We start from the raw sequence: 85,178 nt of genomic DNA on the forward strand, positions 1-85,178 counted from the left end.
ACTTTATTTTTAGGCTGATGTGGCTCAATTGGCATAAGCAGAGAACCCAAATCTTTGATTTGGTGTGAATCGCTTAGTTATGTGTGGTGGATTAGCAGTAACTGAATCAACATGTCAAACAATTATCTTTAAGCTGATGTGGCTCAATTGGCATAAGTAGAGAGCCCAAAATAGACGAGTATCACGAGTCAATATTTTGGTGCGAATCACTTAGTTATGTGTAGTGGATCAGGAGCAACTAATTCAATGTGTCAAATACTTTATTTTTAGGCTGATGTGGCTCAATTGGCAGAGCAGCTGATTTGTAATCAGCAGGTTAACGGTTCGAGTCCGTTCATCAGCTCCATTTTTTTGTCAAAAATCAAGTGGGAGAATGCCCGAGTGGCTAAAGGGGGCGGACTGTAAATCCGTTGACGACGTCTACGATGGTTCGAAACCATCTTCTCCCACCACTTATTTAATATTCTATCTGACCCATTAGCTCAGTTGGTATAAGCAGAGAACCAAAAATGCACGACCGTAGGAAGTGAACATTTTTGAGTGAATCGCTTAGTCTGGCAAACAAATGGATCATACAAACCTATGAAGACAAACAATNACTTAATTTAATTATGACCCATTAGCTCAGTTGGTAGAGCATCTGACTTTTAATCAGGGTGTCGGGCGTTCAAGTCGCCCATGGGTCACCAATTTTACATTAAAAAACCGCTATTTACAGCGGTTTATTTTTTTTCATTCGATTTTTTTAAATAAGGTACCTCTACAAATAAACATAATCGAATTGATTTCTTATAACGAGTATAAGATGTTTTAGAAGCCTAATCAAAAGAAATATTATAAAGAATTATAGTTTTAACTTTAAAAAGCATAAAAAACGACAAGAAAGCCAGCTCTCTCAAGAACTGGCTTTTAAATTACCGTGAAGCAAGACGATATCAGTTATCGATAATATTTATCAAGGACCAGCATGATCTCGTCAATTTTTGCTTCACCATCGCCTTTTTCAAAGGCATCTTTAACACAGGAATTCATATGCTTTTTCAGAATCTCCAGATTAGTTTTCTTTAAAAGAGCCTGAACTGCAAGAATTTGCTTCGAAACATCGATACAGTAGCGATCACTTTCCAGCATTTTTATGATGCCATCTATCTGGCCCCGGGCAGTTTTAAGTAAGTTGAGCTCGGTTAAACGATCCTTAGTTTCCATCATTTTATGCGGTGATATCAGAGGACGGATAACCGGCTTCAGTAAGGGCTGCAGTCACTGCGCTGATATCGACATTTTCAGCAGCGGCAAAACTGGCCTGGCCTTCTTCCAGAGAAACCGAAACGTCTGTGATCCCTTCAAACCCATTTAAAATACCATCGACTCGTTTTACACAATGCTGACAACTCATATCAGCTACTTTTAATAATTTTTTCATGGTTTTTCCTTCTTTCGTTTCTATTATTTTATTAAGAGGCAGTTCTGCCTTCATAACAGTTTGACTCGATTCATCCTTACTAATTGGTAAAAGTTTTGCTTTAAAAGCCTTCAGTGACAGAGCGTTGAGAACAACCGATACCGAGCTTAAGCTCATTGCAGCAGCTGCAAACATGGGATTTAATTTCAGCGCAAAGGGAATATATAATACACCAGCGGCGAGGGGGATACCGATCACGTTATAAATAAACGCCCAAAATAAGTTCTGCTTGATGTTACGCAGTGTGGCTTTGCTTAATTGGATGGCGGCGACGATATTCATCAAATCGTTTTGCATCAGAATGACATCGGCCGATTCGATAGCGATGTCGGTACCGTTGCCGATAGCAATGCCGACGTCGCTTTGGGCCAGCGCTGGAGCATCGTTGATGCCGTCACCAACCATGATCACCTGATGCCCCTGGGACTGAAGCTGTTTAATCATCGAAGATTTCTCATGAGGGAGCACATTGGCGACCACATTTTCTATGTTTACCATATTGCCAATGGCGTGAGCAGTTCGATCATTGTCGCCAGTGAGCATATAGACCTGGATACCCATTGCTTTAAGTTGGGAAACCGCCAAACTACTGTTTTCCTTAATGGTATCAGCAACCCCGATGATGCCTTTTATGGATTGATCCCAGCTGACCAGTAGTGGGGTTTTTCCCGAATCCGAGAGTTGCAGATAGTCTGCCATGATATGCTCAGTCGAGATCGTGTTCTGCTCCATCAACTTGATATTACCGATCAGCATTTCTTTGGTCGCGATCTGGCCGTGAATGCCTAATCCGGACAGGGAATCAAAATGGGTGACTTCATACAATGGCAAATCGCGGGCCGCTGCTTCACTGACAATTGCTTCACTCAACGGGTGCTCTGACTTTTTTTCGAGTGAGGCAGTCAGTTTTAAGAGCTCGTCTTGATCAATTTCCGAATCATAAAGAATGATATCGGTTATTGAGGGAGAACCGATGGTCAGGGTGCCAGTTTTGTCAAAGACTACGGTATGGGATTTTCCGAGAATCTCAAGTGCTGGTCCATTCTTGAATAAGATGCCTTTTTCAGCGCCTTTTCCGGTGCCGACCATAATTGCGGTAGGGGTAGCCAGCCCCAAAGCACAGGGGCAGGAAATGACTAAAACAGATATGGCAGCAGATAAGGCAAAGGATAATCCATATCCCAGGAGCATCCAGATCACAAAGGTGAGCAGCGAAATGCCCATCACTGCCGGAACAAAGTAGCGGCTGATTTCATCGGCGATTCTGGCAATCGGGGCTTTTGATGATTGCGCTTCTTCAACCAGCTGAATAATTTTGCTGAGGGTCGTATCCTCACCGATTTTTGTCGCCTTGAATTCAAATGATCCGGTTTTATTGATACTGCCTGAGATAACAAAGTCACCAACAGATTTTTCAACTGGCAAGCTCTCGCCGGTCAACAGCGATTCGTCAACACTGGAATGACCATTCATTATTTCACCGTCAACGGGAATTCGTTCGCCGGGTCGAATGATTACAATATCGTCAATGCGCACCTCATCAATGGTAATTTCGACCTCAGTATCATTTCGTAGAACGCGGGCGTTTTCTGGGACCAAAGCAATGAGTTTTTCAATTGCCTGAGAAGTTTTACCTTTGGCTTTAGTTTCAAGAAACTTGCCCAGGGTAATTAGTACGAGGATAACCGTGGTTGATTCAAAATATAGTTCGTGTGAATAATGATGGATCAATTGCATGTTATCATATGAGAAACCATAGGCCAGGATGAAAAGGACTACCACGCCATAAATAAACGAGGCACTAGTACCCACGGCGACCAGCGAATCCATATTGGGGATCCGTTTAGCCAGGGCTTTAAAGCCATTGATATAAAAATGTCGACACATGTAAATGACTGGCAGGGTGAGTAACATCTGAGTTAAGGCATTGATCAGAATGTTCTGCTCACCGGCCAGAAAAATTGGTATTGGCAGGCCGATCATTGGACCCATCGCCAGGTAAACCAGGGGGAGTGTAAAAATAAGTGAACCGATTAAGCGAAATTTGACCTCGTCGATTTGACTTTGATAACCAGGTTTTCCGGTTTCTTTTTTATTGATACGGGCAGCTTTATTCTGATCAGCCAACTCGGCACCGTAGCCCAGTGCTACGATGGTGCTGATAATCAGTGATGCCGGTGCCAGATCCGGATCGTGCTGGACAACCAGTTTTTCATTTGAAAAATTAATGACCGCAGATTCAACACCATTGATTTGCCCGACCTTTCGTTCGATGGCACTGGCGCAGGCTGTACAGGTCATGCCGTTAATATTGAATTGTATTTTTTCCATAGCGACCTCCTTAACAATACACCCCATATGGGGAGGGGTACCTTGTATAAAGCATACACCTGATCGGGAATAATGTCAACTAAAAAAGTAATTTAAAGAAATTTGTAATCGGTTGCCAGAAAAAAATAGAGGTTGATAGAAAATTTTAAAGTGCTATAATGAAAATCATAATTAGTGGGTATATTAATAAGAAGTAATTGTACAAAATATTGCTGAAAGGAGACAGATCATGCTACATAGTGAAGACGCTGATATTAATTTGGTCATCAGACAAGTTATTAATCTTGACTCTAAGGCAGTGCGTATTAAAAAGAATGTAGTCCAACGGGCAGATAGAATTCTGGAGCGCACCAAAAATGATATAAAAGAAAAAGAAAAAATCGAGCTGGATGGAGCCCAGGAATTAGCAAAACGAAACTATCAGCAGGAGATTGACAAAGCTAAAGAGGAACGCCAGAAAATCATTGATTCGATGGAACAGGAACTCGTTAAAATCCGTTGCCGGTATGATGAAAAGAAAGAAGATAAAGCTAGAGAAGTTCTGGAAATACTATTCAAGAAAAAAGTCAGTGGTGTTTAAAGGACATTAACTCGACAAGTCTCATGGGTATTGCACTCAGGTGGAAACGGAATGAAAAGAAAAGAGATTAGCGTCAGGCTAATTTTTTCTGATTTTCTTTCTTGATTTTAAAGAAAAGTGTGAGAATCGTATGTCTAAGAGTAAATATGCTTGTATAAGTGCAAAAGCACTGGCGATGAGAGCGCGTAAAATTGATGATGAAGATTTCCGGGAACTCATTAAAGCAAAGGATTTAAAGGAAGTATTTCTATATTTAAGAGACAATACCTATTACGGTGAGTTTCTAAAAATGATGAATATTGAAGATCTTCATCGAACTGAGTTTGAGGCCCATTTAAATGATTTAAAGGTACAGGAAACGGAAAAGCTGATGCATTATTTATCAGGAGAAGATAAGAACTATTTCAAGGTATTTCTGGTTCGGCTGGAAGTCGAGGCTATACGGATTCTAATCCGTGGCATTGCCAGAAATGATGACCTGGAGTCGCTCCGGGAATTGATCATCTATTCGCATCAGTATACAGCTGTTCCCTTTGATAAATTATTCAGGGCCCGGGATTGGGATGAATTTAAGAAACTGCTGATTGATACTGACTACTATCGAATTCTGGAAATCTATAAAGATATTCGAATCGATCAGGATCTGGTGATGGTTGAAAAAACACTGGATCGTTATTACTATGATTTGGTCAAAAATCGATTACTTAAATTAGATAAGAAAGCAAACCGGGATTTAATTAATGCCCAGCGCCGCAATTTTGATTTGCTGAATTTAATCTGGATCTATCGTGGTAAAAAGTTTTATAAACTGTCTCGAGAAGAGTTGATTGCTTACTCATTGAGAGGCGGGCTGAAATTAAATGAAAAACGTTTGCTCGCATTAGTTGAAGCGAAGAATTTCGTTGAAATGAAAGAACAAATTGCTGATACCGATTATGCTTTTCTGTTTAATCATACCAAGACCATTGATTTGTATATGGAACGGCGGCAGGAAAGATATCTATATTTTATGTATCTTAAGCTTTTCAGTGAAGGTAATGGCTCGCTTGGACGCGTTGTTGCCTATGTTCGACTATTGGACTTTGAGATTGAAGACATTACTTCAATCATCGAAAGTAAGCGTTATCGGATGGGATCAGACGAAATAAAAAAATATTTAATCAGGCCCATTGATTAGGCTGTGAAAGGAAGTATTCTATGGCAATTGAAAATGTGATCATGATGGATGTGGTCGGAAAGATCAAATATGTTGATAAATTCGCCAAAGACATTTTTCTTTTCAATGATATCCAAATAGTCGATGCCATGCAGGAAATTGATTCCGGACGGTTCATTCTTCCCATACGTGAAGAAAATATGGGCGAACTGCTGGGATTTGCACAGCTGGTATCAGGCGAGACTATGATGGATGAGAAGAATTTTGTAAAAACGGTGAATAAGTTAAATGAACTGTACAAGGGATCGCTTAATTTAGATATGGTTTCATTAGCAAAGAGCGAGAATGACCTCGGCAAAGCGCTGGGTAAAGCTCGGGAGTTTGACAGTAATTTAGTGGTTGAATACAGTGAATTAAGGGATGTGAAAACTCAGATTGAGGCCCTGGAAAAAAGCAAAATTGCCTATTCCTATCTTGATGAGCTAGATGCTCAGATGAGCGAGCTGGATAGTCTGGAGAATTTTTCATACAGCCTTGGTTCCGTAACGAAAGATAATGCCATGCGATTGAAAAGTATCTACAATAGCGTGACCTCAATTGTCTTTCATGTTGGTAATCAGGAAGACAATGAAGAAGTATTTATGATTGTCTCACCCAAGGATCTGGAGATCGAATCTCAACGGATTCTCAAAGCCCTCAATTTTAAACCAATTGAAGGGTTTAATAGCAAGTATACCGAATCACCAAAAGAAATTCTGGCAGCAATTGAAGCTGAAATCAAAGAGCTGCAGACTAAAAATACGGATTTAGTTCAGGAACTCAATATTCATTTAGAAGAAAACCGATTAGATGCAACGGACAGTTTTAATACTTTAAGTCTTTATGCCAATCTCAGTATTATTAAAAAGTATATGGCTTTCAGCGATGAGAACTTTTATTTTTCCGGGTGGATTTCCAAGCGGGATAAACAACGGATGGAAGCAATTGCCGCCAAATATCCAGAGATGATTATTATGTTTTCGGATACCAATAAAGGCAGCGGAAAACCGCCGACAAAAATGAAAAACAACTGGCTTTTTAAACCCTTTGAAACCCTGGTAAAGCTTTATGGCGTACCATCGTTTAATGAGCTGGACCCAACCCCTTTTTTAAGCATAACCTATATGTTCTGCTTTGGATTTATGTTTGGTGATGTGGGTCAAGGGTTGTTTTTGACTGCCGCCGGATTTATTCTGGGAAGAAGGGGAGTAGAGCTTGGGAAGGTTTTGTTTCGCCTGGGAATTTGCTCCACATTCTTTGGATTTATGTATGGTAGTTTTTTTGGTTTTGAAGAAGTGATTCATGCGGTATGGCTAAGACCCTTTGAGGAGATCAATTCGATTCTATTTGTTGCAATCGGAATCGGTATTGGCATGCTCTTTGTGGCATATATCTATAGTATCATCAATAAACTTAGAAAGAACGAAATAAAAGAGGGTGTCTTTGGTAAAAATGGCATCTGTGGCTTTGTCCTGTATGCCAGTTTACTGGCGATCGTAGGTATAAATGCCGCCGGATTTGAAGTAGCAAAGGTGCTGACGCCGGTTTTAGGGGTTCTGGCGGTGCTGCTGGTCTTTGTTGTTCTAATCAGGGAACCGCTGGCAAATTATATACAGAAAAACAAGCATCTCTACGAAGAAGCACCATCGGATTATTACATTGAAAGTGGCTTTGAACTGTTTGAAATGTTATTGGGGATGTTCAGTAATACCGTATCTTTCATTCGAATTGGTGCCTTTGCCCTTGTTCATGTGGGGCTTTTTATGGCTTTTCAGACCCTGGCTGAGATGGCTCAAAATGGCGTAATCAGCGTGGGAGTTTTAATTTTTGCCAATGTTTTTATTATCGGTTTGGAAACATTAATTGTTTCCATTCAAGCTTTGAGATTACAGTTTTATGAGTTATTCAGTAAATATTATACCGGCGATGGGGTTGAATTCAGACCCGTTGATCTGGAAATTAATTTATTCTAAGGAGAACAGAAGATGAATGTACTAACGTTTATTACAATTGGCACCGCGTTACTTGTTTTGGGAACCATTTCCCTGGGTGTTTATTTTAACTATCATGGATGTGATGAAAAACAGGTAAAGATGAAAAAATTTCTAAAAATAAATCTTTCAACCTTTATCCCAATGCTGGCTGCAGCACTGATTGTGATGGCACCAGGGGTAGTAGCGGCAGCCACTGGCGCTGAACCAGGTGGCGTTTCAGATGCTGGTTTAGGCTATATCGCGGCGGCACTTTCGACCGGGCTTGCCTGCGTCGGGGCTGGATATGCGGTTGGTGTCGTTGGTTCTGCGGCTTTAGGGGCTGTTTCTGAAGATCCTAAGATTTTAGGAAAAACGCTGATTTTTGTTGGTCTGGCTGAAGGGGTTGCGATTTATGGTCTGGTTATTTCAATCATGATTATTGGAAGTCTGTAAGAATGAAATCTTATGTTATCAGTGAGAACCGTGATTCCTATCTGGGAATGCAGCTGGCTGGCATCGAAGGGACTTATTTAAAAACAAAAGCAGAGATTGAAGCAGCGTTTAAAGAAGCCTTGAAAGATAAGGACATTGGGATAATTTTTCTGACCGAAAAAGCATCTGCAATGATCGAAGATTTGGTTCTAGAAGCAAAAAAGAAGTATTTTTCACCTTTAATTACGGTCATCCCCGATCGCTATGGTTACCAGCGTAGCGAGGGTATGATCATGCAGTATATTAAAGAATCTGTGGGATTGTAAGGATGTGATAAAATGATTTCAGTAGAAGAAAAACTCCGGGTATTTACCCAATATCTGTTAAGTAAAGAACGTAAATGGGGAAAAGATATCATCTACGAAGCAAAAGAAAAAAAGAAAGCGCTACTGGTTGATTCCGAAGAAAAGATTAAAAAAGAAAAGCGCGCCATCGAGGAGCGAAGTTATCATACGATATTCCGAGATAAAAATAAAATTATTGCTGAAGGCAAGAATAAAGCTAAAACCCTGGAACTGGAAGAAAAAAATCGGATTCTGCTGGACTTCAATCAAATGATTCGGGAGAAAGCCAGAGATTATTTGACCGCAGATGTTTACAGTAATTATCTGCGCGATTGTGCAGCACAGATTCCTCAGGTGTTCGGCGATAAAAAAAATATTGTTGTCTTTGTCAATGAACGGGATTTCGAACAGATTAAAACCATCATGGATGAACAGTTGGACAGTTTCACCATCGAATACCGTCAGGAATGTATTGATTGCATCGGTGGTTTTGTCGCGGAAGATGCCGAAGGTCGACTGCATTGTGATTTTACGGTTGAGAATCTGATTAAAACCAATTATAAACTCATCGGAATGACGCTGAACGGGTTTATGGAAAAGCAGGTGAACTAAGTGGCAGTTAAGGAAGAAAACAAAGAAAAGGGCATTATATCTGCTATTAACGGTCCCGTTATCAAGGGGAAAAATATGACAACCTTTAAGATGCGGGAAATGGTAACGGTTGGTGAACAGCGTCTGATTGGTGAAGTCATTGTCTTAGAGGGCGATGTCGGCACAATCCAGGTTTATGAAGAAACCGAAGGACTGAAAACCGGCGAGGAAATTACCCCCACCGGCAGACCTCTCAGCCTCAAGCTGGGACCAGGGATGCTGAAAAATATGTTTGATGGGATTCAGCGGCCACTGGAGAAAATCCAGGAAATTTCGCCGATTTTTATCCCCGAAGGAATCGGCCTTTTATCGATCGATGATAAAAAATTGTGGCCGGCCGTGATGACGGTTAAACCTGGAGATGTCTTATTGGCGGGCAGCATTTTTGGCACTGTCCAGGAAACCGAAGTCATTCAAAACCGCCTCCTGGTGCCACCGACTGTATCGGGAACGGTTATTGATGTGGTGCCGGATGGTTCGTATACGATTGAAGACGTGCTGGTAACCATCAGAGATGCCAAAAATGAGACGCATGAATTGAAGATGGCCCATGAATGGCCAGTTCGGACCCCTCGGCCCAATGCCTATCGTCGGGAAACCCTGGTGCCACTGATTACCGGTCAACGGGTTATCGATATTTTCTTTCCCATTGCCAAAGGTGGAACCGCAGCGATCCCCGGTGGCTTTGGAACCGGAAAAACGATGACCCAGCATCAATTGGCCAAATGGTCGGATGCGGATATAATTGTCTATATTGGTTGTGGCGAACGGGGCAACGAGATGACCGAGGTTATTGAAGATTTTCCCAAGCTGATCGATCCCCGCTCCGGTAAGTCGATTATGGAGCGGACCGTTTTGATCGCCAATACCTCAAACATGCCAGTAGCCGCCCGGGAAGCCAGTATCTACACCGGTGTTACGATCGCTGAATACTATCGGGATATGGGCTATGCCGTGGCAATGATGGCGGACTCAACCTCCCGCTGGGCTGAAGCACTACGCGAGATTTCCGGTCGGCTTGAAGAAATGCCGGCGGAAGAAGGCTATCCGGCATATTTGCCGTCGCGAATCGCCGAGTTTTATGAGCGGGCCGGTAGCATCGAAACGCTGGGCGGTGATGACGGATCGATTACGATTATTGGTGCCGTATCACCAGCCGGTGGAGATTTCTCCGAGCCAGTAACAGAAAATACCAAGCGTTTTGTCAATGTCTTTCTGGCGTTGGACAAAAGCCTGGCTTATGCCAGACATTACCCGGCCATTAACTGGCTGGAAAGTTATAGCGGTTACATTAAAATATTATCAGACTGGTATGAGGATAATGTAGCCGAGGATTGCATCTCTCTTAGAAATAAAATGCTGGAGCTGATGTATGAAGAAAACAAACTTCAGGAAATGGTCATGCTGGTTGGGGAAGATGTATTGCCGGATGACCAGCGCTGGGTTCTGGAGATCGCCAAAATCATTAAAGTCGGTTATCTTCAGCAGAATGCCTATAACAAGGACGACACCTATGTGCCGCTGGAAAAACAATATGCGATGCTAAAAGCGATCGAATATTTATATGAACGCGGTCGGGAAGGGTTGAAACTCGGAATCCCTACGTCGCGACTTAAAAACGTGGATATTTTCAGTCAATTCATAAAAATGAAGTATACCATTCCCAATGATGATTTAAGCGGGATTGACAAGCTAAAAGACGAGATTGACCAGTATTTTGAAGTGCTCTTTAAAAAATATGAAAACTAAGGGGGAATAAAATGAAAAAAGAATATTTACAAATCGACAAAGTCGTTGGCCCCCTTATTCAGATCTCGGATGTTGATGATGTTTTCTATGGCGAAGTGGTTGATATTGTCGAAATCAGCACCGGGAAAATAAAAAAGGGAAAAGTCATCAAAATTGAAGAAAAAAATGTTATCATTCAGGTGTTTCAAAATACCGCCGGTCTGGCAGCCGGGAACAGCATCATCAAGTTTACCGGGGAAGCATTTAATTTACCGATGTCGCTGGATTTACAGGGCCGGATCTTTAATGGTATCGGCGAACCGATTGACAACGGCAGCGATATTTTCAGTCTGGTTGAAGCCAACATCAATGGTCGCCCGATTAACCCGATGTCCCGGGAATATCCTCGTAACTTTATCCAGACCGGAATTTCTTCCATTGACACGCTGGCGACATTGATTCGTGGTCAGAAGCTGCCGATCTTTTCTGGAAATGGACTGCCACATAATGAATTGGCGGCTCAGATTGTCAGACAGGCAAGACTGGGCGATAATGCCGATGAAGAATTTGGGGTGGTTTTTGCGGCCATCGGCGTTAAACATGACGATGAAAAGTTTTTCAGAAAAAGTTTTGATGAAGCCAATGTTATGGATCGGGTCGTCATGTTTGTCAATTATGCCGATGACCCCATCGCCGAGCGAATAACGACGCCACGGTGCGCCTTGACAGCGGCCGAATACCTGGCCTTTGAAAAACATATGCACATCTTGGTCGTGATGACCGATATTACCAGTTACTGTGAAGCGCTGCGGGAAATATCATCAGCTCGTGAAGAGGTTCCCAGTCGAAAAGGTTACCCCGGTTATATGTATTCGGATCTGGCTTCCCTTTATGAACGGGCGGGCATGTTAAAAGACCAGGTTGGTTCGATCACGTTCTTACCGATCCTGACCATGCCCAATGACGATATTACCCATCCGATCCCGGATCTAACCGGTTATATCACAGAAGGTCAGATTGTTCTCGGCCGCGATTTGTTTCAACGCAGCATTTACCCGCCGGTAGCCATTTTGCCCTCGCTGTCACGGTTAATGAAGGATGGGGTTGGGGAAGGCTTTACCAGAGGGGATCATGCCGAAGTGGCCAACCAACTGTTTGCGTCCTATTCCAAGGTACAGGAAGTCAGAGATTTGTCCCAGATTATTGGTGAAGAAGATCTCAGTCAAACTGATAAAAAGTACATGGCTTTTGGCCGTGCCTTTGAAGCAAAGTTCCTGAATCAGGGTTTTGATGAAGGTCGGAATATTATTGAAAGCCTTGATTTAGGCTGGAAGCTGCTGGCACTGCTGCCATTAACGGAACTGGATCGTCTCAGTCCCGAAAATATTGATAAGTATTTTCCCAAGGAAGCATAGGTGGTGTCATGGCCATTAAAATAACACCGACCAAGGCGAATCTGATCAAGGCCAAAGGCCGGCTGAAGTTTTCGATCAAGGGTTATGAGCTGCTGGATAAAAAAAGAACCATCCTGATTCAGGAAATCATGCAGCTGGTCAAAGAAGCCGAGTTGATCGAAAAAGAAATTGGTCAGATGTTTCGGGATGCCTATGAGGCGCTACAGCAGGTATGTATCAGCATGGGGCTCAATCATCTGGAAGAGTTTGCGCTTTCGGTAACCCCGGAGATCCCGTTCGAAATTCGGGCCAAAGGGGTTATGGGGGTTGATATTCCCGAAGTCATTTATACGGAACGGCGGGAACGAAACCTGGCCTTTGGTTTTAATGAAAACAACCCGGCTCTGGATATTGCCATTAAAAAATTTAACGATGTAAAATTTTTATCTTACCAACTGGCACAGGTGGAGACGACCGCCTACAAACTGTCGCTGGAAATAAAAAAGACCCAGAAAAGCGCCAATGCTCTGGACAAGATCCAGATTCCCCGATTAAAGGCGGAAATAAAGTATATCCAGGACACCATCGAAGAAAAAGAGCGGGAAGAGTTTTTCCGGCTTAAAAAAGTCAAAAATAGACGTTAAAAAACAAAGCCGGAGCAATGCTCCGGCTTTGTTTTGTCTGTACTGGGTTAGCTGTCTAGCCTTTTTGCACGTTATAAATGGCTTCTTTGGGAATCAGGCTGAAATCCGAGGCGGTCAGCAGAGCGATGGCTTTTTCCTGATCGTCGGCTTTTAAAATAATCAGGGGTGCCCCCTGGTTATTGGGCATGACGAAGGAATAGACGTATTCAATGTTGACGTCATTATCCGAAAGTAGGGCAAAGACATCATGCAGGCTGCCGACCTTGTCGGAGGGGTCAATGGCCAGTACGTAGCTTTGTTTAACGACGTGACCGGCTTTTTTCAGGGCTTCGGCGCCCAACTCGGGTTTATCCACGACGATCCGCAAGATACCGAATTCAGCGCTGTCAAAAATGGAAATGGCCCGAATATCCACCTGGGCATCTTTCAAGACTTTGGTAATCTTGCTGAGATGGCCTTTTTTGTTTTCAATAAAAACCGACAATTGATTAATAAGCATGGTGTTCCTCCTATTGATTTTCTGATCGCAGATCGATGACGCGTTTGGCTTTTCCTTCGGAGCGAACCAGACTTTTTGGTTCGACCAGATGAATACCGGCGTGGATGCCGAGGATCGTGTGTAGTTTTGATTCAATTTCTTTGTAAAGTTGATCCAACAGGGTCACCGAAACCAGCAGATCCTGGTTGACCACTTCCACATCGATTTCGATACGATCTAAATACCCTTTTTTGAGGACCCGAATCTGGTAATTAGAGCCAATCCCCTTAATGCCCAGAAGGACCCCTTCAATTTGCGATGGGAAGACGTTCACCCCGCCGATAATCAGCATATCGTCAGTTCGTCCAGTGATCTTCGCCATTCGGACCGAGGTCCGGCCGCAGTCGCAGGGGGTGGTGTCCAGTCGGGTAATATCCTTGGTGCGGTAACGGATCAGCGGCAGTCCTTCTTTGGTAATCGGGGTGATCACCAATTCACCCACCGAGCCTTCAGGAAGGACTTCCAGGGTATTGGGATCGATGATTTCGGCAATAAAGTGATCCTCATTAATGTGCATCCCTTTAAAAGCCAGACACTCACCAGAAACGCCGGGGCCGATGAGTTCGCTCATGCCGTAGTTTTCAGTGGCAACAATGCCCCAGGCTTCATTGAGCTTCGCCCGCATTTCTTCGGTGGAACCTTCGCCGCCAAACAGGCCATATTTCAGAAATAGCTCCTCTTTGGGATCAATCCCCATTTCCTGGGCGGCTTCTGCCAGATGCAGAGCATAGGAGGGGGTTCCGATCAGGACGGTGGATTGGAAATCCTGCATGATCATAATCTGTTTCTGGGTATTTCCGGCCGACATCGGGATCACCCCGGCACCGACCTTTTCCAGCCCCTGCTGTAAGCCAAAGGCCCCGGTAAAGAGGCCGAAGCCGAAGGTAATCTGGGCCGTATCTTCATTGGTGACGCCACCCATGGTCACGATCCGGGCGATCACTTCCCGCCAGACCTTCATATCATTTTTAGTATAACCGACTACGGTTGGTTTGCCGGTGGTACCGGAAGAGGCGTGATAACGGACGATTTTATTTTTGGGGACGGCAAAGAGTCCAAAGGGATAATTTTTCCGGAGATCTTCCTTGGTGGTCAGTGGCAATAGCCGAAGATCTTCCAGAGTCCGGATATCCACGGGCTTAACCCCGGCGGCTTTGAACTTTTCATGATAATAAGGCACGTTTTCATAAACGTGATGCAGCGTTTTCTTTAAACGCTTAAACTGGAGTTTCCGGATTTCATCCCGGGACATCTTTTCTTTATCAGACCAAATTTTCATAACTTCTCCCCTCATCTTAAAAGCAGCATGCTGTCTGCAGTAATTTATTAGTTAATTTGTCGGTTTCCAGGAACTTTTCAGTGAGACAATCTGGTTAAAAACCGGGGCGTCCGGTGTTGAATACTTGGGATCGACTGAGAAAAATCCATTGCGGATAAACTGGAATTTTTCATAGGGGCTCGCCTTCAGCAGTTCCGGTTCAATATAAGCTTTGACAATTTCCAATGATTTCTGATTGATTCGTTCCAGAAAATTGTCCTTGTTGAGCCCGGCATCATCTTCGACCAGATAGTCGTAAAGGTGGATTTCTACTTCACTGGCATGGCTGGCATCCACCCAGTGGATGGTCCCTTTGACCTTCCGCTCGCAGCCGGCCCCGGATTTAGTGGCCGGATCGTAGGTGCATTTTAACTCAATCACCTGGCCGTCGGCATCTTTAATCACTTCCTGACAGGTGATGAAGTAAGCACCACGCAGACGGACCTCATTTCCGGGGAACAGCCGGAAATATTTTTTGGGAGGTATTTCCATAAAATCACTACGATCAATCAGAATTTCACGACTAAATGGAGTAGCGTAGCTGCCCATTTCATCATTTTCCTGGTTAAGTGGTAGTTCAACCCATTCGGTTTGGTTTTCGGGGTAATTTGTGATGGTCACCTTCAGGGGATCGATCACGGCCATTAAACGGGGTGCTTTAAGCTTCAGGTCGTCCCGGATAAAATGTTCGAGCATCGCGATATCCACGGTGCTGTTGGTTTTGGCGACACCGATGGCTTCGCAGAAGGCCTGAATGGATTCGGGCGTAAAGCCGCGTCGACGCAAGCCAGAGATGGTGGCTAATCGGGGATCGTCCCAGCCGTCGACAATTTTTTCATCGACCAGTTGCTTTAGGAAGCGTTTGCCGACAATGGTTTTGGTCAGGTTGAGCTTGGCGAACTCGATTTGTCGGGGCGGTTCGTTCTTAAAATCATCGATGTTGGCCAGTACCCAATCATAGAAGGGGCGGTGATCTTCAAATTCCAGGGTACACAGGGAATGGGTAATCCCTTCGATGGCATCCTCAATCGGATGGGCGTAATCATACATCGGATAAATATACCAGTCTTCGGTGGTGGAATGGTGTTTGGTGTGCAGAATCCGATAGATGGCCGGATCCCGCATATTCATGTTGGGGCTGCCCATATCGATTTTGGCCCGCAGAATATAAGAGCCTTCCGGCAGTTTTCCGGCCTTCATCTGGGAAAACAGGTTCAGGTTTTCTTCGATCGGGCGGTTGCGGTAGGGACTTTCCTGGCCGGGTTCGGTCAGGGTGCCTCGATATTGGCGCATTTCCTCGGCTGAGAGTTCATCCACGAAGGCCAGGCCTTTGCTGATCAGCTCAACGGCGTACGCGGCCATTTTATCAAAATAGCTGGATGCGAAAAAGAGTCGCTCATCCCATTTGATTCCCAGCCAGCGGAGATCTTCCTTGATCGAATCCACATACTCCATATCTTCTTTGATGGGGTTGGTGTCGTCAAAGCGGAGATTGAATTTTCCATGGTACTGTTGCGCGATGCGATAGTTGAGAAGTGATGCCTTTGCATGACCTATATGTAAATATCCGTTTGGTTCGGGGGGGAAGCGGGTGTGAACGCGATCGTTGCTGTAGACTTTGTTGGCAATGTCCTGATCGATTGCATTGGTGATAAAATTCGTCTTTTTTTCCGTGGTCTCCATTAATTTCCTCCTGTTTTTCATATTTGCCAATAATACCATAAAGCCGGGTTTATTACAATAAATTGGGTGATGATAGATTTAAATGGGGGTTATTTTTTGATGAACAATCCGTTCTGATAAAAAAGCTCGCCGTCGGCATAAATCTCACCGCCGTCTTTCATGTCGCAGAGCATGTCCCAGTGAAGCATCGAATCGTTGATGGGGCCGCATTCCGGGTAGGATTTGCCCAGGGCCACATGAATGGTGCCGCCGATTTTTTCATCGAAAAGCATGTTGCGGGTAAATTGGGTGATACCATAGTTGGTGCCAATGGCAAATTCGCCAACGTAGTGAGAACCGGCATCGGTATTAAGCAGGGCGTGGAGCAAGGATTCGCCGCGTTTGGCACTGGCCTGAACAACTCGACCGTCTTTAAAGGTCAGACGGATGTCCTCAATCTCCTGACCACTGTAAATACCGGGAAAGGTGAAACGAATGGTTCCGTTTACGCTTTCTTTTACCGGTGCAGTAAAGACCTCCCCGCTGGGAAAATTATGGTGGCCGTCGGAATTGATCCAGATCCGATTTTCAGTGCTGAGGGTCAGATCGGTATCTTTGGCGAGTACATGGAAGTGTGTCTGCTGATTTAAATAGGCAACCATGGCCGCCTGCTCATCGCGGATTTTCTGCCAGGCGGCGGTGGGGTTATCAGTGTTGAGGAGACAGGCATCAAAAACGAATTCTTCATAGTCGGACAGTGACATGTTGGCTTCCTGGGCACCGCTTTCAGTGGGGTAGAGGCACAGGGTCCAATCCATTTCACCCCGGGCGACCCGGTCATTGTAAATTTTCGTGACCGGTGCGCCGGAACGGCGCTGTAGAGCGATGCGTTCGCTGGGAACCGCCGCCAGCGACTTCAGGTTATGGTCCCCGAGAATGTTTAGAATCTTATCAGCTTTGCCATAGACTTCCATCATCATCGGTGCATTAAATTGTAGTTGGTCATCGTTGCCTTCCTTTAAAAGAATCTCTGAAATTCCCTCCGGGTTGAGGATCACGGTGGGATGAGCGCCGGCTTTTAAGATCTCCCGGTAGCACTCTTTAATCAGGGGCATGGCCAGATCGGAACCCCGGATCACAACCCACTCGCCGGGCTTAACGTAGAGGGAGTAGTTGACCAGGGTTTGGGCATATTTTATCAGTCGCTGATCTCTCATTATTTATCTCCTTATAATTGAAATAGTATTAGTTTAATATATCCGAAAAAAGAATTTAACTCAATAAAAAATTAAAAAAACAGGTGACAAATGTAAACGAACATTGTATAATGGCCATAGTATAGTTAATGATTACAAGTTCATAAATGGTAAAAAATGTTCAGACAAAATTGTCCATGCTCCATTTAAAAAAGAATAATCAGATCCTGTACATTAAAATTAAGTGGAGGTAACTCATGGAAGACAGAACTTTAATTTGTCAAGATTGTGGCGAAGAATTTGTATTTACAGTAGGTGAACAAGAATTCTACCAGGAAAAAGGTTTTGACAATGAACCAAAAAGATGTCGTGAATGTCGAACAAAAAGAAAACAAACTAGAAGACCAAGAAACAGCAACTTCTAGGAATTTCAAAAAAACAATTAAGATCCCTTTTAGGGATCTTTTTTTCTTGCGAACCGGTAAGTGAAGGGATGGCAAGAATCATACAGAAAAGTTGATGTGATCGCTTAGACCGATAAAGAAGATTTCCCGTTAAAACGGAAAGAAAGATAAACAAATGATAGACAAGGCTTACGTTTATATCGTAAAATGTAGTGATAATACACTCTATACCGGATGGACCACGAATATTGAAGCCCGGATCAAGGTACATAATTCGGGAACCGGAGCCAAATATACCCGGGGCCGCCTGCCGGTGACGCTGGTTTATTGGGAAGCTCTCGAAACCCGGTCAGAAGCCCTCAGCCGGGAAGTTGTCATAAAAAAAATGTCCAAGGTGCAAAAAATAAAATTGATTGAGAATCATGAATCCTGCGATCAATAAAGGAGTTTTCATATGAATCCGTTTGTCAATGAATTCCCGGTATACGAAACCCTGGCCAATGGAAATGCCATTATCATAATCTATGATCTGTTTATCATGCTACTTTTTTTGTTTGAGCTTTTTTTATTTTACAATAAAGAGCGTATTATTGAGGAAGTAAAGCTGAATCAAACGAAAAAAATTAAGCCATTCCGGCGTTTTTTGGTAAAATTGATTGTCAATTACGAGTATCAGGGGATTTTAATGGTGACGGGCGTGTTGCTGGTTATTTCGCTGGTGGTGGTGTCCAGCCATCATCGGATCTTAGTTAGTGAGTTGTTCGGGATTTTAGGAAGTTTTGCCGTTTTCATTATCATCGTATTTCTGGTTCAGCATCTGTTTATGAAGATTGACCAGTTTCAGGATATTGTGGTTTCGCGATTTGTCGATCTGATCTTCTATCTGGTCCTGGGTCATTACTTTGTGTTGTTTGCCAACTTTATTTCGCCGCCAAGCCTGCCACTGGGTCTGGTGGGACTTTCTTTTGCCTTGATCCTCTGTTTTTCAGTGATGATTCGGGCTATTGCCAATCCCAGTATCATCCGGAGTTCGGTTTCAAAAAGACGAAAATATCATGAAACCGCCAGTATCTTAAAGGGAATGCTGGTGCTGGTTGTCAGCGAGATGAGCATTCTTTATCTGATGGTCTATAATTGTTTTAAGATCGATCCGAATTTTTATGTAGCCAACTCAGACCGGGCCCTGGACGCCTTTGATATGCTCTATTATATGGTCATTTCCTTTGCCACCATCGGCTATGGGGATATTCACCCGGTCCGCTTTAATGGTATGATTTACGGCGAACTGGTGGCGATGGTGATCGGTTTGGCTAGTATGTTTAGTACTGCCTGCTTTGTCGGAGCGGTGGTGGCCGGGGCAGCCCAGATGAGCTGGAATCAGGGCCTGGAAGCAAAAGATCAGAACCAGGATGATTCTTCCGACCGGAATCAGCACAATGAGCGGAAAAGCATGATTACCGTGGTCCGGGAAAAATTAAAAAACAAAGAGCTGTAAGGTTAATTAATTATCAAGAAAGGTTATTAACAATGAAATTTTATCTTGCATTATGGTTTGCAAAATTAATGGGGATTGCCATTAAACTTGTCAGCAAGGGTCGGGGAACCAACCTTCCGGGTGAAAAGGCGTTGACAATCGACCCTGATTTTGTAAAACATTTTAAAAATATTGACTATTCAAAGGTTATTTTCATTACCGGAACCAATGGGAAATCCTCGACGACCAACCTGATCACCCATATTTTAAAAGAAAATGGAAAAAAGATTGTCTCGAATCTGGAGGGCGCCAATTTATTGGGCGGAATTGCCACGGTTCTGGCTAAAGAAGCCAGCTTATCGGGAAAACTCAAGGCGGACTACTATGTTTTTGAAACCGATGAGCGCTATCTGCCCTTGATTTATGCCCAATTGCCGGCCGAAAACATGCTGATCACCAATCTGCAAAAAGATCAGGTCCAGAGAAATGGGGATCCGGATTTTATTATCCGTAAATTAAAAGAGGTTGTGAATCCCAGGATGACACTGATCCTCAATAACGAAGAACCGCGATCCCGATTTTTTGAGGAAATCGCCCGTCGCTCCATATATTATGGGGTTTCCCGTCACGATGAATCATTCAACAAAGGTGCCGATTATCCAACCCAGGCCTGCCCGAAATGCCATCATGACATGAGCTTTGACTATTACAATGTCGACAGCATCGGTGCTTTTCATTGTGACTTTTGTGGTTTCGCCAGTAAAAGCACACCAGACTATGAGGTCACTGATCTGAATTTTGTTGAGAAAAGCTTTAAGCTGAAGAATGTGGTCTTCCATATGCCCTATGATCTGCCCTTTATGTTTTATAACTATGCCGGCGCACTGGCAGTATGTGAAGAAATATGCGGGATTACGCCAGCGGCGGCGACCAAGTCTTTTGAAAATTTCAAGAACATCGGCGGTCGCTTTGAGATCTTGACCTATAAGAATAAAACTATTAAATACATGCGGATTAAGCAGGAAAATCCCGATACCCTTCAGAGTGCTTTAAATATCATGGCTTCTGACCCGAGTGAAAAAATGGTGGCGTTGGGTTTGTATGTGGTCAATGACTTCGTACCCCATTACATCAACACTTTCTATGCCTTTGACTGTGATTTCAAACCAGTGGTTGAATCAAATGTGGAGCGATATCTGTGTTTCTCTGAGCATGTTTCCTACGATACCGCCAATCGGTTGATCTATGATGGGGTTGCTAAAGAAGCGATCACGATTATGGACAGTGACGACATTAATGAAATATTTGCCGAAATTGACAAGGCCGAAACCGATAATATTTATTTGATTACCTGGATTTCCACCTTTGAAAAGATGAAAAAATTCATTGAAGGAGGACAAAATTAATGGAACAGACCATAAAAGTCGGTTGGCTTTTTAATAATATGTTTAACCTTCATGGTGACCGGGGCAATCTGCTGGCCATCCGGGCCGAAGGGGAACGCCGGGGCTACCGGGTTGAGGTCGAACAGATTAACCTGGAGACAGTGGTCTTTAACCCGATGGACTTTGACTTTCTGTTTTGCCCACCGGGAGAAATTGAGCATTTTGAGGCGGTGGCAGCTTATCTGGAACCGCACCGCAAAGAACTGATGGACTATATCGAAACCCGGCCGATGCTGGTGACTGGAACGACAGTTGGTCTCTTCGGCGAAACAATCAGCCGGGATGATCAGTCCGCGATCCGAGGGCTGGGCATTATCGAGATTGAAGCCCGGGAAAATCACGCCGTTTATGGCGACGATCTTTATTACAGTTGTCAATACAATGGCAAGGAAATGGAAATTATTGGCAGCCAAATTCAGATGATCGACCTGGATATCAAGGAAGAATCACCATTTGGCCGTTTGAAATATGGTTATGGCAATAACGGTGCAACCAAATTCGAAGGCGTTATCAGCGGCAAAGGTATTTTTACCAATACCCTGGGTCCGGTGCTGGTTTGTAACCCCTGGCTCACTGAAGAAATCATCAATTTAATTGAAGTCAATAAGAATTGGCCGATCTGGGAAGACCATCGTGATAATTCACTGGAACAGGCATCATTAAAAACTAAGATTGTTCACATTGATAAAAAAGAAACCCGGTTGAAAGACATCGCAGTACGCTAGCATAAAAACAATTAAGAACTTGAATCAAGCCATTTAACCGAGGCATTTAACTTGGAATTAAAATTACATTCAGAGAAAGAAATTAATTGTGAAAAAGAAAAAAGTAATTATTGGATTGAGCGGCGGTATTGACAGTGCTGCCTCTGCTCATCTGTTAAAAAATGAAGGTTACGAGGTAATTGGCGTAACCTTTAATTTTTTAGATGCTGAAAATACCATTAACGCTGCCAGACTGGTGGCAGAAAAACTGGAAATTGAACATCATGTGCTGACGGCTCAAGATCAGTTTAGGGAAAAAGTCATTGATCCGTTTATCGCTGGCTACCAGCAGGGGGAAACACCGAATCCCTGTATGCTGTGCAATCAGAACATGAAATTTAAACTGCTGGGTGAATTTGCCGCGGCTAATGGTGATGCCATGATTGCCACTGGTCATTATGCCGAAATCCGTAAGCATAAAAATGAGTATCAACTTTGGGCCAGTCCCAACCCAAATAAGGATCAGTCGTATTTTTTATATCATCTGGATCAGGAACTGCTGGGACACTTGTTGTTTCCGCTGAATCGTTTTGAGTCCAAAGCTGCGGTACGCGAAATAATCCTCGGCTTACTGCCGGAGCTTTCCCGGGGCAAAGAAAGCCAGGGGATTTGTTTTATCCCGAAGAAGGGCCACGGTTTGTTTCTTAAAGACGCGATGTTTGGAAATAAACCCACCGCATCTGGCAATTTTGTCGATATGACTGGAAAAATATTGGGCCGACACCCGGGGATTCATCAGTTTACCCTGGGTCAAACCCGGGGGTTGGGGATTAACTGCGAGCAACGATTGGCAGTGGTCGAGGTGATACCGGCGACTAATACCGTGGTGCTGGATGAGGAAAAGGCTTTGTATCAAAGTGCTATTTTTGTCGACGAACTGATCATCCAGTCTCCCAAGGGTCTGCCGGAAACCGGTTTCACCTTTAAAACCTGTCGCTGGGGTCACGAATATGAAGGCCGCATCGAACGACTTTCCCGGACTCAGGCTATCGTCCACAGCGATGTTCCGGTCCGGGCGCCGGCCCCGGGTCAGGCCCTGGTCTTATATCAGGATCGTCAGGTTCTTGGCGGCGGAATCATAAAACGGTTTTAATTCCAGTGACCCTGAGGTATAATAGAAAAGATTTGGAAGAATTAATCGCCTACCCAGCAGAAAAGATTAACAAATGATGGGGAATGTCGATAAAAGTAAAGATAATGTCATGTTTGAAGTAAGTTGACGTGAACAACAGGTTGCAGAAACAGCGAGTTATCTTTTGGTAAACAAGCAGACAAACTAAGGAGTTTTACATAGATGGGAAAATTATTTGGTACCGACGGAGTACGTGGTGTATATGAAAAAGAATTGACATTGGAGATGGCCTATAGTCTTGGACAGGCTGGGGCCAGCGTGTTGGGAAGAAATGCCCACCGACCCAAAATTGTGATTGGTATGGATACCCGGGCGTCCGGAAAAGCATTGGAACAGGCTCTGGCCAAAGGCATTGTGTCTGTCGGCGGCCAGGTGGTTCTGGTTGGAGTTCTGCCAACCCCAGCGATTGCTGTGATTGCCAGAGCATTAAAAGCGGATGCTGGCGTGGTTATTTCAGCCTCCCATAATCCCTATGAATTTAATGGAATCAAATTTTTCAATGGTCAGGGATTTAAGCTGCCAGACGCGGTGGAAAATGAAATTGAAACCATTATTCTGGAAAAACAGGAAGTGGTATTAAAAGACGGCGGCAGTATCAGTCAACTGGAAAAACCGGAAGCATTTTATCTGGATCACATCAAACAGGCGGTAAAAGGAGATTTTAGCGGACTTAAGGTGGTGATGGACTGTGCTCACGGAGCAGCTTATGCCATCGCACCGGAGTTCTTCCGTAGCCTGGGTGCCGAAGTAGTGGTGATTGGCGATAAACCCGATGGCAAGAACATTAATGCCGGGTGCGGCTCGACCCATTTGCAGCCATTGCAGCACCGGGTGGTGGCAGAAAAAGCTGATATCGGAATTGCCTTTGATGGTGATGCTGACCGTTGCCTGGCCGTAGATTGCGCCGGGAATATAATCGACGGCGACAAGATCATGAATCTCATTGGCAGTCGAATGAAGGCCTGCAATACGCTGAAAAAAAATACCGTTGTGGTGACGGTGATGAGTAATATCGGTCTGGATATTGCCTTGCAAGAAGCGGGCTGCCAAACCATCAAAACTGATGTGGGCGACCGTTATGTTTTAGAGGCGATGATTGCCGGCGATTATAATCTGGGCGGTGAACAATCCGGTCATCTGATTCTACTGGATCATAATACCACCGGAGACGGCATGCTGACAGCCTTGATGCTGCTGGAATTGTTGAAACTGGATGGCCGGGATTCAAAAAGCCTAGGCGATTTAATGACAGTATACCCCCAGATTCTGGTTAATGCCAAAGTTGAGAATGGTCGCAAACAGGATTATCTGAAAGATGATCAGATTCAAAAGAAGATTCAGGAAGTTGAGGCTCATTTTCAGGGCCAGGGACGGGTGCTGATTCGACCGTCTGGAACCGAACCGCTGGTGCGGGTGATGATTGAAGGCAAGGATCAAAATGAATTGACCAGTATTGCTAAAGAACTGGCGCTTTTCATTGAAGATCGTTTAAGCAGTTCTGGGCCATCAGTCAGTCAGGTCGTGTTGGTTTAATCGGTATAAATGATTATTAAAACATTAATAACATATTAAGAAAGGAGGGGCATACCCTCTTTTTTTTGCGTTCAAAGGTCGTTTATGATAAAATAACCCAGCTAGAACAGTTTAGCTAGATTATTACAGCATGTATTTGGGTAAAAAAAGACCATGGACCAAAACCAAAGACAGCAAAGAAGCGCCAGAACTCAAGTGATGGTCCACACAATAATTGAGTTGACGAGGTCAGGGAGTATCGAAAATTCGGCGGATGCCCTGGAGAACTGCTATGTAAAACTGAAGAGTGATTTTCAGGACAAAGATGGCATAAATAAAGAAAAACAGGTGAAAAAATGTGTGGAATTGTAGGTTATATCGGCGATAAACAAGCTCAGGATGTATTAATTAGCGGTCTTTCGCGGTTGGAGTACCGAGGCTATGACTCGGCTGGAATTGCGACCCTGGAGAATGAAGTGATCCGGGTGGAGAAGAAAAAAGGTCGGCTTAAAAATCTGGAAGCGGTGCTCGAAAAAACGCCCCTATCAGGTAAGGTCGGCATTGGTCATACCCGTTGGGCCACCCACGGGGTTCCTTCTGATGCCAATGCCCATCCCCATTCCAGTGTCAATAAAGAGATCTCGGTGGTCCATAACGGGATCATTGAAAACTATATGACCTTGAAAGATGAGCTGCAGGCTTTGGGGCATGTCTTTATTTCTGATACAGATACCGAAGTGATCGCCCATCTGCTGAATGAACTTTACACTGGTGATCTTGTTGAAACGGTTCAAATTGCCCTGAAGCGGATGAAGGGTTCCTATGCCCTGGCAATCCTTTGTGCCAGTGAACCGGATAAAATTGTGGCTGTCCGTAAAGATAGCCCGCTGATTGTGGGTCTCGGGGACGGGGAGAATTTTATCGCTTCGGATATTCCGGCGATTTTAAATTATACCCGGGAAGTCTATCTGCTGGATAACGGTGAAATGGCGGTGCTGACGGCGGACCATATTAAGGTTATGGACAGCGCTGGTAACATCATTGAAAAAGAGATCTTTGTCGTCGATTGGGATTCCGGGGATGCCGAAAAAGGCGGTTATGATCATTTTATGATGAAAGAAATGGTGGAACAGCCCAAGGCGATGATGGAAGCCTTAATGGGCCGCTGCTGCGACAATGGGGCTTCCTTTACCGGTCTGAAGCTTGATGCTGAGATGATGAAAAACATCAACCGGATTCAGATTGTAGCCTGTGGAACGGCTTATCATGCCGGGATGGTAGGCAAATACTATTTTGAAAAATTTGCCCGGATCAGCGTGGAAACTGAAGCAGCTTCGGAGTATCGTTATAAAAATCCGATTGTGGATGAAAATACGCTGCTGATTGTCATCAGCCAATCCGGCGAAACCGCCGATACTCTGGCGGCGATCCGTTTGGCTAAAGAACGGGGCGCCTGGGTTTTGGCGGTGACCAATGTGGTCGGCAGTTCCATCGCCCGGGAAGCGGATGACGTTATTTACACCAATGCCGGACCGGAAATCGCCGTGGCATCGACCAAGGCTTATGTTACCCAGGTTGGTTGTATGATGCTGTTGGCCTCATTTTTGGGAAATCTCAACGGAAAAATGAAGAAAGAAGATGCCGCCCGGATTTGTCATGGTCTGATGATGACCCCGGGACTCATCGAAAAGGCGCTGGATACCCAGGACGTGATTAAAGCATTTGCTGATCGGAATTACGAAATCGATGATCTCTTTTACATGGGACGAGGGGTGGACTTATATACCAGCATGGAGGGATCACTTAAACTCAAGGAGATCTCCTATATTCATTCCGAGGCCTATGCGGCCGGGGAACTGAAGCACGGTCCCATCGCCCTGATCGAGGATGGCACCATTGTTGTGGCCGTCTGTACCCAGGAAAATGTATTCGAAAAAATGCTCAGTAATATCAAAGAAGTGAAGGCCCGCGGCGCTTACGTTCTGGCGATTGTCCAGGCCGGTCACGCCGATATTGCCTCAGAGGTCGATGAGGTGTGGGTGATTCCCGAGATGGACGATGATATCACTGCGATACCCACCATTGTGTATCTGCAGCTATTGGCCTATTATCTGGCCGTGGCCCGCGGTTGTGATGTCGATAAGCCGAAAAATTTGGCAAAGAGTGTGACGGTTGAGTAAACGGGCGTTAAAAATAAAAATAATTTGAATAGCGAATAATACCGGCAGATCGGATTGAGTAGTCATCCGATCTGTTTTTTTATGGAATTGTTTTGACAACAGAGCCCGCTAATTTCGTTCAATTATCAGCATCGACAAACCCAAATAAAGCAATTCCTCATTGGAATCAAAATCAATCTTAAACAGTTGGGCCATTCTTTCCAGCCGGTTAAGAAAGGAACTGCGATGAATATAAAGAGCCTTGGCGGCGGCCGCCGCATTGAGGCGGCAGTCAAAAAAGATGCGCAGGGTGTTGTAATAGTCGGTGTGCTTTGCGGCGTCGTTTTGTCTGAGTCGTAAGAGCTTTTCACTGCAAATCTGATGGAGCGAAAAAGCACCAGGTCCGTTTTTAAGCAGATAAGTAAAGGCATGATCATTAAAATGGTGGATCCAGAACATCGGCTGACTGCGGCCACCATAATCCAGCGCAATATCCGTCTGCTGATAGGCAGCCGGCAGGTCGGCGAGAGCATGAAAAACCCGGCTTAACCCGGCCACCAGCAGGCTTTCGCGGAGAAATAAAGGCAGTTGCCGATAAAAATCACGGTCAGCTTCAGACTTGAACTGATCCAGATTTACGAGCATCAGAAAGCGGTCATTGCTGTTCAGACAGACACAAGCCTGCCACTGGCTCTCAATTTGGGAACTGAGATAGTCGGTATAGACATTTTTGGCATAGCGGGTGTTGGAACGAAACTGGACCAGTTGCAAACGGTCATTGACCTGCCAGTGGTTTTCAAAGGCGGCTTTGTGCCATTGATCATCCGAACCCTGTACATTATTAAGCGCCTGAATCAGGGGTTCCCGAAGACTGTTGAGGGCCACTTCTTTTAAATCGAAAGACTGATATTTCTGATAAAGCTTGTCAGCTGTCACAAATAAGTGTGCTAAAACATGGCGAATATAGGCTTTTTCATATTCCTGGCAGGCATCGGTCAGTTGGATAATGAAACGGCCGACATAATCGCCCTGGTCAAAGACATTTTTACAGATCATTTCTTCCAGACCGGTCGACAAGATCACTGAGTAATCAAAAACATCGGGACACTCATATAAGGCCTGAAAGCTCGAGTCGGAGATGAAATCATTGACGATATCGGGCAGCGAATTGTTAAATTCGTCCATAAAAACAGTGCCCCCAATTGGCCTAAGAAATTTGGAATGGGCAGGGTAGTGGAAGCCTTTGTCGATCAGCAGAATCTGCTGAGACAAGATCGGTTCGCAGGAGTCGACCAGATCCTGAAAGCTACCATTTTCATAAAAGATCTGGTTGAGCTGTTCGTCCCACTGATCAAAGCGATTAAAGATCTCCTGAAGATAGTTAAAAAGCGAAACCGTTGAAAGCTTGGATTCGACAAGCAGGACCGTTCCATCAAGCATCTTCAGCGAACGATTGACTTTTTCAGTGCAGATAAAGAGGGTATCGGAGCCATAGTCGTGCCTTTCCATCAGCTCCTTCAATCCTTTACCGTCGATGATCACAATTGTATCATCCATCGTAAGACCATTTTCGTAAAAGACCGGACGTTTAAATCCGGTCTTATTTTCATTTTTTTTTTCAAATCGTACCGCCGTTTTTTTTACGAGCCAATAATAAATTATCTCCTGGGAAAGCCGCATTGTTTGCCTCCAAGTATCGGTTATTTTACAGATTGATAAACACTGATGATCTTCTTAATTCTATATTATCTGCTTTTTATTTGCAAGGATACGTTTTCAAACTTAAGGTATACCCTACACTATGTAGGATATCGAGTAGTCACAATCTGCTGATATGCTGTATTTACGAATCGCAAAAATGCCGTTAGAATGAAAGTATGTAAATGATTAAATCATAAAAATACGTAAATTTAAGAGAAAATTGATTAAGGAGGTCTGATTGATGTTAACAGCAAGGCAGAATTTAGTGGAGACTATTAAAGGCGGAAAACCGGAACGTTTTGTCAAACAGTTCGAGTTTATGGAATTTATTATGGAAGCACCTGTGGAGTTGGCGATGGCACCGCCGGGAACAACAGCCAAAAACGGGTGGGGGATAACATTCAGCTGGCCAGAAGGACAGCTTGGCGCTTTTCCAGTTCATGATCAGGAACATCTGGTTTTAAAAGAAATAACCGACTGGAAAAAATACGTCACCGCACCTTCGGTTATTTACCCTGAGGATCGTTGGGCGGCAGCTGTCGAGCATGCCAAGGCTGTCGACCGGACAGAAAAATTTGTTGCCGCTTTTTTCGCCCCGGGTGTCTTTGAGCTGACCCACCATCTGATGACGATGGAGGAAGCGCTGATGGCCCTTTATGAAGAACCTGAAGCCATGCATGAGCTGATTGATTACATTACCGATTATGAATTGGCCTACGCCAAAGAACTGATCGCCCACATTCATCCCGATGCGCTTTTCCATCATGACGATTGGGGCAGCCAGATATCAACCTTCATCGCTCCATCCATGTTTGAAGAATTTCTTTTGCCAGCATACAAAAAGATTTATGGCTTTTATAAAGATAATGGGGTTGAGCTGATTGTTCATCACAGTGACAGCTATGCCGCTACGCTGGTACCATACATGATTGAGATGGGCATTGATATCTGGCAGGGGGCCATGAACACCAACAATCTACCCGAACTGATCCAGAAATATGGTCAGGACATTACGTTTATGGGTGGCATTCACAGCGGTGTTGTCGATCGGCCGGGCTGGACTAAAGAGGAAATCTATCAGGAAACAAAAAAAGTCTGTGAACAATGCGGTAAGCTGGCTTTTATTCCCAATCTGACCCAGGGCATGCATATGAGTTCCTTCCCCGGTGTTTATGAAACCACCGATGAAGTCATTGATCAGCTTAGCAGAGAAATGTTTTAAAAAAGGCGGTCTGCTGGCGAAATTGCAAGAATAAGAAAGTGAGAACTAAATGAGAAAAAAATTTGATCCCGAAGAAATGAAAGCAGTCGGAAATTATCCCGATTATCCGACCCATTTTATGGTCGGTTTGCCACCGCTGCCCCCCCACGCCAAGTGGAATAAACCGATTACGCCAAAAGAAAACTGGCGGCTCCTGTATGAGGGGAAGAAGCCCTACTGGATTCCCGAAGCGGGCTGGTTTAATTGTGATGTACTGATTTTTCGACCGCGAATGCATCCTGATAATGCCGCCACCCACCTGGTTTTTGATCAGGAAGCGCAGATGAGCTACGACAGTGATGTCCAAAAAGGCTGGTTTGACCTTGATTGGGAATGGGTTGAAATCGCTGGTGGTGCTTCTGTTCACCCGGGCAACCCGGCCGTTACCGACATTAACTGTTGGGAAGAACAGGTTCCTTTTCCCAATCTTGATGACCTTGACTGGGAGGCCGGTATTGCGGCCAATAAAGAGTACATAAAAACCGAAAAAATGCTTCAGGCTGGCATGCTTTCCGGCTTTTGGGAACGGCTGATGTCATTGATGGATGTCGACAAGGCGGCAATGGCCATGATTGATGAGGATCAGCAGAATGGTGTTCATCGTTTGTTTGATCGTCTGGCAGATCTATATGTCGATTACGTTGACCGCTTGCATCAGCACTTTAACATTGACAGCTTCCTGATCCATGATGACTGGGGAACCCAAATGAATCCTTTCTTTTCCTTGGATACCTGTCGGGAAATGATTGTCCCGTATCTGAAACGAGTCACCGACGCCTGTCATGAACGGGGAATTTTGTTTGAGCTTCACAGCTGTGGCAAGGGCGAAAAACTTGTCCCGGCGATGATTGAGGCGGGGGTTGACCTGTGGTGCCCGCAGATTATGAACAATTATGAAGAACTTGCCCATACATACAAGGACACTCGGATCATTTTTGGTTTGACGATTTTACCGCCGCCAACAGATTCAGAAGAAGAAATACGGAAACTGGCAAAAGACTTTGTTGAAACCTACAAAGATTGTCGCGTAGCTCTGTGTGACATGGGGGCCGGGCCAGTTTATACTGCCGCCATCTATGAATACAGTCGCAAGGCATACGAAAATTACCAGGATTAATAGGTCACAGACCAAGAATTGATTTTTAGAAAAAAGGGAGAAACAATGATTATTATTGGCGAAAAAATTAACGGTGCCATTCCCTCAACCGGGAAGGCGATTGCTGAGAAGGATGCCGAATTTATCCGGAACCTGGCCATCAAACAGGCCGAAGCCGGAGCTGATTTTATCGATGTCTGTGCCTCAGTGGACGACGACATCGAACTGGAAACGATGAAATGGCTGATCGACATTGTTCAGGAAGCTACCGATATACCGATTGCGGTGGACAGTCCCAATGTTTATACCTGTATTGAATCGATGAAATACTGCAATAAACCGGGACTATTTAATTCAGTGTCGCTGGAAGGTGATAAGGTCGATGTGGCCTTCAAAGTTCTGGCCGAGACCAAATGGGAATGTGTGGCTTTATTAAACAGCGACAAGGGCATCCCGAAAACCGCTAAAGACCGATTGGACGTGTTTACTGATCTAATGGCAAAATGTAAAGAATACAAGATCGATCCCTCCCGCATGCATATTGATCCCTTGATTGAAATGCTGTGTACCTCCGAAGACGGCATCACCATGGTGACCGAAGTGATCCGGGAAATCAAAAAACAATATCCCACCATTCATGTCACCGGCGCCGTCAGCAACATTTCCTTCAACCTGCCCGCCCGCCGGATTGCCAACCAGGCTTTTGCCGTTTTAGCCATGAGCGCTGGGATGGACAGTTTTATCCTCGATCCGCTGAATAAGGATATGATGGGAATGCTCTTTGCCACCGAAGCGATGATGGGCGAAGATGAATACTGTATGGAATACATCAGTGCTTTCCGGGAAGGTATTTTTGTTAAATAGTTAAATCCTCCGATGCACACAGATTGAGGAAAATAAATAAAATTCAAGGAGAAAAAAATGTCAAAAATTGAAGAAGTAAAAGTATTGGTGGAAACTGGTAAATCAAAGAAGGTTGCTGCAGCGGTTCATGAAGCTCTGGATGCCGGCGATAAAGCCCAGGATATACTCGATGCAATGATCGCATCCATGGGTGTGGTGGGGGATAAATTCTCATCCGGTGAAATTTTTGTACCGGAAATGTTAATCGCTGCCAAAGCGATGGCTAAAGGAGTGGAAGTATTAAAACCAATTATGGCTGGTGATGTGTCAAATTCATTGGGCACCTGTATTATGGGAACCGTCGCCGGCGACCTTCACGATATCGGCAAAAACCTGGTTATCATGATGCTTGAGAGTTCAGGCTTTGACATGGTTGACCTGGGGGTTGACGTGCCAGCTGAAAAATTTGTGGAAGCCATTAAGGAAAACAACAATGTTGTTCTGGTAGCCTGTTCGGGTCTGTTGACTACCACTATGCCAGCCTTAAAAGAAGCGGTTCAAACCATTAAAGCGGCTTATCCAGATATGAAAGTGATTGTTGGTGGCGCTCCGGTTACCCAGGAATATGCTGATGAAATTGGCGCCGATGGCTATGCACCAGATGCCGGCAGCTCGGCGGCTAAAGCCAAGGAACTGATCGGGGCCTAAGAGGACACCGATGGCAGTCTTGCAGGCAAATGAATAAAGGTAGAAAATAGTTAGTCTTCACTTGCAGCTCAGGTTGACTATTTAAGAGATGGCGGTTTGAAAAAACTGCCATCTCTTGCAAATGACAACGTTTGCAAAAAAAACGATCGCCTTCAATTCAGATGGAATGTCATAACTTCCTTAGTATTCGACGTTGGTGAGGAGAAAATCATGCACAACGAAAAAAGAAAATGGTTACTTCAATTTGTTTTTCAGACTTTTTTGATCAATGTTTTGATCCTGTGCTTAACCTTAATCATTTTATTTCAATATGATTTTACTGAAATTTTTAAAGATAACCGGCCAATTCCCATCCTGATGGTGCTCGGATTAGGGCTTTGTTTGAATTTGGGCTCGAGTATGATGCTGAAAGCAAAAATAAAAAAGCGATCATCTGTCCTGGTCGACATACTTAAACGACTTTCAGAAGGTGATACCAACATCGAAGTTAATGGCTTTGATCACCATCGAGATGAATTATGGCAGGCTGTTTTAACACTGACAAATAGTCTGAAAGAATACGCAAATGCTGGGAAGCAATTAGCTGAAGGTCAACTTTCCAAAGAAATACGGCCATTGTCAAACAATGATGTTTTAGGAAAGAGTCTCCAATCAATTGCACGATCACTGTCAATTCTGGAAGAAGAGACAGAATTATTAACTGAAAAAAACTCGGTCGATTTAGAAGCAATTTCTTCTGAACTGCCAGGATTTTATTCGACAATACTTGCCTCTATTAATAAAACAATCAATTTTCAGGTTGAGAAAAGTATGTTGTATGAGCAAGCTATGGATGCAATTCCTTATCCGCTACACATTCTTAATTTAAATGGGCAATGGTTATTTTTCAATAAAGTCCTGGAAGAGTTGCTGCAGAAAGCAGGATTAATTGAGAATCGGGAGACTGCATATTATCAGAAGTGCTGTGAATTTGGAATAGCGGATTGTAACTCAAAAGAGTGTCCCGAAAGATGCAGTATTTTCCAACTGATTACGAAAGGCCTGACAACCTTCGATTTTGAGTTTATGGGATGTTACAATCAAAAAAATTCCCGCTTTATAAAAAATAGCCGGAATGAGAACATTGGCATTATTGAGATAACGATGGATTTAACACCAAGTGTGAGTGTAAATAATTATACTGAAACTGAGGTGATGAGATTACAGCAGAATTTAGTGAAATTATCAGATGGAAACTTGGAATTTGACCTGAACGTCGAAGATGGGAATGAATACACTACAAAAATTAGAGAATCCTTCGTGAAGATCAATCAAAATCTTGGCGTTGTTAAAGATTCAATTGACATGTTGATTGCAGATGCCAGCTCCTTGTCCAATGCGATCATTAAAGGAGACCTGGCAGTACGGGCAGATGAAACCAAGTTCAAAGGTTCCTGGTAAGTGGTTATTTCTGGGATCAATAATATTTTGAAAGAAATCGAAAAACCAATTGATGAAGTTTCGAATGTGATGGATGCCATTGCTTGTGGAAATTTAAGGACTGGTATTACTGGCGACTATGAAGGTGCTTTTAATGAATTGAAGCAATCTGTTAATAAGACGGTCAATCAAATAAATCATGTGATTGACGAAATATCAACAGAGACAAGTGAGATCGGCAATGGCAACCTGGCTATCGATGATCTGGTTGGTTATCATGGCGATTTTGGTAGAATTTCGGATTCTTTAAATGTCATTATCGCAGTATTGAATACGATGTTAACTGAAATATATACGGCGACATTGGAGGTCAATACTGGAGCTAATCAGGTCGCGATTGGCAGTCAGTCTTTAGCGCAGGGAGCAACGGAACAGGCTAGCTCATTACAAGAACTCACGGCTTCGATTGCTGAAATTGCAGAGAAAACAAAAGAGAATGCCTATAATGCTAACAGGACTCGTGAAATAACCGATGTGGTGCTAAAAAATGCTGATACGGGTAATCTGCAAATGGTCGAAATGCAGAATTCCATGGCTGATATTAATCAATCATCGAGGGATATTTCGAAAATCATTAAGGTTATTGATGACATTGCTTTTCAAACAAATATTTTGGCCTTAAATGCGGCCGTTGAGGCTGCTAGAGCAGGTGCACACGGTAAGGGGTTTGCTGTGGTGGCAGAAGAAGTCAGAACATTGGCCGCCCGTAGTGCCGAAGCGGCGAAAGAGACAACGCAATTAATTGAAGAGTCAATCAGTAAGGTTCAACGTGGAACCAGCATGGCTAACGAAACCGGAGTCGCTTTAAATGACATCGTAAAAGGGGTTGGAGAAATAACCGGACTGGTGGGTAACATTGCCATGTCTTCCAACGAACAGGCAAATGGTATTGTTCAGATTAATACAGGCATCGAGCAGGTTGCAGAAGTTGTTATGCAAAACTCAGCATCTGCTGAAGAAAGTGCCGCTGTCAGTGAAAAACTTTCAGGTCAGGTGGAATTATTAAAAGAGACCATCCAACAGTTTACCCTCAGAAAGTAAGCAAGACAAAATTAGATCGGCGATCTATTTTATCAAAGCAGCAATAATACGATTCTGTCAAAAGATAAAACAACTTTCGGTTAAAAGTTATAAATGAGGTATTATCACAATAGCAGTAGCGACAAAAGTCCATTTATAAATTTAACCAAAAATCAATTTTATATGGAGGAAAATTATGAATCAGCCAGTTAAACCAATTTCTACCTTGACTATTTTGGCTATGGCCTTTTTGGGAATGGGGGTTGGGACGATAACCCCCGCTCTGAATGCTATTTTCGTTCAATTTTCAGATCTGCCGATTACAACCTTATTGTTGGTATCTACTTTGCCCTCATTGACAGTTATTCCCGCCACCCTGGTTGCCGGATCGGTTGCAGGAAGCAAGGTCGGCTACCGAACCTTAGCCATTGTCGGGATCACCCTATTTATTCTGGGCGGCGTTGCCCCCTATTTTGCTGATGACTTCACGGTCATTTTGCTGGAGCGAGCGATCTTTGGGATCGGTTTGGGAATTATGGCACCGTTAGGAAATGCGTTGGTTATGGGTGTCTTCGAAGGTGATAAGGTTGCGACGATGACCGGGCTGGTCATGCTCTCTGGTAATATTGGGGGGATGATTCTACAATTTATGGGAGGTTATTTTGCCAGCATTGGTTGGAATTACAGTTTTCTACCTCATGCCCTGGGGATCATTTCTTTGGTACTGGTTATTTTCTTTTTACCGGAGCCGCCCAAAGCACCGGTTATGAACAATAGTCAAATGGTCAACAAGGAAAAACTACCCGTAAAGCTGTTTATCATTGTACTGGCATATGGTCTTTACACTTTAGCTATTTATCCGATGCTGGTGAACATGTCAACGCTGATTGTTGATCGAGGTTTGGGAACGACTGCGACCGCTGGCCTTGTCCTGGCGCTCCTGACCATTGGTGGAATGGTAGCCGGAAGTATTTTTGGTAAAGTTTTCAAGCTGTCGGGGCGCTTTATTATGGCTCTGGGATATGCCTTGGCAACCATTGGACTGATAATGGTGATCATTGCTAATAATATAGCTTTTCTGTCAGTGGGTGTGTTTATTGAAGGCTTTGCGATGTCAACGTTGATCCCGGCCAGCATGATGCTCATTTCAATGACGGTTAAGCCAAGCCAGATGGCTTTAGGGGTCTCTTTCTTTATGGCCGGTATGAATCTTTTTGGATTTTTATCAACCTATTGGATTGGTCTCATTGCAGGCATCAGTGGTGATGCTGTAACCATACCGATTGCCGTTGGTGCAGGCGTCACAGCAGTTCTATTTGTTATTTATCTTGCTGTTAATCCATTGAAAGGTGGTATCCCGACAACCGAGATACCCGAAGAATCCTAATTAAGATTTAATAAACCAAGGTTCCTCAGGAACTAGAAGAGATACTCAATACCCGATTACCCAAAGCACGGGATCAGATAAAAATTGTAGCCCAACACAGCGAAACGGCGGTATAAGAATGACAGCAAGTGAGATAAATAGCTTAAAAAAATCTTAAAATGAACACGTTAAGATCTTGACAACTTTTTTCAAAAGTGGTATAAAATAATCAAAGTTAGCACTCATCAAGTGTGAGTGCTAACAAATCTAATTTGTAAAGGAGTGGTTATGGTGACAGCACTGATTCCGTTTAACAGAAAACGAAATGATTTGATGAATACCGGTTTTGATGATTTCCAAAATATGCTTGACGACTTTTTTGCAGAAGGATGGCCTTTGAGAAGAAGTTTAGCAGGTGACACCTTCAAGATCGATTTACAAGACAATGAGAAAGAATACATTGTCGAAGCCGAGCTGCCCGGTGTTGCTAAAGGGGATATCAACCTTTCGCTTGAAGAAGGAAGACTTCAGATTTCAGTCAAGAAGGAAGAAGTTAAGGAAGAAAAAGAAAAGAATTATATTCATCGCGAAAGAAAATTTTCTTCGATGACCAGAAATGTATTTCTCGCTGATGCAGCTTCAGATGATATCAAAGCCAAACTGACAGATGGGGTTCTGACTATTACAGTACCAAAAGCAGTGAAGCAGGAACCGTCAAAATTAATAGAAATTGAATAAAGGTTATCTAGTGGGAGTTAAAAACTTCCGGTTTCATGAGCAAAAAACCTCGTCAGATAAGCTGATGAGGTTTTTTGCAGTAATCGACAATGGCCAGACAAAAAGTAGTACTTACTGTTATGTATCACAATAAACCTTGCTTAATTAGCAAATATAGACTATAATAAAATGTCAAGTAATAAACCAGCTGTATCTTCTGTGAATTCCCAGTGGATACAGCTTTTTAAATGGATTAAAATAAGTTTATAATACAAAAAGAAAGCAGAAAAAAGTGATAAGTAAAAAATTTAACCAGTACCAATTAAGCGATGAGCTCCTAAAAGCCATCGAAAAACTAAATTTTGAAAACCCGACCAAGGTTCAGGAAGCCGTGATTCCGATTGCTTTGGAGAAAAAAGATATTCTCTGCAAGGCTCAAACCGGCAGCGGTAAAACGGCGGCCTTCGGGATTCCGATCTGTGAGCTGCTGGACTGGGAAGAGAACAAACCTCAGGCCCTGGTGCTGACCCCGACCCGGGAGCTGGCGCTGCAGGTCCACGAAGATATTTTTAACATTGGCCGCTTCAAGCGGGTTAAGGTGTCAGCCCTTTATGGAAAATCACCGATCCGCCGGCAGGAAAAAGAGCTGAAACAGAAAACCCATGTGGTGGTGGGAACCCCAGGCCGGGTTATGGATCATATTGAACGGGGCACCTTTATTACCGATGAGATCCGTTTTCTGGTCATTGACGAAGCTGATGAGATGCTGAATATGGGTTTTATCGATCAGGTTGAGGAAATCATCAATGAGATGCCTAAAAATCGGGTGACGATGTTGTTTTCGGCGACGCTGGAAAATGAGATTCAACGGCTGTCAAAAAAATACATGAACGATCCCCAGATCATCGAGATTGAAGCCGAGGCCAAACGAACGGATGCCATTGAACAGTTTGTTTATAAAACCGGCCATGAAGACAAACTGGATGTGTTAAAGGATGTGCTGGTAGTGGAAAATCCTGACAGCTGCATTATTTTTTGCAATACCCAGGAAATGGTCAATGCCATTTATAATCTGCTGGGTAAGGATAATAAGGCCTGTGAAAAGATTCACGGTGGCATGGAACAGGATGACCGCACCCTGGTCATGCAACGTTTTAAAAAGGGCGCCTTCCGCTATCTGATTGCCACCGATGTGGCGGCTCGGGGGATTGATGTTCATGAGATTTCGCTGGTCATTAATTTTGATGTCCCCTGGGAAAAGGAAACCTATGTCCATCGCATCGGCCGGACCGGCCGTCGGGGCACCACTGGTAAAGCCATTACCCTGGTTTCGGCCAAAGAAGGCCGCTTGTTCCGGGATATTGAAAATTATACCGACAAAGAAATAATTGAAAAAGAATGTCCCACGCTTTCCACGGTCCATTCACTAAAAGCGGCCTTTATCGAAAAACTACAGGAAAAACCGGAAGAAAAGTTGGACAAAGCCCATGACTTGACCCGGGAGATCACCAAGATCCATATCAATGCCGGCAAAAAGACCAAAATGCGACCGGTGGATATTGTCGGGACGCTGTGTAATCTGGAGGGGATGACCGCCGCGGATATCGGCGTGATCACGATTCTGGACGTCTCCACCTTTGTCGAAATCCTCAATAACAAAGGCTCCCAGGTGTTAAAAGAGCTGCAAACCCGGAATATTAAAGGACGGCCGAGAAAGGTAAGCCTGGCTGAAGATAAGCCAGTTACCATGGCCCGAAAAAAACCGATTCGTCGATTTTATTGATTAAAATTTAGTGTTTAAGATTAATGTTTAACACGAGATGATTATAGTGAGGTGTCTATGGACTATTTAACTGCTATCACTGCGTTTAAACCCCGATCTGCTCAGGAACAGGCCGATCAGCAGACATTTATCCGATTCATTAATAATAATCCGGATGTTTTGCTGCGGGAAAATAAAATTGCCCATCTGACCAGTTCAGCCTTGATTTTTAATGAGGCTCGGGATAAACTGTTAATGATCTACCATAACATTTATCAATCTTGGTCCTGGACCGGGGGGCACGCCGATGGTGAAGCGGATCTGCTACAGGTAGCAATCCGGGAAGCCAAAGAAGAAACCGGATTAAAACGGGTAACAGCGGCAGTGGATAAAATTATTTCACTGGACATCTTACCGGTTTTTGGTCATTTCAAGAACAATCAACCGGTTTCGGCCCATTTGCATTTATCAGTAGCCTATTTACTTTCGGCTTCCGAGGACGAACCGCTGATGATTAAGCCCGACGAAAACAGTGGTGTCCGGTGGATTGCCATCCCCGAATTGGCCAACTATGTCAGTGAACCCCATATGCAGATAGTTTATAATAAAATTTTAAATAAGCGTTGAGTATTTTATGAGCGTTAAAATCAAGGAGGGACTATGTCAATTTCGAAAGCCATTGAATTTTCTGCCAAAGCCCACGAAGGTCATTTTCGTAAGGGCTCTCAGGTACCCTATATTACGCACCCCTTTGAGGTCGCCAAAATTCTGGGTGAGGCGGTGGATCCGGAAGAAAACGAAGCCTTGATCATAGCCGGACTGCTTCACGATACGGTGGAAGATACCAATACCAGCCTGGACACCATCCGCCGGGAATTTGGTGAAGCGGTGGCCGATCTGGTGGCCTCCGACTCGGAAAACAAACGGTTACCCTGGGAAGCGCGCAAACAGCACACCATCGATTTTCTCAAGAATGAAGCAACCCGGGACATGCAGATGCTGGCCTGTGCTGATAAACTAGCCAACCTCAGAAGTGTTAAAGCTGATTATGCCAGAATCGGCGAAGACGTCTGGGATATTTTTGTCAGAGGCAAGGAAAAGCAGGCCTGGTATTACCAGGGCGTGCTGGATGCATTGACACCTCTGGAAGGTTTAGCGATGTATGCTGAACTGAAGGCCTTGATTCAGGAGATCTTTAACTAAGGGGAGGAATCCTGTTGCTAATTAAACAACTTGAAAAAGAGAAAGTGATCAACGCTAATTCCTTGGATTGTGTAAGGAATTAGCATGCTTGACAAAACTGCTATATACAAGTATAATTCTAAACAGTTCATTAATACGAACAAGGTTACCCAATTAAACAATTGAAAATATAACTGTGATATGAAATCACTGGAAGCCATGAATGTTGTGCAAGCACATTCATGGCTTTTTTGCGTCAGGCAAACAATGATCAATTAGTGGCCAAAAGGTAATAAGCACATTTCTGGTCGTCTTGCAACAAAATGACAGAGATGTAACAGAGATGGCAATCCCTCGAAGTAAATAAGAACATACAAAGTTAAGCAGTCCCCAAAAATCACAGACGATGTGACAGTACCAACAAAAATGTAACCATGAAGGTTTCAATTCCCCTGAGGGATGAACCGTTCATGGTTTTTTTATATACAAATAAATCATGATAAGAAACAATTGAAAGAAAAGAGGAGCAAAGATGAAGCGAAAATTATTGTGTTTAGGATTGGTCGCACTGATGTTGACATCAGTGCTGGCAGGTTGTTCCGTTAATGGTGCAACCCAGGGCAAAATTGAACGTGCCAAGGACGAATTGGTATTAGCCATTGGTGGCGAACCGGACGATGGCTTTGATCCCACCACCGGTTGGGGTCGCTATGGCTCACCGCTGTTTCAGAGTACCTTGCTGACCCGGGACAATGATCTTAAGATCATAAAAGATCTGGCCACCGATTATACCATCAGTGAAGATGGCCTAACCTGGACCTATCAGATTCGCCAGGATGTGAAGTTCTCGGATGGTACCCCGTTAACTGCTGCTGATGTGGTTTTCACCTATGAAACCGCAGCTAAAAGCGGGTCGGTTGTCGATCTGGCAGTAATGGCCAGCGCTAAAGCGACTGATGACTATACGGTCGAATTCAAGCTCAATAAGCCCCAATCAACCTTTCTCTATACAACCGCCGCCCTGGGAATCGTCCCGAAAGCCACTTACAGCAGTGACTATGCTCAGAATCCGGTCGGTTCTGGTCCCTTTAAATTTGTTCAATGGGACAAAGGTCAACAGTTGATTGTCGAAGCCAATTCTTATTACTATGGAACCAAACCCGCATTTAATAAGGTGACATTTTTGTATCTCAGTGAAGAAGCGACCTATGCAGCAGCCAAGGCCGGCGAAGTCGATATCGCATCGATTGTACCATCGTTGACCAGTCAGGAAGTGACCGGGATGACCATCAAATCGGTTGATAGTGTTGACAACCGGGGCATCTCGTTACCCTATCTAAAATCAGGCAGCACCACATCCGAAGGCTACCCGATTGGCAATGATGTAACATCAGATCTGGCCATCCGAAAGGCGATTAATTATGCCATTGACCGACAAAAGCTGGTGGACGGCGTGTTGCTTGGCTATGGTTCGGAAGCGTATTCCGTCAGTGATGGTCTGCCCTGGGGGAATGCGGCGACAGAGATAACCGATGGCGACGTGGCCGGTGCCAAAAAGATGCTGGCCGATGGTGGCTGGGTTGACAGTGATGGCGATGGTGTTGTTGAGAAAGATGGGGTTAAAGCCGAGTTTACCCTCAACTATCCATCATCTGATAAGGTCAGACAATCCCTGGCAATTTCGGTAGTCGATATGATTTCACCAATTGGTATCAAAGTAAATGTTGAGGGAAAAAGCTGGGATGAAATTTATAAACTGATGTTTTCGAATGCGGTCTTATTTGGTTGGGGAAGCCATGATCCGATCGAAATGTATAATATCTATTATAGCGGTAACGCTGGTGTTGAGACCAATGATCCGACCTTTTATAAAAATGAAAAGGTGGATGCCTACATGAATCAGGCCCTGGCAACGACCGACGAGGCAGTCGCCAATGAACTGTGGCAAAAAGCTCAGTGGGACGGACAAACCGGATTCAGCACCCTTGGAGATGCACCTTGGGCCTGGTTGGTTAACATTGATCATATTTATCTGGTTGACGATCGTTTGGAAATTGGCCAGAGTCGTACTGAACCCCATGGCCACGGCTGGCCGATTACCGCTAACATCACCGAATGGCACCGGAAATAACGATGAACTCAGCAAAATATGTATTAGGCAAAGCGCTGCGAATGATTTCATTACTCATTGCCCTATGTCTGGTCTCTTTTATTCTGGTGAAAAACTCGCCTATCGATCCGGTTCAGGCCTATATTGGCGCGGATATGATGCGGGTTTCCGAGGAACAGAGAGAATTGATTGCCGAAAACTGGGGGCTTGACAAGCCACCCATTGAGCAATTCTTCAGCTGGGCCGGCGCCATCGTCCAGGGTGATTTTGGCACCTCGATGATTTACCGGGAGCCGGTAATCGAAGTGATCGGTCAGCGTTTTGCCGCCTCTCTGGCACTGATGGGAGTAGCCTGGGTTTTGTCCGGGATATTTGGTTTTCTGATGGGCATCATTGCCGGGATGAATCGCGGGAAACTGATTGATCGGGCCATCAAGTGGTATTGCCTGACCCTGGCAGCGACGCCGACCTTCTGGCTGGGTTTGATTCTGCTGATAATTTTTGCCGTCTGGTTAGGCTGGTTTCCGATTGGAATGGGCGTGCCAGTGGGGGTGCTGTCAGAACATGTATCGATCTCTGAAAAGCTTTATCATCTGATTTTACCGGCTTTAACCCTCAGTATTGTGGGGGTTGCCAATATTGCCCTGCATACTCGCCAAAAATTGTTGGACGTCCTGGAAAGTGACTATGTCCTGTTCGCCAGAGCCAATGGAGAATCTGGTTTGGGCCTGGTGTGGCAGCATGGTGTGAGGAACATTGCCTTGCCGGCAGTGACCCTGCAATTTGCATCCTTTAGTGAATTATTTGGCGGATCGGTGCTGGCTGAACAGGTTTTTTCTTATCCGGGTCTGGGTCAGGCCACTGTTTCGGCTGGCTTGCGAGGCGATGTGCCACTATTGCTGGGGATTGTTTTAATCAGTGCTATTTTTGTTTTCAGTGGGAATCTGATTGGGGATATTATCTGCAGTGTCGTGGATCCCCGAATTAAGGAAGACAGGTCGTCAGTATGAATGTGTTAACCGATCCAGAAAACGCTATTGGCAGCGGCAGCCTTCACTTTAAACTGAATCGTCGCCAAAAGACCCTAATCATCACCGGTCTCTGTTCAGCCTTGCTAATTGGGATAATTTTAGCAGCTCAGTTAATGAGCAATGCTGGTATTGCTACTAATTTTAGTCAACAAAATCTGGCGCCATCCTGGTCCCATCCGTTTGGAACGGACTGGTTGGGTCGGGATATGTTTACCCGGACCATCAAGGGCCTGGCCATCAGTATCCAAATTGGGCTGCTGGCATCCAGCGTCAGCGTGGTAATTGCCCTGGTGTTGGGAATGTGTGCCGCAACCATGGGCGAAAAAGTCGATGCCATCATTTCCTGGCTGGTGGATTTATTTATGGGGGTTCCCCACCTGGTGGCTCTTGTTTTGATTGCGGTAGTGCTTGGCGGGGGCGCCAAAGGTGTGATCATTGGGGTGGCACTGACCCATTGGCCCAGCCTCACCCGGGTGATCCGGGCCGAGGTAATGCAGGTGCGAAGCTCACAATACGTGCTGGTTTCACGGCATCTGGGCAGAAGCCGCTGGTGGATTGCCAGCAGACATATTCTGCCGCATTTGCTACCGCAGTTTTTTGTGGGTCTGATTCTGATTTTTCCCCACGCCATTTTGCACGAGGCTTCAATTACCTTTTTAGGCTTTGGATTATCGCCGCACCTGCCAGCCATTGGCGTGATCTTGTCTGAATCGATGGGATATCTGGCCGCGGGGATGTGGTGGCTGGCGTTTTTTCCCGGCTTATCACTGTTAATTATCGTCAGAGCCTTCGATGTGATCGGCGATAATCTGCGGATGTTGCTAGACCCCCATCGTGCCCATGAATAAGGAGAGAAAAAAATGAACATCAAAAATAACATCTCAAATCTGCAGCATAGCAATTTGAGCGAGCAATCGCAATATCTATCCGGTACCAGCAGGAACGACCTATTGGTGGTGGAAAACCTGTCCGTTTCGTTTATTCAGTATCAGAGCGGCATGAAGCAGCGGAATCTAGAAGTTATCTGCGATTTAAATGTCAATGTCAGGAGCGGTGAAGTTGTGGCCATTGTCGGTTCCAGTGGATCAGGAAAAAGCTTGCTGGCCCATGCCATTCTGGGGATCCTGCCATCCAATGCCAAGGTTTCCGGGACGATGATCTATAATGGCCAAGCGCTGACTGGCGAACGCCAAAAGGCGATCCGGGGCAGTGAAATTAGTCTGATACCGCAGTCGGTCAATTATCTGGACCCGCTAATGAAGGTTGGTGAACAGGTCCAAAATACCATCAAAACAAAAGATGCCAAAGTACGGCAACAGCAAATATTTCAGCGTTATCAGCTGTCAAAAGCAGCCGGAATTTTATATCCCTTTCAGCTATCCGGGGGAATGGCCCGGCGGGTTTTGGTGGCAACCGCGGTCAGTGGCGGTGCTAAACTGATCATTGCTGATGAACCAACGCCGGGACTGCACCCGGAAGTGGTGGCAGAAACCTTATCCCACCTCAAAGAACTGGCCGATCAGGGCTGTGGCGTGCTGATGATTACCCATGACATTGAGGCCGCCATGAAAATTGCCGATCGGATTGCGGTGTTCTACGCCGGCACCACTGTTGAGGTGGCACCGATTGAAGATTTTACAAATACTGGTGAAGCGTTGCGGCATCCTTATACCAAGGCCTTGTGGAAAGCTTTGCCGGAGAATGATTTCACACCGATTCCCGGGTTTCAACCGACCCCGGCGGATCTGCCCAGCGGATGCTTATTTGAACCCCGCTGCCAATTAAGAACCGCCGCATGTGGTGCCGGCAAACCGGAGATGGCAGAGCTCCGAGGTGGACAAGTGAGGTGTATCCATGCAACTTGAAGCAAAAAATCTGGGCTTTGGCTATCATAAAAACAACTGGATTTTCAAACAGCTCAGTTTAACCATTGAAGCCGGCGAAGTAGTCGGTTTAACGGGCAACAGCGGCTGTGGCAAGACAACCCTTGCCAAGGTTCTGGCCGGGTATGAAGTGCCCTGGGAAGGACGGGTCAAGCTAAATGGAAAAGCAGGGTCGGTCTCAGGCTATAATCCGGTCCAGCTGATCTTTCAGCATCCCGAAAAATCAGTGAATCCAAGATGGCGCATTCGCGATTCAGTAAATGAGGGCTGGCAGGTTGATCAGGAATTACTTTATCGGCTGGGGATTGAAGAAAGCTGGATGGACCGCTGGCCCAATGAATTATCCGGCGGTGAACTACAGCGGTTTTGCGTTGCCAGAGCCTTGTCACCAGATACCCGGTTTATCATTGCCGATGAAATGACAACGATGCTGGATGCCATCACCCAGGCCCAGATTTGGGAAGTGGTTCTGGCCCTGGCCAAGGAACGAAACATGGGAATCCTGCTTGTCAGCCATGAAGAAAAGCTGATTCAACGCATTTGTGAGCGAGTCATTGATCTGGAAGCGGTCCAAAAAAATTGTGAAAGTGAGATTGAGGATTTTAATACTCAGCAAGGAGGTGTCCTGGTCACTCAGCTGGAATAATCTTATCTGCAGTGAAGAGAAAATCAAAAAGGCAAAAGCAGGCTGAAAATTCAGCGTGTTTTTGCCTTTTTTGTCTTTGGACAGCTGTAATCGACAACAGGAATTTAAACACAATCTATTTAACAGAGTATTAACAATCTCTTTACCTTCTCAAAACCTTTTATCGTTTTTTATTTGGTAAGATAGCCATGCAAACAACGAAAATTAAGGAAATATGAAGGAGAAAAAAATGTCAAAAAGTTTTAAAAAAGTTTTAGTATCACTGTTAATCGGTGCAACGGTACTGACCCTGGCAGGATGCGGTTCTTCAGGATCGACAACATCAACAACTAAAGAGGCCATTTCAGGCGAAATCAACGGTGGCGGTTCCACATCGGTACAGAAAATTATTGATGCTGCCGGTTCAGAATTTACTGCCTTAAATCCGGAAGCCAAGTTCACTTACAGTGGCACGGGTTCATCTGATGGAATTAAAGGCGCAACTGCTGGTACCTATTCCTTTGGCTGTGCATCGCGAGAATTAAAAACCGAAGAAAAGGGTAGCTTAACCGAACTGATCTTTGCCTATGATGGAATCGCAGTGGTGTTAAACCCGGCCAATACGGTAACAAATCTGACCAAAGACCAGGTAGCGAAAATCTACATGGGTGAAATCACCAACTGGAACGAAGTTGGCGGAGCCGATGCCCCCATCGTCGTTGTTTCCCGGGAAGATGGATCAGGAACCCGAGATGCAGTGGAAGAACTAGTTGGTTTTAAAGAAAAACTGAAAGCCGATGCCACCATTAAAGAAGGTAACGGAAACGTTCAAACGACGGTAGCCGGCAATACTAATGCGATTGGCTATGTTTCATTAACCTTTGTTGACAAAACCGTTAAAGCGATCGATGTTGATAGCGTGAAAGCGACTGTGGACAATGTTAAAAACAAAACCTACCCAATTTCACGACCTTTCCTGGCAATGTACGATGAATCTAAGGTTGATGATGCAACTCTGGCATTCCTTGACTTCCTGATGAGCACCGAGGGACAGGCAATTGTTGAAGAACACGGCGGTATCGCAGTTTAATATCAGAAAACTGAGACTCCTGAAAAGGAGTCTCTCTTCATTAAAATAATCCCATGACAGGCGACCAGCATGGGTAGGAAAAGGAGCGTTTATTTTGCAGGCAATTAAACGTAAGAAACAAAAAGAGACAATCATCGAAGGCTTTTTTCTGATCTGTGCTTTCGTAGCTGTAATCAGTGTTCTGGCGATTACAGTTTTCGTTTTTTTCAATGGACTTAAACCATTTATTTCTAATAGTTATTCCCTTTGGGATTTTTTAACCGGCGTTGAATGGCGACCGGGTTCAAACATGTTTGGGATCTTTTATATGATCGTGGGATCCATTTTTGCGACACTGGGGGCCATTCTGATCGGTGTGCCAGTAGCGATTTTCACGGCGGTTTATATATCCGAACTGGCTGGTTCCCGGATTGGCAAGATGATCCGCTTTGCGGTGGAATTGCTGGCAGGGATCCCATCGGTTTTATATGGGGTTTTTGGTTTGGGAATCATCGTTCCCTATGTGCTGAAAATTTCACCGATGGCTCAGGGCGAATCTCTACTGGCGACCATTCTGGTTCTGGCGATTATGATTTTGCCGACGGTGGTCAGCATTTCGGAGACATCCATCAGTGCGGTTCCAAAAGAGTATCGGGAAGGTTCCTATGCGCTGGGAGCTTCTAAAATCCAGACCATCTTCAAGGTCGTGCTGCCGGCCGCCCGATCCGGTATTATGACCGGTGTAATTCTGGGGATTGGCCGGGCCATTGGCGAAACCATGGCCGTCATGCTGGTTTGCGGCAATCCCATCGCTGGTATACCCACCAGTCTGTTTGATCAGATTCGGCCCCTGACCACCAACATTGCCCTGGAAATGGGCTATGCCTCCGGAGTTCATCAAGAACTTTTGTATTCAACCGGGGTGGTATTATTTATCTTCATTATGATCATTAATCTGGCAGTGAATAAACTGGTTAAGGCAAAGGTAGGCAGTTAGATGGGAAGAAAAGCAAAAGATAGTTTAATTAAAGGTGTTATTTATCTGGCCACCGGCATTACCTTAAGCGTCTTGCTCTTTATTGTCGGATTCATTTTTATCAAAGGAATTGGGCTGGTTAACTGGGATTTTCTGACCCGGGATTTCAACGAAAATGTGGTTTATGCCTTTATTGAGTCCAACGATGTGCCGCTAACCATTGACGAAGAAACCTTAAACGGAAAGAATCCCTATGATAAACGGTATGAAACACACTTAGAAGGACCCATTTATGTGGAAAATATTGGCGCCGCCATTGCTAAGGTCGCTTATAAAAATCACAGCACCGAGCGGGAGCAGTTTGTGATTACCTATATTGAAAAAGACTCGCCGTTTAATCGTGCCATCGACTCAACCGGAAAAAGTATCACGATCGGCACCGACTATATTTTACAGAGTATCAATGGCAATGATTTTACCAGTTTGACCCTGGCTGAGGTGGCAGAAACAATTTCGGCTGAATCCGGTGAACTGAAAATAAAAGTCGTCCAACCCGGCGGTGGGATTAAGTCCAACATTATCACTACCCTGTATATGGTCTTACTGTCGCTTATTGTGGCACTGCCGCTGGGGATATTTGGAGCGATTTACCTGACCGAATATGCTAAACCCGGAAGACTGGTAAACATGATAAGATTTGCGGCTGAGTGTCTGGCCGGGATTCCATCGATTATATTTGGTTTGTTTGGGATGGCGTTCTTTGTGGTCGCGCTGAAATTTCAAATCTCGCTGATCTCGGGAAGTTTGACTGTGGCCATCATTCTGCTGCCAGTCATCATTCGAAGTACCGAAGAAGCGCTCAAAACTGTGCCAATGGCCTTTCGGGAAGGTTCACTGGCGCTTGGAGCCACCAAGCTTCAAACCATTTTCAAGGTGGTGCTGCCCTGTGCGGTACCCGGTATTGCCACAGCGGTGTTGCTTAGTATCGGCCGGGTAGTCGGGGAGTCGGCGGCGTTATTATTAACCGCCGGAACGGTCGCACAAATTCCGGGAACCCTCTTTTCGCCTGGCAGTACTTTGACGGTCCAAGCCTACTATGTGGCCAAAGAAGAAGGTAACATCGAATTGGCCTGTGCCATTGGAATAGTCATAATTGTAATTGTTATTGTACTGAACATCTTGTCCCGTGTCACTTCCGACAAGTTGGATGTCTTTAATAAAAAATGAGGAGTAATATGGACACAAATATAAAGTTTAACACCAAAAATCTGGATTTGTTTTATGGCGATTTCCAGGCCCTGAAATCAATCAATATGGAAATTCGTGAAAAGGAAGTAACTGCTTTTATCGGCCCCTCCGGTTGCGGCAAGTCAACCTTCCTGCGTTGTCTCAATCGTATGAATGATCTGATTGATTCGGTAAAAATAAAGGGTGAAATTATTTTTGACGGAAAAGATATTAACGGTCCGATCGACGTCATTAATTTACGGACCCGGGTGGGAATGGTTTTTCAGAAACCCAATCCCTTTCCGATGAGTATTTATGAAAATATTGCCTATGGCCCTAAATGTCAGGGAATGAAGGACAAAAATCAATTGGACAACCTGGTCAAAGAAAGTCTGATGAAGGCGGCTCTCTGGGATGAAGTTAAAGATCGGCTGAACAAATCGGCTCTGGGGCTGTCCGGTGGTCAGCAGCAGCGGCTTTGTATCGCCCGGACCATTGCCATGAATCCGGAAGTTATTTTAATGGATGAACCAACCTCGGCCCTGGATCCCATTGCGACAGCAAAGATCGAAGATCTGATGTCTAGTTTAAAAAAAGATTATACCATTATTATTGTCACCCATTCGATGCAGCAGGCCGGGCGAATATCTGATAAAACCGCTTTCTTTTTGATGGGAGAGGTGATCGAATTCAATGACACCCCGATAATTTTCACGAACCCCCATGATAAACGGACAGAGGACTACATTACCGGACGTTTCGGTTGATAAGGAGAAAATAAACCATGCGAGTAGAGTTTAACGAAGAATTAAGAATGATCAAAGATCAGATCCTGCTGATGGCGGCAATGACTGAAAAAATGCTGTCAGATTCAGTTTTAGCTTTAAAAAGCCAAAACAATGAGTTGGCCCGTTCGGTAATTGAGCGGGATGATCTGGTGGATGCCAAAGAAATCGAACTGCAGCTGGTGGTTAGTCAGGTAATTGCCACCCAGGGTCCGGTAGCCACCGATCTGCGACGATTGGCTTCTACCTATAAAATTATTACCAATCTGGAACGGATTGCCGATCTGGCGGTGAATATTTCCAAGCGGGTACTGGAGTTGTCAGATGTTGTATATATGAAGCGACTTATCGATATTCCCCGGGCCTGTGAGCTGGCCCAAACCTTATTGAAGCTGTCGATGCAAGCCTTTGTTCACGAAGATATCACCTGCTTACGAGAAGTGGTGGATCTGGAAGACGAGATTGATGCGCTGAATATTCAGATCCATCATGACTGTCTGGCCTATATGATTGATAATACTAAAAATATCCATCAGGGTTCAGTGTTCATTTTTGTTGGTAGTTATCTGGAGCGGATTGGCGATCATGCTACCAATATTTTTGAAACAGTCTTCTATATTGTCACCGGTGACTATATTGATTTCAATGACTTGGATGAAGAAACGATTGAACAGACCCTTGCACTACAAAAAAAGATCAATGCCATCGAAAATGAAAATTTGACGGAATAAGCGCTTTCAAGAAATAATCACATGACAAAGTCGGAGAATTAACTCTTCCGGCTTTTTTTATTTAGTAAATCGAAGCTTATTTGATAAAATCGCGCTGATTTGGGTAAATTAAGTACTTAGGTAAGAAGTGTGATCGGGTTGAAATAAATAAGCGGAAAGCGGATAAAAGTATGGTAATTTCATCGAAGTCTGATTATAATTATTATAGGCAGAAAATGATTCTTAATTATTTTGATTGAGTCATTTCCGGATTGAATTTTTTCAAAAGGACTGGAAGATAAAATGAATAAAAAGGATGCACGAAATGCTACAACAGTAAGTAATTGTAACAAAGACAGTGAAGAAAGATTAAGAAGGCTGGTGGATATCCTGCAGCATCCTTCCGATTCCATTCAGGAATTTTTGGATTATGCCTTAAAACAGGCCATTGAACTGACAGAAAGTCAGATTGGCTATATTTATCATTATCATGAAGATCGGAAAGAATTTGTTTTGAATACTTGGTCGGTGGAGGTCATGAAAGATTGTAAGGTCGAAAAACAGGAAACGACCTATAAGTTAGATAAAACCGGCATCTGGGGGGAAGCAGTGCGACAGCGGCGGCCCATTGTAATGAATGACTATCAGGAAAGAAATCCGCTGAAAAAGGGATGTCCCAAAGGACATGTTCCGTTGACAAATTTTTTGACGGTGCCAATTTTCAAGAATAAAAAAATTGTTGGGGTCGTGGGATTGGCCAATAAAAAAACCGATTTTAATGAATCTGATATTCTTAATATTACATTGCTAATGGAAGCTGTCTGGACGGTTACTGAGAGTAAAAAAGCAGAGCAGGATTTATTAGAGAGCAATGCCCGATATGATAAGCTGGTCCAGCGAATTCCAGTCGGGATCTATACCATGCGCATCAAGACCTCAGGAGAAAACCAGTTTGAATACTGTAGCGAGAGGTTTTGTGAAATGTTGGGCCTGACTGAAGAAGACGTTTTAAATAACCCGGAATCGGTTCATGGTCAAATACATCCGGATGATCGGGCTGCTTTGGATGAAGCAAATCGAAAGGCTAATCTGTGTCTTGAGAGTTTCAGATGGGAGGGACGCAGTCTGATTGGGGGAGAAATCCGGTGGATACGGATTGAGTCAGAACCTATTTTTTTAGCTAATGGTGATAGTTTGTGGAATGGTGTTATTTTCGACATTTCTAATCAGAAAAAAGCGAAAGAAGAACTCAATCAGACGTCAACCCGGCTTACTTTGGCGACTCGGGCTGGTCGGGTCGGAATTTGGGATTGGGACATCAAATCGGATAAAATGCTATTTGATGATTTAATGCTGGAATTGTACGATTTGCCAGCAAAAAATTATTGGGTTGAAGATAAAGTGTGGCAAAAAGCGATACACCCAGATGATTTAGAACCGTTGAATAAAGAGCTAAATAGGGCTATTCAGGAAAAAACGGAGTATAATTTTGAGTTCCGGGTTGTCTGGCGAGATGCTTCCATTCACAATATCCGGGCCCTGGCTACTGTACAGTATGATGATTTAGGCAATGCGGTCCGCATGATTGGGACAAACTGGGATATCACCGAAGCGAAAGAATCCCATGCTAAAACAATTGAAACAAACCGGCGCCTGCAGGATGAAATTATTGAGCGAAAATATATTGAAGAAGCGCTCCGCAGCAGTGAAGAAAAACTGAAGACCATTATTGAAACATCACCGGACGGCATTGCTATTTCATCGATGGACGGAATGGTTGAATTTGTTACGGCTCAATCGGTGGCAATGTGGGGATATGACTCGCCCGATGAGATGATTGGCCGGAATATTCTGGAGTTTGTTCATGAGAGCTATCACGAAAAAGCCATTTATTTTATGACTGAAATGATCAACGGTCATTTAACGGGTGCGGCAGAATATCTGATGGTTAAAAAAGACGGTAGTTTGTTTTACTGTGAAACCAATGCGAATGTACTCAAAGATAAGAATAAAAATGCAATTGGGGTTCTTCATATCGAACGCGATATTACTGAACGAAAAAAACTGGAAGAGGAACTAAAAGATCTGGCTATAAAAGATCAGCTCACGGGTCTTTATAATCGTCGTAAAATTGATCAAGTGCTGATGAAAGAAAAGGATGAGTCCGACTATTTATCAGTGATTATGGCGGATATTGATATGTTTAAACTGGTGAATGACGAATATGGTCATTTAGTCGGGGATCAGGTATTGATGGAGATTGCGGCAATTCTGACAAAGGGTATCCGGAAAACAGATATTTTAGGTCGTTGGGGTGGTGAAGAATTTATTATTATCTGCACCGATACAGATCTGGAAGGGGCAACCGTTCTGGCAGAAAAACTAAGGGAATTAGTGGCTGCACATTATTTTATTGGAGTTGGAAAGAAGACCTGTTCGTTTGGAGTCGCCCAGTTGCGAAAAGATGAAACCATTGATGAATTGCTGCTCAGGTCTGATCTGGCCCTGTATCAGGCCAAAGAACGGGGCAGAAACCGAGTCGAACAAGAGATGTGTCGAGTGAATACAATAAAGAAATAAATTAGCGCAAAAAAACAAGGGGTTAATAAACCCCTTGGACATGTTTAAAGACTTCGGTTTTTAATTTCTTCGTCGCACTCGGTGATAAATTCTTTGAGTTTTTTCGATTCGGCGTCAAATTCTTCCATTTGAGCGACAATTTTTCCGCTTGATACATGCATCCCGGATTGCTTAAAAATAAAGCTGCGTTCATTTTCAACATCTTCTAGGTCTTCTTTTAATTTGGCCATTCTATTTTTGAGTTCAACGTCGCTTAGTTTACTTAATTCTTCCATATTTGTTCTCCTGTTATTTAAAATGATTCTTCTCTTAAGTATAACATGGTCAAATTTTTAATGCAACCGGTTAAACACGTGACATTAAAATCGATTTAATTATTATCAAGTGTAAATCTTTCGCTTTTTTGTCAGACAGACGGTATAATAGAATTATTGAAATGAGGAATCCTGACCATCAAGAATATCAAAAAGTAACGAACAGGTATATCCGGTTTGTTAAACAATTCGGATGAACACTTGAATAAATGAAAGGAAGAAGGTATAAAAGTGGCGATTTCAGAAAAACCGCTATTTAAAAAATTAATTCAATTTCTAAAAGAAGACAGCATTTTAAATCGAACAGTAAAAAATGAAATGCTGACAAAGAATATGCAGCGGATCATCGGCTTTGAATTAGTCACCCTGCTGGTGAATCTGACAGTGATTGCAATCTTGTCATTTGCGTTTCAACCGACGACGTCAGTCGAAACATGGTGGGCCAATCGCATTGTGATGCTTCATAGCGTAAGTGCAATCTGGGTCAGTCTGATGTGTCTGATAACAATGTATGGCAACCGCAAAAAAAATCGTCTGTTCAATACGAAGATTATCCAGAATATATTTTTTATGTACATTCTGGTCTTCGGGATTGCGTTGGTGACGGTTGATCAGGCGATTACCAGTAATATCACGCCATTTCTGCTGGTGTGTACGATTATTGGAGTATTCATCCTCAACCGGCCCATCGATGCGTTTCTCCAATACCTGGTGGCATACATTTTCTTTTTTATTGCCATTGCTCAATACCAGACTGAACCGGCAGTTTTAACCAGTAATCGCCTCAATGGGCTGGTCTTTGTGGCAATTGGTATTTGTGCCACAACGCTAATCTGGTATTCGGAAAGAAGTAATATCCTGCAAAAACGGGAGATTCTGGATCAACAGAAAAAACTGGAATCGGTGGCTTACTACGATGATCTGACCGGACTCATTAACAGGCGCAAATGGATTGAACTTCTTAATGAGGAGATTGAGCGAATGAAACGGTATCGTCATTCGAGCAGCATATTATTACTGGATATCGACAATTTTAAGGTAATTAACGATCAATATGGGCATCCGGTCGGAGATATCGTTCTTCAGGAAATAGCTGCTCTGGTAAAAAAAGAATTGCGGATTTGCGATCGTATTGGTCGATGGGGGGGCGAAGAATTTATTATTTTGCTCGTTGAAACCCCGATCAAAGAAGGCATTGCCATCGGCGAAAAAATGAGAACCGCGATTGAAACAATGGCGATAGCGGTCGATTCACATTCGATTAAGATAACCCTCAGTATTGGAGTTGCCAGTCTGGATTGTGAAAAGGACTTTTTAACGAGTTATAAGAAGGTTGATCAAGCCCTTTATCTGGCCAAAAATAATGGTCGTAACCGGGTCGAATTTTGTCAATAAAAATTATAAATAAGAAATTAACAGGAGGATTATATGGAAACCATTCATGAACAAAAAAATAAATTTTATATGGGTGCCAACGAAGAAGAACCCATCGGTTTATTGAATTATCATATTGAAGGTGAGCTATTTATTATCGAGCATGTCTATGTGACCAGAGAACTCAGAGGGCAGGAACTTGGGGTTAAGCTGGTGGCCAAGGCGGTGGCATTTGCCCGGGAAAACAAGCTGAAAATTATCGCTTACTGCTCCTATGCCGAAAAGGTGCTGACTGAAAATCAGGACTATCGGGATGTTTTTTTAGTCAGTAACGACGAATCAACAAAATGACAGAAATACAATTAGCTTATTGAAAAGTAAAAATAAACTGACTCAGGGAGTTTCATATGAATGTTTTAGTTGCTGAAGATGAAAACGATATCCGAAACCTTTTAAAACTTCATCTTGAAGAAAATGGTTATACCGTCTTTACTGCTGTTGATGGTTTGGAAGCCTTGGCGATTTTTAGAAGTAATTCAATCAATATAGGGATTTTTGATGTGATGATGCCCCGGCTGGATGGCTTTAATCTGCTGCGAAAAATCCGGGAAACCAGTCAGATGCCGGTTATCTTTCTGACCGCCCGGGGAAACGAAATGGATAAGGTGCTGGGGTTGGGTCTTGGCGGTGATGATTATCTGGTCAAGCCTTTCAGTATAGCCGAACTCATTGCCCGGGTTAGCGCCCAGCTCAGACGTAACTATGAATACTCAGATAATAATCAGATGATGAAGTCCCATCTGAATGTCGGGAACTTATATCTTGACGAGGATGGCTGTTGTCTTTATGTGAATGGCGTATTGGTAGAACTCAGCGCCAAGGAGTATTTGATACTGCAGTTTTTAATGAAAAACCCGGACAAGGTTTTTACTAAAAAGCAGCTCTACCGGCAGGTTTGGGAAGAAGAGCTTTACTATGATGATAACACCATCATGGTTCATATCAGCCGACTGCGCAACAAATTAGAAGTGGACCCCAGAAATCCGGAGTATATCAAGACAATTCGCGGAATTGGCTATAAATTCCAACTACCCAAGGTTCCCTAGAATGAAAAAAAGAATTCAAAATCGCTTTGTCGCAGACTATATCCTGATGTTTTTAATCTCAACCCTGATTGGTGTTTTTGCAGTGACGCTGTTAAGCTTTGCCAGCGATGTGATCTCCAAAAATCTGGTCAATCACAACTACACCGCAGCAAAAATCATGACGGATGACCTGTCAGTTATGGACGTGGAGCCAGTGCTGGTAAATGGCGGTGGGGTTCAAGTGGTCACTAAAGATTACGAGGTCATTTTCAGCCAGGGAATTAACAATTTACCAGAGATGTTAAACCCGGAAACATTCACCGACTTTTTAACCGCCAGTCACGCCAAGGGTAACCCCTATAGTTACAGTATTGCTTATAATCCCAGAGCGGAATTCTGGTTAGTGGTAACCTTTCCCACCTCCATTCGCATTGATTTTGCGATTGTTCATAATCCTGATTTTTCATCGGTGGATACCCAGGGGGTTGTCGGCGTCATTCTTGCCATCATTTTGTTTTACTTAATTTTATTGGGAATCAGTACGGTTATTTATTCAAAGCTGACCTCACTGAGTATCATTAATCCCCTTAAAAAGTTGTGCAGCAGTGCCAGCCGGTTAAAAGCAGGGGATTATACATCACGGGTTGACTTGAATCTGGATAATGAATTCGGAGAACTGGAAACCATTTTTAATGAAATGGCCGATGAAATTGAAAAAGAAATTGCTTTAAGAAAACAAAGCGAGGAAAATCGGAAGAAGCTGATTTTGGATATTTCTCACGATCTCAAAAATCCTCTGGCCAGTATTATGGGCTACGCAGAACTCTGTTTAATAAAAAAAGAAATGACCACCGAACAATTGCGGACTTATCTGACCACGATTTATAATAACAGCAGTCGGGCTAACCGCCTGATGAGCGATCTGTTTGAACTGTCTAAAATGGAAGCCTCGGACTACATATTAGTTAGGGAAAAGCTGGATTTCGTTGAATATCTGCGGGAACAAATGGGTGCAGCCGTGGCAGGTCTGGATAGCGCCGGATTTTTTTATGAATTCGAGCTTCCCGATCACGAGATTACGGCAACAGTGGACAGACAGCAGATGAGTCGGGTGTTTGAAAATCTTGTTGATAACGCCATCAACCATAACCCCGTCGGCACCCGGATTGACCTGACTATGTTAAATCATCCCGGACTAATTGAGATTCGTTTTAAGGATAATGGGGTCGGAATCCCCATGGAGTTAAGCGATCAGGTTTTTGAGCCCTTTGTTAGGGGCGATCCGGCCAGGTCTTCAGAAAACGGGGGGACCGGTTTGGGTTTAGCCATCGTCAGAAAAGTGATGGAAGCTCATGGCGGATCCATCAAACTGGCAATTGAGAACACGGTCGGGAGTGAATTCATTTTGCTTTTACCAAAGAGTTAAGATCGAGTTAAGATTAACAACAGCTTCATGTATGAATCGCTTGCTATAGTAATAGCAAGGGATTACATGAAGCTTTTTATGTGACTCCATTAAAATTTGGAGGTTGAGAAATTGGAAACATTGGATAGTCATTTTTATAATTGGTTTGGGGTTGTATTCTTTGCGGTACTTTATGGCGTGATCTTGTTGTTCATGCCATTTTATAAAAAAATGGATCGGAAGCCGGCGGGTACCTATCTTGCGTTCGTGATCGCTTTTGCCATCGAAATGCATGGGATTCCCTTCAGTATGTATGTGATTTCCTGGTTGATTGGAAAAAATCTTCCCGAAGGGGTTTTATGGGGCCACACGCTTTTTGATACCATCGGTTATTGGGGGATGTATATTAATATTGCCTGTGGGACAGTCGGCATCTTTTTAATTATGAATGGCTGGTACAATATTTACAAAAAATACTGGTCCCGGGAAACCGGAACGGGAACCCTGGTGGAAACTGGGATTTACAAATACATCCGTCATCCCCAGTATACCGGTTTGCTGTTATTATCCTTTGGGATGATGGTGGAATGGGCTACCTTACCCTTGTTGATTCTATATCCGGTGATGGTTTTTATGTATGTACGGCTGGCAAAAAAAGAAGAACAGGATATGATTGAAGAATTTGGAATAGATTATAAAAATTATATGGAGGATACAAAGATGTTTATTCCGCATCTTATTTAATATGTCAATAGAACTATAACATGGCAAAACAGCAAAAAGACAGGTATTTACCTGTCTTTTTGCTGTTTTGCCATTGCTTTTAGTAATTTACAACCATATAATAAGCGAGCATTAGAAAAAATAACAATGAAATCTATATAAATTAGCGAATAACGTTTACATGAAATTAAAAGTGGTATATTATTACAGCAAGTTTGTTTAAATTTTATTGACAAAGTGCTTCGCTAAGCTAAGTAGAAACTAATTGAAATTAAATTATAAAAAGGGAAAAGGAAGGGGAAACTATGAAGTCAATCCGATTACGTCTGATCACATTGTTTACCGCACTCATTTTGGCAGTCACAGGTATTTTAGGGGTGGTTGTCGTCAACCAGTTCACCAGCGTTCTGGAGGAGGATGCTCATGAAGAATTACAAAATATGGCGGAGGTCCAGGCGAGGTACATTGAAGCCAGAATAAATACCCAATTGAATTATATGGAAAGTCTATCTCAAAATTCAATTATTCTGGATCCGGCCGTGGCTCAGGAACAGCGGGTGGCCTTTTTTGAGGCGGAAGCAGCAAGAGTAGGTTATGATGCCTTTGTTTTAGCAGATCTGGCTGGCAATGGCGTCACTCAGAGTGCTGCCGGAGATGTGGTTAATGTCGCCGATCGGAGTTATTTTAAAGGAGCTGCTGCCGGCGTTCCTACGGTGTCTGATATTACCATCAGTCGGGTAACTGGCGAGCCGGTATTACTATTTGCAACACCAGTCTATCAGAATGGTGCGATTGCAGCCGTTCTTTATGGAAGAAAAGAAGGGAAAACACTAAGTAGCATTGTCGGTGAGGTGACCTATGGTGAAACTGGTTTTGGCTCGCTGATCAACAATGATGGGGTTGCGGTGGGCAACGCGAATCTCGATCTGGTCAAACAGCAGTTTAACTTTGCCAAAGCTGACGAAGAAAATCCGGATTATGCTCAATTGGCAGAACTGGTGCGTAGTAAGATGACAACCCGGGAACCGGGTTTTGGAGACTACAGCCTGGAAGGAAAAGATTTTCTGGTTGGTTTTGCACCGGTAGAAGGCACCCTCTGGATTTTATCAGTGGCCATGGATCAGGCTGAGCTGGATGCCCAGGTAGCGGAAGTCAGAAATACGATTATTACGGTGATCATACTGGCTATTATTGCCGCAGCTTTCGCCGTATTCCTGATCAGTGGCACCATCGCCAAACCGATTGTGGCAACCACCGAGGAATTAAACCGGCTGGCTGGCTTTGATTTTAGACACAATGCACATTCTAATGCTGGTAAATATATTAATCGGCAGGATGAAATAGGTACGATGCTTAAAGCGGTGGCGACCATGCAGCAGAATGTTCAAGATAATCTGATCGACAAACTCGAGCATATTTCCCGGGGGAATCTGGATGATGAAATTATCATGGTTGGTGATAATGATCAGGTTGGACCGGCTTTACAGGATACCCAGGGAGCGATCAAAACGCTGGTAACAGACACCAATATGTTAGTAACCGCAGCGGTTGAAGGCCGGCTGGATGAGCGGGCTGATGCTTCAAAATACAGTGGCGATTATCAAAAGGTTATTGCAGGGGTCAACCAGACCCTGAATGCGGTTGTCGAGCCCATTAAAGAGGCCTCCAGCGTTCTGGAGGCGATGGCCCGAGGGGATCTTGAACAGGATATGCAGGGAGATTACAAGGGGGAACATGCCGCCATCAAAGTCTCCGTCAACAAGACCTTCGCCAGCATTAAAATGCTGGTCAGCGATACCAATGGTCTCGTTGAAGCTGCCGTCGCCGGCGAGCTGGACACCCGGGCTGATCAATCCAAACATCAGGGTGAATACGCCAAAATCATCACTGGGGTCAATGCCACCCTGGATGCCATGGCAGAACCGATCCAAGAAGCCTCCGGGGTGCTCGAAGAAATGGCTCAGGGGAATCTTGACCAGGGTATGGAAGGCGATTATAAAGGGGAATATGCAGTCATTAAAGACTCTGTAAATAAGACCTTTGATAGTATCAAAATGCTGGTGGGTGACACCAACAGTCTGGTGGAATCGGCAGTTGCCGGTGATCTCAACGCCCGGGCCGACACCTACAAACACAGCGGTGAATATGCCCGAATTGTGGCCGGTATCAACGCTACTCTGGATGCGATGGTGGCACCGATACAGGAAGCCAATACCGTGTTGGAAGAAGTGGCCAATGGCAGTCTGAAACTGAGAATGGAAGGGGAATACAAGGGCGAGCATTCAGCCATCAAAGATTCCTTGAACAGTACTCTGGACTTCTTACAGGGAGTCGTTGATGAAGTGTCTGACATTCTCGACCAGATGGCCAATTCAAATATGGCGGTCAGCATCACGGGTGACTATAAGGGCGATTTTGAACCAATTAAAACGGCGCTTAACCACATTATCGAATCTTTCAATGAAATCTTAAAAGATATGAACGAAGCGGCAGATCAGGTATCAGCCGGGGCTTCTCAGGTGTCCGATGGCAGTCAGATGCTGGCTCAGGGTTCCACCGAACAGGCCGCCGCCATCCAGCAATTGAGTTCGTCCATTGATGAAATAGCGGATAAAACTAAAGATAACGCCAAACGGGCCAGCGAAGCCAATATGCTTTCCACCACCGCCCAGGAAAAAGCTCAAAAAGGTAATGACAGTATGCGCCAGCTCCAGGAATCGATGGATGAAATCAACCAGGCGTCAGGAAATATCTCAAAAATCATCAAGGTCATTGATGATATAGCCTTCCAGACTAATATCCTGTCCCTTAATGCTGCCGTGGAAGCCGCCAGAGCTGGTCAGCATGGCAAGGGCTTTGCTGTGGTAGCGGAAGAGGTCAGAAGCCTGGCTGCCAGAAGTGCCGAAGCCGCCAAAGAAACCACTGTTCTGATTGAAGGCTCAGTGAAAAAGACGGAAGACGGGACCGCCATCGCTGATGAAACAGCCAATGCTCTGGAAGAAATTGTGGTAGAAATTACCAAGGCTGCTCAATTAGTTCAGGAAATTGCCGAAGCATCCAATGATCAGGCCACCAATATTACCCAGATTAATCTGGGCGTAGATCAAGTATCCCAGGTTGTTCAGGGAAATACCGCGACAGCCGAACAATCTGCGGCAGCCAGCGAAGAATTATCGGGGCAGTCTCAGTTACTCAAGGAAATGATCTCACGATTTAAACTTAAAAGATAAAATACCAAGTAAAAACTAAAACAAAAAGACAAGGAAAAAAATTCCTTGTCTTTTTGTCGATAAAAGTGCTTTATCTCGGGTAAATGGGAACACCGTCAGGTAAAAAGGTTTATTCTTCTTTGGCCCAATCATCAAAACCCTGCATGACCTTATCATAAGTCTGTTGGGAGATGTCAGGAAGTTCTCCGCCAAAGGCTTCTTTGGCGCTTTCAAAACCTTCTTTGAAGGCATTTCGGAGGGTTTCAAGCTTACTCTTATCACCACCGGAGAGGGCTTTGGCAAAATCGACAATTCGTTCTGATGTTTTATTAACCCCAAAATAACCGTCTTCAGAAATCGCTTCCTGGGCGGCAGCCTGGGTTTCAGAATCGATTGTGATATCGACGTCTTTTCCTTCGGCCAGATCTTTTAGAACCTGATTAACTTTCTTGCCTTGCTTTTCAATCATGGCTTCAACCATTTTCTTGAATGACTCGGTATTACGGGCAAAATCCGCCTTGATTTCGTCTATCTTTTTACGGTCGACAGTGTAGGTTCCGATGTCTTCAGAAGTTGTGGTGCCAAGTTCGATGGAGTCGAGTTTTTGCACAACTGGTTGCACTTTGTCAGCAGTCTCGGGCTCCACTTTAACGTCGGCATTTTGCGTAACGCCTTTTGTCTGAATCGCCTGATTCAGAGCTTTGTTTGCATCAATTGCATTGGTATTCATAACAGCCTCCTTATTAAATATTAAAATAGTTACGTGCTTCTCTAAACTATATCGACAAAATTCAGCTAAAAATAACATTATTTTATAAATAATAACAGATTCGATAAAAAATGTCCCTTCAGCCGTTACACTGAAAGGACATTTTTTATAGTACTTGTTTTAAGGGTGACAGGGCTCTTAATGGTTCAGAATGTTTGGCGTCAACTTCACAGCTGTCAATGTGTTTTTTATATGAAAGATCATTTTCGCAGGAAACTGGTTTAAGTTGATCAGCGGCCACATTTTGCAGGTAAGTCGCAAAGTACGCATTAATTATGGCGGTATCATCTGGTTCATCAGAGGTGCTCGCCACAAACCCGGATAAAAAAGCCAACCATGGCCGGGTGTTTGCTTTTATGTCTTTTATCCACTTCATTTTTATGAACCTCCTGTTTTAAAGTAATAATTTTTGTAAAGGGAGACTTGGTTAGTCGGTGTGGTTTGGATCAGAAATGGTCTGATTTATTTGCTCATTCGTTCATACTATTAATATCGCCATGTTTCGAAATTACTTTAGGATAAACGATGAAACAGCATAATTCTGGCAAGAATATTAAAAGAATTAAGCGTTGTGGATGAGATAACCCAATCAGAAAACAAGTTATAGCTAACGATCGTTTGAAAAGCTTATGGAGAAACAATTAATAAAAGCACTTGATAAAAGAAAAACAGAATGGTATACTAAAACACGGAAGTTAGGAAATGCTAACTTCCGTGTTTTGTAGTAAACGAGTTTAGACTAATCATGAAAAAGCAGGAGTCGTCGATGGAGAATACACAAAAGGATCATATTTTCACTGAAATATACATGGGGATCCATACCGTTATGGTGTTAATGGTACTGGTTTATCACGTTTATTCCCAGACAATGGCGGGAATGATGACGGTGATGCTGGTTATTTACGGGATCTATATTGGCTTTGAACTATACTTGTTTGCCACCAGACAAATACTAAAATTGGAAAGCATGTTAGGTGGATATTTTCAGAGCATCATGGATATTCTTTTAATTTCCATTTGCAGTATTTATCTGGAAAACTACTTCTTTATTACTCTGCCAATCTTTTGTCTATTTATCTTAACCGCCAGTTTGGCCAATCATCGCACTAAAAGTATTATCCATGGTCTGCTGACAACCCTTGGTTATCTGGCGGTCGGAATATTAAACGGATATTTCCCGCTGGGTGTTGTTTTATTTCAGGGGGGACTCCTGATTGGTTTCAGTTTTTTTGTGGGTGAACTGAATCAACTTATCAGTGATGTGTACAAAAGAAACCACTATGCCATGGAAGAAATTGAATATAAAAATCAGTTACTGGAATACCGGGCGACCACTGACTTTCTGACTGATTTATCTAATCATCAGGCGTTCTATCAGTCGCTGGAAGTGATTGCTGAAAAACACGCACCAATTACTTTGATCCTCCTTGATATTGACGATTTTAAGGCAGTCAATGACGTTTATGGCCACCTCTCTGGAGATTATGTTATCCGGGAGGTTTCACAGATTATTAAAAAACAGCTTCGCACCTCAGACATCGGGGCCCGATATGGCGGTGAAGAGTTTGCAGTGTTACTACCGGGAACTGGGGAACCCTTTGGTCAGCGAATCGCCGAACGGATCTGTACTGTTGTTGCGGAATACCCCTTTGAATTTGATAATCAAAAGATGAGGATCACCCTTTCTGCCGGCGTTTGTCATTCAACGGTGGCATTGAATCGGGGGGAACAGACCATGTTGGTGGATCAGGCAGATGAACTGCTTTATTATTCAAAAAGAAACGGCAAGAACCGGGTTACCAGCGCTCAATTCAAATAAGGTCTAATGCAATGAAAGGATATTCAGATGACTGAAAAAAAAGCATCCCGTGATATATATGTATTTTCACAATATTTAAACGAAGTGTACCGATTGTATGGCTTAGCTGGTAATCAGGAAATATTTACCGATAAATTCAGGACCTATCTGAAACGGATGATTGTAAAACTAAAAGATGCATCATTCAGAGATCTCGAAAAGTATCGGAATGCAAACTGTGCCAGCAATTGCCTGCCGGGACATTCAATCCGAACCGCTTTGCTAGCCATGGGTCTTGCTAAAGAGCTGGGTTTAAAGGAATCAGAAATCACTGAAGTAGGGGTGGGGGCCTTACTTCATGATATCGGCAAACTCTTTCTACCCAGAGAGATTTTGGACAAACCCTGTAAACTGAGTGAAATCGAATTTGATGTGATCAAAAGCCATTCAGAAATCGGGTTTCAGGTACTCAGAAACGAGAACTGGTTGCCTGGACCCTGTATTGAAATTGTCCATAATCATCACGAACGTTTAGACGGCAGCGGTTATCCAAATCACTTATGCGGGGATGAGATTCATCAATACGAACGCATTGTAGGGGTCGCTGATGTTTTTGATGCGATGACCAGTAAGCGTAATTATAGGGAGGCTCTGAGTTATGAGTTGGCTTTTCAGGAAATTAAAAAAGAGTCACCCCTACTGCTGGATCGACAAATCGTTTTTGTGTTAGGTGATCTTATCAAGAAATACAGCTATCCCAAACGGGAATTAACAGAGCGATTAGAAATGAGGAGAGAAATATGCCATTATCCATGTGCCGAATAGGAAGTACGGTTGTTGTAAAAAATCTAAGCGTGGAGGAAGCCTTAGCTAAAAGGCTTTACAGCATGGGTTTGATTAAGGGCGCCTTTCTCAAGGTAATCTCGACAGAGCATCAGGGTCCCATGACCATTGAACTATTGGGCAGTCAATTGGCACTGGGATATGAGATAGCCTCGCAAATACAAGTGGTGACGGCAAAATATCATTAAAGTGTTAGCTTTAAATAGGCAACCATAAAAGCAAAAAATAAGGTGATCGAGAGACAGATTTCATTAAAGCCAAGTTCAAATGAAGTAATGAAAGCCAGACGATTTGTTTTTTTGAATAAGCCGCGATAAATAAGGATACCCAGGAATATAGATCCAATGAAAAGTAGCATTTTTATACTGTAAGACAATCGATCGACAGTCAATTTGACGTTAAAAAGGATGGCGATCAGCTCGCTGCCAAAAATACCACCGAGAAAACACAACATGCTCAGAGTTAAGACCACCGCTTTCTCCAGAATATCGGAGTCAGCGGTTTCTTTTTTGCCCGAACTGCCGAAAAGAAGTTGGCCATATTTAATAAAGACGACAATGGTTCCCAGATTAATCAGAATCAGTCCAGATTCGATCCAGGTTCCGCTTGAACCAGAAGCAATCAAATATTTTGAGATACTGCCATTAAATAGTGGGGCACCAATAATCCCCAGAATAGACAAGATAGTGGCGACCCCGACGGCCGGCATGTGTTTAAAAACACCGTTAATCTCGGCAAGGTTCCGGGTCTGGTACTCGGAGATGATCATCCCGGCTGTAAGAAACAGGGTTGATTTAAAAATAGCATGATTCATCAGATGATAGAGTCCGCCCCAGTAAGCCATGGGATTGTCCAGGTTAAGACCAATCATAATGACACCAATCTGAGAAACGGTTGAATAAGCCAATAGCAATTTAATATCCTTTTGAGCTAAGGCCAGGATAAAACCGACGATGGCAGTGATTAACCCGAGGATCACAAAAAGTTCGGAGGTATCAATAAGGGGGGAAAAAGCAATCTGCAGCCGGAGAAATACGTAGATACCGGTTTTAACATATAATCCGGATAAGATGGCCGAAACCACTGACGGGGCACTGGGGGTACCATGAGCCTTCGGCAGCCAGCTGAAAAGTGGCATTAAAGCAGCTTTTAAACTAACCGCAGTAATCATAAAGGCATAGGGCAGAATCAGGCTTTGGGGGTCTTTGACCTGGCTGAGTGCTGTTTCCAAGGCATAGAAGTCAAGAACGCCAATTTTTTTATAAAGCATGCCCAGACCGATCAGGAAAAATGACATCGCCACGACATTGATCAGAAGATACATCATGCCATCATAAATAGCGACATTGGCCTTCTTATACATGATAAGAACGGTGATGATCAGGGTGGCGGCTTCAATCAAAACAAAAATGTTAAACAGGTCATTTGAAAGAAAGATACCAATAATCAAGCTTTCCAGACTAAGAAAAAGAAAGAAAAAAAGGTGGTCGGCATAATTTTTATTGTGAACAAAGATTACCATCGCCAGAAATAAAAAGCAGGTCAGCAGAACCATGGCAGAGGCCAGTAGATCGGCCCTTAAGGTGATCCCGATGGTATCTGGCCAGCCACCAATATTTTCCAGGACGGTGCCATTTTTACGCACCTCAATAAAGATCATGGTTGCAGAAATCAATAAAGCTGACTGAAAAAGAACCATGATTTTTTTTGCGGTTTTAATGGAAATCAACTTAACGATGGTGCCTAAAATAATCGGTAATAAAATAACCCAATGCAAATTAATCATGGTGATTCCTTTTTTTCATAACCTTTTGCCAGTTGGTGGAGCCAAAACGATGATAGAGGTGAATAAACATGGTCAAACTAGCTGCTGTTACCCCAATACCAATAACAATATCTGTAATCATTAAGGCCTGGGGGAGCGGATCAGCCACGTGTAGGGTTTGGGCCACATCGCCAATCGGTGGGACACTTCCCGGGGCAGTATTGGCAGAAATAAAATACAAAATAATAGCCACTTGCATGATACTGATGGACATAATCGATTTGATAATGTTTCTTCGGGCAATCAGGCCGTGAACACCCACAAAAAAAAGTAGAATGCTGATGGATTCTCCGTTAATAGATATCATTAAATACCCCCTTCATAAAAAGCAAATCGAAAAAAAATGATGGTAAAACCACTACAGACTTTTAAGCCAATTAAAAAATTCATCGCAACAAGATAGATCAGATTCATCAGTTCGGTGTGGTTGGTGGTGGTGGCGAATAAAAAAAGGGCCGGATAAAGAATAATGCAGACAAAAAGTGTCTTTTCCGCCGTTTTTAAGGTTTTTAAGCGGATGCAGCGATCCGGCTCGACCAGATATCGGGTGATAAAAACTGAAGCCAGTACGGCACCGCCCTGGAATCCGCCACCGGGACTGGCATGGCCGTTTAAAATAATGTAAAATCCGAACAATAAAATGAAAGGATATAAAAGTCCAGTCATGCGGGAAATAATTTCAGAATGGTCAGTCATCAGTGCGCCTCCAGGAAAAATTTATGACGGCTGAAACGCTAACCAGCAGAATCAGGGTTTCAAAAATACTGTCAAATACCCGGTAATTCAGATAGATCGCAGCCACCGCATTTTGGGTATGGGTGTCGGCATTGAAATGTTCCAGATAAAAATCTGCGATGAGCGGATTAGCCATCAGATTAGCATCAAAATTAATAAAAAGCACCAGACCGGCAAGGACCATGGTAAAAATCATGGTAATGACTCTACGCTTCATTATCTGCTCCTTCCGCACATCGAATCAGGTGGATGTTCAAATCACCATGGTACGCGAGTAAATATTCTTCAACGGCATCAAGCTGATAGTCCTCAGCACAACCATAAACCTGAATGTCCTGCTCGGAATGATGGATGGCCAGATCAAAATTTTCCTGATTGAGAATCGTCTCAATGGGATTAGTTGAATAGATAATCTGTGGTTCCATTTCCCGTTTAATCAAAAAAGCTTCCAGATTATTTAAAAAGGCCGAATTGTTTTTACGGCGTTTAATATCTTGATCATTGACGTTGCTGGTATAGTAAATAGAAAAAACCTGATATTTACGCAGTGCCACCAAATATAAAACTGTAGTGATGGTGCTACCGATAATGGCTTCGGCAATCGCCACATCCGGGGCACCATAGAGCAGGTAAACAAAGGAACTAACCAGCGAAAAAACACCCAGATAGACCACCGCCCGCCGCAGTTTTTTGGTATTCAAAGCGATAATTGCCAGAACAACCAGAGTGATCAAAAAGATATTTTCGGTCATCGTCGGGGCTCCTGATTAATGGGATAACCGCTTAAAAAAGCCGACCGGGCGATGGCGTGGGTGGACAAGGGGTTGGTGATCATCACCATCAGCGTAATCAACAGAATTTTCATGGCAGCATAGCTGAGCCCGGATAAAATCGTAAAACCGATCATAATTGTCAGAAAACCAACCGTTTCGATTTTTGCAGAAATTAAAATCCGCGAGTAAAAATCTTTAAAACGAAACAAGCCGATGACCCCTAAAGCCATAAAAATAAGCGCGATGGTGATGAGCAGATAAGCCAGTAAATCGATCATGAGATATCTCCTTTTTTTTCGATGAAGCGGGCAATCAAGACTGTACCGATAAATCCCAGCAGTGCGTAAACCAAGGCTACATCCAGCAAATAGGGCTGTTCGGTGATGATTGAAAAAATGACGATGGACATGATAATTTTGGCTGAAATGGCGTTCAAACCGAGCAGGCGATCCCAAATGGTGGGGCCCAAAATGACCCGAACAAGGACTAGAGCAATGTAGATAGCAATGACAAATAGAGCTGTTTCTAAAAAGGTCAATGGTCCATCCTCCTTAAAATCATTTCGTAGGGGGAACAGGTCTTACCTTCAGTAATATCGGTGAAGGCATTTTCATCCTGAAAAGCCAGGATTTGGAGCTGGTGACCGTTCTTGTCAATTGTGACAGTACCGGGAGTCAGGGTAAGGGCATTGGCTAACAGACAGATCCCCAGTTCATTACTCATACAGGTTTCATATGTAATGATTTTGACAGAGTCTTCACCTTTAATAATTTTTAGAATTGCGGCAAAGCCGGATTGATAAATTTGGATAAATAAATACAGACTGTAATGTAAAAGAACTTCGGGTTTAATGGCGTAGGCATCGAGATAATCATCTTCCAGCAGATAACGATTGGTGAAGAGAATTGATACTGCTGAAAAAAACAGGCCGATGAGAAGCTGTGAAACAGCAAGACTTTCATTTAAAACAAGCCAGATGCCGGTAAAGATCAAAACGAGAATAAGCGTGTGAATTATTTTTTTCATAGGAACTCCTTTAACGTTGCGAAGATAACCATGAGATTATTTCATTATAATCAAGGCAAGAACTTGATGTCAACGAATTTTCTGATAGTCACAGTATCGTGAAACGGAATCAAGACCAGTTCGGAGATATGAAAAAGAGGCCTAGATAAAGAAACCAGGCCTCAATAATGTGATGCTGATACTGAACTAGTATTTATCCATCTCCATATCATCGAGAATGATACTTGGTTCCGGTGTTGGTGTTGCAGCCGGTTTTACCGATGGTACAGAAACTTTCCGGGTTGTTTTAACAGCGTCACTTTTAGCTTTTAACTGGAAAGCTTCGACCATATGTTTAAGCATTTCGGCCTGACCGGAAAGTTCTTCGCTGGCAGCAGCGCTTTCTTCAGCGGTGGCCGAGTTGGTTTGAACAACCTGTGAAACCTGTTCAATACCCTGGGTGATCTGGGCAATTTCTGAAGCCTGATCATTGGAAGCCTGGGCAATGGTTCCCACTAAACCGGCAACCTTGTCGATTTGACTGAGAATCTCCCGTAGGCTTTCGGCGGTGTCATCAGCTATTCTGGTTCCCACGCTGACCTTATCAATGGAACCTTCAATTAAACCGGTGGTTTCTTTAGCAGCTTCAGCACTTCGGGCCGCCAGGGTTCGGACCTCTTCGGCGACCACGGCAAAGCCCTTGCCATGTTGTCCGGCTCGAGCTGCTTCCACGGCGGCATTCAGGGCCAGAATATTGGTTTGGAAGGCAATATCATCAATAACCTTGATGATTTTAGAAATATTGTTAGAGGAATCATTTATGTCTCCCATGGCACCAATCATGGTGGCCATTTGGCCGTTGCCCTTCTCAGCGTTAGCCCGGACATTGACTGCCAGTTCGTTGGCTTGATTGGCATTCATGGCATTTCGCTTGGTTTCCGCAGCCACCTCTTCAATAGACGCCGTCAATTCCTGGATAGCACTGGCTTGTTCGGTGGTGCCCTGGGATAAAGTCTGGCCACCGTCGGAAATCTGTTTGGCACCCATATCAACCTGACCGGCAGCCACATTGATTTCGGTCATGGTGTTGCTGAGATTGCCGGTAATATCATTGAGGGCTGTCTTGATCGCCTCGAAGTCACCCAGATAATCGGTGGTAATCTGCTGATCCAGATTACCCCGTCCCATTTCTTCCAGAGTATGAGTAATTTCATCCACATAACGTTTCAGGAAGGCTACAGTCTGATTCATATTATCTTTTATCAGGGTGTAGTCACCGTTGTAATGGCCCACCATGCCGGTGTTCAAATTACCCTGAGCCAGTTCTTTTAAGGTGGCAGAAGCTTCCTGTACTGGTTCTACAACGGCATCCAGGGTGGCATTGACGCCATCGACAATCCGGGCAAAATCTCCCTGATGTCGGCTGGCATCAGCCCGGGTATTTAAGCGGCCCGCAATGCCGGCTTCAGCTAGCATCGTGGCATCACTAACCAGGTTATCCACTGAATTTTTTACCTCGCCTAAGGTGTTGCCAATTTCGTGGAATTGAGCACTGACTTCAGTGGTGTACTCATCCGCTTCGCCAACATTCATATCGAAATCCAGATCGCCTGCTGACAAGCGGATCAGATTGTTACCCAGCCGCGATACTTCGGTTTTGGTATAGTCGCTAACTCGGATAATTGGCGTTAAATCAGTAACAACTTCAACGAAACCAATGTTTTCGCCTTTTTTGTTTTTGAGATAGGCGGTATCCTGTTTATAACTGCGGCCGACCCATTCGAAATAGCTGTCATTTAAGCCCTGGTCAACCAGACGTCTGATCCCGCAACCTTCGGTACGGCAGATATTAGCGTTGGCATTGTAGCAGTCCATCCCACACGCTGAAGTACGATCTTTGATAACCCCATTGGCAATCATTAAATCTTCAAACGGTTTGTTCATAAAGGTCCATTTCATATCGTTGTCAGTAACATGGAGCGGGAAGGGGATGGCGTCAATAATAGCTTCGTACCAGACCATTTTATCGACAACTGTATCCAAGGTGGCATTAACCCCTTCGACAATTTCCTTAAAACCGCCGTTGAAAGCTTCGGCCTTACCCCGGGTTTCCCACTGGCCGGCAATGGCCGCATGGGATAGCATGGTTGCTTCACTGATCAGCCCTCGGATTGTTTCAATAGTTAGTTTAAGGGCTGGAGAAAGCTCATCCTGGGCATCTTTCGGTTCAACGTCAGTGCTGACGTCGCCATTTGAAATCTGATTCATGGTACCAATGACAACGGTTTGGATTTCATCAGAAAAATTGTCCATTGATTCGGCCATTTCACCGATTTCATCCTTGCGTTTCATATTGAGACGGATGGTATAATGGCCCAGACTCATTTCCTTGATCATATGATTGGCTTGTTGGAGCGGTTTGCTGATCATTGAACGGAGTACCAGCCCAAAGATCAGCGCTACCGCAAAAGCTATTAAAGTAACAATAATCATGGTGGTCATGGCGGCATTGGCAGTAGCCTTATCCAGTTCCGCAGTCCGTTGCGCTTCTTCCAATTTCATCGGCACCAGCTCATTGATCAGATCCATTTGTGCCGAAGCAGCGATTTCGTAAGAACCCGTATCGGCCAGCAGCGCAAAGGCTTCAGCATCGCGGTTCTGGATCGCCAATTCTTTAACCTTTTCAAATTCCTGGGCTAAAACTTTGCGGGCGGCGACAAATTCGTCAAAAACTGCCTGCATTTCCGGATCGACAATGGTTTCCTGGAAAGCGGCAGCGGCTTCGTCAATTTCGCCGTTACGGATAACAACCTTGTCAGCATTGGACTGGATCAGCTCGGGACTGTTTTCAATAATCATATCCCGAACGATCACCCGCATCCGCTGGTAGGATGTGGAAATCTGACCGACCTCGGCAATCGGGACGGTCATCTTTTCATAAAGTAAGGTGTTGGATTTTTGAAGTGTTTGCAGATTCATAATTCCCACAAGGCCGACAACCCCAGTGATGAGAGCGACAATAATGAAACTCACAATCAGTTTCGCTCCAATTTTCATGTTAAGCATCCATTGCATTTTTGATTCCCCCTTTAGTAGGATAAAATAATTCCTCTTTCGGATGATATTTACCCAAATCAAATAAACAATAACAGTAAAAGATAATTAAATGATCTTAAAAATAAAATCGTTTGAAGGAAGTCTTAAAACCGCTCCAAACATTAGTTGAACAACCAAAAGCCCCCCGGTGTCATGAACTGACAACCGGGGGGCCGGGTGATAATTTGAGCTGATCCTGAGAAAGCCACATTTAACCAGATGTTTTAAGTTTTAATTCAGCTCTGGAGGCTATCAGTATTTATCCATCTCCAGATCATCCAAAAGGATTCGTGGTTCGGCGGCCGGCGATTCAACCGCGGGTTCTGGTTTTGAAATGACAGCAGCAGTGAAGGTGGGTTGGCCTGCTGTTTTGACCTTAAAAGCACCCACCATTTCTTTGAGCATTTCAGCCTGGCCAGAAAGTTCTTCACTGGCGGCGGCGCTTTCTTCAGCGGTTGCTGAATTAGTCTGAACGACCTGAGAAACCTGTTCGATGCCCTGAGTTATCTGGGCGATTTCCGAGGCTTGTTCATTGGAAGCTTGGGCAATATCGCCAACCAGGCTGGTGACCTTTTCAATCTCATCAAGGATTTCTTTGAGGCTGACCGCTGTTTCATCAGCGATTTTTGTACCCATGTCAACCTTGTCAATGGAGCCTTCAATGAGGCCAGTGGTTTCCTTGGCGGCTTCAGCGCTGCGGGCGGCCAGACTTCTGACTTCTTCAGCAACAACCGCAAAACCTTTGCCGTGTTGTCCGGCCCGGGCCGCTTCAACGGCAGCATTCAGAGCCAGGATATTGGTTTGGAAAGCAATGTCATCAATAACCTTGATGATCCTGGAAATATCATTGGATGACATATTGATATCAGTCATCGCCGAGATCATTTTTGTCATTTGAGTATTGCCGACTTCGGCGTTGGTGCGCACTTCAATGGCCCGTTCATTGGCCTCATTGGCCCGCATCGCGTTTTTCTTGGTTTCACCGGCAACCTCTTCGATGGAAGCAGTCAATTCCTGGATTGAGCTGGCCTGTTCGGTGGTCCCTTGAGCCAGTGCCTGACCACCGTCAGAAATCTGTCGGGCCCCGACTTCAACCTGTCCGGCCGCCACATCAATATCGGTCATGGTATGGCTGAGATTGGTGTTGATATCGTTAAGGGCAGTCTTGATCGCCTGGAAGTCACCCAGATAATCGGTGGTGATTTCCTGATTCAGGTTGCCCCGGCCCATATCTTCGAGGGTACTGGTTATTTCGGCAACATATTGGCTCAGGAAGCCGATGGTTTGGTTTAAGGCTTCTTTGATCTGGGCATGATCGCCGCGGTAGTCACCATCCATTTTAGTTTGCAGATTTCCCTGAGACAATTGCGTAAGTGTCGTTGAGGCTTCTTCAATGGGAGCAATGACGGCATCCAGAGTTTGATTAAAGCCAGTGACAATTTTCCCGTATTCGCCAGGGAATCCGGAGACGTCACCACGATTGCTGAGATTACCTTCAATGGCAATACTGGCCATTTTTTCAGTTTCATCAACCAGGTTGATGATGTTCTGAATCATCCCTACCAGGGCCGGAATTAAGGTATCATTGTCGCTGCGTTTACCAACTTTGGTTAAGATTTCCAGATCACACAGATCACCATTGGCAATATTGGTTGAGATTTCGACGATCCGGGTTAAGCGGGTGTGGACGTCGTTGATGGAATGGCCGATTTCAGCATAGATACCCAGATAATTGGTGGGCATTGTTTCTGAATAATCATTAAGGCTCATTTTTCCAAGCACCCGGTTACTTTCTTCCAGAGCGCCAAGGCCATCAATACAGGCATTGATACTATTCTTTAAGGTATTAAAGTCGCCATTATAGGAGGCCGTAATTTTGGTTGGGATTTGCCCTTTGCCGATCTGATCGACGTAATCAGCGGCCACATTCAGCGGTCCGACCACAGCGTCCAGCGTGTTGTTGACACCAACAACAATGTCTTTAAAACCACCTTTGAACGATTCCGCATCGCCCCGGGTGGATAGCTGTCCGGCAACGCCGGCCTGGGCCAACATGGTTGCTTCGGCAATCAACCCGCGGATTGATTCGATGGTTTTTTTGAGGGCCGGCTTTATTTCATCCTGATCATCATCGACTTCAATATTGGCAGAGACATCGCCGTCAGAAATCTGATTCATGACTTCAATTACCTCAGTTTGCAGGTTATCGGCAAAATTGTCCATAGCCACAGCCATTTCACCGATTTCATCATTACTTTCCATATTAAGCCGGGCGCTCAAATGACCTAGTCCCATTTCTTTAATCATATGATTAACTTTCTTAATGGGGTCGGTAATTCGTTTAGCAATAAAATAGCAGAAAATAATGCTGACTGCCAAAACAACGATGGAAATGAGGACGCTGCTTAAGATAGCACCAGGCAGTGCCGACAGCACCTCGTCGGATTCCACCGCCTGCACCACGGTCCAATCCATACCAGCGACTTTTGCAGAAGCCATGTAATATTCTTGGTTGTCCATGGTATAGGTCGATGTTCCTGAATCTTTTTCTAAGGCTGAACCGATGGCAGATCCCAATTCTTTGTAATTGGCATCCGTTTCTGCCAGCGTAATGGGATTCATCTGATTGACAACATTATCCCGTTCGGGATGAGAGATAGCGGTACCGGTGGAATCAACGATGTAGGTGTAGCCAGTTTCGCCAAATTTCATGTTGTCGGTGATATCGTTTAAGAACCAGGCATTAGCCACCGCCACCAGAACCCCGGTGATGGCACCGTTTTCATAAATCGGCACCGAATAGGCCATAATCAGAGCGCCATTATCATCGGGATTAACACTGATAACCGGATTCATGGTGCCCCGTTCGCCGGCGGTTGAAGCATGAAAATAATCCCGCTTGGTAATATCGACAATCTGACCGCGATCACCATAGCTGTCCGACAGATAAAGATTGCCGTTAAGATCGGAAACCCCAATCCGGAGGAAACGATCAGAACTGCTGACGTCACTTTTCAGCATCGTCATTTTTTCATTCATAGGGACACTGCTGGAAAAATTTTATCCCGGGAGGCAATCCCTTCAAGATAAATATAATTTTGTTCGTTACGGCTGCTGATGATTTCAGCTGAATTCTGGGCCTGGGTTTCCAGTGATTTCTCAGCTTCAGTTACCACGGCATTGGTTAATGCATTAATGGAAACAAAGGTAAAGACAGCACAGATAACCAGAATCAGTCCGGAAAAATAAACCATGAGTTTTGTTCGAATGCTTTAAATAGACACCACCTCTTTTGTAAAAAAATAATCGTGACCGTGTTAAATTGAACGATCTTTTGGGAAACAATTCAAAATCTACTTTACAGGATATCTGTTTTTACCGGCTTGATCAATGGTGAATCCTGTCTAGTAATAGAATTTTTTAGAAAAGAAATTTATTTACAATTGTATACCCATAAAGATTTCTTTCATTCGTTACTTTTGACATCAGATTAAAAATAAGTATGAAAAATTTGCGTATCAAAGTGAATCAGTCTGATGTAAATTAAGTGGTATTAATTTACGCTAAAAACAAAAAAGAAATAGACTTATTTTCTCTGATTTGTTAAGATGAAGATACAGAAAAAGCTGATTTGATCGGATTCGGAAGTTGACCGGAAATAATCAATTAGCTCAGGCATAAAATGCCCTGAATTAAAAAAAACAAATAGCAGGAGGAAAAAATGGCAATTTTTGAACGTCTTAGTGACTTGTTAAAGGCGAATGTAAACGACATGCTGGATAAGGCAGAAGATCCGGAAAAAATGGTAAAACAGATTATCATTGACATGGAAGCACAGGTTAACAGTGCTACCCAGGCATTGGGTGCCGCCATGGGTAGTGAAAAGCAGGCTTTAAAACAATTGGAATCTGCTAAAGCAGCTTCCGAAGATTGGAGTAATAAAGCAAAGACAGCCTTAAAGGCCGGCAATGAAGAACTGGCTAAAAAAGCGCTGGCCCAAAAAACCAGTGTGGATGGTGATTTAGTGCAATTCCAGGCGGCTTATGACTCTATGAGTATGCAAGTTGGCCAATTGAAAGATCAGGTACGGCAGCTGAAAGCGAAGCTGGAAGAAGCCCGAATGAAACAGAATATGCTGATTGCCCGTTCTAAGATGGCTGACGCCCAAAAAAGTGTCAGCACCTCATTAAACAGCACTGACAGCACCAGTGCTTTTACTAAACTGGACAAAATGGAGCAGAAAGTCAATGCCAAAGAAGCAGAAGCACAGGCGTTTACTGAAATGGCGGGCGAAAATACCAGTCTGGAAGATGAATTTGCAGCGCTGGAACAAACATCAGCGGTAGATGACGAACTGGCCAAACTTAAAGCAGAATTGGGAATAGAATAGAACCATGGTATATATAATTGGATTACTGATTATGGTTGCAGGGATTTGCTACGCTGTTTACGTTTTGAAAAAAAGCAAAACGAAAGCTCAGGAAATCCAGTTTCAACAGACAACCTGTATCAAAGACGTATTGGACATAGTCGGTGATTTATCCAGCTTGGATGAGAATTATCGGCATTACAGCGAGGTGAAGGGTCACCTTCACAGTGTCAGCGGGGATGTGGAAGCACCTTTCTCCCAACGGCCGGTGGCTTACTACGAAAACGAAGTGTTTTCGGTCCATGAAGAAACCAAAACTGAACGGGATGATGAGGGGAATACCAGAACAATTACCGATAAGGTGGAAAGCTCTTTATCCAGTGAAAAAAGCCCGGTGGAAGTGTATCTTTCTGACAGCAGCTCAGATGAAAAAGTTTATATCGATATGGCCAGCTTTGGCAGTGATGTGGATTTAATGCCGGGCTGCAACCGGATGGAATCATCCGATTCCAATTGGGTCAGAGATAATTTCAACTTCAGCTTTTCGAATCCCCGCGGTTCACGTTTTCTGGGTTATCGCTTTTTCGAAGAAATTCTTCCTGAAGATCAGCCAATGTATATCCTGGGTGAAATTCATAAACGGGGGAATCGGCTTTATGTGGGACGTTCGGTGACAACCAAAAAACCTTCCCACGTTACCTACAAATCAGAAGACGAATTATTGGATGATATTAAAAACGAGAAATTTATTGCATTAGCGATTGCGATTGGCAGCGTCATTGCCGGTCTCGCAGTAATGTTTTTATTCTCTTAAGCAATTGGATTCAATCAGGCAAAATATTCAAAATAAAGCCCCGTTGATTTTTATCAATGGGGCTTTACAAAAAAAAGCAGTGATCCCGAATGGATACACTGCTTTTTTATATTAGGAATGAAAAGAAAAAGGGGAGATGTTAATCTCTGAGTTAAATATACCCCGCTAACCTTTAACGAAACTTGGAATTCAGGTATTTTTAAGAAAAGTTACTACTGCTGGAATAGCATCATAATTTGCGATTGTAAAAAAGTAATCTTACGAGTATAATTTTAATTATCAGAAAAACCATCTTAATGATAAATAATGAAAGAAGATCCAGGAGCAATCCAAAGTATGAAATCAACCGGTTAATAAAAACAGAAAGCGCTAGAGGTAGAATTATGAAATTTAAGAAGGCAATTGTCTTCCTGCTCGCAATGGTTTTAATTGGAAGTTCCTGTCCCCTCGGGGTTATGGCAGAAGACCAGTCGGTGGTCATTCAAAGCCTTGATGAAGTTGCCAATCTTGATGCTAAGGCAAAGATTAATGACCAGATTATCATCATCTATAAAGAGCAGGCCAGAATTGGCAGTCTGGCCCTCACCAGCCAGGATATTAAGGGCGGTGAAACATTAAGTGATCAGGTCGATATTATTGAGGTGGCCGATTCCGCCAATGCTGATGCTCTGGTGGCGCAATTGTCAGAAAACCCCAATGTGCTGGTGGCCGAGAAAAACGCTTATATCCAGACCGCAGCACTACCCAATGATCCTGATTTGTCTAAAGCCTGGCAGTTTGAACGGATTGGTGCGGATGAGACCTGGAACAAAGTCAATAATTCAGAAGCCGTGGTGGTGGCAGTTATCGATACCGGTCTGAATACCCAGCATCCTGACATAGCCGATAATGTAGTAACCGGCTATGACTATGTCGAAGGAACCACTGAGATGGTCGATTTATCCGGTCATGGGACACTGGTGTCAGGCTGTGTGGCAGCGGTGGCTAATAATGGTATTGGCATTGCCGGAGTAGTTGGAGCTGCCAACATCAAGGTTGCTCCCTATCGGGTTGGCGGTCTGTCGGACGGTGATAAGAATCTCGATGTGGGTTATATCTGCGCGGCCTTGTATGATGCGGCGGCACGGTCAGATGTAAAAGTCATCAACATGAGTTTTGGCGGATATATGGTTTCAGCGGCGTTGCGGACGGCCGTGGAAAATGCTGCCAACGCCGGTAAGGTGCTGGTGGCAGCGGCGGGAAATGAAGGCAGTAATGCTAATTACAGCGGTGAGCTGGCAGTTCCGGCATCTTATAATAATGTTATTTCGGTGGGGGCCACTGACAATACCAATAAGATTGCTTATTTCTCTCAACATAACAGTCTGGTTGATTTATGTGCACCCGGTCAAAAAATATATTCAACCAACCATGATGGCGAGTATGAAGAGACTTCAGGTACTTCCTTTGCCAGTCCCATTACAGCCGGAGCCTGTGCGGTTCTAATGGCAACCGATCAGACGATGACCAGCAGCCAGGTGGAAACCCTGCTGAAAGAAACGGCGCTGGATTTTGGTACTAGCGGTCGCGATGACTACTACGGTTACGGCATGATTCAATTGGATGCCGCCCTGGCCCGTGTAACCCCGAGTAACCCGTTAAAAATCGATGCGTTTACAGTTGATAAACCAACCGGACAAACCCTGGGCACATTGCTGACCCTGAATGCCGCCGCCAGCGGGGGTGAAGGGGATTTTCAATATGGATTTTATTATGATTTAAATGGAAAAACCACTACCATCCAGGAATATGGCAGCGTGGCCACAGTCGCCTTTACCCCAACCGAAGCGGGAATCTATACGCTGTCGGTGCAGGTGCTGGATGGAAAAGGTAACACCGTTAAAGAATCCATTGTCAATTATGTGGTGAAAGCCAAAGCAGCACCAGCCATCGAATATCGAACCCATGTGCAAAATATCGGGTGGCAAAGCCTGGTGGCAGATGGGGCAGTCAGCGGAACCGAAGGGAAATCCCTGCGGCTGGAAGCGATTGAGATTAATACCATAACCAAAAACTATAACCTTGGGGTAAAATACAAAACCCATGTCCAGAATATTGGCTGGCAGAATTATGTGGCCGATGGCGCTTTAAGTGGAACGGAAGGCAAAGCCTTAAGGTTGGAAGCCATCGCCATTGAACTCACCGGTACCGATGCCGATCTTTTTGATGTTTATTATCAGGTCCATGCCCAGAACGTCGGCTGGATGGGGTGGGCCAGCAATGGTCAGCAAGCCGGAACCGCCGGTTTTGGCTATCGACTGGAAGGTATCCGCATTGAGATTGTACCTAAAGGCAGTGCTGCGCCAGGTTTAACCGTTAATCCATTTATAGAAAAGTGATCAAAACAGATTTCTATCGACCAGCGAAGGCTGGTCTTTTTTTAATGGTCGATAACAAAGACACAGTCACCGATTCAGAAAAAACTTATTCAGGTTTAACATCAGTTGCACAGTTTATTGCATTTATATATGGTGATAAAGGGTATATAATTTATGGCAAAGACAAGAGCATTGATTAATCAATGGATGGTCAATATCGGAGGACTGTTATGAAACATTCAAAATATATTCATCGGAGTTGGATGATAAAGATAGCATTGGTAATCCTGATTACCGTTACTATTTTATGGGGGCGCCACGTCACAGTTGCTAATGCGGCGGGCAGTACAGAGGTGGCTTTGCGGGAAAACATTCTGATTATTCATTCCTATAACCAGGGATTTTCTTGGACGGATGAATTGCATCGGGGCATTACTGAGGATTTATCTGATATCAAATATAACATTTATACGGAATATCTCGATGCCTATCGGGAAAATCCCCTGGATCTGAATACTGTTGAGAAAATAAAGAGCTATGCATCGAAAGACATAGCCACCATTGTTGTAACTGATAATACCGCCTATGAATTAATAATATCACTTAAGCCTGAATATTTTCCGGATACACCAGTTTTATTTGCTGGGGTAAACGGTGGAATGCCTGCAGACATGAAATTTGACGATGTCAAAGGGATTCTCCAGAATGTTGGCTATGAAGCGTTTTTTTTGTGGCTCGACACCGCCATGCCACAGATTAAAGATTTGTTGATCTGCGGAGCGGATACCAACACGACCAAAGGGACCTATGAACAAATGGTGCAAGCCTACGATAAACTGGCCGACCATCAGCTTGACTTCAAAATGCACTTAATAAAAATAGACGACTATGGCGAACAATTAAATGAAATAAGCAGCTATGATGCGGCATCCACAGCGCTATATTCAGCCGGCTCATTTGGAGTATTGAATCATGATCAGTACACTGATATGTTATCTGTCAATTCGAATATGCCAACCTTTTGCGGGGTGTCAACGTCGATTACAAATAAGGTCATTGGCGGATTTGTGGTATCGCCCTATGAACATGGGCATATCATCGGCGAGGATATTCTAGCCTTATCCGCAGGACGTTCGATTGAATCGATGTCGATCATTGAAGAACCGGTACAACAGAAGATTTTTAACCACAACGGCATGCTGGCTTTTGCGCTCTCAGAAAGTATGCTTCCAGCAAACAGCAAGGTCATCAACAAACCGGAAGGCAATTTTATTTTAACCTTGAACCAGGTGATTTTAATCAGTTTTATCCTCATTCTGATGGCCGTAATTATTTCAGCACTGCTACTGATTATGACCATTCGCCGAAAGACACATCTGGCATTAGCGCAAGCAAATAACGAACTGTACAACAGAAAAATAGAATTGGAAGAAAAGAGTGAAAAACTCATTGAAAGTCAGGAAGAACTGACAAATAATTATAATTTACTGATAAATGCCAATCAGAAGATTTCAAATTTACTGAACTACAATCAATTGACTGGTACCCTCAGTGAGATACGGTTTAACAAGCTGTTGGAAACAGCATTTTTAGCAGAAAAAGAGATTACAATTCTGAATATTACAATCACAAATCTTAATGAACTAACATATAGCCATGGAAAAGAAACGTATGGAGCTATGCTGAAAAATATTGCGGATTTTTTACGTAGCATTACTGAAGAAAGTGATTTAATTGGGTTATCCAGTAATAACGATTTTTTAATTGCAACCACAGGGATTCGCGTTGAAGAATCAGAATTAATACGGCAGATCAGTTATTATTTTGAAAAACCTCTGGATTTGGATCTATTTACGGTAATTATAAAATATAAAATTGGGATTGCCTATTATCCGGCCCAGACAAATTCCTACCCGGAATTGCTGCAATTGAGCCGTCTGGCGATCACTCCGATTATCAATAATGTGCTGAAGAATGTTTCAGTTTATAACCAGTCAATCATGGCGAAGATTCAACATGAAAACTGCATTAAGAATGAAATCGAGACCGCTCTTGAGGCGAAGGAGTTTGTGCTTTATTATCAACCTAAATATGCAATTGATGGCTTCACTATGTTGGGATTGGAAGCATTGATACGTTGGCAATACCGGGATGGTTCAGTAAAGTCACCTGGGTATTTTATAGACATTGCCGAGCAGTCCGGGCAGATCATCAACATTGGTTTTTACGTGATTGAGCGAGTTTGTCAATCGATTGTTGAATATGGTTTAGTGGAAAAAGAAATCCCCGTAGCCATTAATTTATCGGGTCAGCATTTTGCCAGTCGCGATATTGTCTATAAATTGCAGGATGCTGTCAGCCGCTACCATATTCCGTCGCACTTACTGGAAATCGAGATCACGGAAACAGCCATCATCCAGAACAAAGAATTTGGAGCGGCCATTTTGTCGGAGTTACGAACATTGGGGTTTATTGTGACACTGGATGATTTCGGAACGGGTTATGCCTCCATTGATTATATTAAAAACCTGCCCATTGACCGACTAAAGATCGACCAGAGTTATGCCAGGCGATTAGAGGATATCAAGAGTCGCAAACTGCTGAAAACAATGATCCAGATGGCTCATGAACTATCGTTTGAAGTAACGGTAGAAGGAGTCGAAACTCAGGAGCAGTTTGAAATCATCAAAGCCTTTGAGCCCAAAGAACTTCAGGGATATTACTTTAAACGTCCGGTCCCGCTGAATGAAATTTTCAACAAAAAGGAATAACAAAAAAATATGCAAATAATCTTTGGAGGGAGTTAGGATGAAATTTATTGATAAAAGCAAAGAAAAACTCAGCAATCTGGTTGAAGCCTTGTCCCGCTATCCGCTAACCGTTGCTTTTCTGGTGGCAGCAGCGGTAATAAATGCCATCGCCATTCATCAGGACGTAGATTATACCAGCTATTTACTGACCTTTGTGGTGGGAGCTTTTCTGGGGGTTACCCTCCAGGCGGCCTGGGAGCGTTTTTTTGACAAAAGTTCTTTTCGAATGGCCACCATGGGGCTATGTCTGGTGCTGACCCTAGGCTATTTTATGATCGTCGGGCAGTACACCAGCACCAGCATGGAAACCTGGATCCGTACATCGGTGGCTCTTTTTGCACTGTTGATTGCTTATATCTGGGTTCCGGTGATAAAAAGCGAGATCAGTTTTAATCAGAGCTTTATGGCAGCCTTTAAAGCTCTCTTTAACGCCCTGCTATTTTCAGGCGTGCTCTTTATTGGGGTCACCCTGATTATCTCCGCTATTGATCTACTTCTTTTCAGAGTATCAGACAAGTCATACTTACATACTTTAAATCTTGTGGGGATGCTGTTTGCTCCGATTTATTTTCTTTCTCTGATTCCCATTTATCCCGGGAGTTCGGATCATAATCGGTCCCCCGTGCAATTGGAACATAACCGGGAAAAGGAGAGACGATCCTGCCAGTGTCCGAAATTTCTGGAGGTGCTGATTTCTTATATTATCATTCCGCTTTTGTCAGTATATACGGTGATTCTGATAATCTATCTCGGCAGAAACATTACTGGTAATTTCTGGACCGATAATCGTCTGGAACCGATGCTGGTGGGATTTGCCGTTGCGGTTATACTGATTTACATTTTAGCCAGTAGCCTCGAGAATAAAGTTGCTGCTTGGTACCGAAAGATTTTCCCCAAAATTCTGGTACCCATCGTGCTATTTCAGATTATTGCCTCGGTCTTGCGGATTCAGGAGACCGGGATAACCCATGGTCGCTACTATGTGATTATTTTTGGTATTTTTGCCGCAATTTCCGGCACGCTGATGTGTTTTATGCCGGTACGCAAAAACGGGATTATCGCCGCTCTGTTGATTGGCTTGGCAATGTTTTCGATTATTCCGCCAGTGGATGCCTTTACGATCAGCCGGGCTAATCAATTTGCCAGATTATCCGATACCCTGGTTAAAAATAACATGATTCAAGACAACATAATCAGTCCGAACGCATCACTATCCGAAGCGGATAAAAAGATCATCTCTGATACCGTCAACTATCTGACCATGATGGAATACACCAATGAAATTTCGTTCCTGGGTGAGAATTTTGATCTATATGAAGATTTTTATAATACCTTTGGATTTTATCGCTTTGAGGAAAACCCATACCAACAGGATTCAATTTACCTCAATTTAAACCAGCAGTCACCGATTGATATCACGGACTATCAGACTTTTGTAGTGGCAAATTTCTATATGCAGGATGAAAAAATGGAACCGCTAATCTGCAATTTTGATGCAAATGGAAAAAACTATACCTTGACTCGAGAAAAAAATGGTGAAGCCGGGGTATTAGTACTTACAGAGGCGACTGGTCAGGAGCTGATGCGGATAAATATGAAAGCGGTGTTTGATCATTTTGATACATCCCGGGGCGGGAATTATCAGATCAGCAAAGACTTTATGAATGCTGATGAAGCGACGGTTAGTCTGGAAAATGACAAGGCACTTATTTCTCTGGTAGCCATGTTTTTAGCCATCGAAAAATCAGAATCAGAAACAATATATAATGGTGACTTTTATGTGTTGATTCAAATCAAATAAACTAAAAAAGTGTGGTTTTTCCACACTTTTTTTATGCCCACTGGGATGCCCACTGGGATGCCCACTGGGATGATACTATTTGATCAAATAATTATGAATATTCAATAAATGGGGATATTGGTGCAGCAACGAGGATACCCGTGATTTTGCGCTTGCAATAATATTTTCAGTTCGCAAAGCGTCCTGGTCATAACCCAGGCAATAATACATGAGATTTACTGAGTAAGTGATAACCTCATCGTCGGTGAAATCAAATTCGCTATTTCTTTTTTGCAAAATACCCGCATAAACTGAGTAGATGGTGGTTAGAAACAGACTTAGATTTTTTTCTTGACTGCACCCATTGGGTTTCATATAGGTGATCAGTTTGGCGTAAATCTGTTTTAGACCACCGGCGTAAATTGCTTTATAGGTGATATCTTCAGTCTGAGTGGCGATAACGAATGCCAGCTTTTCCGGATTGGCATTTAGAATCCGGGAGCAGAGCTCGTAAAGACTGACTATGTATAAAAACACGTCTTGATCCGGATCTACGGAATACTTGAGATAAGTGGAGAGGATCTGATAATCTTCCTTATAGATTTCAATTGCGATATAATGCTTATTTTTAAAATGATAGGTTATTAGCCCCTGACTGATTCCAATTTCCTGGGCAATCCGGCGAAAACCGACCTGATAGCCTTCGGTAAAAAAAAGGTTTTTAGCGGTGTCATAGATAAGTTGTTTGTTTGTTTTTTCCAAAATAGCGGTCATAAGGATTCCTTTTCTCTTACATAATTTCCTCTATTTAACCACAAAATCGGAAAATGATCAATATAAAGCCAGCGAGTACCACTCTAAAAATATGTTAAACGCAAACAAATATATAATATAAATATAGCGAAAATAGCTTAAAAAGATGGATTTAGATAAATTAGTAAAATATTAAATACATTTAAAAAAATGTTGACGTTCCTTTACAATGATGTTATACTATACACGTACAAACAGTGGGGACAGAATAACCTCGTAATTTAGAGAAATACCCCCAAAAATCATATAAAAATTGTATCAAATCAGTTTATCACTGAAAAAATAAAGTTACCTGGAGGTAAAAACATGATTATTATTGGAGAAAAAATTAACGGTGCGATTCCTTCCACCGCAAAAGCAATCGCCGCAAAAGATGGTGAATTTATTAAAAATCTCGCTAAAATTCAAACCGAAGCCGGCGTGGATTACATTGATGTATGTGCTTCCGTCGATGACGACATTGAACTGGAAACCATGAAATGGTTGATTGATCTGGTTCAGGAAGTCACCGACACCCCGATTGCGGTGGACAGCCCCAATGTCTATACCTGTATCGAATCGATGAAATACTGTAACAAACCGGGTTTGTTTAACTCCGTATCGNTAGAAGGNGACAAAATTGACGCCGCNTTTAAAGCCATTGCTGACACCAAATGGGAATGCGTGGCNCTGNTAAACAGNGATAAAGGGATTCCTAAAACNGCCAAAGACCGCCTGGATGTATTTGCCGATTTAATGGCCAAGGTCAAAGAATATGGGATTGATCCCTCAAGAATGCACATTGATCCATTGGTCGAAATGCTGTGTACCTC

The 85,178-nt window shown here is 43.8% G+C and carries 76 protein-coding genes and 3 tRNA genes; 57 read left to right on the top strand and 22 right to left on the bottom strand.

Annotation, left to right across the window (positions count from 1 at the left end; all coding sequences use genetic code 11):
• The first annotated feature begins 270 nt into the window (after positions 1 to 270).
• The 3 genes from A3KS_RS0109250 to A3KS_RS0109260 all read left to right on the top strand — a co-directional run bounded on the left by A3KS_RS0109250 (position 271) and on the right by A3KS_RS0109260 (position 689).
• Positions 271 to 346 (top strand) — tRNA-Thr (locus tag A3KS_RS0109250).
• A gap of 21 nt (positions 347 to 367) precedes the next feature.
• Positions 368 to 452 (top strand) — tRNA-Tyr (locus tag A3KS_RS0109255).
• A gap of 161 nt (positions 453 to 613) precedes the next feature.
• Positions 614 to 689: transfer RNA gene (locus A3KS_RS0109260), tRNA-Lys, on the top strand.
• A 250-nt stretch (positions 690 to 939) separates the two neighbouring features.
• On the opposite strand, the gene A3KS_RS0109265 is transcribed toward A3KS_RS0109260, so the two are convergent.
• Positions 940 to 1,206, bottom strand: coding sequence for a metal-sensing transcriptional repressor (locus A3KS_RS0109265; RefSeq protein WP_026394695.1), 267 nt, complete (start codon positions 1,204 to 1,206; stop codon positions 940 to 942).
• A 4-nt stretch (positions 1,207 to 1,210) separates the two neighbouring features.
• Positions 1,211 to 3,793, bottom strand: coding sequence for a heavy metal translocating P-type ATPase (locus A3KS_RS0109270; protein WP_026394696.1), 2,583 nt, complete (start codon positions 3,791 to 3,793; stop codon positions 1,211 to 1,213).
• A 229-nt stretch (positions 3,794 to 4,022) separates the two neighbouring features.
• Here A3KS_RS0109270 and A3KS_RS0109275 point away from each other — a divergent pair, with 229 nt between their 5' ends.
• From A3KS_RS0109275 to A3KS_RS0109315, 9 genes are all read left to right on the top strand, one after another.
• A complete protein-coding gene (locus A3KS_RS0109275) occupies positions 4,023 to 4,373 on the top strand; it encodes a hypothetical protein (protein ID WP_026394697.1) in 351 nt (116 codons plus the stop codon).
• Positions 4,374 to 4,503: 130 nt separating this feature from the next.
• Positions 4,504 to 5,550 carry a V-type ATPase subunit gene (locus A3KS_RS0109280; RefSeq protein WP_084504943.1) on the top strand — a complete coding sequence of 349 codons (1,047 nt, stop codon included), beginning with the start codon at positions 4,504 to 4,506 and terminating at the stop codon, positions 5,548 to 5,550.
• 20 nt (positions 5,551 to 5,570) lie between these two features.
• Positions 5,571 to 7,541 (top strand): V-type ATP synthase subunit I, encoded by a 1,971-nt coding sequence (locus tag A3KS_RS0109285; RefSeq protein ID WP_026394699.1) that lies wholly within the window; start codon positions 5,571 to 5,573, stop codon positions 7,539 to 7,541.
• A gap of 12 nt (positions 7,542 to 7,553) precedes the next feature.
• A complete protein-coding gene (locus A3KS_RS0109290) occupies positions 7,554 to 7,994 on the top strand; it encodes an ATP synthase subunit C (RefSeq protein WP_026394700.1) in 441 nt (146 codons plus the stop codon).
• A 2-nt stretch (positions 7,995 to 7,996) separates the two neighbouring features.
• Entirely contained in the window at positions 7,997 to 8,299 is a 303-nt protein-coding gene (locus A3KS_RS0109295; RefSeq protein WP_026394701.1) for a V-type ATP synthase subunit F, read from the top strand.
• 12 nt (positions 8,300 to 8,311) lie between these two features.
• Positions 8,312 to 8,929 carry a V-type ATP synthase subunit E gene (locus tag A3KS_RS0109300; RefSeq protein ID WP_026394702.1) on the top strand — a complete coding sequence of 206 codons (618 nt, stop codon included), beginning with the start codon at positions 8,312 to 8,314 and terminating at the stop codon, positions 8,927 to 8,929.
• Complete coding sequence (locus A3KS_RS0109305; protein ID WP_026394703.1) at positions 8,930 to 10,717, top strand: V-type ATP synthase subunit A; 1,788 nt, start codon at positions 8,930 to 8,932, stop codon at positions 10,715 to 10,717.
• An 11-nt stretch (positions 10,718 to 10,728) separates the two neighbouring features.
• Positions 10,729 to 12,111, top strand: coding sequence for a V-type ATP synthase subunit B (locus tag A3KS_RS0109310; RefSeq protein WP_026394704.1), 1,383 nt, complete (start codon positions 10,729 to 10,731; stop codon positions 12,109 to 12,111).
• A gap of 8 nt (positions 12,112 to 12,119) precedes the next feature.
• Positions 12,120 to 12,734 (top strand): V-type ATP synthase subunit D, encoded by a 615-nt coding sequence (locus tag A3KS_RS0109315; RefSeq protein ID WP_026394705.1) that lies wholly within the window; start codon positions 12,120 to 12,122, stop codon positions 12,732 to 12,734.
• A 55-nt stretch (positions 12,735 to 12,789) separates the two neighbouring features.
• On the opposite strand, the gene A3KS_RS0109320 is transcribed toward A3KS_RS0109315, so the two are convergent.
• The 4 genes from A3KS_RS0109320 to A3KS_RS0109335 all read right to left on the bottom strand — a co-directional run bounded on the left by A3KS_RS0109320 (position 12,790) and on the right by A3KS_RS0109335 (position 17,469).
• A complete protein-coding gene (locus A3KS_RS0109320; protein ID WP_026394706.1) occupies positions 12,790 to 13,233 on the bottom strand; it encodes an amino acid-binding protein in 444 nt (147 codons plus the stop codon).
• Between the two features lie 10 nt (positions 13,234 to 13,243).
• Positions 13,244 to 14,551: a phenylacetate--CoA ligase family protein gene (locus A3KS_RS0109325; protein ID WP_026394707.1), complete on the bottom strand. Its 1,308-nt coding sequence runs from the start codon at positions 14,549 to 14,551 to the stop codon at positions 13,244 to 13,246.
• A gap of 51 nt (positions 14,552 to 14,602) precedes the next feature.
• Positions 14,603 to 16,273 (bottom strand): glutamine--tRNA ligase/YqeY domain fusion protein, encoded by a 1,671-nt coding sequence (locus tag A3KS_RS0109330; RefSeq protein WP_026394708.1) that lies wholly within the window; start codon positions 16,271 to 16,273, stop codon positions 14,603 to 14,605.
• 89 nt (positions 16,274 to 16,362) lie between these two features.
• The gene (locus A3KS_RS0109335; protein WP_026394709.1) at positions 16,363 to 17,469 is read right to left on the bottom strand and encodes an aminopeptidase; all 1,107 of its coding nucleotides are present in this window, start codon (positions 17,467 to 17,469) and stop codon (positions 16,363 to 16,365) included.
• 236 nt (positions 17,470 to 17,705) lie between these two features.
• On the opposite strand from A3KS_RS0109335, the gene A3KS_RS23150 reads away from it, so the two are divergent.
• From A3KS_RS23150 to glmS, 8 genes are all read left to right on the top strand, one after another.
• Positions 17,706 to 17,873, top strand: a complete 168-nt coding sequence (locus A3KS_RS23150; RefSeq protein ID WP_041668887.1) for a zinc-ribbon domain-containing protein — start codon at positions 17,706 to 17,708, stop codon at positions 17,871 to 17,873.
• A gap of 154 nt (positions 17,874 to 18,027) precedes the next feature.
• Positions 18,028 to 18,294, top strand: a complete 267-nt coding sequence (locus tag A3KS_RS0109345; RefSeq protein WP_026394710.1) for a GIY-YIG nuclease family protein — start codon at positions 18,028 to 18,030, stop codon at positions 18,292 to 18,294.
• 12 nt (positions 18,295 to 18,306) lie between these two features.
• Positions 18,307 to 19,347, top strand: a complete 1,041-nt coding sequence (locus A3KS_RS0109350) for a potassium channel family protein (RefSeq protein WP_026394711.1) — start codon at positions 18,307 to 18,309, stop codon at positions 19,345 to 19,347.
• A gap of 32 nt (positions 19,348 to 19,379) precedes the next feature.
• The gene (locus A3KS_RS0109355; protein WP_026394712.1) at positions 19,380 to 20,732 is read left to right on the top strand and encodes a MurT ligase domain-containing protein; all 1,353 of its coding nucleotides are present in this window, start codon (positions 19,380 to 19,382) and stop codon (positions 20,730 to 20,732) included.
• Positions 20,732 to 21,496, top strand: coding sequence for a type 1 glutamine amidotransferase (locus A3KS_RS0109360; protein ID WP_026394713.1), 765 nt, complete (start codon positions 20,732 to 20,734; stop codon positions 21,494 to 21,496). Before A3KS_RS0109355 ends, A3KS_RS0109360 begins: the two co-directional genes overlap by 1 nt.
• 88 nt (positions 21,497 to 21,584) lie before the next feature.
• Positions 21,585 to 22,628 carry a tRNA 2-thiouridine(34) synthase MnmA gene (gene mnmA / locus A3KS_RS0109365; protein ID WP_026394714.1) on the top strand — a complete coding sequence of 348 codons (1,044 nt, stop codon included), beginning with the start codon at positions 21,585 to 21,587 and terminating at the stop codon, positions 22,626 to 22,628.
• A gap of 201 nt (positions 22,629 to 22,829) precedes the next feature.
• The gene (glmM, locus tag A3KS_RS20680) at positions 22,830 to 24,200 is read left to right on the top strand and encodes a phosphoglucosamine mutase (protein WP_051355773.1); all 1,371 of its coding nucleotides are present in this window, start codon (positions 22,830 to 22,832) and stop codon (positions 24,198 to 24,200) included.
• A 335-nt stretch (positions 24,201 to 24,535) separates the two neighbouring features.
• Positions 24,536 to 26,359 carry a glutamine--fructose-6-phosphate transaminase (isomerizing) gene (gene glmS / locus A3KS_RS0109380; protein WP_026394716.1) on the top strand — a complete coding sequence of 608 codons (1,824 nt, stop codon included), beginning with the start codon at positions 24,536 to 24,538 and terminating at the stop codon, positions 26,357 to 26,359.
• Positions 26,360 to 26,467: 108 nt separating this feature from the next.
• On the opposite strand, the gene A3KS_RS0109385 is transcribed toward glmS, so the two are convergent.
• Positions 26,468 to 28,018: a PucR family transcriptional regulator gene (locus A3KS_RS0109385; protein WP_026394717.1), complete on the bottom strand. Its 1,551-nt coding sequence runs from the start codon at positions 28,016 to 28,018 to the stop codon at positions 26,468 to 26,470.
• A 262-nt stretch (positions 28,019 to 28,280) separates the two neighbouring features.
• On the opposite strand from A3KS_RS0109385, the gene A3KS_RS0109390 reads away from it, so the two are divergent.
• The 22 genes from A3KS_RS0109390 (at position 28,281) to A3KS_RS0109490 (ending at position 52,469) form a co-directional block, all read left to right on the top strand.
• A complete protein-coding gene (locus A3KS_RS0109390) occupies positions 28,281 to 29,261 on the top strand; it encodes a uroporphyrinogen decarboxylase family protein (RefSeq protein WP_026394718.1) in 981 nt (326 codons plus the stop codon).
• A 49-nt stretch (positions 29,262 to 29,310) separates the two neighbouring features.
• Positions 29,311 to 30,417 (top strand): uroporphyrinogen decarboxylase family protein, encoded by a 1,107-nt coding sequence (locus A3KS_RS0109395; RefSeq protein WP_026394719.1) that lies wholly within the window; start codon positions 29,311 to 29,313, stop codon positions 30,415 to 30,417.
• Between the two features lie 45 nt (positions 30,418 to 30,462).
• Positions 30,463 to 31,260, top strand: coding sequence for a methyltetrahydrofolate cobalamin methyltransferase (locus tag A3KS_RS0109400; protein ID WP_026394720.1), 798 nt, complete (start codon positions 30,463 to 30,465; stop codon positions 31,258 to 31,260).
• Between the two features lie 57 nt (positions 31,261 to 31,317).
• Positions 31,318 to 31,947: a corrinoid protein gene (locus tag A3KS_RS0109405; RefSeq protein ID WP_026394721.1), complete on the top strand. Its 630-nt coding sequence runs from the start codon at positions 31,318 to 31,320 to the stop codon at positions 31,945 to 31,947.
• Positions 31,948 to 32,157: 210 nt separating this feature from the next.
• Positions 32,158 to 33,387 carry a hypothetical protein gene (locus A3KS_RS22550; RefSeq protein ID WP_051355774.1) on the top strand — a complete coding sequence of 410 codons (1,230 nt, stop codon included), beginning with the start codon at positions 32,158 to 32,160 and terminating at the stop codon, positions 33,385 to 33,387.
• Positions 33,388 to 34,467 (top strand): methyl-accepting chemotaxis protein, encoded by a 1,080-nt coding sequence (locus tag A3KS_RS20685; protein WP_051355775.1) that lies wholly within the window; start codon positions 33,388 to 33,390, stop codon positions 34,465 to 34,467.
• A 175-nt stretch (positions 34,468 to 34,642) separates the two neighbouring features.
• Positions 34,643 to 35,833, top strand: coding sequence for an MFS transporter (locus A3KS_RS20690; protein WP_051355776.1), 1,191 nt, complete (start codon positions 34,643 to 34,645; stop codon positions 35,831 to 35,833).
• Positions 35,834 to 36,100: 267 nt separating this feature from the next.
• Positions 36,101 to 36,550: an Hsp20 family protein gene (locus tag A3KS_RS0109420; RefSeq protein ID WP_035355831.1), complete on the top strand. Its 450-nt coding sequence runs from the start codon at positions 36,101 to 36,103 to the stop codon at positions 36,548 to 36,550.
• 271 nt (positions 36,551 to 36,821) lie between these two features.
• Positions 36,822 to 38,312, top strand: a complete 1,491-nt coding sequence (locus tag A3KS_RS0109425) for a DEAD/DEAH box helicase (RefSeq protein WP_026394723.1) — start codon at positions 36,822 to 36,824, stop codon at positions 38,310 to 38,312.
• A gap of 57 nt (positions 38,313 to 38,369) precedes the next feature.
• Complete coding sequence (locus A3KS_RS0109430) at positions 38,370 to 38,918, top strand: NUDIX hydrolase (protein ID WP_026394724.1); 549 nt, start codon at positions 38,370 to 38,372, stop codon at positions 38,916 to 38,918.
• A gap of 33 nt (positions 38,919 to 38,951) precedes the next feature.
• Complete coding sequence (locus A3KS_RS0109435) at positions 38,952 to 39,494, top strand: HD domain-containing protein (RefSeq protein ID WP_026394725.1); 543 nt, start codon at positions 38,952 to 38,954, stop codon at positions 39,492 to 39,494.
• A 511-nt stretch (positions 39,495 to 40,005) separates the two neighbouring features.
• Positions 40,006 to 41,604 (top strand): ABC transporter substrate-binding protein, encoded by a 1,599-nt coding sequence (locus A3KS_RS0109440; RefSeq protein WP_026394726.1) that lies wholly within the window; start codon positions 40,006 to 40,008, stop codon positions 41,602 to 41,604.
• A 2-nt stretch (positions 41,605 to 41,606) separates the two neighbouring features.
• Entirely contained in the window at positions 41,607 to 42,593 is a 987-nt protein-coding gene (locus tag A3KS_RS0109445; protein WP_035355833.1) for an ABC transporter permease, read from the top strand.
• Entirely contained in the window at positions 42,590 to 43,462 is an 873-nt protein-coding gene (locus tag A3KS_RS0109450) for an ABC transporter permease (protein ID WP_051355777.1), read from the top strand. The genes A3KS_RS0109445 and A3KS_RS0109450 overlap by 4 nt, the downstream gene beginning before the upstream one ends.
• Positions 43,463 to 43,612: 150 nt before the next feature.
• On the top strand, positions 43,613 to 44,479 hold the full coding sequence (locus A3KS_RS0109455; protein WP_341349838.1) for an ABC transporter ATP-binding protein: 867 nt from the start codon (positions 43,613 to 43,615) through the stop codon (positions 44,477 to 44,479).
• Positions 44,469 to 45,143, top strand: a complete 675-nt coding sequence (locus A3KS_RS20695) for an ABC transporter ATP-binding protein (RefSeq protein WP_084504946.1) — start codon at positions 44,469 to 44,471, stop codon at positions 45,141 to 45,143. Before A3KS_RS0109455 ends, A3KS_RS20695 begins: the two co-directional genes overlap by 11 nt.
• Before the next feature lie 229 nt (positions 45,144 to 45,372).
• Entirely contained in the window at positions 45,373 to 46,212 is an 840-nt protein-coding gene (locus A3KS_RS0109465) for a phosphate ABC transporter substrate-binding protein (protein WP_026394730.1), read from the top strand.
• A gap of 94 nt (positions 46,213 to 46,306) precedes the next feature.
• Positions 46,307 to 47,188: a phosphate ABC transporter permease subunit PstC gene (pstC, locus tag A3KS_RS0109470; RefSeq protein WP_026394731.1), complete on the top strand. Its 882-nt coding sequence runs from the start codon at positions 46,307 to 46,309 to the stop codon at positions 47,186 to 47,188.
• On the top strand, positions 47,189 to 48,394 hold the full coding sequence (gene pstA / locus A3KS_RS24145) for a phosphate ABC transporter permease PstA (RefSeq protein ID WP_026394732.1): 1,206 nt from the start codon (positions 47,189 to 47,191) through the stop codon (positions 48,392 to 48,394). It abuts the gene before it with no gap.
• An 8-nt stretch (positions 48,395 to 48,402) separates the two neighbouring features.
• Positions 48,403 to 49,161 (top strand): phosphate ABC transporter ATP-binding protein PstB, encoded by a 759-nt coding sequence (gene pstB / locus A3KS_RS0109480; RefSeq protein ID WP_026394733.1) that lies wholly within the window; start codon positions 48,403 to 48,405, stop codon positions 49,159 to 49,161.
• Positions 49,162 to 49,178: 17 nt separating this feature from the next.
• Complete coding sequence (phoU, locus tag A3KS_RS20700; RefSeq protein WP_051355778.1) at positions 49,179 to 49,910, top strand: phosphate signaling complex protein PhoU; 732 nt, start codon at positions 49,179 to 49,181, stop codon at positions 49,908 to 49,910.
• A gap of 282 nt (positions 49,911 to 50,192) precedes the next feature.
• Positions 50,193 to 52,469 carry a diguanylate cyclase gene (locus A3KS_RS0109490; RefSeq protein WP_026394734.1) on the top strand — a complete coding sequence of 759 codons (2,277 nt, stop codon included), beginning with the start codon at positions 50,193 to 50,195 and terminating at the stop codon, positions 52,467 to 52,469.
• Between the two features lie 44 nt (positions 52,470 to 52,513).
• Here A3KS_RS0109490 and A3KS_RS0109495 read toward each other — a convergent pair whose 3' ends face one another.
• On the bottom strand, positions 52,514 to 52,744 hold the full coding sequence (locus tag A3KS_RS0109495) for a hypothetical protein (protein WP_026394735.1): 231 nt from the start codon (positions 52,742 to 52,744) through the stop codon (positions 52,514 to 52,516).
• A gap of 270 nt (positions 52,745 to 53,014) precedes the next feature.
• Here A3KS_RS0109495 and A3KS_RS22555 point away from each other — a divergent pair, with 270 nt between their 5' ends.
• From A3KS_RS22555 to A3KS_RS22560, 6 genes are all read left to right on the top strand, one after another.
• Positions 53,015 to 54,178, top strand: coding sequence for a GGDEF domain-containing protein (locus A3KS_RS22555; protein WP_051355779.1), 1,164 nt, complete (start codon positions 53,015 to 53,017; stop codon positions 54,176 to 54,178).
• Between the two features lie 33 nt (positions 54,179 to 54,211).
• Positions 54,212 to 54,508, top strand: a complete 297-nt coding sequence (locus A3KS_RS0109505) for a GNAT family N-acetyltransferase (RefSeq protein WP_026394736.1) — start codon at positions 54,212 to 54,214, stop codon at positions 54,506 to 54,508.
• Positions 54,509 to 54,564: 56 nt separating this feature from the next.
• On the top strand, positions 54,565 to 55,263 hold the full coding sequence (locus A3KS_RS0109510) for a response regulator transcription factor (protein ID WP_026394737.1): 699 nt from the start codon (positions 54,565 to 54,567) through the stop codon (positions 55,261 to 55,263).
• 1 nt (position 55,264) lies between these two features.
• Complete coding sequence (locus A3KS_RS0109515; protein WP_026394738.1) at positions 55,265 to 56,668, top strand: HAMP domain-containing sensor histidine kinase; 1,404 nt, start codon at positions 55,265 to 55,267, stop codon at positions 56,666 to 56,668.
• Between the two features lie 111 nt (positions 56,669 to 56,779).
• Positions 56,780 to 57,391 carry a methyltransferase family protein gene (locus A3KS_RS0109520; RefSeq protein ID WP_026394739.1) on the top strand — a complete coding sequence of 204 codons (612 nt, stop codon included), beginning with the start codon at positions 56,780 to 56,782 and terminating at the stop codon, positions 57,389 to 57,391.
• Between the two features lie 284 nt (positions 57,392 to 57,675).
• Positions 57,676 to 60,600, top strand: a complete 2,925-nt coding sequence (locus A3KS_RS22560) for a methyl-accepting chemotaxis protein (protein ID WP_051355780.1) — start codon at positions 57,676 to 57,678, stop codon at positions 60,598 to 60,600.
• A 109-nt stretch (positions 60,601 to 60,709) separates the two neighbouring features.
• Here A3KS_RS22560 and A3KS_RS20715 read toward each other — a convergent pair whose 3' ends face one another.
• Together A3KS_RS20715 and A3KS_RS0109535 are read right to left on the bottom strand one after the other, a co-directional pair.
• Complete coding sequence (locus A3KS_RS20715; RefSeq protein WP_051355781.1) at positions 60,710 to 61,309, bottom strand: hypothetical protein; 600 nt, start codon at positions 61,307 to 61,309, stop codon at positions 60,710 to 60,712.
• A gap of 145 nt (positions 61,310 to 61,454) precedes the next feature.
• Positions 61,455 to 61,724, bottom strand: coding sequence for a hypothetical protein (locus tag A3KS_RS0109535; RefSeq protein WP_026394740.1), 270 nt, complete (start codon positions 61,722 to 61,724; stop codon positions 61,455 to 61,457).
• Positions 61,725 to 62,114: 390 nt separating this feature from the next.
• On the opposite strand from A3KS_RS0109535, the gene A3KS_RS22565 reads away from it, so the two are divergent.
• The 3 genes from A3KS_RS22565 to A3KS_RS0109550 are packed head-to-tail and all read left to right on the top strand — an operon-like array spanning position 62,115 to position 64,177.
• Complete coding sequence (locus A3KS_RS22565) at positions 62,115 to 63,167, top strand: GGDEF domain-containing protein (RefSeq protein ID WP_051355782.1); 1,053 nt, start codon at positions 62,115 to 62,117, stop codon at positions 63,165 to 63,167.
• 27 nt (positions 63,168 to 63,194) lie between these two features.
• On the top strand, positions 63,195 to 63,971 hold the full coding sequence (locus tag A3KS_RS22570) for an HD-GYP domain-containing protein (RefSeq protein ID WP_051355783.1): 777 nt from the start codon (positions 63,195 to 63,197) through the stop codon (positions 63,969 to 63,971).
• A complete protein-coding gene (locus A3KS_RS0109550; RefSeq protein ID WP_035355835.1) occupies positions 63,947 to 64,177 on the top strand; it encodes a FeoA family protein in 231 nt (76 codons plus the stop codon). Before A3KS_RS22570 ends, A3KS_RS0109550 begins: the two co-directional genes overlap by 25 nt.
• Here the strand turns inward: A3KS_RS0109550 and A3KS_RS0109555 are convergent.
• The 11 genes from A3KS_RS0109555 to A3KS_RS0109605 all read right to left on the bottom strand — a co-directional run bounded on the left by A3KS_RS0109555 (position 64,174) and on the right by A3KS_RS0109605 (position 74,677).
• Entirely contained in the window at positions 64,174 to 65,775 is a 1,602-nt protein-coding gene (locus A3KS_RS0109555; protein ID WP_026394742.1) for a complex I subunit 5 family protein, read from the bottom strand. The two genes, A3KS_RS0109550 and A3KS_RS0109555, sit on opposite strands and share 4 nt — an antisense overlap.
• Positions 65,768 to 66,121 carry an NADH-quinone oxidoreductase subunit K gene (locus A3KS_RS0109560; RefSeq protein WP_026394743.1) on the bottom strand — a complete coding sequence of 118 codons (354 nt, stop codon included), beginning with the start codon at positions 66,119 to 66,121 and terminating at the stop codon, positions 65,768 to 65,770. Before A3KS_RS0109560 ends, A3KS_RS0109555 begins: the two co-directional genes overlap by 8 nt.
• Positions 66,121 to 66,510: an MnhB domain-containing protein gene (locus A3KS_RS0109565; RefSeq protein ID WP_026394744.1), complete on the bottom strand. Its 390-nt coding sequence runs from the start codon at positions 66,508 to 66,510 to the stop codon at positions 66,121 to 66,123. The genes A3KS_RS0109560 and A3KS_RS0109565 overlap by 1 nt, the downstream gene beginning before the upstream one ends.
• Positions 66,503 to 66,766 (bottom strand): Na(+)/H(+) antiporter subunit B, encoded by a 264-nt coding sequence (locus tag A3KS_RS0109570; RefSeq protein WP_035355838.1) that lies wholly within the window; start codon positions 66,764 to 66,766, stop codon positions 66,503 to 66,505. Before A3KS_RS0109570 ends, A3KS_RS0109565 begins: the two co-directional genes overlap by 8 nt.
• On the bottom strand, positions 66,756 to 67,301 hold the full coding sequence (locus A3KS_RS22575) for a Na(+)/H(+) antiporter subunit B (protein WP_051355784.1): 546 nt from the start codon (positions 67,299 to 67,301) through the stop codon (positions 66,756 to 66,758). Before A3KS_RS22575 ends, A3KS_RS0109570 begins: the two co-directional genes overlap by 11 nt.
• The gene (mnhG, locus tag A3KS_RS0109580) at positions 67,298 to 67,600 is read right to left on the bottom strand and encodes a monovalent cation/H(+) antiporter subunit G (protein WP_035355841.1); all 303 of its coding nucleotides are present in this window, start codon (positions 67,598 to 67,600) and stop codon (positions 67,298 to 67,300) included. Before mnhG ends, A3KS_RS22575 begins: the two co-directional genes overlap by 4 nt.
• Positions 67,597 to 67,860, bottom strand: a complete 264-nt coding sequence (locus A3KS_RS0109585) for an MrpF/PhaF family protein (protein ID WP_026394747.1) — start codon at positions 67,858 to 67,860, stop codon at positions 67,597 to 67,599. Before A3KS_RS0109585 ends, mnhG begins: the two co-directional genes overlap by 4 nt.
• Positions 67,857 to 68,348, bottom strand: a complete 492-nt coding sequence (locus A3KS_RS0109590) for a Na+/H+ antiporter subunit E (RefSeq protein ID WP_026394748.1) — start codon at positions 68,346 to 68,348, stop codon at positions 67,857 to 67,859. The genes A3KS_RS0109585 and A3KS_RS0109590 overlap by 4 nt, the downstream gene beginning before the upstream one ends.
• Positions 68,349 to 68,534: 186 nt before the next feature.
• Positions 68,535 to 71,402, bottom strand: coding sequence for a methyl-accepting chemotaxis protein (locus tag A3KS_RS20735; protein WP_051355785.1), 2,868 nt, complete (start codon positions 71,400 to 71,402; stop codon positions 68,535 to 68,537).
• 273 nt (positions 71,403 to 71,675) lie between these two features.
• The gene (locus A3KS_RS23155) at positions 71,676 to 74,462 is read right to left on the bottom strand and encodes a methyl-accepting chemotaxis protein (protein ID WP_084504948.1); all 2,787 of its coding nucleotides are present in this window, start codon (positions 74,460 to 74,462) and stop codon (positions 71,676 to 71,678) included.
• Positions 74,459 to 74,677, bottom strand: a complete 219-nt coding sequence (locus tag A3KS_RS0109605; protein WP_026394749.1) for a hypothetical protein — start codon at positions 74,675 to 74,677, stop codon at positions 74,459 to 74,461. Before A3KS_RS0109605 ends, A3KS_RS23155 begins: the two co-directional genes overlap by 4 nt.
• Positions 74,678 to 75,144: 467 nt before the next feature.
• Between A3KS_RS0109605 and A3KS_RS0109610 the strand changes: the two genes are divergently transcribed.
• From A3KS_RS0109610 to A3KS_RS0109635, 5 genes are all read left to right on the top strand, one after another.
• On the top strand, positions 75,145 to 75,813 hold the full coding sequence (locus A3KS_RS0109610; protein ID WP_026394750.1) for a PspA/IM30 family protein: 669 nt from the start codon (positions 75,145 to 75,147) through the stop codon (positions 75,811 to 75,813).
• A gap of 4 nt (positions 75,814 to 75,817) precedes the next feature.
• Positions 75,818 to 76,606 (top strand): GIDE domain-containing protein, encoded by a 789-nt coding sequence (locus A3KS_RS20745; RefSeq protein WP_035355843.1) that lies wholly within the window; start codon positions 75,818 to 75,820, stop codon positions 76,604 to 76,606.
• Between the two features lie 383 nt (positions 76,607 to 76,989).
• On the top strand, positions 76,990 to 78,984 hold the full coding sequence (locus A3KS_RS0109620; protein WP_026394751.1) for a S8 family serine peptidase: 1,995 nt from the start codon (positions 76,990 to 76,992) through the stop codon (positions 78,982 to 78,984).
• 209 nt (positions 78,985 to 79,193) lie between these two features.
• A complete protein-coding gene (locus tag A3KS_RS0109630; protein WP_026394753.1) occupies positions 79,194 to 81,734 on the top strand; it encodes a bifunctional diguanylate cyclase/phosphodiesterase in 2,541 nt (846 codons plus the stop codon).
• A gap of 37 nt (positions 81,735 to 81,771) precedes the next feature.
• Entirely contained in the window at positions 81,772 to 83,574 is a 1,803-nt protein-coding gene (locus tag A3KS_RS0109635; RefSeq protein ID WP_026394754.1) for a DUF4153 domain-containing protein, read from the top strand.
• A gap of 75 nt (positions 83,575 to 83,649) precedes the next feature.
• Here A3KS_RS0109635 and A3KS_RS0109640 read toward each other — a convergent pair whose 3' ends face one another.
• A complete protein-coding gene (locus tag A3KS_RS0109640) occupies positions 83,650 to 84,327 on the bottom strand; it encodes a TetR/AcrR family transcriptional regulator (RefSeq protein ID WP_026394755.1) in 678 nt (225 codons plus the stop codon).
• A 345-nt stretch (positions 84,328 to 84,672) separates the two neighbouring features.
• Here A3KS_RS0109640 and A3KS_RS0109645 point away from each other — a divergent pair.
• Positions 84,673 to 85,178: methyltetrahydrofolate--corrinoid methyltransferase (locus A3KS_RS0109645; protein ID WP_026394756.1), on the top strand; the 506-nt coding region annotated here is incomplete at its 3' end.

It is taken from the genome of Acetobacterium malicum subsp. dehalogenans DSM 11527, assembly GCF_000472665.1.
Taxonomy (GTDB): Bacteria; Bacillota; Clostridia; order Eubacteriales; family Eubacteriaceae; genus Acetobacterium; species Acetobacterium malicum.

Coding starts and splice junctions, on each gene's coding strand:
- A3KS_RS0109265 (WP_026394695.1), bottom strand. CDS start 1,206: ATGGAAACTAAGGATCGTTTAACCGAGCTCAACTTACTTAAAACTGCC.
- A3KS_RS0109270 (WP_026394696.1), bottom strand. CDS start 3,793: ATGGAAAAAATACAATTCAATATTAACGGCATGACCTGTACAGCCTGC.
- A3KS_RS0109275 (WP_026394697.1), top strand. CDS start 4,023: ATGCTACATAGTGAAGACGCTGATATTAATTTGGTCATCAGACAAGTT.
- A3KS_RS0109280 (WP_084504943.1), top strand. CDS start 4,504: ATGTCTAAGAGTAAATATGCTTGTATAAGTGCAAAAGCACTGGCGATG.
- A3KS_RS0109285 (WP_026394699.1), top strand. CDS start 5,571: ATGGCAATTGAAAATGTGATCATGATGGATGTGGTCGGAAAGATCAAA.
- A3KS_RS0109290 (WP_026394700.1), top strand. CDS start 7,554: ATGAATGTACTAACGTTTATTACAATTGGCACCGCGTTACTTGTTTTG.
- A3KS_RS0109295 (WP_026394701.1), top strand. CDS start 7,997: ATGAAATCTTATGTTATCAGTGAGAACCGTGATTCCTATCTGGGAATG.
- A3KS_RS0109300 (WP_026394702.1), top strand. CDS start 8,312: ATGATTTCAGTAGAAGAAAAACTCCGGGTATTTACCCAATATCTGTTA.
- A3KS_RS0109310 (WP_026394704.1), top strand. CDS start 10,729: ATGAAAAAAGAATATTTACAAATCGACAAAGTCGTTGGCCCCCTTATT.
- A3KS_RS0109315 (WP_026394705.1), top strand. CDS start 12,120: ATGGCCATTAAAATAACACCGACCAAGGCGAATCTGATCAAGGCCAAA.
- A3KS_RS0109320 (WP_026394706.1), bottom strand. CDS start 13,233: ATGCTTATTAATCAATTGTCGGTTTTTATTGAAAACAAAAAAGGCCAT.
- A3KS_RS0109325 (WP_026394707.1), bottom strand. CDS start 14,551: ATGAAAATTTGGTCTGATAAAGAAAAGATGTCCCGGGATGAAATCCGG.
- A3KS_RS0109330 (WP_026394708.1), bottom strand. CDS start 16,273: ATGGAGACCACGGAAAAAAAGACGAATTTTATCACCAATGCAATCGAT.
- A3KS_RS0109335 (WP_026394709.1), bottom strand. CDS start 17,469: ATGAGAGATCAGCGACTGATAAAATATGCCCAAACCCTGGTCAACTAC.
- A3KS_RS23150 (WP_041668887.1), top strand. CDS start 17,706: ATGGAAGACAGAACTTTAATTTGTCAAGATTGTGGCGAAGAATTTGTA.
- A3KS_RS0109345 (WP_026394710.1), top strand. CDS start 18,028: ATGATAGACAAGGCTTACGTTTATATCGTAAAATGTAGTGATAATACA.
- A3KS_RS0109350 (WP_026394711.1), top strand. CDS start 18,307: ATGAATCCGTTTGTCAATGAATTCCCGGTATACGAAACCCTGGCCAAT.
- A3KS_RS0109355 (WP_026394712.1), top strand. CDS start 19,380: ATGAAATTTTATCTTGCATTATGGTTTGCAAAATTAATGGGGATTGCC.
- A3KS_RS0109360 (WP_026394713.1), top strand. CDS start 20,732: ATGGAACAGACCATAAAAGTCGGTTGGCTTTTTAATAATATGTTTAAC.
- glmM (WP_051355773.1), top strand. CDS start 22,830: ATGGGAAAATTATTTGGTACCGACGGAGTACGTGGTGTATATGAAAAA.
- glmS (WP_026394716.1), top strand. CDS start 24,536: ATGTGTGGAATTGTAGGTTATATCGGCGATAAACAAGCTCAGGATGTA.
- A3KS_RS0109385 (WP_026394717.1), bottom strand. CDS start 28,018: ATGCGGCTTTCCCAGGAGATAATTTATTATTGGCTCGTAAAAAAAACG.
- A3KS_RS0109390 (WP_026394718.1), top strand. CDS start 28,281: ATGTTAACAGCAAGGCAGAATTTAGTGGAGACTATTAAAGGCGGAAAA.
- A3KS_RS0109395 (WP_026394719.1), top strand. CDS start 29,311: ATGAGAAAAAAATTTGATCCCGAAGAAATGAAAGCAGTCGGAAATTAT.
- A3KS_RS0109400 (WP_026394720.1), top strand. CDS start 30,463: ATGATTATTATTGGCGAAAAAATTAACGGTGCCATTCCCTCAACCGGG.
- A3KS_RS0109405 (WP_026394721.1), top strand. CDS start 31,318: ATGTCAAAAATTGAAGAAGTAAAAGTATTGGTGGAAACTGGTAAATCA.
- A3KS_RS22550 (WP_051355774.1), top strand. CDS start 32,158: ATGCACAACGAAAAAAGAAAATGGTTACTTCAATTTGTTTTTCAGACT.
- A3KS_RS20690 (WP_051355776.1), top strand. CDS start 34,643: ATGAATCAGCCAGTTAAACCAATTTCTACCTTGACTATTTTGGCTATG.
- A3KS_RS0109420 (WP_035355831.1), top strand. CDS start 36,101: ATGGTGACAGCACTGATTCCGTTTAACAGAAAACGAAATGATTTGATG.
- A3KS_RS0109430 (WP_026394724.1), top strand. CDS start 38,370: ATGGACTATTTAACTGCTATCACTGCGTTTAAACCCCGATCTGCTCAG.
- A3KS_RS0109435 (WP_026394725.1), top strand. CDS start 38,952: ATGTCAATTTCGAAAGCCATTGAATTTTCTGCCAAAGCCCACGAAGGT.
- A3KS_RS0109440 (WP_026394726.1), top strand. CDS start 40,006: ATGAAGCGAAAATTATTGTGTTTAGGATTGGTCGCACTGATGTTGACA.
- A3KS_RS0109445 (WP_035355833.1), top strand. CDS start 41,607: ATGAACTCAGCAAAATATGTATTAGGCAAAGCGCTGCGAATGATTTCA.
- A3KS_RS0109450 (WP_051355777.1), top strand. CDS start 42,590: ATGAATGTGTTAACCGATCCAGAAAACGCTATTGGCAGCGGCAGCCTT.
- A3KS_RS0109455 (WP_341349838.1), top strand. CDS start 43,613: ATGAAGCAGCGGAATCTAGAAGTTATCTGCGATTTAAATGTCAATGTC.
- A3KS_RS20695 (WP_084504946.1), top strand. CDS start 44,469: ATGCAACTTGAAGCAAAAAATCTGGGCTTTGGCTATCATAAAAACAAC.
- A3KS_RS0109465 (WP_026394730.1), top strand. CDS start 45,373: ATGTCAAAAAGTTTTAAAAAAGTTTTAGTATCACTGTTAATCGGTGCA.
- pstA (WP_026394732.1), top strand. CDS start 47,189: ATGGGAAGAAAAGCAAAAGATAGTTTAATTAAAGGTGTTATTTATCTG.
- pstB (WP_026394733.1), top strand. CDS start 48,403: ATGGACACAAATATAAAGTTTAACACCAAAAATCTGGATTTGTTTTAT.
- phoU (WP_051355778.1), top strand. CDS start 49,179: ATGCGAGTAGAGTTTAACGAAGAATTAAGAATGATCAAAGATCAGATC.
- A3KS_RS0109490 (WP_026394734.1), top strand. CDS start 50,193: ATGAATAAAAAGGATGCACGAAATGCTACAACAGTAAGTAATTGTAAC.
- A3KS_RS0109495 (WP_026394735.1), bottom strand. CDS start 52,744: ATGGAAGAATTAAGTAAACTAAGCGACGTTGAACTCAAAAATAGAATG.
- A3KS_RS0109505 (WP_026394736.1), top strand. CDS start 54,212: ATGGAAACCATTCATGAACAAAAAAATAAATTTTATATGGGTGCCAAC.
- A3KS_RS0109510 (WP_026394737.1), top strand. CDS start 54,565: ATGAATGTTTTAGTTGCTGAAGATGAAAACGATATCCGAAACCTTTTA.
- A3KS_RS0109515 (WP_026394738.1), top strand. CDS start 55,265: ATGAAAAAAAGAATTCAAAATCGCTTTGTCGCAGACTATATCCTGATG.
- A3KS_RS22560 (WP_051355780.1), top strand. CDS start 57,676: ATGAAGTCAATCCGATTACGTCTGATCACATTGTTTACCGCACTCATT.
- A3KS_RS20715 (WP_051355781.1), bottom strand. CDS start 61,309: ATGAATACCAATGCAATTGATGCAAACAAAGCTCTGAATCAGGCGATT.
- A3KS_RS0109535 (WP_026394740.1), bottom strand. CDS start 61,724: ATGAAGTGGATAAAAGACATAAAAGCAAACACCCGGCCATGGTTGGCT.
- A3KS_RS22565 (WP_051355782.1), top strand. CDS start 62,115: ATGGAGAATACACAAAAGGATCATATTTTCACTGAAATATACATGGGG.
- A3KS_RS22570 (WP_051355783.1), top strand. CDS start 63,195: ATGACTGAAAAAAAAGCATCCCGTGATATATATGTATTTTCACAATAT.
- A3KS_RS0109550 (WP_035355835.1), top strand. CDS start 63,947: ATGCCATTATCCATGTGCCGAATAGGAAGTACGGTTGTTGTAAAAAAT.
- A3KS_RS0109555 (WP_026394742.1), bottom strand. CDS start 65,775: ATGATTAATTTGCATTGGGTTATTTTATTACCGATTATTTTAGGCACC.
- A3KS_RS0109560 (WP_026394743.1), bottom strand. CDS start 66,121: ATGATATCTATTAACGGAGAATCCATCAGCATTCTACTTTTTTTTGTG.
- A3KS_RS0109565 (WP_026394744.1), bottom strand. CDS start 66,510: ATGACTGACCATTCTGAAATTATTTCCCGCATGACTGGACTTTTATAT.
- A3KS_RS0109570 (WP_035355838.1), bottom strand. CDS start 66,766: ATGAAGCGTAGAGTCATTACCATGATTTTTACCATGGTCCTTGCCGGT.
- A3KS_RS22575 (WP_051355784.1), bottom strand. CDS start 67,301: ATGACCGAAAATATCTTTTTGATCACTCTGGTTGTTCTGGCAATTATC.
- mnhG (WP_035355841.1), bottom strand. CDS start 67,600: ATGATCGATTTACTGGCTTATCTGCTCATCACCATCGCGCTTATTTTT.
- A3KS_RS0109590 (WP_026394748.1), bottom strand. CDS start 68,348: ATGAAAAAAATAATTCACACGCTTATTCTCGTTTTGATCTTTACCGGC.
- A3KS_RS20735 (WP_051355785.1), bottom strand. CDS start 71,402: ATGCAATGGATGCTTAACATGAAAATTGGAGCGAAACTGATTGTGAGT.
- A3KS_RS23155 (WP_084504948.1), bottom strand. CDS start 74,462: ATGAATGAAAAAATGACGATGCTGAAAAGTGACGTCAGCAGTTCTGAT.
- A3KS_RS0109605 (WP_026394749.1), bottom strand. CDS start 74,677: ATGGTTTATTTTTCCGGACTGATTCTGGTTATCTGTGCTGTCTTTACC.
- A3KS_RS0109610 (WP_026394750.1), top strand. CDS start 75,145: ATGGCAATTTTTGAACGTCTTAGTGACTTGTTAAAGGCGAATGTAAAC.
- A3KS_RS20745 (WP_035355843.1), top strand. CDS start 75,818: ATGGTATATATAATTGGATTACTGATTATGGTTGCAGGGATTTGCTAC.
- A3KS_RS0109620 (WP_026394751.1), top strand. CDS start 76,990: ATGAAATTTAAGAAGGCAATTGTCTTCCTGCTCGCAATGGTTTTAATT.
- A3KS_RS0109630 (WP_026394753.1), top strand. CDS start 79,194: ATGAAACATTCAAAATATATTCATCGGAGTTGGATGATAAAGATAGCA.
- A3KS_RS0109635 (WP_026394754.1), top strand. CDS start 81,772: ATGAAATTTATTGATAAAAGCAAAGAAAAACTCAGCAATCTGGTTGAA.
- A3KS_RS0109640 (WP_026394755.1), bottom strand. CDS start 84,327: ATGACCGCTATTTTGGAAAAAACAAACAAACAACTTATCTATGACACC.